Consider the following 115,343-nt stretch of genomic DNA (forward strand, 5'->3'; position numbering starts at 1 on the left):
CGTTCCGCAGCAGCGACATGAACAACGTCAGCGAGAAAAACCGCGCCTACGAGGTCACCACCTTCGGCGGCAAGGCGATTCAGTCGTTCGGCGATGATTCGCGACTGGAACTGTTCTACCAGTATGCCGACGCCAACCTCGATTTCGCTCGCCCGCTGGACAATCACAAAACCACCAACGACCGCGTGCAACAGATCGCCACGGCGACCTTCGAACAAACCGTCAACGAGCGTCTGAGTTACTTCATCAAAGGCCATATCAACGATTGGGATACGCGCTACACCCGGGTCAACAACGTTGCCGGCGGCGGCACCCGCGTCATCAACCACAACGACTATTGGGGGTTCACCGATTGGGGCATGCAGGCCGAAGGCAAGGCTGAACTGAACGGCGGTCATGTGCTGGTGTTCGGCACCGACAACCAATGGTTCAAGGGCCAGGACGATGTGTTGATCATCGACAACGACAAGGCCGAAGCCCACGCCGTCTACACCCAACTGCGCCCGCAGATCGACGCCCTGCCCGACTGGCACCCCAGCATCGGCATCCGCCACGAAGCCATGAGCGGCGGCGATGGCGCCACGGTCGGCATGCTCACTTCGCGGTATGACCTCAACGATCACTGGTCCGTGCGCGGCCAGTACGGCAGCGCCTACAAGCTGCCGAACGCCGAGCAACTGTTCGTCAACGAGCCGGGGGACGAACTGGGCAATCGCAACCTCAAGCCGGAAAAAAGCCGCAACGCCGAGCTGGGTGCCGACTACAAAGGCCTTTTGCTTGATCGTGAATTCAGCGCCAGCGTGACCCTGTTCAGACGCAAGATCGACGACCTGATCACCCTCGACGACATCCAGTGGGTCAACGGCGCAGGGCAGATCCGCATGCGCGGTGTCGAGGCGGACGCAACAATCGCGCTCAACGATCAATGGAGCCTGCAGGCGGACATGACCCGCAACCTCACCGAGTCACGCGCAGGCGTGACCATCAATGACATTCCGGGCTTCTTCGCCCGCTCGCGCGTGGGTTATGAGTCGGAAAACCGTCTGTGGGGCGCGGGCGGTGCGATCCGCTATATCCGCGACATCAAGAGTTCCAAGCAGGTCGAGTACGGCCATTACACGGTGGTCGATGCCGATGCCTACCGCTACCTCGACGGCGCCCACCGGCATCGCGTGAGCCTGTTGGTGGAAAACCTGTTCGACCGCGACTACGTCACCAGCCGTTCGAGCAACGTCGATAACCTCGGCCGCCCGTTCACCTGCGAAATGCGCTACACGTACCGCTTCTGATGGCTGACATCATCAAGGTCGACGGCGTCGATACACATCCGGACTGGTCGCATGTCCCGCAGCACGCGCGGCATGTGTTCCTCTGCACTGGCCCGCGCTGTACCCAGCGCGGCGCCTTGCAACTGTGGAAGACCCTGCGTCGGCATCTGCTGGCGCACGACCGCATCGAGACACCGGGCGGCGTATTGCTGACCCGCACGCATTGTCAGTTCCCCTGCAATCTCGGGCCGATTCTGACGGTGTACCCGCAAGGCTGTTGGTATGGCGTGCACAGCCACGCCGACGCGCAGCGACTGGTCGAGGTGCATCTGGTCGGTGGCGAGGTGGTCGAGGATTTGCTGATCAAGGGGCACACATGACCCGGTTTTGCGCGTTGCTGTGCGCCCTGCTCGGCTCATCGCCACTGCTCGCCGACAGTTATCGTAATTGTGGCGAGGATTGGAACGCCGCTCAGCCGTCGCGCATCGTCGCACTCAATCAGCACGCGGCCGACATTGTGCTGGCGCTGGGCGCGGGTGCTGCATTGGTTGGCGTGGCGTACCTCGATGACACCGATGCCGCTCAGCGCCAGGCCGAGTATTTCGGCGTGCCGGTGATCGCGCGGCAGTACCCGGCCAGCGAAGTGCTGTACGCCCAGGGCCCGGATCTGGTGATCGGTGGTTTTGCCACAGCGTTCGGCGACGGGGTGACTTCGCGCTCGGGACTGGCGCGCAATGGTGTCGGGTCGTATCTGCTGGAATCGGCCTGCAACGGGCATTCGCTGGATTACTTTGAGCATGTGCGCCGCGACTTGCTGACACTGGGCAAGCTGCTGCACCAACAGCAAAAGGCCCGGCAATTGAGCGAGGCAATGGACGCCGATCTCGCCAACGCGCGGGCGATGGCCGGCGCGAGGCGACCGCTGTCGGTGTTCTACCTCGACAGTGAAGTCAAAGGCCTGGACAGCGAAGGCGGACGCGGCTTTGTCACCCCGCTGCTCGCCGCGGTCGGCGCCCGCAACGTCCTTGCCGAGATCAACCAGTATCGCGTCACGGTCAGCAGCGAAACCCTGTTGGCAAGCGACCCGGACGTGATCCTGCTCGCCGACGCCCAATGGTCCCCGGCGAGCCGAAAGCGCTACCTGCTGAGCCACGACCCGGTGCTGTCACAGTTGCGCGCCGTGCGCGAAAACAGGCTGATCGACATCCCCTTCACCCACCTGCTACCGACCGTCAACAGTGGCCGCGTCGCTTTGGAACTGGCCCGACAGCTAGAGGCGCTGGATAAAAAGAAATGAACCCGCCGCCGCACATGCCACCTAAGGCATAGACCATCAGGAGGTAGCCAATGCAAATCGAAACCGTGTGGATCGTACTGGCGGCAGTTCTTCTGCTAATCGAACTCTGGGCCATCAATCGGGTGCGCAAGAGCCAGGAGAAATCGAGTAACAAAGGCGTATGGATCGTGCTGATCGTGTTTGTGCCGCTGTTCGGCTTGATCGCGTGGGCGTTGGCGGGGCCCAAGCACGTCGTCCAGCAATGACCTCAACCAATAAACTGTAGACCTGCTCGCGATGCGGCCCGTCCAGTCGACTGCTCCCTCGCCTGACCCGCCCCATCGCGGGCAGGCCTGATGCAATGTCTATCTTGATGTAAACAATTGCCGTTGCCTGATGCCGATCCATGCGTCAGGATTCGCCCTTTGTCACCGCAGTGCCGCACCGATCCGTTCAGCGAACGCCGGGGCGGGCCCTTCGGTCGCCAATCGCCAAACGTGCACGCCAGGTTGAAAACATGAATCGCCAGAAGAAATTGCAGCAGTTGTTCAAGGAAAAGGCCAAAAAGGCCAGCGCCAAACTGGCCCCGAAAAAGCCGAAATACATCAGCAAGGCTGACCGCTTGAAGCTGGCTGCCGAAGCGCAAGCCGCCGAAGCCAGTGCGCCGGCGCAAAGCTGATTCCTCCGGGGGTGATTCTTTGCCTCGGTGCTCACAGCGCTTTACAGGTAAGCCACGCGCCCCAGAACAGGCTGCTGAAAAACCGTGTCGCCACGCCAAACCCGGCGTCATGCAGCAAGGCCTGTACCGCCGCTTCAGAGTGCGGCGGATCAGCGCCCTGAAGTATCCTCGCCAATTTGGCCTGCACTTCATCCGCGCTGGCACCCTGCTGCCGCCAGCGCTGAGCCCACGCCGCCAAAAGCAGCGGCTGGCTGGCATAGGCGTAATGATTGCCCGCCACAATCAGCGGCGCGCCGGGCTTCAGCCGGGCGTGGAGGGTTCGCAGGATGTGCTGCTTCGCGTCGTCGCCATCAAGATGGTGAAGCACGCCAATCAGCGTCGCCGCGTCGAACCGTTCATCCGCTGGCAAGTCGTCAACGTGCCCGAGATGCACTTGCGTTCTGCGCAATAAATCATTGGCTTGCAGTTGCTGCGTGGCGGCCGCCAGCATCGGCTCGGAAGGGTCGAGCGCCGTAAACTGCCAATCCGGCTCAAGCGCCGCCATCGCCAGGATTTCCTGCGCCGTTCCCCCCGCACCGACCACCAGAACATGCGCCCCACGCAACTCGCCAAGGCTGGCCGACAGCATGCACGCGGCAAGGTCGTGGCAGGCGTCATAACCGGCCAGCGCGATGCGGCTTTGCCGGGCGTATTCGCTGGCGCGAGAGGTGTCGAATTTTTCAACCGAGGTGGCTGTCATGAGCGCTTCTCCTTGTCCTTGGCGACAACCTACGCCGTCGGTCGAGAGAAGAAAAATGCATAGATTTTATGCTGTGTATTCCTTGGGGGAATGAGCGCATTACCTGAGTACAACAGTAGTTGTACCATACAGGGATAACCCATCCCGTCACGGTGGGATGTTGCAAGTGCCTTCATGGCGATTTCAGCTTGAAAGGCTGTCCCCCTAGTTGTCATTGTAGTGAGCGCCTACCTCTGCAACCGACCCTTCTTTCAAGGCTGCCATCACTGCCTGGATCTCACCCAAGGCTATATCCGGGTCCCCTCCCACATTTCCCATATCCGCCATCGATACACTCAATTGCACCGGTGCATTGTTAACGGGCAAAGCGAACAGGCTGGTGGGGGCGCCGATACCTTTCGCGACATCGTACTTCTGACTGCGAATTTTCATGTCTTTTATCGTGGTTGCACCCGTTCCCAAATCCTTGAGACTCCCGCTTGCAGCGGTGGCTGATACTGCGACCACCAAATTGACCTGCCCCTCTGCCTTTGTGTTGTCAGAGCAGTTATCGGTGCATTTGGTAAGTGAAATGGCTCTATTTAAACGTGCAAATAAAGGCTTCAAGTAGAATCCCTTAGCGCTAAATCTCACCTGCGAATTTTCTTCCGCGACGCCCTCTACCTGCAAACTATTGACCAATTGAAATACGACAACTGCACTGGGGTCTGATTCATCGCCACGAACCATTGCAATGCACTTGGCACTGACTAACGAATTACTCATAAGAATGGTCTTGAATGCCACGGCTCGAGACGATTCGGCCTTGATCCTCTTGACATAATCGGTCATTGCATTGGAGACGACGTCCATTATGACTTTTGTCGCAATTGGCGCCCAAATTACGGCGTCTACAAAGGGAACTGTATCTGCAGCGCAGGCTCTCGCTACATCAGAGGGCAGCGCCGGGATATGACGAATGCTAGAAGCAGTAGTGCCCAATCGCGCCTGTTGTCGTTTTACCTCCGCGCTATCAGGATGAATCTTAGGCGTGGATAAAATCTGAGTGAAGTGGCATCCGCTGAGCAGCACCAGAAAGGACAGAGCGATGACGACTTTCATAACTAGCACTCCCTGTAGTTTGTCTGCAATACATAGACTCGGCACTCAGCCATTCTGTCGTCCGACTGATTCTGTAAAAGGTATTACGCCTAAATACCAGTGTGTTGCAAAAAACCGCCATCGCCCTGGAGGGTGGCTACGACTCCGCTGAAAGTATATTTCTTGAGGTTTATGACTGCGTTGTAATTCAGTCTTATTAAAGCCCGAGCAAATTTGACATCATCCTCTGAGCCCCATTTCATGGCACATCCCGGCACATCGACATGCCTTACATTCGAAATATCAAGCGCGCCGCCTTCTTTTTTTCGAAAGATCTGAATACTGGATATTTTAAGACACCCTGCCTTGTCAACACCTGCCGTCCAGTTCACCTGCAATGATGCCTTTCGGCCGGCAGGGCCGACCGCCAACATCTCGCTATAATTTTTACTGACTTCCACGTACTGGTCGCTTTTCCAAGCATAGATGGCAGTATTGCTTTCATGAACATCACTTACACAGCCCGAGTTCAAGAAGATCAAACAGACAATCCACAAATATCCTTTTATCTTCATGCTTCACATCCATTTAATTTATTATCTCGATCGAAGAAATCTCCGCAAAATTCAATACAACAGAACCACCGGCCACACTATATTCCCCAATGGCAGTAACTTCGTTTGCTCCCCACTTTACAAAATCCCTCGCTATCTGCTCTTGGCTAAATGTTGTCAAGATAACGATTTGTCCACTTCGATGATTAATTCTAACTTCAGCCATTTTTTGCCTCCGTTATAAAAAACATTGTTGCGTGGCGCATAGCCATCACTCAGCAAAGCTGACACATCGGATTTCGTCAAGTGGCTCATTCTCGTTTGTCGAACCTGGCGCACCTTTAGCAGACAACTGGCTCGCGCGGTCACGGCTGTAGAGCTCGCCCAACCTAAGGGTCAAGCCATCGCTGATCTTCAACCGTTGACTCATTGCAGAGGTACAGCATGGAAACTGCCAGCAGGCAGCAGGCCAAAACAAAAGTCCACATCAGGCCCTTTAGCCCTTATGAGTTCGTCAAACAGCAGGCAAAGAAAGCTCGAATTTCCCATCGGGTCGAATGTTGCTGAGCTGAACGCGAATGGACTGGCCCAGGGAGAAGTGCGCCAGGACATCCGTATTGGCAGACAGCTTGCTGCGATGGAGTAAACCACTACAGTTTTCAATTCGCACAAACACGCCGTAGTCCTTTACACCCGTCACCAGCCCTTCGTAGATGCTGCCAATGGTCAGACTTTCTGTATCCTTTCTTGTCGACAACACTGGTTTATCCAAACCAACCTGGACAGCATCTCTGTCCGGATTCAGCCTTTGTATAAAAAAGAGATGCGCGAGGCCTTTCGCCCTCCGAATGCCATCGAGACTGTCTGGCCACGACGCCATTAACCCGATTTCCAGTTCGACCGAACACGATGCGCTCTTAACAGCTACCACCCTGCCTTTTACTGGTACACATTTATCCAAACAACTAAACGCCTCACTCCACGCTGGTAATTCTTTGCGTGAATGCAAGACCTGTAACCACTCACGGACACTGGCCTGAAGCCCGCGTTCGGTTATCAAAGTTCTCACAAGCTTGTCAGTTTTAAACCAATGCCCGCTATTGGGGCAGGCGTTTATGCGTTCAATCAATTTGCGGGCGAAAACCGCTGAGACCGCGTGCTCGGGTATTACGACAATAAACTTTGCTGCCAGCAGTGGCCATTCAGGCTTGGTCTCTGTCTTTTCAAGCCATGCGGCGGCTTGCTCAATGAAATCACTGGACTGCAGTCGATGGTCGAGCAATGCCTCACAAACAAAACCCCACTCCTTTGTGCTTTCGCGCCCTACCAGCCATCCTGCACCAAGGCTTAGCAGTTCGCCGTGCGGCAGGTATTGAGACTGAGATTCGCTTTGCGCCAACAAGGCACGCCAAACGTAATTCCACTCCACGCGATGTTCGCGCCCCACCAGCCACTTCGCACCAAGGCGCACCAGTTCACCGAACGGCATGTCTTGCGGCAGGAATTCACCGTGAGCCAGCAAGTTTTGCCAGACATGCGTCCACTCGGCTCGATCTTCGCGCCCATCCATCCACTCCACGCCGAAGTGCAGTAACTGCGTAAGCGACACGTACTCCGGCAGAAACTCACTCCGGACCAATAAGTTTCGCCAGACATGCGCCCACTCGGCTCGATCCTTGCGCCCTTCCAGCCACTCCACACCAAGCCCCAGTAAATCAGTGAGCGGCATGTATTGCGAAAGAGACTCACCGTGAACGAGCAAGTTTTTCCACACATGGCTCCATCCGAGCCGGTTTTCACGTCCGTCCAGCCACTCTACTGCGAGGCACAATAGTTGGCCGCGCGGGATGACTCCCGGCAGGGACTCCTCATGAGGCAATAAAGCTTCAAACACATAGCTCCACTCCGCCCGATCTTTATGTCCAGCCAACCACTCCATACCGAGTCGCAGCAGCTCACCGAGCTGCATGTTTTCCGACAGGCACTCTCTCATTGCCAGCAAATCGCGCCAGACAAAGCTCCATTCTGCGCGTTCTTCACGCTCGACCATCCACTCCACACCAAGGCGCAGCAGCTCATCGAGTGACGTGTTTTCCGGTAAGAGTTCTTCCCAGTCCAGCAGGCTACGCCAGACATAGCTCCACTCCGCCTTGTCCTCGCGTCCGACCAGCCATTCAACCCCCAGGTGCAATAACTCAGCTATCGACATGCCTTTCGGTAATGCGTAACCCTTTGCCAGCAGGGCGCGCCAAACATGCGCCCACTCGGCTCGGTCTTCGCGTCCAACCAGCCATGCTCTCGCCAAAATTGCCAATTCATTTGACTGCGGGCTGTGTTGTTGCGCTAAGGCGTATAGATCCTGAAATACATAAGCCCAATCGGCTCCGTCGACTTCCTTACGCACCCGCTGAAAACCCAGAACCACTACAGGATCTGTTTCCCAATCCAGTTCGCGCTTATCAGGCAGCAGCTTCCTCCAGACAAAATGCCAGTCAGGGCGACGGAAATGGCCAGGCAGCCAAAGCAGCCCCATTTCATGCCATATAGTACGGCGGCCGGAATCATGCTGCAGGCAATGCTCCCAATCCAAAGACCAGGTAGGGTGAGATATTTTCAGTGGATCGGCCAAGTGTTCAGCTGCCCACGCAAACAGTTCATCGCGCCCTGGATAGCTCGTTGCCAAACGGCTCCAGCAACCTGCCCAGACCTTGTACGCTGAACCCAGCCCTGCCAATGCACTGCGGAGCAGATCCTTGTCAAAAACCTCATTAACTCCGGGTGTCGACGCAGCCCAGCAAGCCCAACTAGTGACGGCATCCGCCGAACCGTCCACATCCAGCTCAAGTTGCTCATGCTGACTGGCCCATAACTTGGCACATTCGCGTGCCAAATACGCGCGATCCACGATATTCAAACGCTCAGTCGCCAGAGCCTCATCGCGCCCAGAGAACACTCGCAGCAGTTGCGAAACCAACCCTGCACTACGTTCCTTAAGCGCCCGCCGGAAGACGGCAATCAGATCATTGGTGAAGGCCAAGGCATTAGCGGGTTTGCGCAGAGCGCGGTACAGAGCATCGGCCAGATGGGGATGGGTCAGGCGAACGATTTGTCCGTCCACACCCGGTTCCAACAGACTGAAATCGCCTTCACCATTTAAGGTGGCGAGCATTTCGCGGTGATTTTCCGAGAGCCAATCGTAGGGCGCCCTCAGATACAGCCGATTCATTGCCAGAGGCAGAAGCAGTGCTTCATTGAGTCCATTGTGGCGCACGCGCTCGGCGAAGCGCTTTGCGAAAGCATGCAAGTCGCCGTGGGCCAATTCCACCGCCAGCGACACGAATAGACCATTATCTTCTTTCGATGCCTGAGAAAAAGCCGCGCCGCGTTTCGGCGCCTGACCGGTACGTTCGCTATACCAGGCTTCGATCTCGGCAGCTTCGCTCGCGGCGATGGTTTCTACCGTTTCACGATGAAGCTCAAAACCATGGAACGCAGAATCTTCTTTGAAAGAGTCGGCAAATTCAGCCGGGCCGCACGTCAGGATCATCGGCCAAAGCTGACGGTCGCGCTCGTCAATGAATTTGCCCAGACCTTCGAGATCAATCTTGGTGCGCGCATCAGGATCGTACAGGTCATCAATGGCAATGAAGTCCGGCCGCCATTCAGGAGGTGCGTCGGCAATGGCCCGCAGCGAAGGCTCGAGCAATTCGGCTTGCCCCTTCAACCAAAGGACACGCCAGCCCTCAGTGACAAGTCGCTCCACTGTCTGGAGCAGCAGCACGCTCTTGCCGACTCCCGAACGACCGCTCAACCAAAAGACGCGAGCTTCGCTCTTGAGGTCGCGCTGACTCAGATCCTTTCGTTCGAGCAATGTGGCATACAGCGCGTCCAGACGATACGAGCGCGGCATGTATTGCTGATCACGCATTCGTGCCAAGGTGATTTCACGGCCGATTTCCAGCGAGCGGCTGGGAGGCATGACGCTTTGAAAATCTGCAGAAGTCAGAAGTTGTGCGGGCAGCTCGCGCAACTGTCGACTTTGCGCAAAGCGTTCACAAATATCGTCACGGACACGCTGGGCATCCGCAGCAGTCGGCGCGCGGCTCAATGCACGATCCAGCGCATACCGCAAGAAGCCGTAAGGATCTTCCAGGTGCTTCCATACGGCAACAACTGCTCTCCACCATGGGTCAGGCTCGATACGTGGCGTTAACAGCCGATCCGTTTTGATCAGCGTGTTGATCAGCGGACGGGATGGATGTTTTTCCGGAATATCGCCCCACTGCAACGTGGCATCGCCTCTCGAGGCGATGAGCTCGAATTTCACCTGACCGCGCAAGCTTGGGTAGTGTTTCGCAAGGAAACCGTCAATCGCCTCGACCTCGGCGACCGCATCCTTGAGCGTCTCCTTAGTCAGGGTTCGCTTGACCTGAATGCAAACCAGGCGATCACCCTCGATTCGCTTGGCAAGGTCTGAAAGTGCCTCCAGAAATATCCCACCGGCTTCATCGAGTTTCCCTGCTTCGCCAGCAAGAGATTCTGCAAGCTCGGCCAGGTAGCAGCGTAACTGGTAGTCAAAACCGGCCATGGCGTAAATACCGCCGAGGGCTCTGCGCGATTCCTCCTGCTCATAAGCAGAGAGAATTGATGTCATTTTTTCCATAAGCGGATGATCGCAGAACTGTCGTATGAAACGTAGAGTTTTGGCGAAAAGCCATCACCTAAACAAGCCCTGCTATGATCGCCTCATGAAAATCGCCATCATCTCTGACACCCACGGCCTGCTCCGCCCCGAGGCTCTAACCGCGATTGAGGGCGTCGAACTCATCCTCCACGCCGGCGACATCGGCGCAGCAGAAATCCTCGATCAACTGTCCGACATCGCGCCGGTACACGCCGTTCGCGGCAACAACGACTTGAAACTTCCTTGGGCCAATGACCTCCCCGACCAGCTCATCCTCAATCTGAACGGCTGGCAAACCCTGTTGATCCACGACATCGCCGACGTCCCCGCGCGCCTGACCGACAACATCAAACTGATCATCACCGGACATTCCCACAAACCCCTGATCGAATGGCGTGACCAGCGCCTGTACCTCAACCCCGGCAGCGCGGGTCGGCGGCGTTTCAAACTTCCGGTCACTTTGGCCCTGCTCGATGTCCACGCAGAGTCTCTGCTACCGCAGCTTGTGCACCTCCTGCCATGAAACTTTTCCGCCCCCTGCGGCCCGATCACCTAACCTCATAGACTGTGTGTTCATCGCGAATCGGCCCGCCTTATGTGCAAGCGTTGGAAGTGGTTGTTTTTCGTCGTGTTCCTGGGGCTCTTCCCGGGCGGCCCACTCCTATGGGCAGCCGATCTGCCCGCGCCCACCACCGCTGCCGCCCCGCTTGCGGTGATTTCGCAAACCGATCTTCAGGCCCTGCAACAGCGCCTCGACGGGCTCAAGCAGCAAATCTCGGCGGCAAACAATTACAACCAGCTCGAAGGCCCGCAGGATCGAGTGCAGGCGTTCATTCTCGATGTCGATAAGTTGTCAGCCTCGTTGCTGCCGCAGCAGGCGCAATTGACGGTGCAGTTGGGCGTGTTGGGCGCCGCGCCGGATTCGGAGATCGGGGCAGAGCAGGCGGATATCGCCGCGCAGCGGGCGGCGCTGACGGAGCAGAAGAGCAAGGTTGACGGGACGCTGAAGAGTCTGGCGGCGCTCAAACAGAGTGCCGCGGACTTGATCACGCAGATCGCCGGCATTCGCCGCACGTTGCTTGAGAGTGAATTGACGCTGGGGACGCTGAGCGTACTGGCTCCGGACTTCTGGGCGCCGCTGCTCAAGCCTTCGCTGGATGATCGCCAGCGTTTCAGCTTTTTCGTCGAGCAAGTGGATAAAACCTGGGCCACGGTGTGGGCGCCGGGGCAGTATTTTTTAACCGTGGTGTTGCTGGCGCTGGCGCTTGTTGTGTGGACGGTCGGACGCCGCTTGGCCGAGCGCGGGCTGACCTGGATTTGCATTCATCGCGTACCGGAAGGACGTTTGCGCCGCAGTGCGCTGGCATTTGCTTCGGCGCTGGCGACCATTGCGACCACCGCCCTCGCCTTGCATGTATTGTTTTACGCGCTGACCCGTCACGCGCCGCTGCCGCCGGTGCTGTCGACGTTTTCCGAGGAGTTCGAGAAAGCTGTCTACGCCTGCGTGCTGATCACCGGGCTGAGCCGCGCGTTGTTGTCGATCGATCATCCGTCGTGGCGACTGCCGGCGATCCATGATCAGGTGGCGCAAGCGCTGAAACACTTCCCGCGAATGCTTTCCGCCACGCTGTTGGTGCTGGTGACGCTGGTGCAGGTGTGCAATGCCACCGGCATGAGCAGCCAGATCGTGCTCGCCGGGCGTGGGGTTATTTCGATTGTGGTCATGATCATCATCGTGACGCTGTTGTGGCGCGTCGGCAAAGTGCGCAAGGCCCTGGTCGCGGCAAATGATCCGCAGGCCAACAGTACGTTCGTCGGTGTGATGTACGCCCTCGCGAGTATCGCGATGGTCGTCTCGACGATTGCGTTGCTCACCGGTTACGTGTCGCTGGCCCGCTTCATCACCTATGAGGTGGTTTGGGCGTATATCGTGCTGTCGGGTTTTTACCTGCTGATTCAGGTGATCAAGGACGGTTGCGAATATGCGTTTTCGCCCCGGCATGCAAGCGGCAAGGCACTCAAGCAATTGCTGGGGGTTGGTGATCGGCGCCTCGACCAGATCTCGATTCTGCTCTCCGGCTTCAGTCGCGCGGCGCTGTTTCTGCTGGCGGTGATCGCGCTGTTCGTGGGCGGCATCGGCACCACGCTCGGGCAACTGGCGAGCAACATCATGGCGATCCTCGGTGGCGCCGGGTTGCGCAAGTTCAATATCGTCCCGGCGCATCTGTTCAACGCGGTTCTGGCGCTGATGATCGGCATCTGGCTGATCCGTGCGTTGCGCCGCTGGCTGGACAATGAGTTCCTGCCCAAGACCGACATGGACCCGGGCATGTGCGCGTCGCTGAGCACGCTGTTCTCCAACCTCGGTTATGCCTTTGTGATTCTGCTGACGCTGTCGTCGCTGGGTGTGCAGTGGACCAACCTGGCGTGGATCGTCAGCGCGTTGTCGGTGGGGATCGGTTTCGGTTTGCAGGAGATCGTGAAGAACTTCGTTTCAGGTCTGATTCTGCTGACCGAGCGACCGGTAAAGGTCGGCGATTTGATCAGCATCAGCGGTGTCGAGGGCGACATTCGGCGGATCAATGTGCGCGCCACGGAAATCCAGCTCAGCGACCGCTCGATTGTGATCGTGCCGAACTCGCAGTTGATCTCGCAGAATCTGCGCAACGTGACGCTGGGTGGCAGTGCGCAGGGGGTGGCCTCGCTGGAGCTGATGTTTGCGCTGGATATCGACCCCGAAGAGGTAAAAGACCTGCTGCTGGGCGCCTATCGCGAGAACGAAACCATCCTCGAAAAACCGGCGTCATTCGTGCGTTTCAGCAAGCTGTCGCCGGACGGGATTACCTTGACGGTGACCGGCTATGTCGGCAGCCCAAGGATTGTTGGCGTGACCAAGAGTGACCTGTTGTTCGAAATTCTCAAGCGCTTGGCGGCCGCTGGGATTGTCCTGGCGAAACCGCCCGCGAGTGCATAGGCCCGGTCAACTTCGTATTCGCTTCAGCCTGTCACGGCTGTGCCAATCGGCTGTCGATGGTTACTCGGGCAATCCTGCCAGCCGCAGCCCGTCAGCCAATCGCGCCAGATCTTCAGGTCGCTGGATCGGCAGCCAGTCCCTGACACTGCCAATGCGCAAATCCGGGTTGAGCGACAGCAGGCGCTGCATCGCCGAGCGGGCCTTGTCCGGGCGTCCGTTGAGGGCGTGACTGGCCGCCACCAGTGCCGCCGCGACCAGCAGGCTCGGCAGATTGCTCAGGGCTTTTTCGGCGTAATCGGCCGCAATGTCCAAGTGCCCGGCGAAAAAATGCGCGAAGGCCATGCCGACGTGCATCCTGAACATTTCCGGGTCCAGCGGACTCAGGCGCACGGCGTGATTGAGGTCGTTGATCGCGGCCTCGGTTTCACCGTGCAGCGCCCGCAGAACCCCGCCGAGGAACCATGCGGGGGCGAGATTGGGATTGAGCAGTCGTGCGCGGTCGAGCAGCGCGATGCCGCCGTCGACATCACCGGCCAGGTGTGCCAGTGCATGACCGCCGCGCGTCAACGCCACGGCATCGTCGCGGCCCAGTGTGACTGCCAGTCGCGCGAGGCGAATGCCCTCGGCAATTTCTGCCGACGGATCAACCATCCAGCCATTGAGCTTGCGCCAGAAATGGCACCACGCGGCCATGCCATAGGCAGCGGCAAATTCCGCATCCAGTTCAAGGGCCTTGTAGAACATTGGCAGCGCCTGCTCGATGGCTTCGCGGCTACCACTGTGCAGTTTGGCCATGGCGCGCAGGTAGTAGTCGTAGGCGTCGAGGCTATCGGTGGATTTGCGCTGGGCCCGCTCGATTTCCGCCCGCTCCAGTTGCGGAGCGATGGCGCCGACGACACTTTCGGTGATCTGATCCTGCAGTTTGAAGATATCGTCGAGGCTGCCTTCGAAACGCTCTGCCCAGAGGTGCGCGCCGCTCATCGCATCGATCAGTTGCCCGGTAATGCGCACCCGGTTGCCACATTTGCGCACGCTGCCTTCCAGCACATAACGCACGCCGAGCACCTCGCCAACAGCGCGCGGATCGACCTCGCGGCCCTTGAACGCGAAACTCGAATTGCGCGCGATCACAAACAACCAGCGCAGCCGCGAGAGTGCGGCAATGATGTCTTCCACCACGCCATCAGCGAAATAGTCCTGCTCGGGATCGCCGCTCAAATTAAGGAATCGCAGGACCGAGATCGAAGGTTTCTCCGGCAGCACCAGCCTGGTAGTCACCTCTGGCGCAGGCGCTACAGCGATGCTTTGATCGACCGCAGGTTCACCCCGCTCGACGGTGACCGCGCCAACGAAGCGATAGCCCTTGCGCGCGACGGTGCGCAGCAGACGCTGCTCCTCGCCGCTGTCGCCGATGGCTTTGCGCACGGCATTGATGTGGCTGGTGATGGTCGATTCGGAAACGATGCGGCCGCTCCACACCGCATCGAGCAATTCGTCCTTGCTGATCACTCGCTCGGGATGCCTCACGAACAGCAGCAACAGATCGAAGACCTGCGGCCCGACGGCCACGACCTGCCCGCGCAAGGTCAGCTCGCGACGCCCCTGATCGAGCACATAGTCTTCAAACACGAATTGCACAGTCGACGTCCCCTGACGAAGCGCCTTCAACCCGGGTTCCAGGCGACAGATGATGAGTAGTCGAGAACGATAATACGGCTACGCGGCACGCGCCAGATCAGCGTTTACATCCACGTTGTCTGGACGAAATTCCAAGGCCAGGACAAGCCAGATCCAAGGCTGGCGCAAGGACTGCCGACGCCGGCCCAGGCACGCTAACCCCATCGACGCCAATCGTTGCCGTCGCCAAGGAGAAAACGCCATGAAGATCGTCGTTATCGGAGGCTCAGGCCTCATCGGTTCGAAACTTGTGAACCTGCTTCGCCAGCGCGGCCATGAGGTGCTCGCGGCCAGCCCGAGCACCGGCGTCAACAGCATTACCCGCGAAGGCGTGGCCGATGCCATGAACGGCACCGATGTGGTAGTCGACGTCGCCAATGCGCCGTCGTGGGAGGATCAGGCAGTGCTCGAGTTCTTTGAGACCTCAAGCCGCAACCTGCTCGCCGCCGAGGCGGCTGCCGGTGTCGGTCATCACGTGGCGCTGTCGATTGTCGGTTGTGAACGTTTGCCCGAGGCCGGCTACATGCGCGCCAAAGTTGCCCAGGAAAACCTGATCAAAGCTTCCGGCGTGCCGTACACCCTGCTGCGCGCTACGCAGTTCTTCGAGTTTGTCGGCGGCATTGCCGAATCCTTTGTCGTTGGTGACGAACTGCGCGTGCCGCCGGCGCTGATTCAACCGATTGCCTCTGACGACGTGGTCGCCGCGCTGGCTGACGTTGTCCTCGCCGCACCGGTCAACGGCACGGTCGATGTCGGCGGCCCGGAAGCGATTCCCCTCGACGAACTCGCCCGACGCTTTCTGCACGCGACTGACGACCACCGCACAGTCGTCCCGGATGTGCATGCGCGCTACTTCGGCACCCTGCTCGACGATCAGTCGCTGGTCACCGGCGAGCACGCGCGCCGTGGCGCTATCCGCTTCCAAGACTGGATCACCCGGTCGGCGCCGCAATAACGCAGTGCGCCGTTGCTGTTTCTATCTGCCAAGGAGTTTTGCCATGATCATCCGTAATTTGCTGGCCGCGCTGTTCGCCGCGCTGTCGATCAGCGCCGCGTCGGCGGCCGAGCCACCTGCCGGCAAGGTGACGGTGGTGTTCGACCGCGCCATTTCGAACCTTCCCGGCAAGAGCATGCGCGGGGTGATGGTCGAGTACGGGCCGGGCGCCGCCTCGCCCTCCCACACCCACCCGAAAACCGCGTTCATCTATGCCACGGTGCTGGAAGGCGCCTTCCGCATCAAGGTCAAGGGGGAGCCGGAGAGGGTCTACCACGTCGGCGAAAACTTCGTCGAGGAACCGGGCTCCGTGCATCTGGTCAGCGCCAACGCCAGTGACAGCCAACCGGCCAGGTTGCTGGCGGTTTTTGTCCTCGACACCGAGGAAAAAACCTTGGTCACGCCATTGCAATAATGACCCCGAGCTGGCGGCATGGCGCAGGTTTCCAGAAACTGGTGACGCTGCTGCGCCGTGCCGTCGAGCTTCGGTGATATCGAGGGCTATCGGTTTGAGGGGTTGATTCGTCGCAAGCCAAAACCAAACGATCTTAAAACCACCCGATAACTACCTTTTGTCGCATCAGCCGGGCTAGCAGACAGAAAAAATGGCCCCTGCGCATGTTTATCCTTGTCGCGCGCGATGCCCACCCTTATAAGAACAACTTTTCTTTCTCGAAGTATAAGGACAAGAGCATGAGCGACGCTTGGAACGAAGGGTATTTCACGGACGAAGGCTACACCTACAGCTATAGCCGGGAAATCAATCCGGTCTTCCAGCGTTACTGCCTGCTGCTGCGCGGCTTCGCCAGCCTGGAAACCAGCGACGGCTATCACTGCGAATTGGGTTTTGGCCAAGGTGTGTCGATCAACATCCACGCGGCAGCCAACCCGGGCAGCTACGTCGGCACCGACTTCCACCCCGGCCAGGCCGCCCACGCCAATGCTATCGCGAGCACCTGGAACAGCGACGCGCGGCTCTACGACGACAGCTTCGAGCAACTGCTCGCCCGCAACGATCTGCCCCAGTTCGACAGCATCAGCCTGCACGGCATCTGGACCTGGGTCAGCCGTGACAATCAGAAACTGATCGTCGAATTCGCCCGCCGTCACCTCAAGCCCGGCGGCATGTTGTACGTCAGCTACAACTGCTTCCCCGGCTGGTCGCCATCGGCGCCGCTGCGCAACCTGTTCACCCTGTACGACCGCTTCGCCACCAGCACTTCGTTACGCCCGGACCAGCGGATCGACGCCGCCCTGCAGTTCTCCGAAGCGTTGCTCGCCGCCAACCCCAACTACGCCAGCGCCGCGCCGAACCTCGCCGCCAAACTGCATAGCATCAAGGGGCAGGATCGCCAGTACGTCGCCCACGAATACTTCAACCGCGCCTGGAACTGCATGTATTTCACCGACGTGGTCGAGGCGTTCGCGCCCGCCAAACTCGACTACGCCACAACCGCCGTGCCGCTGGACGCGGTCGACCCGCTCAACCTGAGCGCGGAAGGCATGGACTTCCTCGAAGGCATCGACCACCCGATCATGCGTGAACAGGCCCGGGACTACTTCGTCAACCAGAACTTCCGCCGTGACCTGTACGTGCGCGGCGCCAATCGCCTGTCCGCCGCCGAACAACGCCAGGGTTTGCTCAATACGCGCTTCGTGTTGTTGCAGCCGGCGCACAGCGTCGCCGCCAGTGTCAGAGGCCCGGCAGGCGAAGCGTCATTGCAAAGCGAAGTCTACGGTCCGGTTCTCGAAGCGCTGGAGGACCTCGCCTACACCCCGAAAACCTTGCGCCAGCTGTCCAGTGTCGTGCCCGGGCTGCCCTTCGACGAATTGCTGCAAGCCCTCACCGTGTTGATTGGCATGGGCGCTGCCGCACCGTGCCAGAGCGAAGCCGCCGAACGCCAGGTGCAGGCACGCTGCAACACGCTCAATCTGCAACTGTGCAAACGCTCGCTGCTGAGCAACAAAATCCAGGTCCTGGCCAGCCCGTTGACGGGCGGCGGCGTGGTCGTCAGCCGCTTTCAACAGCTGTTCCTGATCTCGATCAAACAAGGCAAAAAGCACCCATTCGAATGGGCACAACTGGCCTGGGCGATTCTCAGCGAACAAGGCGAAGTTCTGCTCAAGGACAACCAACCCCTGACCACCGCCGAAGCCAACATCGCCGAACTCACCGAACAGGCCGAATACTTTGCCGGGCACTCACTGCCAATCCTCAAGGCGCTAAACGTCGCCTGACCTTTGCCAGAATGAAAAAAAGCCCGGCTGGTCAAGCCGGGCTTCGTGTCGAATCCTGCGAGCACGTTGCATTCAGACAGCGCGACGTTCAATCAAACGATCCCCCACCCTCGGCAACCCGATTGCCTGATTGGTCATAAAAAAAGAGCAGCCGTCCATTTTTTGTCCTGGCCGCACTGGAATTCCCCCCACCCCGCCCTCATAACACTCACCACACCCACCCTCACAAGAGGAACCACCGACCATGACCAGCAAAACCGAAACTGCCATTCTCGCCGGCGGCTGCTTCTGGGGCATGCAGGACTTGCTGCGCCGCTACCCTGGTGTGTTGAGCACGCGGGTCGGTTACAGCGGCGGCGATGTGCCGAACGCCACTTACCGCAATCACGGCAATCACGCCGAAGCCATCGAGATCGTCTTCGATCCGGCGGTGATCAGCTATCGGCAGATTCTTGAGTTCTTCTTCCAGATCCACGATCCGAGCACGCCCAACCGTCAGGGTAACGACCTCGGCCCGAGCTACCGTTCGGCGATTTATTACCTCAGCGAAGCGCAACGCGATGTGGCCGAGGACACCGCTGCCGATGTCGACGCGTCAGGTCTGTGGCCAGGCCGGGTGGTGACTGAAATCGAACCGGCGGGGCCATTCTGGGAAGCCGAGCCGGAGCATCAGGATTATCTGGAACGCATTCCGAATGGCTACACCTGCCATTTCATTCGTCCGGACTGGAAGCTGCCGAAGCGCGCCTGAGCATCGAGTACGTGAAAAAGCCCGGCTGATTGAGCCGGGCTTTTCGCATTCACACATTCCCCGCTCCATGGTCTGGTCAAAACCGTTCAGGCAGGCCTTCGCCAGACGAGAGCCCTAACGACACTTCGCCAACACCACCTGACACGTACCCGGCGTTCCCCCCGAACGTCCGGCGTAGCGAATGCAGTTGTTCAAGGATTTTTGTCGGGCGATGTTCAGGCTGGCGCCCCAGGCCAGGCCGCCCTCGCCGACCGTTGGCAGGGCTTTGGCGTAGCAGGCATCGCCGACGCCTGAGGGCGGGTAGTGTTTGCGGTTCGAGCAGCCCGTGATCAGCGTCAGGCAGGTGACGATCAGCAGGGGCCAGAGCCACAAAAAGCGTCGGCGTAGCGGCGTTGCGATCATCCGGTTTCACCTGCTGCAAAGGAGTGGTGACGGCTTGAGTCTAGTCGGTATGACGGCTGACCACTCACTGCCCCGTCGCCTGCCGGTATTGCCGTGGGGTAAATCCGGTGGAGGCCTTGAACTGGCGGGTGAAGGCGCTGTGATCGGTGTAGCCGCATTGCAACGCCACATCAGTGATCGGCAGGTTGCTGTGCAGCAAGCGATGGGCGTGTTCGAGGCGTACTTTCTGGATCATCTGCCGTGGCGTCAGGTGGAACACGCGTTTGCAGTAGCGCTCCAGTTGCGCCACGGAAATCCCCGCAATGCGGGTGAGTTCGCCGAGGGTGACGCGCCGGTTGAAGTGCTGGCGAATGTGTTCATCGACGGCGGCCAGCCGTTCGAACGCCGGATGGGTTTCGCTGGCCGATTGCAGATCGACAGAGATGCCCGCCAAGCCGATGATTTCGCCGTCACGGTTGTACAGCGGTTGTTTGTGAGTCAGACACCAGCCCGGTTCGCGGCTGCCGTACAGGTGCAGTTCGAGCTGATCCTCCAGCACAAACCCCTCCTCCAGCACCTTGCGATCCTGCTCGGTGTAGCCCGGTCCGAGTTGCGCCGGGAACACCTGCGCGCTGGTCTTGCCCAGTAACGGACGCAAATCCTTCAAGCCACAGCGCTGCACCAGCGTGCGGTTGGCGAGCACATATCGGGCCTGCATATCCTTGATGAAAATCGCCGCGTTGGGGATCACATCGAGCATCGGCAACAGCAGCGACGCACCAGCCAACAACGCCTCAAGGGTCTGCGGACGATGACCGCTGATACCTTGGGACAGGATCGAAAGCGTGCTCTGCATCAAAGGTTTCTCCCGGTTGGTCGCTCAGCCAAGTGAGCGGCCCGCGCTGTTCGCGAGCAGATTGCAGCATCGTTGCAGGTGTGTCGAGGGCCGCATTTGCTCGATGCCATTGTGCTGATTTCGTCATCGTTGCCGCTGCAAAACATCAATCGCCGTGAGGTCGATGGGTTCAAAGTCTGGCCGTCCCAGTGACACAACTGCCTATCCAATAACTCACAAGAAGGCGATGCCATGTCAGGCCAAGGCAAGTTCAAAAAACAGCTTTCACTGATCGACCTCACATTCATCGGGCTCGGCGCAATCTTCGGTTCCGGCTGGCTGTTCGCGGCCAGCCACGTGTCCGCGATTGCCGGGCCGGCGGGGATCATTTCCTGGTTGCTGGGCGGTTTCGCCGTGTTGTTGCTGGGCATCGTCTACTGCGAACTGGGCGCGGCGTTGCCCCGCGCCGGTGGCGTGGTGCGCTATCCGGTGTACTCCCACGGCCCCCTGCTCGGCTACCTGATGGGCTTTATTACCCTGATCGCGTTTTCCAGTCTGGTGGCGATTGAGGTGGTTGCCTCACGTCAATATGCGGCGGCATGGTTCCCCGGTCTGACCAAGGCTGGCAGCGGCGATCCGACCCTTCTTGGGTGGCTGGTGCAGTTTGCTCTGCTGTGCGTGTTTTTCCTGCTCAACTACCGCAGCGTGAAGACGTTCGCCAAGGCCAACAATCTGGTCAGCGTGTTCAAGTTCATTGTGCCGCTGCTGGTGATCGGCGTGCTGTTCACCTTCTTCAAACCGGCCAACTTTGAGGTACAGGGCTTCGCGCCGTTCGGCTTGTCCGGTATCGAAATGGCGGTGTCAGCCGGTGGCGTCATTTTCGCTTATCTGGGGCTGACACCGATCATCTCGGTGGCCAGTGAAGTGAAAAATCCGCAGCGCACCATCCCCATCGCGCTGATCCTCTCGGTGCTGCTGTCGACGTTGATATATGTGCTGCTGCAAATGGCCTTTCTCGGCAGCATCCCGACCGAAATGCTCGCCAATGGCTGGGCCGGTATCAGCAAGGAATTTTCCCTGCCGTACCGCGACATCGCACTGGCATTGGGCGTGGGCTGGCTGGCCTATCTGGTGGTCGCCGATGCGGTGATCTCGCCAAGCGGCTGCGGCAACATCTACATGAACGCGACCCCGCGCGTGATCTACGGTTGGGCGCAAACCGGGACCTTCTTCAAAGTCTTCACGCACATTGACGAGAAGTCCGGCATCCCGCGCCCGGCGCTGTGGCTGACCTTCGCCCTGTCGGTGTTCTGGACCCTGCCGTTCCCGTCGTGGGAGGCGCTGATCAATGTGGTGTCCGCCGCGCTGGTGTTGAGCTACGCCGTGGCGCCAGTGTCCGTCGCAGCCTTGCGTCGCAACGCACCGGACATGCCACGGCCGTTCCGGGTCAGGCACATGGGCGTGCTCGGTCCGGTGTCGTTCATCATCGCCGCGCTGATCGTCTACTGGTCGGGCTGGAGCACGGTTTCGTGGCTGCTTGGCCTGCAAATCCTCATGTTCGTGGTGTATCTGTTGTGCGGCCGTTTTGTGCCCACCGCCCATCTCAATCTGGCCAGCCAGGTGCGCTCGTCTGCGTGGCTGATCGCCTTCTACGCGGTGACCATTGTGCTGTCGAAACTCGGCACCTTCGGTGGCCTGGGCATCCTCGCCCACCCGTTCGACACCCTCGTCGTCGCGGCGTGCGCCACCGGCATTTATTACTGGGGCGCAGCCACCGGCGTCCCGGCGCACTTGCTGCGCCTGGAAGAAGACGATGACAGCGAAGTCGCTGCAGCCACCTCGAACGTGAATCCGCGCCCGGTCGGCGCCTACTGACATCACTCAACGGGACACGCACATGAAACGACTGCACATCATCGATTCCCACACCGGCGGCGAGCCTACGCGTCTGGTGATGAACGGCTTCCCTGACCTCGCCGGGCATACCCTCGCCGAACAACGCGATGCCCTGCGCACCAAGCATGATCAATGGCGCCGCGCCTGCCTGCTGGAACCGCGCGGCAACGACGTGCTGGTTGGCGCGTTGTACTGCGCGCCCGTGTCGGCGGACGCCACCTGCGGCGTAATTTTCTTCAACAACGCCGGTTACCTGGGCATGTGCGGCCACGGCACCATCGGCCTGATCAACTCGTTGCAGCATCTGGGACTGATCGCACCGGGCGAGCACAAGATCGACACGCCAGTCGGCCCGGTCAGTGCCACCTTGCACGACGACAGCTCGGTGACACTGGGCAACGTGCCCGCCTACCGTTACCGCAAACAGGTGCCGGTGGACGTGCCGGGATTTGGTCGCGTTTTCGGCGACGTCGCCTACGGCGGCAACTGGTTTTTTTTGGTCGCCGAACATGGCCAGACACTGACGATGGACCACGTCGAACACCTCACCGCGTACACCTGGGCAATGCTCAAGGCGCTGGAAGACCAAGGTATTTCTGGCGAGGACGGCGCGGTCATCGACCACATCGAGCTGTTCGCCGATGACGACCAGGCTGACAGCCGCAACTTCGTCATGTGCCCCGGCAAAGCCTACGACCGCTCGCCGTGCGGCACCGGCACCAGCGCCAAACTCGCCTGCCTCGCCGCCGACGACAAACTGCAGCCCGGCGAACGCTGGGTACAGGCGAGCATCACCGGCAGCCAGTTCGAAGGCCGCTTCGAGTGGGAGGGCGAACGCATTCGTCCGTACATCACCGGCCGCGCCTACATGACCGCCGACAGCACCTTGCTGATCGACGACGAAGACCCGTTCGCGTGGGGCATCTGAGCCGCCCCGCCAAACTTCACTTCCCTTTGAATGATGTGCCAAGGAGTAAAAACAATGAGCGACAACATCTTCACCGGTTGCATGCCGGCCCTGATGACCCCGTGCACCGCCGCGCGCAAACCGGACTTCGATGCCTTGGTCGCCAAGGGCCGCGAGCTGATTGATATCGGCATGAGCGCGGTGGTTTATTGCGGTTCGATGGGCGACTGGCCGCTGCTGACCGAGGCCGAACGTCAGGAAGGCGTGGCGCGTCTGGTCGCTGCCGGCATTCCAACCATTGTCGGCACCGGCGCGGTGAACACCCGCGAAGCAGTGGCCCATGCGGCCCACGCGGCGAAAGTCGGCGCACAGGGTTTGATGGTGATTCCGCGCGTGCTCTCACGAGGCGCGTCGGCCGCCGCGCAAAAAGCCCACTTCGCAGCCATTCTGCAAGCCGCACCCAACCTGCCGGCGGTGATTTACAACAGCCCTTATTACGGCTTTGCCACGCGTGCAGACCTGTTTTTCGAACTGCGTCGCGAGTACCCGAACCTGATCGGCTTCAAGGAATTCGGCGGCGGCGCCGACCTGCGTTACGCCGCTGAAAACATCACCTCCAAGGACGACGACGTGACCTTGATGGTCGGCGTCGACACCCAGGTGGTGCACGGTTTCGTCAACTGCAATGCCACTGGCGCAATCACTGGCATCGGCAACGCCCTGCCCCGGGAGGTGCTGCAACTGGTGGCGCTGAGCAAGCAAGCGGCCAAGGGTGACGCCAAGGCGCGGCGGCAGGCCCGAGAGCTGGAATCGGCGCTGGCAGTGCTGTCGTCGTTCGATGAAGGCTGCGACCTGGTGCTGTATTACAAGCATCTGATGGTGCTCAACGGCGACCAGGAATACACCCTGCATTTCAATGAAACCGATGGGTTGAGCGACTCCCAGCGTCGTTACGCCGAAACGCAGTACTCACTGTTCCGTCACTGGTACGAGAACTGGTCGGCGGAACAGAACTTCGCCTGAGCCTTGCTCGCGCCTGCCGCGCAGCCTTGCGCTGCGCGGCAGGCTTCACTTTTTCATCAGGAACAGACCATGACTCTGACGGGCCACATGCTGATCGGGCAGCACACTGTCGCGGGCAATCGCGCAGCCATTCGGGGGATCAACCCGGCCACGGGCGCCGAGCTGGAACCGGCCTATGCCGGCGGGTCAGCCGGACAGGTCGAGCAGGCCTGCGCGCTGGCCTCGGCGGCGCTGGATGCCTATGGCGATACCTCGCTTGACGCCCGTGCTGAATTTCTGCAGAGCATCGCCGCAGAAATCGAAGCCTTGGGCGATGAACTGATCGAGCGTGCCATGGCCGAAACCGGCCTGCCGCGCGCCCGTCTGCAAGGCGAACGCGCCCGCACCTGCCAGCAGTTGCGCCTGTTCGCGCGCACCGTACAGGCCGGCGAATGGCTGGACGTGCGCATCGACCCGGCGCAAGCGCAACGCCAACCCCTGCCGCGTGCGGATTTGCGTCAACGTCAGGTTCCGCTGGGACCGGTGGTGGTGTTTGGCGCGAGCAACTTTCCGCTGGCATTTTCCGTCGCGGGTGGTGACACCGCTTCTGCACTGGCGGCCGGATGCCCGGTGATTGTCAAAGCCCACGGCGCCCACCCCGGCACCAGCGAACTGGTGGGGCGCGCCGTGGCGCGAGCCGCCAAAGCCTGCGGCATGCCGGAGGGCGTGTTCTCGTTGCTGTACGGTTGCGGCCATGAAGTGGGCATTGCGCTGGTCAGCGATCCACGGATCAAAGCCGTGGGCTTTACCGGTTCGCGCAGCGGTGGCCTGGCGTTGATCCAGGCGGCGCAGGCGCGGGCCGAGCCGATTCCGGTGTACGCAGAAATGAGTTCGATCAACCCGGTGCTGTTGTTTCCCGCCGCGTTGCACAACCGAGCGCAGGCGTTGGCGGAGGGCTTTGTGACTTCGCTGACGATGGGCGCCGGGCAGTTCTGCACCAACCCCGGTCTGGTCATTGCCCGCCAGGGCCCAGCGCTGGACGGGTTTGTTGCTGCTGCCGCTGAACGGATCAAGACCAGTGCCGCGCAAACCATGCTCACCCCGGGCATCTTCCACGCTTACGACGCTGCGGTGAAGGCCTTGGCGCACAATCCCCGGGCACGCCTCGCTGCGGTCGGCCAGGCCGGCACCGGGCCGAACCAATGTCAGGCGCATCTGTTCGTCACCGACGCCGCTGATTTCCTCGCCGATCACAGGTTGCAAGCCGAAGCGTTTGGCGCGGCTTCGTTGATTGTGCAATGTGCCGATGATGCTGAAATCCTTCAGGTCTGCACGCATCTGGAAGGTCAACTGACGGCCACGCTGCATCTGGACGAGGCCGACCTTGAACAGGTCCGCGCATTGCTGCCGACGCTGGAACGCAAGGCCGGGCGCCTTTTGGTCAACGGCTGGCCGACCGGCGTCGAAGTCTGCGATGCGATGGTGCATGGCGGGCCTTTCCCGGCCACGTCTGACTCGCGCACAACGTCAGTCGGTACGGCAGCGATCCTGCGGTTCCTGCGTCCGGTGTGTTATCAGGACTTCCCCGACAGCCTGCTGCCAACGGCGTTGCAACAGAGCAATCCGCTGCACCTGCGGCGTCTGTTCGACGGGCAACGGGAGCGCTAGACCATGGCGAATAATGCCTCGCACGACATCGCCGTGGTCGGCGCCGGGATCATTGGCGTGGCCTGCGCCCTGCGTCTGGCGCGCCAAGGCTTGCGGGTGGTGGTGATCGATCAGCAGGAACCCGGTCACGGCGCCTCGTTCGGCAACGCCGGACATCTGGCCACCGAGCAGGTGTTTCCGATTGCCGACGCCTCGATTCTCAAGCGGCTGCCAGCCATGCTCATGGACCCGATGGGGCCGCTGCGCCTGGACTGGAAATACTTGCCGCGCGCCCTGCCCTGGTTCACCCGGCTGTTGCTCAATCTGCGCGCGGCGCCGTTTCAGAACACCGTCGCCGGTTTGCGGGCGCTCAACGAGAGCAGCCTGAACGCCTGGCATCGACTGCTCAGCGATATACAGCGCCCCGACCTGATGAAGGTCGACGGCTCGTTGCTAGTGTTCGAGCGCACCGAGTCCCGCGCGGCCATCGCCGGCTTGCAGGCGCGCATGGCACAGCAGCAGGTGCCTGTCGACTACTGGCAGGCCGGCGCCATCCGCGAAGCCGCGCCGCAACTCAGCGAGCAGATCCAGGGCGGACTGTTCTTCCCGCGCACCGGGCATTTCATCGATCCGTATCGGGTGGTGTGTGAGCTGGCCGAGGCGGCCAAGGCGTGCGGCGTGATGTTTGTCAGGCAACAGGTGCAAAGCGCAGCGGTGCAAGCGGACGGGGTAGCGTTGCTCACCGGCAACGGTGGTTGGCACGCCCGTCACGTGTTGATCGCCTGCGGTGCCCATTCGGCGAAACTTACGGCCAGCCTAACCGGGCAAAAAGTGCCGCTGGACACCGAGCGCGGCTATCACCTGATGCTGCCGCAGGAGCATGGACGCCTGCCTTTTCCCGTCACCTCGCTGGAGCGCAAATTCATCATGACGCCGATGACTGACGGTTTGCGCCTCGCCGGCACCGTCGAGTTCGCCGGCCTGCAACGGCCACCGAGCATGGAGCGCGCATGGCAACTGCATCGCTTGAGTCAGGGTGTGTTTCGCACGGAACTGAGTGCCGCAGCTGCCACACCGTGGATGGGTTTTCGCCCGTCACTGCCAGACTCGCTGCCAGTGATTGATCAGGTCTGCGATGGCAAGGTGTTGCTCGCCTTTGGTCATCAACATCTGGGGCTGACCCAGGCGGCGGTGACGGCGGAGATGATTGTGCGCATGGTCGCGCCAGCCGCGAGCCCCGAGACGCTTTTGCCGAGCGGCGATGCCTACCGGCTGGGGCGTTTCTGACGCCGTGTATCAGCGCCTCACGACGGTGCAGGGCTCATCAGAAATAACCGCTGAAAGGTCCTGCAACTAAAGCTCACGGTCACGGGTCATTACGTTTGCGCAGGTTGAGCCATTTCGCCCGACCTCGACAACCAAGAGACTGCCCCGTGGCCGCACATCTGGATCGCCGCAATAACCTGTCGCTGGACAGCCTCAATTTTTTCCTCGCGGACGTGCGCGACGGCCTCGGGCCATACCTCGCCATCTACTTGCTGGCGGTCCATCACTGGGACCCGGCCAGTATCGGTCTGGTCATGACCCTGGCCGGCATCGCCGCACTCATCACCCAGACACCCGCCGGCGCGCTGGTCGATAGCAGCCGCGCCAAACGCGCACTGATTGCACTGGCGGCGCTGGTCGTCACCGGCAGTTGCCTGCTGCTGCCCTTTGTCACGTCCTTCAGTCTGGTGGCGCTGACTCAAGCCTTGAGTGCAGCGGCGGCCTCGATATTCGCTCCGGCGATTTCAGCGATCACCCTCGGCATGGCCGGGCCGAAAGCGTTCACGCGACGCACCGGGCGCAACGAAACCTTCAACCACGCCGGCAATGCCTGCGCCGCCCTGCTCGCCGGTGGATTCGCCTATCTGTTCGGGCCGGTGGCGGTGTTCTATCTGATGGCGGCCATGGCCCTCGCCAGCGTCGTCGCTATTGCCTGCGTGTCGGCGGATGCTATCGATCATGATCTGGCTCGCGGTCTGGACGTGGGCCAGAGCGCGCAGCATCAGCCTTCGCGATTGTCGGTGCTGCTCGGCAACCGGCCGCTGCTGCTGTTTGCCCTGTGCTGTGCGTTGTTTCATCTGGCCAACGCCGCGATGCTGCCGCTGGTGAGTCAGAAACTGGCACAAACCAACCTGCAGATGGCCACCCCGCTGACCTCGGCCTGCATCGTTGCCGCGCAACTGGTCATGGTGCCAGCGGCGCTGCTGGTCGGCGCGAAAGCCGATCTGTGGGGGCGCAAGCCACTGCTGCTCGCAGGCTTTCTGATTCTGCCGTTGCGCGGCGTGCTGTATACGCTGTCGGACGATCCCTACTGGCTGGTCGCCGTGCAGATGCTCGACGGTGTCGGCGCCGGCCTGTTCGGTGCGTTGTTCCCGGTGATGGTGAAGGACCTCACGCAGGGCACCGGCCACTTCAATATCAGCCTGGGCGCACTGACGACGGTGTTCGGTCTCGGCGCGGCCTTGAGCAATGGCCTCGCCGGATTCGTGGTGCAAGCCGCCGGCTACAACGCGGCGTTTCTGACCCTGGCCGGGATCGCGGCACTGGCGCTCATTCTGCTTGCACTGGGCGTTCCTGAAACCCGGCGCGATGCCGATCTGGTCGCGCAATGGCAATGACCTCACAGGATCGGGCAAGCATTTCACAGGAATGCACTACTGGGGGCGCGGGCGTATCCGCAAAACTGGGCGTCCGACTCACCCAATCAGGATGTGCCCATGCTTGTACAAGCCTACGGAGCCCACGCTGGCGACAAACCCCTTGAACCCATGCAGATCAGCCGCCGCGCCCCGGCGGCCCACGACGTGCAGATCGACATCGCTTTCTGCGGCATCTGCCATTCGGACCTGCACCAGGTGCGCGCCGAATGGGCCGGCACACAATTCCCTTGCGTACCGGGCCACGAAATCGTCGGGCGCGTGTCGGCAGTCGGCGCCCATGTCACGGATTACCAGGTCGGTGATCTGGTCGGCGTCGGCTGTATCGTCGACAGCTGCAAACATTGCGACGACTGCGAAAGCGGCCTGGAAAACTACTGCGACGGCATGATCGGCACGTACAACTTCCCGACCCCGGATGCACCGGGCTGGACGCTGGGCGGCTACTCGCAAAACATCGTCGTGCATGAACGCTACGTGTTGCGCATCCGGCATCCCGAAGCGCAACTGGCAGCGGTCGCACCGTTGCTGTGTGCGGGGATCACCACCTACTCGCCCCTGCGTCACTGGCAGGCCGGCCCCGGCAAGAAAGTCGGCGTGGTCGGCATTGGCGGCCTCGGTCACATGGGCATCAAACTGGCGCATGCCCTGGGCGCCCATGTTGTCGCCTTCACCACCTCGGAATCCAAGCGCGAAGCGGCTAAAGCGCTGGGCGCCGATGAAGTGGTGGTGTCGCACAATGCCGAGGAAATGGCCGCGCACGCGAAGAGTTTCGACCTGATCCTCAACACCGTCGCAGCGCCGCACGATCTCGATGCCTTCCTCGTTTTGCTCAAGCGTGACGGGGCATTGACGCTGGTGGGCGCGCCGGCCACGTCGCACCCATCGCCGAACGTGTTCAACCTGATCACGAAGCGCCGCACCATCGCCGGGTCGATGATCGGCGGCATCGCCGAGACTCAGGAAATGCTGGATTTCTGTGCCGGGCACGGCATCGTCTCGGACATCGAACTGATCCGCGCCGAGCATATCAATGACGCCTACGAGCGCATGCTCAAGGGCGACGTGAAATACCGCTTCGTGATCGACAACGCCACGCTGGCCGGCTAGGTCGCGTATCCATCGGCAGCTCTGCCCGACTCTAGGCTGCCGATGCGTTCGATTCCCTCAGCGACATTTGACAGTCACGGCATTCCCCGACACATTCGCAGGCTTTTTTGGCCCACGAGGCCACAGGCGTGCGCTGCACAGGGGTTGCCGTTGAACGAACAGACATTGTCCATGCGCCTGGAACGCGTGGCCGCACACGTGCCCGTCGGCGCGCACTTTGCCGATATCGGCTCCGACCACGGTTATCTGCCAGTGGCGCTGATGCGTCGTGGCAGGATTGCCAAAGCGGTGGCGGGCGAAGTCGCGTTGACGCCGTTTCGCTCGGCCGAGCGCACCGTGCGCGAGAACGATCTCGGCCACCTGATCAGCGTGCGCCACGCCAGCGGCCTGGCGGCGATCAGGCCTGAAGACGCAATCACCGCTATCAGCATCTGTGGCATGGGCGGCGAAACCATCCGCGACATCCTCGACAGCGGCAAAACCCGTCTCAACGGCCAAGAGCGTCTGATCCTGCAGCCCAACGGCGGCGAGCAACCGTTGCGTCAATGGCTGATGGACAACGGCTACCGCATCCTCTGCGAAGAGGTCCTGCGGGAGAACCGTTTCGACTACGAAATCATCGTCGCCGAGCGGGCCGAACCGGTGACCTATTGCGCGCATCAGCTTTACTTCGGCCCGTTGCACCTGAAAAGCCGCAGCCCGGCCTTTCTCGGCAAGTGGCAACGCAAATTGCGCCACAAGCAAAAGACCCTCAGTCACCTCACGCGCGCGCAGCAGGCCGTAACGGAAGACAAAGTGCGGGAGATTGCGCGGCAGGTGCACTGGATCACCGAGCTGTTGGCCTGATGGCGAGCGCCTGATAGGAATAGGCAATGCTCCGAGACAAACCGGCATAGGTGAATGATTTTTCGCTGGCTAACATGAGCGCACACCTGATCGCTGGAGTTCGTCATGACCCGCCCTAAAACCCTTTTCATCACCGGTGTGAGCAGCGGCTTTGGCCATGCGCTGGCCACACAGGCCCTTGCCGCCGGTCACCGCGTCGTCGGCACGATGCGCAACGAAGCCGACTTGCAGGCCTTTCAAGCGCTGAGCGCAGACAACGCGCATGGCGTGATGCTGGATGTCACCGACTTCGCCAGGATCGATAGCGTCGTCGCGCAGACCGAAGCCACTTTCGGCCCGGTCGATGTGCTGGTGAACAATGCCGGCTATGGACACGAAGGCATCTTCGAAGAGTCGCCGCTGGAAGAAATGCGCCGTCAGTTCGACGTCAATGTGTTTGGCGCAGTCGCGGTCACCAAGGCCTTCCTGCCCTTCTTCCGCCAGCGTCGTGCGGGCCACATTCTCAATATCACGTCCATGGGCGGTACCATCACCATGCCCGGCATCGCCTATTACTGCGGGAGCAAATTTGCCCTGGAAGGCATCTCCGATACGCTGAGCAAGGAGCTGCAACCGTTCAACATTTTCGTCACGGCCGTGGCACCGGGTTCGTTCCGCACCGACTGGGCGGGTCGCTCGATGCAACGCACAGCACGCAGCATTGCCGACTACAACGAGAGTTTTGATCCGGTCCGCAAGGCCCGTGAGGACAAGAACGGCAAGCAGCTTGGCGATCCGCAAAAAGCCGCCCAAGCGATGTTGCAGATCATCGACAGCGCGACGCCACCGGCTCACCTGCTGCTGGGCAGTGATGCACTGGCGCTGGTGCGGGAAAAACTGCAACGGGCGAGCAGTGAGATTGATCAATGGGAAGCGCTGACTCGCTCCACTGACCACCGCCCTTGAGCGGCGACACAAAGCCCGCCGCCCGCACGCCTGTGAAATGCCTGAACTAGCTGACCACCGCGCCTTTCGGGCCACTGGCAATCAGCGCAGCCCCGCAAGCGGTTTTCATGCCGTCGAGGGCGACGGGCGTGCCGTCGACGGTGTAGGTACTGCTGCCTTCGGCAATCGGGAAAATGCCTTTGCACAACGGGCAACTGACCTTGTGGCCGACACCGGCAATCGGCTTGCCGTTGAGGTCGGTCTGGGGGAAAGCTTCGAGGACTTTGCCACCGTGAGTGGTGGAATCGCCCAAGCGAATGGCATCTTTCATTGCGTCACTCCATTGACTGGCGGGTTGCCTGCAGTACACGTTTCAAGACAACTTAGAACAATACGCAGCTTTGAGCCACCGATCACTGAGAGAACAGCCGATGAAGCAGGCCGACTTGAACACCGCGCGCATGGTGCAGTTGCTGGGCAGCCTGGCGCCGGTCGAAGGCTACAACCTCAGTGCGCTGGAAGACGTGCGTTTCCTGCGGTCGAACCGGCCTTTGACCCGCACCCCGGTGCTCTACGATCCCGGCATCGTCATCCTCTGTCAGGGCCGCAAGCGTGGCTATCTGGGGGACGACGTCTACGTGTATGACGCCCAGCATTATCTGGTGGTGTCGCTGCCGATCCCCTTCACCATGGAGACCGACGCCAGCGAAGCCGAGCCGATGCTCGCGATCTACATGCGCCTGGATTTTCAGCTGACCAGCGAGTTGTTGCAGCAGGTCGACGCGGTTCACGGCGCCAGCGAGTTACCACCCAAAGGCATGTACGCCTCGCCGATGGACGACGCGCTGCGCGCATCGACGCTGCGTTTTCTTGAAGCGATGAGCACGCCCGAAGAAGCGCAAATCCTGGGGCCGTCGCTGCTGCGGGAAATCTACTACCGCATGCTCACTGGCGCACAAGGCGGCTCGATGCGTGCAGCGCTGGCTCGCCAGGGCCACTTCGGCAAGGTGTCCTGCGCGATCCGCAAGATCCACAGCTGCTATCACGAACGTCTGGACGTCGAGCAACTGGCCCACGAAGCCAGCATGAGCGTTGCCAATTTCCATCTGCACTTTCGAAACGTGACGGACTCGTCACCGATGCAATATCTGAAATCGACACGCTTGCATCAGGCCCGCCTGTTGATGTTGCGCCACACCATGACGGCCTCGGCGGCGGCATTCAACGTCGGTTACGCCAGCGCCTCGCAGTTCAGTCGTGAGTTCAAGCGTTTCTTCGGCAGGACGCCGCAAGCAGAGATCGAGTGGATGAAGGCCACGTATGCCTTGCCGGCGCCGGCCATGCCGTCGATTTATGTGTCCTCGCACTAGGGCCCAGACACGAAGTTCGCAATGAACGCGCGTCGATTGATTTGATACACCACGTCATAAATGAAGTACCTCAGGCCGTATTTATCAATTTCCGGCAACTTCTTAGAGTTCGTTCCACCAGCAGCCCATCACTCCGACGGGCCTGCAAGCGGAGCTACCCCTATGCCTTTCATCAACGTGCGCATTACCCGCGACGGCGTCACCCGGGAGCAGAAAGCCCGGGTAATCAAGGAAATCACCGAGACCATGCAACGGGTACTCGACAAGGACCCGACGCTCACCCACATCGTCATCGAGGAAGTCGATACGGATAACTGGGGCTATGCGGGCATGACCACCACGCAGTACCGAAAAGATCTGGCCGGTCACTGATTTCTGAACCTGAGGAGATGCATCATGAGCACGTCCAAAAAAGTAGTGGTGATTACCGGCGCCTCGCAAGGCATTGGCGCGGGAGTGGGATGCGCTGCGACAGCAGATCGCCCAGCACTGGGATGTCGTTGCGTCAGTCGCGGTTCGTTTCGCCTCCAGGTGAGCCCGGATACACGTGCGCTGGCGGGTACGTTTGCCCGACCGACGCCATGCTCCTGACCCGGGATGATCAAGTCTCACGCACGCAACAATTGCTCGGTCATCGCCATCGACGTGTTCAACGACTGCCCGGTGCGCTGCAATTTGTTCAGCAGGCTCGCCCCCAGCCACAGCTGATACAAGGTCTCCGCCAATTGCCGGGCATCGCCGGCGGGCAAGCTTTTTTCCGCCTGGCCCTGCTCGATGCACTCGGCAATGCGCGCGACGACTTGCTCGGCGCCGTCGCGCAAGGTCAGGCGCATGGTCTCGGACAGGTCGGCGACTTCCGCGCTCAGCTTGACCACCAGACATTCATCGCCGTGACCTTCCAGCGTGCAGCGATTCTGCCAGCCCTGCCAGTAATCCATCAGCCGCTCATACGCGCTCAGCCCGGGCAAGGTCAGGCGCCGTTCCATGTCGGCGAGGTAGCCGACAAAGTAATCCGCGAGCAAGGCCTGGCCATACAGCTCTTTGGATTTGAAGTAGTGATAGAAAGAGCCCTTGGGCACACCCGCGGTCTGCAGGATTTCGTTGAGGCCCACACTGGTGAAGCCCTTCTCGGCCATCATCCGGTGGCCGGTGTCGAGCAAGTGTTGGCGGGTGTCATCGTAGGTCGGTTTCATGGGGCGCAAATTACCAGACAATAGACCAGTCGTATATTTCAGAAGGTGCAAGTTTGCCACAGCCGCCGAGGAAAAAACCAAGGTCGAAAAAATTACTAGACGACTGGTCTAATTGGAAACTATGCTGTGCCCCGTCAACTGCTTTTACGGGTGTCAACGCCACGCGAATCCCTCGCACGGCGAAACCGCCTGATCAATCCAGGGTGCTCTATGAAAATCTTGATGGTTCTGACTTCACACGATCAGCTCGGCAACACCGGCAAGAAAACCGGCTTCTGGCTGGAAGAATTCGCCGCCCCCTACTTCGCCTTCAAGGATGCCGGCGCCGACATCACACTGGTCTCGCCGGCCGGTGGTCAGCCACCGCTCGATCCGAAAAGCGATGAGCCGGGTGCGCAAACCGCTGAGACCGATCGCTTCCGTAACGATCCCGCCGCACAGCAGGCGCTGGCTAATACAGGGCTTCTGACGGATGTCAGCGCTGACGATTTCGATGCGGTGTTTTATCCAGGGGGGCATGGCCCGCTGTGGGATCTGGCCGAAGACCGCCATTCGATTGCCTTGATCGAAGCCTTCGACCGCAGCAACAAGCCCCACGGTTTTGTCTGCCATGCGCCGGGCGTGTTGCGCCACGTTGTCACCGCAGACGGCAAGCCGTTGGTTGCCGGTCGCGCGGTCACCGGCTTCACCAATTCCGAAGAAGCGGCCGTCGGCCTCACGGATGTCGTGCCGTTTCTGATCGAAGACGAGTTCCAGCGCCTCGGCGGGCATTACTCGAAACTGGCCGACTGGCAGGTTCATGTCGTCACCGATGGTCAACTGGTCACCGGCCAGAATCCCGCCAGCTCCGCCGCCGTGGCCGAGCAACTGTTGAAGATGCTTGGCTGATTCAGCACCAGGTATGGAGCAGTAAATTTTTTATCCCGCTAATAGTCGACTGGTCTAATAAGCCAGTCGACAAGGTATTTTGATGAACAACAGCAGCTATTTCCAACCGGCGACACTCGGCCTGCACACCTTGAAAAACCGTATCGTCCTGCCGCCCCTCACCCGCCAGCGCAGCACTCAGCCGGGCAATGTTGCCAATGAGTTGATGGCCGAGTATTACCAGCAGCGCGCCAGCGCCGGCCTGCTGGTAACCGAGGGCACGCAGATCGAGCCGCGCGGCCAGGGTTACGCGTGGACGCCGGGCATCCACACCGCCGAACAAATCGCCGGCTGGCGCAAGGTCACCGACGCCGTGCATGCCGTCGACGGCGTGATTTTCGCTCAGCTCTGGCACGTTGGCCGGGTGTCTCACACCGCGTTGCAACCTGACGGCGCAGCGCCGGTCTCGGCCTCCGCCGTGGCCACCGACCGGGTCAGCGTGTTCATCGAAACCGCGCCGGGCGCCGGTGCACTGGTCGCGCCTTCGGCGCCGCGCGCGCTGAGCACCGATGAAGTCCAGGAGCTGATCCAGCTGTATATCCAGGCCGCACGCAATGCCATGGAAGCGGGTTTCGACGGCATCGAACTGCACTGCGCCAACGGCTATCTGGTCAACCAGTTCATCTCGGCCCACAGCAACCTGCGCACCGATCAGTACGGCGGTTCGCTGCAAAACCGGCTGCGCTTTCTGCGTGAAGTGGTGGCGGGCGTTGCCGAGTGCATCGGCAAGGAAAAAGTCGGCGTGCGTTTTGCCCCGCTGTTCACCACCACCGATGAAGCGCGGACTTACCTGGGCATGGTCGAGGAAGACCCGCACACCACGTACATAGAAGCGATCAGGATTCTGCAGGACGTGGGCATTGCCTATCTGTCCATCGCCGAAGCCGATTGGGACAACGCACCCGCCATGCCGCAGACATTTCGCCAGGCCGTGCGCGACACGTTCAGTGGCGCGATCATTTACGCCGGCCGTTACAACGCCGAATCCGGCGCGCAGTTGCTCGACTCCGGGCTGGCTGACTTCGTCGCGTTCGGTCGCCCGTTCATGGCCAACCCGGATCTGCCCGCACGTATTGCCAATGGCTGGCCCTTGAACGCCTTGAACCCGGCCACGGTGTACGGCGGCACCGCCGAAGGTTACGTCGATTACCCTGCTTATACCGGCTGACCGCTAACCCTCAAACCGCCCGCAGCAAGCGCTTGCGATTTTTGCCTGGCGCAGGCTTCGGGCGCGGGACGGGCGCACGCAACTCAACTTCGGCACAGAATTTCCTATACAAAATTGAGTTTTTGTACAACTATTTGAAAGCAGACCCTCGCAGGTTCACGGCGACCTTTTACGCCTTCGATCAGGCCGAAGCCTTTCAAATGAAAAACGTTAACCGCTTGTGCCTGGTGCTGGGCGACCAGTTGTCTTTCGATCTGGCTTCATTGCAGAAGATTGACGGCGCTCATGACACCGTACTGCTGGTCGAGGTGATGGAGGAAGCGACGCACGTCGCCCACCATCCACAGAAGATCGCGCTGATTTTCAGCGCCATGCGCCATTTTGCCCAAGCCTTGCAAGCGCAAGGCATGCAGGTGCAATACGTGCGCCTCGACGACCCCGACAATACCGGTTCGATACCCGGCGAATTACAACGCTGGCAGACCATTTTGCAGGCGCAGGAAGTGCATCTCACCGAGTGTGGCGACTGGCGTCTGGAGCAATCGCTGCACGAATGCGGTGTCGCTATCCACTGGCACGGGGACACTCGATTCCTCTGCACGCGCGAGGCATTTCGCGCCTGGGCTGCCGGCAAAAAACAGCTGCGCATGGAGTTCTTCTACCGCGAGATGCGGCGCAAAAGCGGCTTGCTGCTCAATGGCGACGGCACGCCCGTGGGCGGCGCCTGGAACTTCGATGCAGAAAACCGCAAAGCCCTGCCCAAAAACACCAAAGCGCCCTACCCGGCCAGGTTTGACGCTGATGCGATCACGGCCGAGGTGCTCGCACTGGTGCGCGAGCGTTTCGCCGGTCATTACGGTTCACTGGACGACTTCAACTATCCCGTGACCCACGCCGATGCGCAGGCGCTGTGGGACTACTTTCTCGATTTCGGGCTGGCCGGCTTCGGCGATTATCAGGACGCGATGGCCAGCGACGAACCCTACCTGTTTCACGCACGCATCAGCGCAGCACTGAACATTGGTTTGCTCGATCTGCGCCAGGTGTGCAGTGACGTCGAGTCTGCGTACTGGTCAGGCCGCATCGCACTCAACGCGGCCGAAGGCTTCATTCGACAACTGATCGGCTGGCGTGAATACGTGCGCGGTGTCTACTGGCTGAAAATGCCCGGGTATGCCGAGGGCAATGTGTTCGGTAACCGGCGGCTATTGCCGGAGTTCTACTGGACCGGCGAAACGCAGATGAACTGCATGCGCCAGGCAATCGGTCAGAGCCTCGAACACGCCTACGCCCATCACATCCAGCGCTTGATGGTCACCGGCAATTTTGCCCTGCTGAGCGGCATTGCGCCGCAGCAGATCTGCGAATGGTATCTGGCCATTTATATGGACGCTTTCGACTGGGTCGAATTGCCCAACACCTTGGGCATGGTCATGCATGCCGATGGCGGTTATCTCGGTTCCAAGCCCTACTGCGCCAGCGGCCAGTACATCAATCGAATGTCCGACTATTGCCATGGCTGCGCGTACAAGGTGCGCGAAACCACCACTGATGACGCCTGCCCGTTCAACGCCCTGTACTGGCATTTCCTCATGCGCCACGGCGATGTGCTGCGCGGCAATCAGCGCATGGCGATGATGTACAAAAACCTCGACCGCATGCCTGAGGTAAAACAGCAGGCATTGTGGCAGCGGGGCCAGCAACTGCTCGACAGACTGGATGACGGCGAAGCGATCTGACACGCCTTTGCGGTCACGCCTCCCCAGGCAGTGCAACTTAAGCGTGACGCCCCCGGTCAATGGGTGAGATGGCAACGGGATGTTCGTTCGAAACGCGTCGATTGGACTCAGACACACAATCAACAAGGCATGAGTGGTGAAAATCTGAAAAACCTTACCCGCGAGGAGCTCGAGTCCGAAGTCACGCGCCTGCGTCTGGCCGTGAAGATGACCTGCGACGCGGTCTGGGACTGGAATCTGCAGACCGACCAGATCACCTGGAACGACGCGCTGCAAGATGCGTATGGCTATGACTCGGACGCCATCGAGCCGACCTGTGACTGGCGTTTTGCACAGATTCATCCGCAGGATCGCGTGCGTGTAAAGGCATCGATTGATGCGGCCATCGGCGGTTCGGGTACCGCGTGGAACGCGGAATACCGGTTCCGCTGTGAAGACGGCTCCTATGCCGAAGTGCTGGATCGCGGCCACCTGATCCGCAACGCCGACGGCCGCGCCGAACGCATGATTGGCGCCATGCTCGACCTGACTCGCTCACGCAGCGCCGAAACCGCACTGCGCCTCAGCGAGGAGCGTTTCAGCACGATTCTGGAAACCATCGAAGCGGCGTTCGCCATCGTCAAAGTCAAATTCGACGCAGACGACCGTCCCGTGGACTATTGCTTCGTCGAGGCCAACCCCGCGTTCGAACGTCAGGCCGGCGTGAATCTGCGCGGCAAATGGGTCACCGAGTTCGCACCCAACCTGGAACGCTTCTGGTTCGAGACCTACGGGCACGTCGCCAAGACCGGCGAGCCGGCAAACTTCGAAAATTACGCCAACACCTTCGAACGTTGGTTCGACGTGCGCGCGGTGCGTGTCGGCGACCCCGCCGACCGGCAGATTGCAATCTTCTTCAGCGATGTCACCGAACGGCGTGCTGCGCAAGAACGCCTGCGCGTCAGCGAGGCCATTGCCAAGGAAAACATCGAACGCGTGCAACTCGCCCTCGCCGCCGGCGCGATTATGGGAACCTGGCACTGGGACCTGCTCACCGACAGTTTCACCGTCGATGAAGCGTTTGCCCGGGTGTTCAATCTCGATCCTGCCCTCGGACGCGAGGGGCTGAGCCTGGAACAAGTGGTGACCACCGTCCACCCCGACGACCGCGAGGAACTCACGGCGACAATCAACGCGGTGATTGCCAGTGGCGGCGCCTATTCCCATCAATACCGGGTGTGCGGCGCGGATGGCAAATACACCTGGATCGAAGCCAATGGCCGCGTCGAATGCGCCGATGACGGCACACCGCGACGCTTTCCCGGGGTGCTGATCGATGTGGAAGAACGGCGCAACGTCGAAGCCGAGCGCGACCGTGCCACGGCAGCCTTGCGCGCCCTCAACGACACCCTCGAACAACGGGTCTCGGAGCGCACCAAGGATCTGATGCAAGCGGAAGAAAAGCTGCGCCAATCGCAGAAAATGGAGGCCGTCGGCCAACTCACGGGCGGATTGGCCCACGACTTCAACAACCTTCTCGCCGGTATTTCCGCCGCCCTGGAACTGATGCAGAAACGCATCGCTCAACACCGTTTGAACGACGTCGACAAGTACATGCTGATCGCGCAAGACGCGGCCAAGCGAGCAGCGGCCTTGACCCATCGTCTGCTGGCGTTCTCCCGCCGCCAGACCCTCGATCCGCGGCCGACGGACGTCAACTCGTTGATTGCCGGCATGAGCGAACTGATCCAGCGCACCGTCGGCCCGAGTATTCGCCTGAAAACCCTCACTGCGCCCGAGCTTTGGCCGGCACTGGTCGACGCCAGCCAACTGGAAAACGCCCTGCTGAATCTGTGCATCAACGCCCGCGATGCGATGCCTGACGGCGGGCGGATAACGGTCGAAACGTCCAACCGCGCGCTGGACGATGAATCGAGCCGCACGCTGGACATCCCCAAAGGACAATACCTTTGCCTGTGCGTGACCGACACTGGCACCGGCATGAGTGCTGAAGTCATCGCCAAAGCCTTCGACCCGTTCTTCACCACCAAGCCAATCGGCCAAGGCACCGGGCTGGGGCTGTCGATGATCTACGGGTTCACCAAACAATCCGGTGGTCAGGTGCGGGTGCATTCACACGTCGGCCAAGGCACCACGATGTGCATCTATCTGCCACGGCACCACGGCGAAACCCTGCAAGATCACAATGACTCGCGCAGCACGCCGGCAACCCCTGCAACCACCGGTGAAACCATCCTCATTGTCGACGACGAGCCGACCGTGCGCATACTGCTCAAGGACGTTCTTGGCGACCTCGGCTACCACCTGCTTGAGGCGGGCGACAGTGTCGAGGGCCTGGAAGCACTGCGCTCCGGCGCCCACATCGATCTGTTGATTACCGATGTCGGCCTGCCGGGCGGCATGAACGGGCGCCAGATGGCCGATGCGGGCAGGCAAATCAGGCCGAAGCTCAAGACCCTGTTCATCACCGGTTATGCTGAAACCGCGGTGCTCGGCAGTGGCCAGCTCGGGCCGGGGATGCAGGTGTTGACCAAGCCTTTTGCAGTCGAGACGCTGGTCTCCCGTGTCAGCAATTTGATGGCTGCCAGGATCGAATAAGGTCCACGCGCAAAAAAGCCTGCTTTTCAGGGCAGGCTTTGTTTTGGCCGGGATCAGGCTTGTTTCTGCTGCGCCGTCAGTGCCGAGTAGCTGTTCATCAGGTTGCGGTAGTTGGGGATGCGCTGCGACAGCAGATTACCCAGCCCTTCGATGTCGTTGCGCCAGTCGCGGTGCAGCTCGCAGGCCACCGAGAACCAGTTCATCATCTGCGCGCCAGCCTGGGTCATGCGGCTCCATGCGGCTTGTTGCACGGTGGTGTTGAAGGTGCCGGAAGCATCGGTCACCACGAACACCTCAAACCCTTCTGCCAGTGCCGACAAGGTCGGGAACGCGACGCACACATCGGTGACCACGCCGGCAATGATGATCTGCTTGCGGCCGGTGGCTTTGATCGCCTTGACGAAGTCTTCGTTGTCCCACGCGTTGATCTGGCCTGGACGGGCAATGTACGGCGCGTCCGGGAACATCTCTTTCAGCTCCGGCACCAGCGGGCCGTTCGGGCCTTGTTCGAAACTGGTGGTGAGGATGGTCGGCAGGTTGAAGAACCTGGCCAGATCCGCCAGGGCCAGCACGTTGTTCTTGAACTCGTTTGGCGAGAAGTCCTGTACCAGCGAAATCAGACCGGTCTGGTGATCGACCAGCAGCACGATGGCGTCGTCTTTGTTCAGGCGGTTGTAGGTTGGAATGGTCATGGTCTGCTTCCCTTTTCGATGTTGGAGTTTGTTGTTGCGTTCAAGTTGGGTACAGATTACTGACGCATCGAAAAGGGATAAATCGGTTGAAATGTGTTTCACCGTCAACTGAGAAATGACAATCCAACAGCGCTCATGTCCAGCCCTCCAGGCGCATCGTCGCGCGCACCAGCCGTTGCTCTTCGCTTTCGATTTCCTTGAGGTTTTCACTGACGCTTTGAATGTGTGCCACGGCGGCCCTGCGCGCTTGCTCGGGCAGGCGCCCGGTAACGGCGTGGTAAAGACGCGCGTGCTGACGGTCGATCTGGCGTTTTTGCGGTTCGCGGTGGTACAGGTTGTTGACTGAAGCGAACACCGTGTTGAGCAGCAAATCGGTCAATGAGCGCAGGGTCTGCACCAGCACCGGGTTGTGCGAAGCCTCGCAGATGGCCAGGTGAAACGCGTGGTCGAGCCGAGCATGTTCGCACGCTTGCAGTGGGCGGGTGTGCGCGTCGAGCAAGGCCTGGTAGCTACGTGTAACGAGGACGAAGTCGGCCTCGGTGCCGCGCAACGCGGCCAGGCGCGCCGACTCGCCTTCAAGCAAGCTGCGAACCTCGAACAAATCGTAGAGAGTACGCGGCTGGGAACTGAACAGGTGCATCAACGGCGAAGCGATACTCTGCCCGGACAGGTCGGCGACAAATGAGCCCTTGCCTTGCTCGGTGCTGATGATGCCCCGGGCGCGCAGCAGTTTCAGGCCTTCGCGCAAGGCCGTGCGCGAAACGCCGAGTTTTTCCGTCAGCCGTCGCTCCGAGGGCAGCAGTTGCCCGGTTTTCAACACGCCGTCGACAATCAGCCGTTCGATCCGCTCACTGACCACGTCCGCCACCTGTGTGGCTCGTCCAACACTGGTATGACCAGCCATAGCCCTGTACCTCGGTCAAAGGCAATAGCGCCGCATCTTGTTGTTTTTCAACGCCTAAGTTTGCTTTCGCGAAAAACGCCGGGAAAAGAACTGGTTCGACCAGTGCCGAACCGTCTGGACAGTATTGCTCTTGCGACCAATGATGCAAGCACGCCCATTCGGCGTCGGCCTGTCAAAAACAATAAACAAGGGTGGCCTGCCCGCGATGAATATTCTCTACGACGAACGCGTTGATGGTGCGTTACCGGCCACTGACAAGCACGCGCTGTTGCAGGCGCTGCGCGAACAGATGACCGATCTGGAAATCCTTCACAGCGAAGAAGAACTCAAACCCTACGAGTGCGATGGCCTGTCGGCCTACCGCACCACGCCGATGCTGGTGATCCTGCCCCGGGAGATCGAGCAGGTCGCCAACGTCCTGAAAATCTGCCATCGGCAACGTGTACCGGTCGTACCGCGCGGCGCCGGCACCGGTCTGTCCGGTGGAGCCCTGCCGCTGGAGAAAGGCGTGCTGTTGGTGATGGCGCGCTTCAACAGAATTCTCGAAATCGACGCCAATGGGCGCTTTGCCCGGGTGCAACCGGGCGTGCGCAACCTGGCGATTTCCCAGGCTGCCGCGCCTTACGGGCTGTATTACGCGCCAGACCCTTCTTCGCAGATCGCCTGTTCCATCGGTGGCAATGTCGCGGAAAACGCCGGCGGCGTGCACTGTTTGAAATACGGCCTGACCGTGCACAACCTGCTCAAGGTTGAGATGCTCACGGTCGACGGTGAATGCCTGACCCTGGGTAGCGATGCACTGGATTCACCGGGTTTTGACCTGCTCGCACTGTTCACCGGTTCCGAAGGCATGCTCGGCGTGATCACCGAAGTGACGGTCAAACTGCTGCCCAAACCGCAGTCGGCCAAGGTCTTGCTCGCCGCGTTCGATTCGGTGGAAAAGGCCGGCCGTGCGGTGGGCGATATCATTGCTGCCGGGATCATCCCCGGCGGTCTGGAGATGATGGACAACCTGGCGATCCGCGCGGCCGAAGACTTTATCCACGCCGGCTATCCGGTGGAGGCCGAAGCCATTCTGTTGTGTGAACTGGATGGCGTCGAAGCCGATGTTGACGACGACTGCCGCCGCGTCCGCGAGGTGCTGCAACGGGCGGGCGCCACGGAACTGCGCCAGGCCAGAGACGAGGCCGAGCGTGTGCGTTTCTGGGCCGGACGCAAGAACGCCTTCCCCGCTGTCGGCCGCCTGTCCCCGGATTACTACTGCATGGACGGCACCATCCCCCGGCGTGAACTGCCGCGCGTGCTGCGAGCGATAGCCGATCTTGCTACCGAATACGCGTTACGCGTGGCTAACGTGTTCCACGCCGGCGACGGCAATATGCATCCGCTGATTCTGTTCGATGCCAACACTCCCGGCGAGCTGGAACGCGCCGAAGCCCTGGGCGGCAAGATCCTCGAATTGTGTGTGGAAGTCGGCGGCAGCATCACCGGCGAGCACGGCGTCGGGCGCGAGAAAATCAATCAGATGTGCGCGCAGTTCAACAGCGATGAATTGACCCTGTTCCATGCAGTGAAAGCCGCGTTCGACCCCGGCGGTCTGCTCAATCCCGGCAAGAACATTCCGACCCTGCACCGCTGCGCCGAATTCGGCGCCATGCATGTGCATCACGGGCAGTTGCCCTTCCCTGATCTGGAGCGCTTCTGATGAGCGGCAAGACTTGTCACGACGCCTCAGCCGAGCTGCTGCAGCAGGTCGAAAAGGCCCTGCACGAGCGCATCGCGCTGCGTATTCAGGGCGGCAACAGCAAAGCGCATCTGGGCCGCGTGGTGCCTGGTCAAGTGCTCGACATCCGCAGCCATCGCGGCATCGTCAGCTACGATCCGACGGAACTGGTGATCACCGCCCGCGCCGGCACGCCGCTGGCAGAGCTGAATGCCGCGCTGGACGCCGCCGGGCAAATGCTGCCGTGCGAACCCCCTCACAGCGAGGATGGCGCGACCCTCGGCGGCATGGTCGCCGCCGGATTGTCGGGGCCACGCCGACCCTGGGCCGGTTCCGTGCGCGACTACGTGCTTGGCACCCGCGTCATCACCGGGCACGGCAAACACCTGCGCTTTGGCGGCGAGGTCATGAAAAACGTCGCCGGCTACGACGTGTCGCGCTTGATGGCCGGCAGTTTCGGCTGTCTCGGTGTACTGACCGAAGTGTCGTTGAAGGTGCTGCCAAAACCTCGCCACAGCCTGAGCATCGCGCTGGAAATCAACAGCGAACGCGCCCTGCTGAAACTGGCCGAATGGGGCCAGCAACCGATTCCGATCAGCGCCGCGTGCCATGACGGCCACCGCCTGCACCTGCGTCTGGAAGGCGGCGAAGGGTCGGTGAAGGCCGCCCATGACCGGCTCGGTGGCGAACCACTCGATGCGTCCTACTGGCGCGATTTGAACGCCCGGCGCCTGGCGTTTTTCGCCGATCCCCGAGCGTTGTGGCGCTTGTCACTGCCGACCCACACCGGGCCGCTGAACCTGCCGGGCGCGCAGTTGATCGACTGGGCCGGCGCCCAGCGCTGGCTGAAATCCGATGCCGACGCCACGACCCTCCGCGCCATGGCCGCCCAGGCCGGCGGCCATGCCACCTGCTTCGAGAATGGCGAGCAACCCTTCCAGCCGCTCGCCCCGGCACTCCTGCGTTATCAGCAAGCGCTCAAGACCCAACTGGACCCGCAAGGGATTTTCAACCCGGGCCGCCTGTACGCCGAGATCTGATCATGCAAACCACCTTAAGCGAAAAATCCCGGCATCTTCAGCGCGCCGCCGAGGCCGAAAGCATTTTGCGCAGTTGTGTGCATTGTGGTTTCTGCAACGCAACGTGTCCGACCTATCAACTGCTGGGCGATGAACTCGACGGCCCGCGCGGGCGCATCTACCTGATCAAGCAAGTGCTGGAAGGCCATGAAGTCAGCGCCAGGACCCAGCAACATCTGGATCGCTGCCTGTCGTGCCGCAACTGCGAAACCACCTGCCCGTCCGGTGTCGACTATCACAACTTGCTCGACATCGGCCGCGCGGTGGTCGATGACGCAACGCCGCGCAGCAGCGGGCAACGTTTGCTGCGCCAGGGTTTGCGAACGGTGCTGCCCCATGCCTCCCTGTTCAAGACCTTGCTGAAGATCGGCGAGTGGTTGCGCCCGCTGTTGCCGCCCACCCTGCAACTGAAACTGGCGCGCCACATCACACCGGCCAAACCGCGCCCTAGCCCCACGCATGCGCGCCGGATGCTGATGCTCGAAGGCTGCGTGCAACCGAGCCTGTCGCCGAACACCAACGCAGCCACCGCACGGGTGCTCGACCGTCTGGGCATCAGCATCACGCCAATCAGCCTGGCGGGCTGCTGTGGCGCCATCGATTATCACCTCGACGCCCAGCAGACCGGGCTGCAACGGGCGCGGCGCAACATCGATGCGTGGTGGCCGGCCATCGAAAACGGCGCGCAGGCCATCGTGCAGACCGCCAGCGGCTGCGGCGCATTCATCAAGGATTACGGCCACTTGCTGGCGCACGATCCGGCGTATGCCGTGAAAGCCGCGCGGGTCAGTGCCTTGAGCAAGGATCTGGTCGAAATCCTGCAAGCCGAACCGCTGGAACAACGGGTTCGCGCCCATCACGATCAGCGTCTGGCGTTCCACTGCCCGTGCACCTTGCAACACGCGCTCAAGCTCGGTGGCGCGGTGGAAAGCGTGCTGACGCGGCTGGGCTTTCATCTCACGGCGGTGCCCGACAGCCATTTGTGCTGTGGCTCCGCCGGCACCTATTCGATCACCCAGCCCGAGCTTTCCCGGCAACTGCGCGACAACAAGATCAACGCACTGGAAAGCGGCTCGCCGAGCGTCATCGTCACGGCCAACATTGGTTGTCAGGTTCACCTCGACAGTGCGGGCCGCACGCCGGTACGGCACTGGATCGAAGTGGTCGAAGAGTCCCTTCACGCCCAGGATTCGCCATGAACAGCAAACCGGTACTGAGCCAGAAAGAAGTGAGCGTGATCCTCGCCGCCGGACGCCAGGAAGCCCGGATCAACCAATGGCAGGTGAGCATCGCCGTGGTCGATGACGGCGGGCATTTGCTGGCCCTGGAACGCCTCGACGGATGCGCACCGATTGGCGCCTACCTCTGCATGGAAAAGGCCCGCACCGCCGCACTCGGTCGGCGCGAGTCGAAAGGCTATGAGGACATGGTCAATGCCGGGCGCAGCGCGTTTCTTTCTGCGCCGCTGTTGACCTCCCTTGAAGGTGGCGTGCCGATTCTTGTCGAAGGACAGGTGATCGGCGCCGTGGGGGTGTCCGGGGTCAAACCCGATCAGGATGCGCAGGTTGCCAAAGCAGCCGTGCTGGCGTTGAAGTGACCGCCGGCCATCCGCGCACCTGACAACGCGGGTCAGTCGTAGAACGGCTCGACCGACTGGCGACTGCCGACGAAGAAACTGTCCGCCACCAGCCGCAGGGGTTGCACATCGAGGTCGCTGGCCTGGTCGGCAATCAGTTGCTGGAAGTGGCGATACACCGCGGCGTATTCACCTTCCTCCGACACCGCCTGACGCACGCCGTCGATGCTCAACAGCGCGCCACCGTTATCCAGGCGCAGAACGCCTTCGGCACAGCGCAGTTCGATGCTCCAGAGTTCGTCGTGGCCGTGGTCGAAATCGAATTCCGCACGCACCTGCAGTTGCCGGGCATCGGACATCGCGATCGATGCGGCAATCGGCGACTGGCAGTTGCTCGGCACGCGCAGTTCGGCGGACGCGACAAACAGTGGCAGCGCCAGCAGATGGGTAACAATCGACAGCGCGTTGATGCCCGGATCAAACACGCCCAGGCCACCGGGTTGCCAGATCCACGCCTGGCCCGGGTGCCATTTGCGCACGTCTTCCTTCCAGTCGATCTGCACGCTCTGCAACGTGCGGCTCGCCAGCCAGTCACGGGCGGCGGCAATGCCCGGAGCGTAGCGCGAATGCCAGGCGAACAGGCCGCTGACGCCCTGCTCCGCCACCTGATCAACCAGGGCCAGCGCCTCGCCCAAGGTGGCGCACGGCGGTTTTTCCACCAGCACATGCTTGCCGGCGGCCAGCGCTTGTTGCACCAGCGCGAAACGCCCTTGCGGCGGCGTGCAGAACGCAATCGCATCAACGTCCGGGCCGTTTTCCAGCAGTTCGCTCAACGACTGAAAATTTTCCACCCCGGCACACGGCCGTCCCTGAGTGGCAACAGACACCAACTGGAACGCCGGATTGGCGTGGATGGCGGGAACGTGTTGATCCTGGGCAATCTTGCCGTAACCCACCAGACCGAGACGGATCGGTTGCATCGGTGACTCCTGTTGTTGTTCTTGTCTAGGTATGCGAAGCGCCAAGAGTACGTGCTTCTGCGCCGACGCTCCATCACCGCATGCTCAGCTTTGGCGGGTCAGAGAAAAGATTCGGGCGGCGGCCGGCAGACCGATGAGCGCAGGGTGCTGCAGGCACTAGTCACTTTTTCTTACACCTTTTGTCGCTCGATCCCACGCAGTCCGGCGATCGGCGGCCGGGCGCTGCCCTCAGTTTGGTATCATGCGCCGCTTTTACGGTTAACCCCCCGCCAGTCCTGCCGACTGTCGGGCTGCAAAAGGCGGTATTAGATGACGGCTTTGTTGACTCGCCGCAAGGTGCTTGCGGGAATGGGCGTGCTCGGGCTAGGCCTGCTCGCCGGCTGCGACACCCGTGGCCAACTGTCGTACAAGTACGGCAAGGATCTGAGTAACAAGATCATGGGACGCACCTTCAAACTGAAGAACACCGATGGCGAAACCATGACGCTGTCGAGCTTTCGCGGCATGATGCCGATGGTGTTCTTCGGCTTCACCCAGTGCCCGGCAGTCTGCCCGACCACCCTGGCCCGCGCGGCAAAAATCAAGAAGCTGATGGGCGCCGACGGTGACCGCTTGCAGGTGATCTTCATCACCCTCGATCCCGAGCGCGACACCCCGCAAATCCTCGACGCTTACATGAAAGCCTTCGACCCGACGTTCGTTGCGCTGTACGGCACGCTCGAGGAAACCGCGGCCACCGCCAAGGAGTTCGACGTGTTCTACGAGAAAGTCCCGGCGGGCGACACCTACACCATCTCGCACACGGCCACCAGTTACGTTTACGACTCCAACGGCGGGCTGCGCCTGGGCCTGTCCACCTCGCTTTCGGCAGAACAATGCACGGAAGATTTGCTTACTGTTATGGAGGTTTGCTGATGCACCCTGCTCTGAACCACATCAAACGCGCCGCACTGACGATGACCCTGCTGGGCCTGGCCTTCCAGGTATCGGCGCAGACCAAAGTCGACGACGCCTGGGTTCGTGCCACCGTACCGACCCAGTCCGCCAGCGGCGCATTCATGACCCTCACCGCCGACAGCGACAGCAAGTTGCTCAGCGTCGCGACGCCGGTGGCCAAAGACGTCCAGATCCACGAAATGACCATGAAAAACGACGTCATGAGCATGGGCCCGGTGAAGTTCGTCGAGCTGCCCGCCGGCAAAGCGGTCAAGCTTGATCCGAATGGCTACCACGTGATGCTGATGGGCCTGAACGGCCAGCTCAAAGAAGGCGAAAGCGTACCGCTGACCCTGACCGTGGAAAACGCCAAGGGCGAGAAAGAAACCATCGAGGTCAAAGCGCCGGTTCGCGCGCTGACCAGCATGGAAGGTCACGATCACAGCAAGATGCATTGATCTGACCCACTGAGACAGCCACGGGGCGGCCTGATGGCAAGCGCCAGGGCTGACGCCGGCCGGCGATAAAAAACGGCGAAGGCGCAAGGCCTTCGCCGTTCAGAGATTGCGTGCCAAGGCACTGCGCACGGTTTCACGCACAGCGTTTTGCATGCCCAGCTTCTGGATGTACGCCATAAGCTCTTCGATCAGACAGGCCCTGTTGATGGTCACCAGTCCTCGCAGGCAAATATAACAAACGATGCCAGCCAAGACCCAATACCCCCACGAATCCGGAAAAAACCCGCCGATGCTCGCGATTGAAAGGGAGAAATAAAACGGTGAAAAGCGCGCTGGTTTCTTGATGAGCTCGTCATAGATGAATTCGCCGTCATTCAGCAGACCGCGTTCGTGACTGCGATGGTTGTGCAGCAACGCATAGACCTCGAAATCCTTCCCGTCGACCCCGGCGTTGATGATCGATACCTGATCGCCCGGACGCACCTTGAAATCCAGGGCGGAGATATCTATTGCCGTCTCTTCACCCTCGGCAGATCGAATCCAGATTTCGTCCTCGATTCGCTCCATCGGATCACTGAGCTGGTCAGCGCGAACCACCTCTCCACCCCATTCAGTAAAGTAAACGAGCGTGCGGCCGAAGTTGAAATCCTGCATATATGATCCTAGATGAATGAAATTGGCGTGCGAGCCCAGGCAATCGCGCGCGTTGTCAGGCGGTACGCGCCAGCAACCGGCTGACATTGCGCCGGGAATCTTCGCGCACATAACGCTCGCCCAGTTTTGCCATGTGCGAGCCCAGCCCATTGATCAACAGCATCTTGCGCTTGGCCTCTTGCGCCTTGAGCAGGAAGTAGACAACCGCCCCCGCTGGCGCGCCCCACCAGTCGAACAGTCCGGCCGCTATGGTGGAGGTCGTTATGCAGAGCAGAAACGGCACGGGGCTCGGGCTGCGGCGCAGAAGCTCGCCGTACAGCGCTTTGCCATCCGAGAGCACGGTGAGCCTTGAATCGCTGTGATTGAACACGCAGACCGCGCTTCTGAGTTCGCCACCCGGGAGCTGGCCGTAGAGCACCGAAATCCGGTCGCCTTTATTGACGAGCAAGCTCTTGTTGAAGAGGTCCAGCGGCACATCACCGTCCGCAGTCCTGACCCAGTAACGCGACTGCTGTGCGCCCGCAGGTGTTGTGCTTTGCTCGCGACGAACCATCGAACCGCTGAAATCACCGAAATCAACGACGGTTTTGTCGCAGATAAACGCTTGCATGTCCATTCCTTGAAAGTGCGCGATCAACGCTTGCGAGCCAGGCTGTCACGCACGCTTTGCCGAGACATCCCGCCCGCCGGTTGTTTCGCCTGATCCTTCGCGGGGGCCGGCGGCCCGGACTGCCGCGCCGCCAATGACTTCTTCTGTCGGCTCACCCGGTACCAGCGATAGCCGAAATACCCGGTTCCCAGGCAGAAACCCAACCAGAATGAAACAGAACCGACAATGATCAGGAACGACAGCGTGATCAGCACGCTTGCGCAAGTGAACAGCCTGAGAGGCTTCTCGGATTCGGCGAGCGATTGCGCGGAGGCCGCTTGCACTTGACTCACCTGATCCAGATCGAAATTCAGCGTCACGTCCATGCCCGGCATCTGCACATTGATGCGATTGCCCTCTGCCGTGTGCACATGAATCTGGTTTTGGTTGACGGAACCCGAACCGAAGCTGATGCGGGTCGTATCGCCATTGACCAGCGTCACCACCGTGGGTTTGTCGTCATTGGAAGCATCGCGCATGTCGATTCCTTGCGAGGTTCACACCGGACGGCGTGCAAAGGGAGATCCGTTGGGCGCAAATGCTACTGAGTGGCCATCACCCTGTCCAGAAAACTCCCCTCACCGCTCGCAAGCGCAGCGTTGCGGCTCAAAGGCGCAAACAGGCGTGCAACGACGCGGCGATATGTTGAGCCTCGCCCACAGGGATTTGTGAACGGGCTAAACAGCCTGAAACAATAAAACCAGCGACGGGAAAATCGCCGATTTTCGAGCGGCACACGGTTCCATAAGGGCTACAGGCGTTCCTTGGAATCAAAACACCCTCCAGCCAGCGCATCACCTGAGCGTTTAAAAAGGCGATCAGACAGCCCACCCTTGATATCATCGCGCACACTTTTATGACGTTTTAATGGCTGGAAGGTCTTTTTTTAGTGAGCGCTCTTTTCAACCGGTTGCGGCAGCCGCATGCCCGCCTCTTTTCATTGATTTTTCTGGTGCTGGTGGTGCCGGTATGCCTGCGTGCGGCTTTGGGCTGGTCGGCACCGCTGGGCTATTTATCGGATCTGGCCGTTGGCAGCCTGCTGGTGATCTTGCTGCATCGCCGGGCCTGGTGGCTGGCGCTGCCGGTGCTGTTGTTCTGGGGCTTGCTGGCCGTCGCAACGGCCGAACTGGTCAGCGCCGTCGGGCGCCTGCCGACCGCTGCCGATTTGCACTATCTGATCGATCCGCAGTTTGTCGAAAACTCCACCGGCGGCGGCCTCGCCCATCCGGCGCTGGGCATCACTTTGCTGCTGGCCCTGTTGTTGTGGCTGAGCACGCACTGGACAGCTCGGGGCACCACCCGCCCCGCCCTGCCCCGCGCGGTGTGGAGCGCCCCGCTGGTGCTGTTCGCGGCCCATTGGGGGGTGCAGAACCTGTGGCCGAGCGAAGCCGATCCGTGGCGCCAGTACAACCTGCCCCACCAATTGACGGCCAGTCAGGTCGCCGACCTGCAGATCCAGGCCGAGGAATGGCTGGACGGTGATGTCGAAGAAGTCGCGCCGGCGATGGCCGGGCTCACTGACGTCGATCTCAACGGCGTAAAACTGCTGGCGGGCCCCGGGCAGGCACGCAACATCTTGATCATCGCGCTCGAAGGCATTCCCGGCGCCTATATCCGCGCAAACCGCGAGGCCATCGGCAGCCACTATCAGGAAGACCTGATGCCCAACCTCAGCCGCTGGGCCGAGCGCGGCATGAACACCCCCGACTACGTGCTGCACACGCACCAGACCATTCGCGGTCTGTACGCGATGCTTTGCGGTGATTACGACAAGCTCGACAACGGCACGCCCAAAGGCGTGGAAATGCTCACCCTCACCGAGCGCAATCAGGCCTGTCTGCCGGCGCAATTGCGTGGGCACGGTTTCAGCACCCACTACCTGCAGGGCGCCGGCCTGCGGTTCATGGCCAAAGACAAGATCATGCCGCACATCGGTTTCGATGCGACCCATGGTCTGGAATGGTTCACCAACGCCAACTATCTGGAATTCCCGTGGGGCAAGGATGACAAGGCGTTCTTCGAAGGCGCGCTGGACTATGTCGGCCAACTGAAAAAACAAAACCAGCCGTGGATGCTGACGCTGCTGACCGTCGGCACGCATCAGCCCTACTCTGCGCCGGAAGATTATCTGGCGCGCTATGAAACGCCCAAGCAAGCCGCTGTCGGTTATCTCGATGATGCACTGGAGCAATTCCTCAGCGGTCTCGAACGCCAGGGTGTACTGAAAGACACGCTGGTGGTGATCACCTCGGACGAATCCCACGGCATCGATGGCGTGCGCCTCGCTTCCTCCTGGGGCTTCAACCTGACCCTGGCGCCGGAACAGACACAACTGCCGCGTCTGAATGCCGGGGTCTATGGCCATGTCGACCTGAGCACTTCGATTCTCGATTATTTCGACCTGCCGGTGCCGTCCGCCCTCAGTGGCCGCTCGCTGTTCCGCGACTACGCGACCGGGCGCGAAATCATGTCCTTCACCAACGGTAAACTGCGCTACCACAACGGCCAGGGCATCTTTACCGAATGTGACATGCCGCGCCGTTGCCGCTATTACCAAAGTGCCGGCTTCATCACCGAAAGCGCTCAGTACAAAGGCAACTACAGCGGTCACCCGGCCCGGCAGATCGCCGCCCGCGCCAACGCGCTGGACCTGTCGCTGCTGCGCACTCCGCTCAATCATCGCTATCAGTTCGGCAGCACCAACGTCATCCCGCTGCAAGCGCAGATCAAGGATGATTGGGCCGACAACCTGATCGGCGCGCAATACCTGGAAATGCCCAAAGGCTCCTACACCCGTGTGCGCCTGACCGTGCGTTCGGTCGACCCACAGCAAGCGGCGTACATTCAGCTCAAGGCCAAGGAGTTTGAACAGGACGTGCAACTGGGCTTACCGACGGAAATGGTCGCTACGGCCGATCAACCGCTGGAGATGGACTTCAGCTTCGAGAACCCGCAACCGCGCAAGGCGTTCTCGTTCCATTTGCTCGGTTATGGGCTCGGCGCTGTCGAGGTCACGGATTTCAGTGTGGTCACCGAACTGCCGGGGCAAGAGGACTTGCTGGACGAAGTGCCAGAAGAAGACGCTGCACAATCCACCTGACCGGTGCAGCGCGATAAAAGACTTTGCCTATCAGTGTCCAATAGTCGGGCTATTAGCTGACTTGCCGAGTCGGGTCTAGCCTTACAAGTCCGAAGTCGGCACGAGCCGGCCATAGAAGACCTGATAAGGACCCGAACATGGCAAACGAATCGAAATGCCCGTTCAACCACGCCGCCGGTGGTGGTACGACGAACCGTGACTGGTGGCCAAATCAACTGAACCTGAAAATCCTCAGCCAGCACTCGCCCAAGTCCGATCCGCTGGGCAAGGACTTCGACTACGCCAAAGCGTTCAAAAGCCTGGATTTCCAGGCCTTGAAACAAGATCTCACCGCGCTGATGACCGATTCCCAGGATTGGTGGCCAGCGGACTTCGGGCATTACGGCCCGCTTTTCGTGCGCATGGCCTGGCACAGCGCCGGCACCTATCGCACCGCTGATGGCCGTGGTGGCGCAGGCTCCGGCCAGCAGCGATTTGCCCCGCTCAACAGTTGGCCGGACAACGTCAGCCTCGACAAGGCACGACGCCTGCTATGGCCGATCAAACAAAAGTATGGCCGCAACATTTCCTGGGCGGACCTGATCGTTCTCACCGGCAACGTGGCGTTGGAGTCAATGGGTTTCAAGACTTTCGGTTTCTCCGGCGGCCGCCCCGATGTGTGGGAGCCGGACGAAGACGTGTACTGGGGTTCGGAGAACGAATGGCTGGGCGGCGACAGTCGTTACGGCAAGAGCAAGGAACCCATGCAGGAACCGGGTGACGGCACGCTAGTCGCCGAACCGGATCTGCACGGCAAAGAGGAAAGCCGTACCGATCAGGGCGAGCGCAATCTGGAAAACCCGCTCGCCGCCGTGCAGATGGGCCTGATCTATGTGAACCCGGAAGGCCCGGAAGGCAACCCTGACCCGGTGGCGTCGGCTCTGGACATCCGCGAAACCTTTGGCCGCATGGCCATGAACGACGAAGAAACCGTGGCGCTGATCGCCGGCGGCCACGCGTTCGGCAAGACTCACGGTGCTGGCCCTGCCGACAACGTCGGGCCTGAGCCGGAAGCCGCCGGTCTCGAAGAACAGGGACTTGGCTGGCGCAACGCTTTCGGCTCCGGCAAGGGGGCCGACACCATCACCAGCGGCCTCGAAGTGACCTGGACCACCACACCGACCCGGTGGAGCAACAATTACCTGGAAAACCTGTTCGGCTTCGAATGGGAACTGAGCAAAAGCCCGGCCGGTGCGCATCAGTGGATTGCGAAGAATGGCGCCGGTGCCGGCACCGTTCCCCACGCCCACGATCCGAGCAAGAAACTCTCGCCGACCATGCTCACGTCTGACCTGGCCTTGCGTTTCGACCCGGCATATGAACAGATTTCCCGGCGTTTTCTCGCCAATCCCGACCAACTGGCGGATGCCTTCGCCCGTGCCTGGTACAAACTGATTCACCGTGACATGGGCCCGCTGTCGCGCTACCTCGGCCCGGAACTGCCCAACGAAGAACTGCTGTGGCAAGACCCGATTCCGCCGGTCACTCACCCGCTGATCGACAATAACGACGCCACGGCGCTGAAAAACAAAGTGCTGGCGTCGGGGCTTTCCGTCTCGCAACTGGTTTCGACGGCGTGGGCAGCCGTATCGTCCTTCCGTGGCTCGGATAAACGCGGCGGCGCCAATGGCGGTCGTCTGCGCCTCGAGCCACAACGGTCCTGGCAAGCGAACCAGCCTGAGCAACTGGCCAAGGTTCTGCAAACCCTCGAAAGCATTCAGAACGAGTTCAATGGCGGGGCATCCGGCAAGAAAGTCTCGCTGGCAGATTTGATTGTGCTGGCCGGTAATGCCGGGATTGAGCAAGCTGCGAAAAACGCCGGGCATTCCGTCACGGTCCCTTTCACCCCGGGGCGCACGGATGCATCGCAAGCGCAAACCGATGTGGAATCGTTCGGATTCCTCGAACCGATCGCTGATGGTTTCCGTAACTACAGCAAAGGCAAATACACCGTTTCGGCTGAAGCGCTGCTGATCGACAAGGCACAGCTGCTGACCCTCACCGCGCCGGAAATGACCGTGTTGCTGGGTGGGCTGCGTGTATTGAACACCAACGTCGGGCAATCGCGACACGGCGTATTCACCACGCAAACCGAAGCGCTGAGCAACGACTTTTTCACCAACCTGCTCGACATGGGCGTGGAGTGGAAGCCGACGTCAAGGGATGCCGACGAGTTCGAAGGACGCGACCGCAAAACCGGCAGCGTGAAGTGGACGGCGACGCGGGTGGATCTGGTGTTTGGTTCCAATGCGATCCTGCGTGCACTGGCCGAGGTCTATGCCAGCGCGGATGCAAAGGACCAGTTTGTGAAAGACTTCGTCGCGGCCTGGACTAAAGTCACTAACCTGGACCGTTTCGACCTGAAGTAACGGACTCAACGCAAAACCAATGTGGGAGCGGGCTTGCTCGCGAAAGCGGTTATCAGACGACATATTCGTCTCTGACCATCCGTTTTCGCGAGCAAGCCCGCTCCCACATTCTGTTACGCGTTACGCGAGGCTTTTGCTGACCACTTCGTAGACGTCGCTCGACAGTTGCCCCGATGCCAGAATCCGCTCCAGCTCGGCCTTCATCAAGGCCTGGCGGGCGCTATCGTATTTGCGCCAGCGGGTCAGTGGCGCCAGTTGGCGCGAGGCGATCTGAGGGTTGAAGCCGTTCAGTTCGATCACCAGATCCGCCAGGAAACGATAGCCGGAGCCGTCCGCTGCATGGAAGTTGATCAGGTTCTGTCCGGCAAATGCGCCGACCAGTGCACGCACTTTGTTCGGGTTCTTGATGTTGAACGCCGGGTGCTGCATCAGCGCCTTGACGCGCTCCAGACCGCCCGGCAAGGTGCTGCCGGCCTGTACGCTGAACCACTGATCCATGACCAGCGGATTGTCCTTGAAGTGCTCGGCGAAGCTCGCCAGTGCCAGAGTCTTCTGCTCTTCGAAAGGCGAGTTGACCAACACCGCCAGCGCCGTCAGGCGCTCGGTCATGTTGTCGGCACTGTCGAACTGCTCCAGCGCCGCCGCCAGCACTTCCGGCTTGCCGCTGAGCATCAGGTACGACAACGCAATGTTCTGCAGCGCGCGACGGGCAAAGTGCTCAGCCTCGGCCACATACGGGGTTTTCTTCGACAGGTCACGGTTGGCCTGATAACGCAGCCACAGCGCTTCGAACAAACCTTCGGCCAGTTGCTTGCGCGCGAACTCCCGGGCGTTGTGGATCGCATCGACGTCAGCCACTTCGCTGATTTCGGTGAGATACGCCTCACCCGGCAGCGAGAGCATTTCGGCGACCATGGCCTGATCCAGCGATTCGTCCGACAGCACGGTTTTCAGCGCCGACATCAGCCGTGGATCGAGCGTCAACGCCTGGCCCTTCTGCTGCTGGCCGATCAGCTCTTGCAGCACCTGCACCGACAGTTGCTGACCGGCATCCCAGCGATTGAAGCCGTCGCTGTCATGCTGCATCAGGAACATCAACTGGTCGCGGTTGTACGGGAAGCTCAGTTTCACCGGTGCCGAAAAGCCACGCAGCAAGGACGGCAGCGGCTGTTCCCCGATGTCGACGAAGGTGAAGGTCTGCTCGGCTTCGGTCACCGAGATCACCCGGGTGGTGCCTTGCGCCGCCGCTTCGCCGCTCAGACGCAGGGCAATCTCGTTGCCCTGACTGTCCAGCAGGCCGAGTTCGACCGGAATCACGAACGGCAGTTTTTCGACTTTGTCCGGGGTTTCCGGGCAGCTCTGGCGGAAGGTCAGGCTGTAGGTTTTCGCGGCGGCGTCGTAAGACTCGCTCACGGCCAGACGCGGTGTGCCGGCCTGGCTGTACCAGCGCTTGAACTGAGTCAGATCGACACCGTTGGCATCTTCCATCGCCTTGATGAAGTCATCGCAGGTCACTGCCTGACCGTCATGGCGCTCGAAGTACAGATCGCTGCCCTTGCGGAAGCCTTCAGCGCCGAGCAAGGTGTGGATCATACCGACCACTTCCGAGCCCTTTTCGTACACGGTCAGGGTGTAGAAGTTGGAAATCTCGATGAAGCTGTCCGGGCGCACGGCGTGAGCCATCGGGCCGGCATCCTCGGCGAACTGGTGGGTACGCAGGTACGCCACATCCTGAATGCGCTTGACCGTGGCCGAGTTCATGTCAGCAGAAAAACCGGAATCGCGGAACACGGTGAAGCCTTCCTTCAGCGACAGCTGGAACCAGTCGCGGCAGGTCACGCGGTTGCCCGACCAGTTGTGGAAGTATTCGTGGGCAACGATTGCCTCGACGCGCTGGTGCGCGGCGTCGGTGGCGGTTTCGGCGCGGGCCAGCACGGCGCTGGAGTTGAAGATGTTGAGACCCTTGTTCTCCATGGCGCCCATGTTGAAGTCGTTTACGGCGACGATCATGAAGATGTCCAGATCGTACTCGCGACCATAGACCTCTTCGTCCCAGCGCATCGACTTCTTCAGGCTGTTCATCGCGTGCTGGCACTTGTCGATGTTTTCCGGCTCGACGTAGATGCGCAGCGCGACGTTGCGGTTGCTCATGGTGGTGAAGCTGTCTTCGACGCACCACAAGTCACCGGCCACCAGCGCAAACAGGTACGCCGGTTTCATGAACGGATCTTCCCAGGTCGCCCAGTGCCGGCCCTCTTCGCCCGGGCCCGAGGCAACCGGGTTACCGTTGGAAAGCAGGACCGGATAGCTGTGCTGCTCGGCCACCACGGTGGTGGTGAACTTGCTCATTACGTCCGGGCGATCAAGGTAATAGGTGATCTTGCGGAAACCTTCGGCTTCGCACTGGGTGCAGAACATCGTACCGGACTTGTACAGGCCTTCCAGCGCGGTGTTGGTTTCCGGGTGGATCTTGACGCTGGTGTCGACCGTGAAGGTTTCACTGGCCGGCTGCAGGGTCAGGTGATTCTCGGACAACTGATAGTCAGCGGCGCCCAGCTCTTTATCCGCCAGGGTCACCGAGAGCAGCTCCAGTTGCTGGCCATCGAGCACCAGCGGCGGCAGGCCCGCGCCACGGGCCGGGTTGCGGCGCATCACCAGTTGCGCGTGGACCAGACTGTGGTCCTCGAACAACTCGAAGGTCAGGTGTGTTTCGTCGATCAGGTACTCGGGGGCCTGATAGTCCTTCAGATAAATCATCTTCGGTTGTTCGGTGCGCATGCTGAAGTCCTTACTGATGCACGGCGAGCTGATAAGCCGTGTATTTACGAATGTTGATCACGCCGGTGTCGAAAATCAGGTACTGGCCCTTGATCCCCAGCAGCGTGCCTTCGGCAATCGGATTCTTGTCCAGGTTGAAGCTGACGATTTTGGACGGGTATTGCTCGACCGGATAGCGGATTTCCAGCGGTTCTACATCGGTAATTGTCTGAATTGCCTGCAGGCCGAATCGCGCCTGCAAACCGAGCAGGCCCTCGGCACAACGGTCGAACAACTGATCGCGCACTTGCGTCAGATCCACCGCCGCCGCATCGCCCTTGAGCAACGCGCGCCAGTTGGTCTTGTCCGCCACCTGACTGCGAAACAGGTCCTCAACGAAACCCGACTGCTGCCGCGTGGCGACACGCATGATCGGCAATGCCTGACTCGCGCCCTGATCGAGCCAGCGGGTCGGCAATTGTGTTGCACGGGTGATGCCAACCTTGATGCCCGACGAATTGGCCAGGTACACGACATGGTCGGTCATGCAGAATTGTTCACCCCACGCCGGATCGCGGCAGGTGCCCGCATCAAAGTGGCAGCGCTCCGGGCTCATGATGCACAGGTCGCACTGCGCCAGTCTGGTCATGCACGGGTAGCAGTAACCCTGGCTGAAACTGGTTTTGGTCTTGCGCCCGCAATGGGTGCAGTGGATGGCCCCCAGGTACTCCAGACGCACCGTGGTGCCGATCAACGGATTGACCGGCACCTCGACGTCATCCAGACGAAACGCGTATTGCACGTTCGGCCCGTCCAGGCGCGCCGACATTTTACTGATTGCACCGCGGCCAATCTCGATCAATGGATGGCATCCGACTTGAACAGGATATTCGGCACTTCGATCGACTTCGACGCACATTCCTGCGGGCCCATGTAACCGGTGCGCTGGTCTTCAGGCAGGTTCTGGATTTCCCAGGCAATCATCGCCTGCAACGACAACTCGCGCTGTTCGGCGGTGAGTTTGCCACCGTCGGACCATTTGCCGATTTCCACGGCCAGTTTCAGGCTCTCGTAGATGTCCGGGGTGATGTTCTTGATCATGTCGTTAAAAGAGGACATCAGGGTCTCCGCGCTCTTTATCTACTGAAAAATTAGACGGCCAGTTTACGGCGGTTGTACAAACCGCCCAACAAACCGGTGAAGCATCCGATGAGTAACCCGCCGACGTGGGCGGCGTTGGCGATTTCGCCGAAGCCGATCATCGAGATCAGCCCGGACATGCACACCAGCAACCACACCAGCATCATCACCAGCACGCCGCGCGGCAGGCGATAGGCCGGGTTCGGCGCCAGCAACTGGAAGATCCAGCAGTGGCCGAGCAAACCGTACAACACGCCGGAGAGCCCGCCGAACAGGGTCGGGCCGCTCCAGACAAATTGCGCGTAGTTGGAAACGAGGCTGAACAGCAGCGTCAGACCGATCAGGTTGATGCTGCCCTGACGCGACTCGATACGCCGCCCCAGTTCCCAGTACCACATGCCGTTCATGGCCAGGTGCAGGATGCCGAAGTGAATCAGCATCGGCGTGACCAGGCGCCACCACTGACCCGCCGCGAGACTGTCGGCCAACGGGGTGAAATGGATGTATTCGCCGACCACCTGAAAATCGAGGAAGGTCAGCCACCGCAGCGTCTGCAGGTTTTCGCCGAGGTAGGTCAGGCCGCCGACAATCAGGCACAGCAGCAAAATCAAGCCGGTGGCCTTGGCGTACTTCAACTGCTCCGCGAAGCCTGGGCGCTTCACGGTCTGCGCGACGGGGATGTCCAGTTGCTGATCGGGATCGCCCGTCGGAAAGCGCTGGTACAGCGAACGCACGTCGTCGCTGAGCTCCGCTGGCGCCCACAGCACTTGTTCGCCGGCCTCTTCGCTGACCCGATGCGGAACCTGCATGCGTTGCAGCAGTTTGACGAAACCGCTCAGGTCCACCGCCAGGGGCAGACGCAATACCGCTACCGCACTCATTGCAGCACCTCCGGCCGCTCGACATCGACCCAGACAAATTTATGCGGATCGAGGCGGGTTTCCTGATCCAGACGATAGGCGACGAGTTTGCCGTAGAGCACCGCGCTGTAATCCAGACACGCGAGGTTCGGGCGGATCGGCGCCGGTTTGCCACTGCGCCAGTAGTGGCCGACGAACAGCAGAGGCTCGTCGACGCCATAGCGCAGCAGGTTGTTTTTTTCGCTGGAGGTCAGCGGCTTCTGCGCCACCGGGTCCGGCAGTGCATCAGGCTGGAAGACGATATCGCCGTAGGTTTTCGGGTCGTCCTCCCAGAACTTGGTGCGGAAGAACGAGCGCACCAGACCGTCGCCGCTGGTCATGGTCAGACCATCCGGCAGGCGCATGTCGGTGCCGCGCAACAGGCGGTCGAACACGGTGCAGGCAAAGCTGTCCGGGACGGCCGAGGCCTGAAGGAAATGTTCATCAATGCAGCCATCGGGGAACAGCGCGCGCAGCGGTTCGATCAGACCGGCATCCCAACAGGCATGCACCACCCGGAAGCGTCCAGCGTCGACAAACAGCGGCAGCTCATAGAACCAGCGCTGGAAATCGTGCCAGTCGCCCGGATGCTGTTCGAACTGGGTCAGGGTTTCGTGCAGCAGGCGCGCGTGGCGCGGCGTGTGCTCGCGGACGAACTGCTTGCCACTGCCCGGCAGCGCCGGCGTGCTCCAGCCCAGCGCGTTGAACTCGTGGTTGCCCATGATGCACAAGGCCTGGCCGGCCTCGACCATGTCGTGGACGATGTGCAGCGCCTCGCGGATGCGCGGGCCACGGTCGATGATATCGCCGACAAACACGGCCATGCGTGATGGATGCCGCCAGACCCCGCCCTGCTTGTGATAACCGAGTCGGTCCAGCAGGTGTTCAAGGGTCAGGGCGCATCCGTGCACGTCACCAATCAGGTCATAACTGCGCGCGGGATCGAGCATCAGTCGCCTCCACCGCCCAGCTTGCTGCCCCAGCCGAGCTTGGTTCGGCAGACTTCGTAGTAGTTGTGGTCAAGCGGATGGATCAGCCGCAGTTTCTGCGCTTTCTTGCTGACAGTGATGGTGTCGCCCGGCGCGCAGGTGAAGTGGTTCTGGCCGTCGCAGGAGACTTGCGGGTAGATCTGCATATCTTTGGACACGACGATTTTCAGCTCACTGTTGCCATCGACCACGATGGGCCGCCCAGACAAGGTATGGGGGTACATCGGCACAATCACAATAGCGTCGAGCTTGGGATGCATGATCGGACCGCCGGCGGACAGTGCGTAGGCCGTGGAGCCGGTGGGCGTCGAGACGATCAGGCCATCGGCCTTCTGGCTGCAGACGAACTGGCCGTCGATGTACAGCTCGAACTCGATCATCCGCGTCGATTTGCCCGGGTGCAGCACCACGTCATTGAGCGCGTCGCCCTGACCGATGGCTTCGCCGTGACGGCGGACTTCGGCTTGCAGCAGGAAGCGGTTTTCCACCAGATAGTGGCCGTCGAGCACTTCGGCGACTTTGACTTCCAGTTCGTCCGGGCGAATGTCGGTGAGAAAACCGAGGCTGCCACGGTTGATGCCGAGCACCGGGATGTTGTGCCGGGCCAACGCACGTGCGGCGCCGAGCAGGCTGCCGTCACCGCCGACGACGATGACCATGTCGCAGACTTCGCCGAGCATCTTGCGCGACGAGGTTTGCAGGCCGTGGCCCGGCAGGACTTCAGCGATGGTGTCTTCGAGAATCACATGCAGGTGACGGTCGAGCAGAAACCGTTTCAGTCGGCGGACGGTATCCAGCACCTGGGAACTGCCCAGGCGACCGATGATGCCGATATTACGAAATTGCTCCATGGGACCTCTGCGGACAATCGAAAACGCGAAAAGCACGATTATGGGCGAAAGCGCCAGATAGACAAAATCCTTTCAGCCTCAAGGACGTGCTCATGTTTCAGGCTATGCTCGCAGGATGATCCTGTTTCCCGACCTGCTGCAATTGCCCCATCAATTACGCCACCCGGAAGTGCGGGACCTGGCGTGGGTGATCCTTGCCCCGCCGATGCTCGCCGTCACGCCGTGGCCGCAGCGCCATCCGCTGGCGGGCAGCGACTGGGTGCACAACCCGGAAGGCCTGGAGCGCTGGCTGCGTCAGCTCGACCGCGACAGTTACGGACTGTTGCACTGGCTGTCCCAGGCGCGCACCCGACGTCTGGGCCTGTATTACGAACGGCTGTGGCAGTTCGCCGTGCAGCATGCGCCGGGGATCGAGTTGATCGCGGCCAATCTGCCGATCCGCCGCGAAGGCCACACGCTCGGCGAACTGGACATGCTGCTGCGTGACGCGATGGCGTGCACCATCAGGAACTGGCGATCAAGTTGTACCTCGGCCCGCAAAATGGCGACGGCCATGATCCGGCGCAGTGGCTGGGGCCGGGTTGCCATGATCGTCTCGACCGCAAGCTGGCGCATCTGGCGCAACATCAGTTACCGATTTCGGCCCGCCCGGAAAGCCGTGAAGTGCTGGCGGCGCTGGACATCGAATCGTTCAGTGCGCAGTTGTGGCTCGGCGGTTATCTGCTGTACCCGTGGCCCGGTCTGTCTCAGTCGCCCCATGGCGCGCACCCCCAGCATTTGCGCGGCAGCTGGCTGCATCAGAAGGACTGGCCGGCGTTCGTCGCGCAACGCCCGCCGGGCCGCTGGCAACCCCTGCCCCGCCACGCCTGGCTGGCGCCGGCGCACTACCCGGCGGAGCAGACCTGGGCGGCGGAACATTTGCAGATGTGGCTGGAAGACCTCGAACCGCTGGCACCGGCGCAATTGATGGTGCGACTGACCGAAAATGCGCAAGGGGAATGGGAAGAGGCCGAGCGGTTGTTTCTGGTGTCCGACCTTTGGCCGAATGTCCCGGGCCAGACCTGATTTTTTGTGTCGCCTGTACCGGCCCCATCGCTGACTTGCCAGCGAGTGGAGCCGACCGGGTCTAGATTGAAAGCCGCAAAGCCAAAGCCGCCAACGTCACCAGCAACACTGGCACCGTCAGCACAATCCCGACCCTGAAGTAATACCCCCAGCCAATATGAATCCCCTTGCGCTCCAGCACGTGCAACCACAACAAGGTCGCCAGACTGCCAATCGGGGTGATCTTCGGCCCAAGATCGCTGCCGATCACGTTGGCATAGATCATCGCCTCCTTGACCACCCCGCTCGCCTGGCTTGCATCAATCGACAACAGCCCGATCAGCACCGTCGGCAGATTGTTCATGATCGATGACAGCAGCGCCGTCAGCACCCCCGTGCCCATCGCCGCGCCCCAAACGCCCTGCACGGCGAAGACATCCAGCCATCCGGCCAGATACCCGGTCAAGCCGGCATTGCGCAGGCCATAGACCACCAGGTACATGCCCAAAGAGAAAATCACGATCTGCCACGGCGCCTCCTTCATCACCTTGCGCGTGGAAATCTTGTGCCCTCGGGCGGCGATGCCCAGCAGCAGCGCCGCGCACACCGCCGAAATCGCACTGATGGGAATGCCCAGGGGTTCGAGGGCAAAACAGCCGAGCAAGAGTATCAGCAACACCACCCAACCGGCGTAGAACGTCGCTTTGTCGTGGATCGCGGTTGCCGGGCGTGCCAGTTGTTCAGGGTCGTATGCCTTGGGAATGTCGCGCCGGAAGAACCACAGCAACATCGCCAGCGTTGCGGCGACGCTGACGAAGTTGACCGGCACCATCACCGCCGCATACCGGTTGAAACCGATGTGGAAGAAGTCTGCCGAAACAATGTTGACCAGATTCGACACCACCAGCGGCAGGCTCGCGGTGTCGGCAATAAATCCGGCGCCCATGACGAAGGCCAGCGTGGTTGCCGGCGAGAAGCGCAGCGCCAGCAGCATGGAAATCACGATGGGGGTGAGAATCAGCGCCGCGCCGTCGTTGGCGAACAGCGCCGAGACCAACGCGCCGAGCAGCACCATGAAGGCGAACAGCTTGCGCCCGTTGCCGCGCCCCCAACGCGCCACGTGCAACGCCGCCCAGGCGAAAAAACCGGCCTCGTCGAGCAACAGGCTGATGATGATCAGTGCGACAAAAGTACCGGTGGCATTCCAGATGATCTGCCAGACCAGCGGGATATCGCTCAGGTGCACAACGCCGAAAATCAACGCCAGCACCGCGCCAAGCGTCGCACTCCAGCCAACGCCGAGGCCTTTGGGTTGCCAGATGACAAGGGTAATGGTCAGCAGAAAAATCAGTGACGCAGCAAGCATCAGCAACAGCCTTGAATTATCAAATGAGTGGAGATCCAAAAATGCGGGAGCGGGCTTGCTCGCGAAGGCGGTGCATCAGGTGCTGATTGATCAGCTGACACACTGCTTCGCGAGCAAGCCCGCTCCCACATTTGTTTTCTCGGTGAAACTACTTTTTGTGTTGCTCTACGAACTGTCCGTAAGCATTGATAAAGCTTTGCAGGAAAGGTTTCACCGTTTCGCTCAATTTGCCGGCCTCGTCAAACGCCGAACCCGCGCCGCCCAGATACGCCTCTGGCTGCTGCATGCACGGCACATTGAGAAACACGAATGACTGGCGCAGATGCTGGTTAGCGCCAAACCCGCCGATAGCGCCCGGCGACACACTGATCACCGCACCTGGCTTGCCACTCCACACCGCCTTGCCATAAGGCCGCGAGCCAACGTCAATGGCGTTCTTCAGCGGCGCCGGCACGGAGCGATTGTATTCCGGCGTTACAAACAGCACCGCGTCGGATGAACCGACTTGTTGGCGGAAAGTGCTGTAGGCTGCCGGCGGTGAATCGCCGTCGATGTCTTCGTTATAGAGTGGCAAATCGCCAATTTCGACAATCGTCAGCTTGAGGTTCGCCGGCGCCAGCTCCGCCAGTGCCAGGGCGACCTTGCGGTTGATTGAGGCTTTACGCAGGCTACCGACCACTACCGCGACGTTATAGACATTGCTCATGAACGACTCTCGACTGTTCTTGGGAGGAGCCAGTAGTTATAGATGATCCGGTGACGATTCCACCAGCAGACGAGGGAAATTCCCGGCTGCTGATTATTTTTTTCCTATAGGAAAACTTACCGCGCTTGCTGAAGGTCTACCAAGCCGCAAATCAAGCGTTTTATCTCCAGAGGTTCTAAGCAGATGGCAGCAGTACTCGTCGGTCAGTTCCATGCAAGAGATGCGGAAGGCCGCGTTTATTCCGTGCATGAGTTCCAGGAATCCAACCCGTCGGCAGACGGTTCCACTGGCTCGGAGCCGATTTACAAACTGGCCATTGGAGATCGCGTCAACAAGGTCAGCGACACCGAGTTTCTCCTGGTTCAGTCAGGCATTACCCTGACCCGCGAGCCTGAGCCAACCGTTGCTTCATAACTCACCGTTATGAGCAGAAGTCATATGCGCAGACTTGGGGTAGGATTCAGCCACTGACCCCACCTGCTGAACATGGACTTCACGCATGCGTTTACGTCATATCGAAGTGATTCAGGCGCTCTTGCAGACCGGTCACCTGGGCACCGCCGCCGAATGGTTGCAATTGCCCGTAACCGAGGTCGAAGAGCGTTTGCGCGAAGCCGAGAGTCAGTTGGGGTTCATGCTGTTCGCCAGCGTTCGCGGGCGCCTGCAATCGACGCCCGAAGCGCGGGCATTGCAGGTCGAAATCGCGCATGTTTATGAAGCGCTGGAGCCGGTGCAGCGCCTGGCCAGCAGCCTCAAGCAATACCTCGCCCCGCCCCTGCGCATCATCAGCACCCCGCCGCTGGCGCAACAATTACTGCCACAAAGCCTGGCCGCCCTGCGTCGACGCCTGCCCGATGCACCGTGCAGCCTGCTCAGCACGCCGACCCGCGATATCGTCCGCAGCCTGTTGTTGCGCGAAAGCGATCTGGGCCTGAGTCTGCACGATCCCGAACATCCCGACATTGATTGCCGGCCACTGGCCCAGGGCAAGCTGCAACTGCTCGCGCCCCATGGCTGGCTGCAACCGAAGCAGAAATACCTGTCCGTGCAGGATCTGGCCGGCCAGGCGATGGTCGGCCTCGAAGGTCAGGACCCGTTGAGCGTGGCGCTGGAGCACAAGCTCCAGGCCTTGCGCCCGGCACCGAGCATCCAGACCCGCGTGCAAACCCATCAGATGATGCGCAGCATGGTCGAGGCCGGCGAAGGGCTGGCGATTGTCGATCCGTTCACCGCCCTCGGTGCCCGGACCGCCGGCCTCGATGTCTGCCCGTTGTCTCCGGCCGTGCCGATCAGCCTTTACGCGCTGACCTATCGGCATGCACCGAGCGCTCCGGCGATTCAGACCTTGCTTGGCATCATCACGGAACAAGCCGAGGCGATGCTGTCGAGTTGAGTGGTTTTTCCAGCGGGTTATCGAACAATCGATACCAGAACAACGCCACTTCGGCGGTGTTCGGATCAATGCCGCGATAGCGCAACTGGTCGATACCGCCAATCACATAGCCACACCGCTCATAGAGCCGACAGGCACCGAGGTTGTTGTTCTGGGTTTCGAGCATGATGCCCGGCAGCTTCTTTTTCCGACTCCAGAACTGCGCGACGTCCAGCAACGCCTTGGCCACGCCATGGCGACGCGCCGGGGCGTGCACCGCCAGTTCATCAATGTGGGCAAAACCGTTCCAGTTGGTGCTGATCACCAGATGCCCCACGGGCTCATCGTCGAGATAGGCCATGAAGATCGCGCTGTCAGGCGCATTGTGAAAGGCGCTGAACTCTTCGGGGTCGATGCCGTAGCACTTGCGGTAAGGCACGATGGGCGTCACCGGCCATTGCTCGACCGGTTTGCCGATCACCGCAGCGCCATAGGCAGCGACCTCGAAGCTGAAGTCGCTGCCCCAGATATAAGGCGCAAAGCCTTCATCGGCGACCCGCACCGAGAGCCCTGGATATTTCGGATTCATGACCGGTTGCATACTGGGAAAAGTCCTCATTCCTTGACGCAATCGACGGTGTACTGCCGTCCACTGCCTTCATCTTCGTGCTGCAATCCATGCACATCCGCGACAAAACCGGGAAAGCTGCTATCGAACGTGCGAGCAAATTTCAGGTAATCGATGATCGAGCGGGTCGATTCGGTGAACCGTTCGCCGGGCATGATCAGCGGAATGCCGGGCGGGTACGGCACCAGCATCACCGCCGCAATCCGTCCCTCCAGCTCATCAATCGGCACCGCCTCGACTTCGCCGCGCACCAGATGATCGTAGGCGTGGGCGGGTTTCATGGCAATTTCCGGGAGCACGGTGTACATGCGTTTAAGGTGTCTGGCCGTGGCATTGCTGCGATAGCAGGCGTGCAATTGGTCGCACAAGTCGCGCAGGCCCATACCGCGATAACGCACAGCGTCTTGTTGCGCCACGCACGGCAGGCACGTGTCGAGGCGCACATTGGCGTCGTAGCTGCGCTTGAATTCCAGCAACTCGGTGAGCAGCGTGCTCCACTTGCCTTTGGTGATTCCCATCGAGAACAACACCAGGAATGAATACAGCCCGGTCTTCTCCACCACCAGCCCGCGCTCCCAGAGAAACTTGCTGACCACCGCCGCCGGGATGCCCTTCTCGCTCAACGCACCGCCGGCATTCAGCCCGGGCATGACCAGCGTGACCTTGATCGGATCGAGCAGCACGTAGTCGTCGCTGACGTCGCCAAAACCATGCCAGTCGGCATCCGGTTGCAGCAACCAGTCTTCGGTCTGTACGCGATCAATGCCCTCGACGCCCGGCGGCTGCCAGATCGAGAACCACCAGTCATCGGCGGCAATATGCTGACGCAGATTGGCCAGCGCCCGGCGAAAGCTCAGCGCCTCATCAAAGGTTTCCTGTAACAGCGAACGCCCGGCCGGACCTTCCATCATCGCCGACGCCACGTCCAGCGAAGCAATGATGCTGTACTGCGGCGACGTCGAGATATGCATCATGAACGCTTCGTTGAAACGGTCCCGATCCAGCTGGCGTGCGCCGCCGTCCTGCACATGAATCATCGACGCCTGACTGAACGCCGCCAGCAGCTTGTGAGTGGAATGGGTGGTGAACACCAACGGGCTGTCAGCGCTGCGCGAGGTGGCCATGCCGTAACGTCCGGCAAAGAATTCGTGAAACGCCGCATAGGCGTACCAGGCTTCGTCGAAATGCAGGACTTCAACGCTGTTGCCGAGGCTTTGCTTGATCAATTCGGCGTTGTAACAGAGGCCATCGTAGGTCGAGTTGGTGACCACCGCCAGTTTGACTTTCGGCGCACGGCCCTTGGTCAGCGGGCTGGCGTCGATCTTGGTCTGAATCGATTCGCGGCTGAATTCGCTCAGCGGAATCGGTCCGATGATCCCCAGTTCATTACGCTCCGGGCACAGGTAAAGCGGAATCGCGCCGGTCATGATGATCGCGTGCAACACCGACTTGTGGCAGTTGCGATCAACCAGCACCAGATCATCGCGCCCGACCATCGAGTGCCAGACAATCTTGTTGGCGGTCGAGGTGCCATTGATCACGAAAAAGGTGTGATCAGCGCCGAAATTGCGCGCCGCGCGCGCTTCCGCTTCAGCCAGTGGCCCGGTGTGATCGAGCAGCGACCCGAGTTCCGGTACCGAGACGGACAAGTCCGAACGCAAGGTGTTTTCGCCAAAAAACTGATGGAACGCCTGCCCCACCGGGCTTTTGTGATAGGCGACGCCGCCGCCATGACCGGGGGTGTGCCAGGAATAGTTGGAATCCGCCGTGTGCTGCACCAGCGCCTTGAAAAACGGTGGCAGCAAACCGTCCAGATACTTGCGCGCCGCCCGCGCGATCTGGCGAGCAAGGAACGGCACGGTGTCTTCGAACAGGTACAGAATGCCGCGCAATTGATTGAGCTCGGCCATGGCATCGGCGGGAGCATTTTCCAGGGTGACTTGTTCGCCCAAGGCAAAGATCGGCAGATCCGGGGCGCGCACCCGGGCCAGACCGATCAGTTCGGCCATGTTCTGCAACAGATGCGAGTTCGTGCTGGCGTCTTCGGCGGCGATCAGCATGCACGCCAGGCCATGATGGGTCGATGCCACCAACCGCCCTTCGGTGTAATCGGTGGCCGAAACGATACTGAAGCCTTCCTGCTCCAACTCCCGGGCGATGCCACGAATGCGGTCACCGGCGACCGTGTCGGACTTGATGTCGCGATGGACGATCAATACCGGAAACTTCAAATCTTTGTACATGGGGCTCAGTGTCCTGAGGCGGCGGCATTGAGTCCGCCAATGCACTCAGGGTAGAGGGTTGCAGCGAATGTGGCGAGGGTGGCCAGTTGGCTTCACACCGCCAGACGCAAAAGATCCTCAGGCCTGGGCGTCAGCCTCGGCAATCTGCGTCCACATTGCCGGGGCGCCCGCCGACTTGGCGATGATTTCCAGACGCGCCAGATGCGCCGCCAGTTCTTCTTCAGTGGCACGAATGATTCGCGCGGGCTGACGATCAGCCGGCAGACGACGAATTTCCGTGGCGGAATTGTCCGCACCCTCGCCCGTGCCATTACCGTCGGAGGCATTGCCCGCCAGCGACAGGCTGGTCTGGCCGCCAGTCATGGTCAGGTAGACGTCGGCGAGAATCTCCGAGTCGAGCAACGCGCCGTGCAGTTCGCGGCCGGAGTTGTCGACGCCGTATCGCTTGCACAAGGCATCGAGGCTGTTGCGCTGACCCGGGTGACGCTCCCGGGCCATCATCAGGGTGTCGAGGATCGAGCAATGCCGGGTGATGTCAGCGCGATCATGCTGGCCCATCAAGGCGAATTCGTTGTTGATGAAGCCAACGTCGAACGCCGCGTTGTGGATGATCAGCTGTGCGCCCTTGATGAACTCGAAGAACTCATCGGCCACTTCGTTGAAACGCGGCTTGCCCACGAGGAATTCGTTGGTGATGCCGTGAACGCCAATGGCGCCTTCGTCACTCTCGCGATCCGGTTGCAGGTAGACGTGAAAGTGCCGGCCCGTCAGGCGCCGACCAATCAGTTCGACACAGCCGATTTCAATGATCCGGTGACCATCGGTCACCGGCATGCCGGTAGTTTCGGTATCGAGTACAACGGATCTGGTGGCCATCAGTGCTCAGCTCTCAACGGGTCGTTCTTGCAAAAAATGCGGATGTTAGCACGCTCGGCGGGGTGTTTCAGTCAGACCGTGTCGCCTCAATCGCCAGCAGGGCTAGCTCCCACACTGGATCTGTGGCTTTCACAAATCCCCTGTGGGAGCCAGCCCTGCTGGCGATTGAAGACACCACGGTTTATCGGGGAAATCAGCTCTGTTTGCAACCGCGCACTTCATCAACACCCCGGTTAGCCAACTGGTCAGCCCGCTCGTTACCGTGATGACCAATGTGCCCGCGCACCCATTTCCAGGTAACTTTGTGGCGATTGACCTGTTCGTCCAGCTCTTTCCACAAGTCAGCGTTTTTCACCGGTTCTTTCGCTGCGGTTTTCCAGCCGCGCTTCTTCCAGTTGGCCATCCACTCGTTGATGCCCTTCATCACGTACTGCGAGTCGGTCACCAGCAGCACTTCGCACGGACGCTTCAAGGCTTCGAGGCCGCGAATGGCGCCGAGCAGTTCCATACGGTTGTTGGTGGTGTTGGCTTCGCCGCCCCACAGTTCCTTTTCGACACCCTTGCACACCAGCAACGCGCCCCAGCCGCCGGGGCCGGGGTTGCCCTTGCAGGCGCCGTCAGTGAACAGTTCTACGCTATCGACGCTTTCGCTCATGCCACTCAATCCAGAATAAATAGTGGCCTCATCGATCACGGATCGACAATGGCCGAGGCCGGAGCGAGTCCGGCCACAGATAAAAAGAAGGTTTACGGTTCGATGCGGCGGCGATTGACCTTGGCCATCGGCAGCGGAATCAGCTTGCCCATGGGCTCGCGGCGTTCCTGGCGCAATGGCCTGAGCCCGACCACGATCTTGCGCGCGACCAATAAATAGAAGCCGCCACCCGCCAGTTGCCAGTCACCGGCCTTGCGTTCCCAGCCGGCCAGCCGGCCCTGCCACTTGGGCGACGCGAGCGGCGGACGATAGCACCCGAAGCGGCGTTTCTCCAGCGCAAAGCCGAGCAGGTTGAGCCAGTCGGCGACCCGCGAAGGCGAGATGCAACGTGCCTGGCGCAAGGCGTCGTGGGCGAACACATGACGCAGGCCCCAGGTGCTCCACGGGTTGATGCCGATGATCAGCAGGTGTCCGCCCGGCCTGACGCTGCTCGCCGCTTCACGCAGCAAGCCATGGGGCGACAGGCAGAAATCCAGACCATGCTGCATCACCACCACATCGGCGGCATGCTCGCTCAGCGGCCAGGCCTGCTCCTCGCAGACGATCTCGACCCCGGGCAACGGCGCGCCCAGACGCACGTTGCGCTGAACCTGCGGCGCTGACGGCGGAGTTTCGGCCGACGGACCGTAATGCACCAGATAGCCACCAAAGAACCGGCCCAGCTCGTCTTCAAGCATGCGCCGCTCTTCATCCAGCAGAAATTGCCCGAGCGGGCCGGACAACCATTCACGGGCGGCGCCGGTCAATGCCAGCCAGTCGGGATCGGCCTGAGCGAACGCTTTATCGGTCATGTCATTCTCCATCGCGCCAGGAACCTCTAAGATGCGCCAATGTTTCCCGCTTGGCGAATTCCGACGATGATACAGATCAGTGCCCTGCCCGCGTTCACCGATAACTACATCTGGTTGTTACAGGACCACCGCACGCAACGCTGCGCCGTGGTCGATCCGGGCGATGCCGCACCGGTGCAGGCCTGGCTCGACGCCCATGAGGGCTGGGTGTTGAGCGACATTCTGATCACCCATCACCACCATGACCACGTCGGCGGTGTCGAGCGCCTGAAAACGGCGACCGGTGCGAAAGTCTACGGCCCGGCCAGCGAAAACATTCCGGCGCGGGACGTCGCGCTCAAGGACAACGACAGCATCAACGTGCTCGGCTGGGACTTCGCCGTCTATGCGGTGCCCGGTCACACGCTCGGACACATTGCCTATTACCACCACGGGTTGCTGTTCTGCGGCGACACCCTGTTCGCTGCCGGTTGCGGGCGCCTGTTCGAAGGCACGCCGGAACAGATGTACCACTCGCTCAGCCGTCTCGCCGCGTTACCTGAAGATACGCTGGTCTATTGCACCCATGAATATACCCTGAGCAATCTCAAGTTTGCCGCTGCCGTCGAACCGGGCAACCCGAACATCGCCGCCCGTCTGGAAAAAGTCAGCCAGCAACGGCAACACGGCGTCATGACGCTGCCCTCGACCCTTGCGCTGGAAAAGCTGACAAACCCGTTTTTGCGCACCGCTGAAACATTGGTTACACAAAAAGTGGACGAACGGGCAGGCGCTCAAAACCGGGCGCCGAGTGAGGTATTTGCAGTGCTGCGGGCTTGGAAAGATAAGTTCTAAGTACCCCGTCGCTTGGTACAAAAATTCTGAATGGTTGACCGCAGGGGGTGCGCTTTCTAGAATCGCCCGACATTTTTGCCCGGAACTTACTTCCAGCCAATGTCGTCATCCATACGTAAGTCCGTCAATTCAGACGCATTGACCCGCCTGGCGCAAGCCATCGCGGTGGCTGTGTCCGCCACGCTGGCGGGCTGCTCCAGCCATGCTCCGCAGACTGAAGCGACCCATACGCCGAACATTGCTGCGCGAGCCAAGCAGAAGCCGATCTGGCTGACCGAGAAGCCCAGCCCGCAAGTGCCCCAGGACATCTGGGAACGCATGCGTCAGGGCTTCCAGTTGCAGGAAGGCCTCGGCGTGAACCCGCGCATCGAGCAACAGCGCCTGTGGTTCGCCAGCAATCCCTCTTTTCTCGAGAATGCCGGCGAACGCGGCAGTCTCTACATTCATTACATCGTCGAGCGCCTCGAAGAACGCAACATGCCGCTGGAACTGGCCCTGCTGCCGGTGATTGAAAGCGCCTACAACCCGATGGCCTATTCCCGGGCCAATGCAGTAGGTCTGTGGCAGTTCATTCCGTCCACCGGGCGTTACTTCAACTTGCGTCAGACCCGCTTCTACGATGGCCGTCGCGACATTACCGCGTCGACCACCGCTGCCATGGATTACCTGACTCGCCTGCACGACATGTTCAACGGTGACTGGTTGCTCGCCCTCGCGGCTTACAACGCCGGTGAAGGCACAGTCAGCCGCGCCATCGAACGCAATGAGAAGCTTGGCCTGCCCACCGATTACTGGAACCTTCCGCTGCCGGCGGAAACCCAGGCCTACGTGCCGAAGTTGCTGGCCCTGTCGCAAGTGGTGCTGGCACCGGAAGCCTACGGGGTCAATCTCAACCCGATTGCCAACGAGCCGTACTTCCAGGTCGTCGAAATCAACCAGCGCATGGACCTGTCCAAGGTCGCGGCAGTTGCCAACATCGACGAAGATGAACTGTTCCAGCTCAATCCGGCCTTCAAGCAACGCACCACCATCGACGGCCCTCAGCATTTGCTGGTGCCAACTTCGAAGGCGCAGTTGCTCACCGCCAGCCTGCAGACCATGCGCCCTGACGAGTTGATCAGCCCGCGTTCGCTGAAACCGGTGTTTGAGGGCGCTGATCCAGCCGAGGTCGCACAACTCAAGCGCGCCTATCGGGTCAAGCGTGGCGACAACCTCGGCTCCATCGCCAAGGCCAACAAGGTCGCGGTGAAGGATCTGCGACGCTGGAACAAGCTGACCGGCAACAACCTCAAGATCGGCCAGACTCTGGTCATGCAGGACAAGACCAAGCGCAGTCCGACGCGCAAGTCCGGCCGGGTCAACACGGTGATTGCCGCCAACAGCAAGAGCAAAGGCAAGGACGACAGCCAGCAGCAGACCCGATACAAGGTCAAGCGCGGCGACACGCTGTACGTTGTGGCCAAGCGATTCAACGTTGAAATGCAGCATCTCAAACGCTGGAATCCGGGTGCGGGTAAAGCGTTGAAGCCGGGGCAGATGCTCACGGTTTATCAGCCGCACTGACAGACGAGCCCCTGAGTATTCAGGGGCTTTTTGCTTCTGTGGGAGCGGGCTTGCTCGCGAATGCGGTGGATCAGTCACCTTGAAGGGCGGCTGACAGATCGCATTCGCGAGCAAGCCCGCTCCCAGCAGAAGCCAATGCAATCGAAGGCGATCAAGCCCACATCAACCCGCATCTTTTTCCTGTCCAGACAAGCTGTTACTGTACGGCCCACAAAGCCCAAGCCGCCTGGATCGGATCTGACTTGAAGCGTCCCCTCCTCCTGCTCCTGATCAGCCTGGCCTTGAGCTCAACCGCAAGCGCGACGATTACCGAAAGTCACGGTTATGCGCAGTTCGGCACGCTCAAGTACCCGGCCAGATTTACCCACTTCGACTGGGTCAACCCGCAAGCGCCCAAGGGCGGTACGTTGCGGGTGATGGCGTTCGGCACCTTCGATACGGTCAACCCGTACACATTCAAGGGCACCAGCCCGGTCACCACAGCGAATTTCCTCCAGTACGGCATCAACGAGCTGAACGAGCCGTTGATGGTCGGCACCGGCCAGTATTCGCCGTCCGGTGATGAGCCGGCGTCAAGCTATGGCCTGATCGCGCAAACGGTCGAGTACAGCGAAGATCGCAGCTGGGTGGTGTTCAATCTGCGCCCCGAGGCGCGTTTCCACGACGGCACGCCGATCACCGCCTACGACGTGGCGTTCTCCTATCGGACGCTGCTCAAGGAAGGCCATCCGCTGTACCGTACCGCTCTGCAGGAAGTGCTGCGGGTCGATATTCTCAACAAGCAGCGCATCCGTTTTGTGCTGAAACGCTCGGGCAATCCGCTGTTGATCCTGCGCCTCGGTGAACTGCCGGTGCTGCCGCAGCATTACTGGAAAGGCCGCGATTTCAAGGCCACCACCTTCGAACCGCCACTGGGCAGCGGCCCGTACCGCATTACCTCGGTGACGCCGGGTCGGCAACTGATCTTCGAACGGGTCAAGGATTACTGGGGCAAGGACCTGGCAGTCAATCGCGGCAAGTACAACGTTGATCGCATGGAAGTCGAGTTCTACCGCGACAGCGATGTGGCCTTCGAAGCGTTCAAGGCTGGCGAGTTCGACATCTACATCGAGCATCAGGCGAAGAACTGGGCCAACGGCTACAACTTCCCGACCATCCGCCGTGGCGAGGTGATCAAGGCACAGATCCCGCACCAGATTCCGACTCAGAGTCAGGGCCTGTTCATGAACACCCGCCGCGCAACCTTCAACGACGTCAAGACCCGTGAAGCGCTCGGTCTGATGTTCGACTTCGAGTGGACCAACCGCGCGCTGTTCAGCGACGCCTACCAGCGCACGACCAGTTACTACCCCAACAGCGAGTTTGCCGCGACGGGTCTGCCGGTCGGGCATGAATGGCTGATGCTCAAGCCGTACAAGGATCAGCTCCCGGCCAGGCTGTTCACCGAACCGTTCACCCTGCCAAAAACCGACGGTCGGGGCATTCCGCGCGAAACCATGCGCAAAGCCCTGGCGTTGCTCGCCGAGGCCGGCTGGAAACTCCACGGCCAGCGCCTGCAAAACGCCGACGGGCAACCGCTGCGGTTCGAATTGCTGCTGGTCAATCCGAATCTGGAGCGTCTTTACCAGCCGTACATCGTGAACCTGAACAGCATTGGCGTCGACGCACGCCTGCGCACCGTTGATCGCGCCCAGTACAAACAGCGCCTTGATCAATTCGATTTCGACATGATCTCGATGACGCTTGGTCAGACCCTCAGCCCGGGCCTGGAACAATGGCAGTACTTCCACTCCAGTCAGATCGGGGTCAAGGGCAGCAAGAATTACGCGGGCATCGCCAACCCGGTGGTCGATCACATGCTTGAACAACTGCTCGCCGCACGCACCCGCGACGAACAGGTCGCCGCCGGCAAGGCGCTCGACCGCGTGCTGCTCTGGCAGCACTACAGCATTCCCAACTGGTACCTCAATTATCACCGTCTGGCCTACCGCAACCGGTTGGCCTTCGTCACCACGCCGCCCTACACCCTGGGCCTGAGCGCGTGGTGGCTGAAGTCTTCGGAGAAAGATCGATGAACCCTATTCGCGCCCTGCTCGTCCAGGCCAGCGGCTTGCTGTTCGCCGGGCTGGCCTGTGCCGCCCCGCAACATGCCGTGACCCTGTACAACGAACCGCCGAAATACCCGGCCAATTTCAAACACTTCGATTACGTGAACCCGGACGCGCCCAAGGGCGGCGTTTTCCGCCAGGCCGGATTCGGCAGCTTCGACAGTCTCAACCCGTTTATCAGCAAAGGCGTGCCCGCCGATGACATCGGGCAAATCTACGACACCCTGACCAGGCACAGCCTCGACGAGCCGTTCACCGAATACGGCCTGATCGCCGGCAAAATCGAAAAGGCCCCGGACAACAGCTGGGTGCGTTTCTACCTGCGTCCCGAAGCGCGCTTCCACGACGGTCATCCGGTGCGCGCCGACGACGTGGTGTTCAGCTTCAACAAGCTGACCAAAGAAGGCTCGCCGATGTTTCGCGGCTACTACAGCGACGTTTCCGAGGTGATCGCCGAAGACCCGCTGAAAGTGCTGTTCAAGTTCAAGCACAGCAATAACCGCGAGTTGCCGCTGATCCTCGGCCAATTACCGGTGCTGCCGAAACACTGGTGGGCTGATCGGGATTTCAACAAGGGCAACCTGGAAATTCCGCTCGGCAGCGGCCCGTACAAGGTCGCCGAAGTGAAGGCTGGCCGCTCGGTGCGTTACGAACGGGTCAAGGATTACTGGGGCAAGGACCTGCCGGTCAACCGGGGCTTCTACAACTTCGACACGATGACCACCGATTACTACCGCGACAACACCGTCGCCCTCGAAGCACTGAAAGCCGGACAATTCGATTACTGGCTGGAGATGACCGCAAAAAACTGGGCCAACGCCTACAACATCCCGGCCGTCACCGAGGGCCGCTTGATCAAGGAACAGATCGCCAACAGCAACCCGACCGGCATGCAGGGCTTCATCTTCAACCTGCGCCGCCCGGTGTTTCGGGACGTGCGCGTGCGCCAGGCGCTCGGCCTGCTGTTCGATTTCGAATGGACCAACAAACAATTGTTCAACGGGGCTTACTTCCGCACCCGCAGCTATTTCGAGAATTCGGAAATGGCCGCCACCGGCCTGCCCGATGCCGATCAGCGGGCGATCCTCGAGCCGTTCCGCAGCAAGTTGCCGGCGCAGGTGTTCAGTGAAGCGTTCGACAATCCGAAGACCGATGGCAGCGGCATGATCCGCACCCAACAGCGTGAGGCCTATCAACTGCTGCAAGAGGCCGGCTGGAAGATCGTCGACGACAAAATGGTCGACGCCACGGGCAAACCGGTGGTTATCGAATTCCTCCTCGCGCAGACCGAATTCGAACGGATTTTGCTGCCGTTCAAGCGCAACCTCAGCGACCTCGGCATTGATCTGGTGATCCGCCGCGTCGACGTTTCGCAGTACATCAACCGCGTGCGTTCGCGGGACTTCGACATGATGGTCGGCAGCTTCCCGCAGTCCAACTCGCCAGGCAACGAACAGCGCGAATACTGGATGAGCGCCGCCGCCGATAAACCAAGCAGCCGCAACACCCTGGGGCTCAAAGATCCGATTGTCGATCAACTGGTGGAAAACCTGATCAACGCCGACTCGCGCAACAGTCTGGTGGCCCACGCCCGGGCACTGGATCGCGTGCTGCAGTGGGGCTATTACGTGATTCCCAACTGGCACATCAAGACCTGGCGCGTAGCGTACTGGAATCACATCGGCCATCCGAAGGTCTCACCCAAATACGACATCGGCATCAACACCTGGTGGGTCAAGCCTGACGCCAAACCGGCCATGGAAGTCGAAACCAAACTGCAGGCCGATCCTGTGGGCACGGAGTAATCAGATGCTGGCGTACATTTTTCGGCGACTGCTGCTGATCATCCCGACGCTGTTCGGCATTTTGCTGATCAACTTCGTGATCATCCAGGCCGCGCCCGGCGGCCCGGTGGAACAGATGATCGCCAAGCTCGAAGGCTTCGAAGGCGCCACCAGCCGGATTGCTGGCGGCGGTGCCGAGGTGTCGGTGGCCGGTTCGTCCTATCGCGGTGCGCAGGGCCTGGATCCGGCGCTGATCAAGGAAATCGAGCACATGTACGGGTTCGACAAGTCGGCCCCGGAACGTCTGTGGATCATGGTCAAGAACTACGCGCAGCTGGATTTCGGCGACAGTTTTTTCCGCGACGCCAAGGTCATCGACCTGATCAAGGAGAAGATGCCAGTGTCGATCTCCCTCGGGCTGTGGAGCACGCTGATCATGTATCTGGTGTCGATCCCGCTGGGGATCGCCAAGGCTACGCGCCACGGCAGCCACTTCGATGTCTGGACCAGTTCGGCGATCATCGTCGGCTACGCGATTCCGGCGTTCCTTTTTGCGATTCTACTGATCGTGGTGTTTGCCGGCGGCAGCTATCTGGACTGGTTCCCGCTCAGGGGCTTGACCTCGAACAACTTCGATGAACTGAGCATGGGCGGCAAGGTCCTCGACTACTTCTGGCACCTCGCGCTGCCGGTGACGGCGCTGGTGATCGGCAACTTCGCGACCATGACCCTGCTGACCAAAAACAGCTTCCTCGACGAGATCAACAAGCAATACGTGGTCACCGCCAAGGCCAAGGGTCTGACGCGCCATCGCGTGCTCTACGGTCACGTGTTCCGCAACGCCATGCTGCTGGTGATTGCCGGATTCCCGTCGGCGTTCATCGGCATTTTCTTCACCGGCTCGTTGCTGGTCGAGGTGATCTTCTCCCTCGACGGCCTCGGTCTGATGAGTTTCGAAGCGGCGATCAACCGCGATTACCCGGTGGTGTTCGGCACCCTGTTCATCTTCACTCTGCTCGGTTTGGTGGTGAAACTGATCGGCGACCTCACCTACACCCTGGTCGATCCGCGCATCGACTTCGAAAGCCGGGAGCATTGAGATGAACCTGTCCCCTCTCAACCGCCGCCGCTTCGAACTGTTCAAGGCCAACAAACGTGGCTGGTGGTCGCTGTGGCTGTTTCTGATTCTGTTCGGGCTGAGCCTCGGCGCCGAGCTGATCGCCAACGACAAGCCGCTGGTGGTGCATTACGACAACCATTGGTATTTCCCGGCAATCAAGCGCTATCCGGAAACCGCCTTCGGCGGCGAATTCCCGCTGGAAGCCAACTACAAGAGCCCGTACATCCGCGAATTGCTCAAGGCCAAGGATGCGTGGGTGCTTTGGGCGCCGATTCCGTACAGCTACCAGAGCATCAACTACGACCTGAAAGTCCCCGCGCCGGCCCCACCTTCAGCGGACAACCTGCTGGGCACTGATGATCAGGGCCGCGATGTGCTGGCGCGAGTGATTTACGGCTTCCGCATCTCGGTGCTGTTCGCACTGACGCTGACTGTGCTGAGTTCGATCATCGGCGTGATTGCCGGCGCCCTTCAGGGCTTCTATGGCGGCTGGGTCGACCTGGCCGGGCAGCGCTTTCTGGAAATCTGGTCGGGGTTGCCGGTGCTGTATCTGCTGATCATTCTCGCCAGTTTCGTCCAGCCGAATTTCTGGTGGCTGCTGGGAATCATGCTGCTGTTTTCGTGGATGAGCCTGGTCGACGTGGTGCGCGCCGAGTTCCTGCGTGGCCGCAACCTCGAATACGTGCGCGCCGCACGGGCGCTGGGCATGCAGAACGGCGCGATCATGTTCCGCCACATCCTGCCCAACGCAATGGTGTCGACCATGACCTTCATGCCGTTCATCCTCACCGGCGCCATCGGCACCCTCACCGCGCTGGACTTCCTCGGTTTCGGCTTGCCGGCCGGCAGTCCGTCGCTGGGCGAACTGGTCGCGCAGGGTAAATCCAACCTGCAAGCGCCGTGGCTGGGCATGAGCGCCTTTGCCGTGCTCGCATTGATGTTGAGTTTGCTGGTGTTTATCGGCGAGTCCGCTCGCGATGCCTTCGACCCGAGGAAGTGAAATGAATCAGGACAATCTGATCGAAGTACGCGACCTCGCCGTCGAGTTCGGTGTCGGCGAGCGCGTGCACCGGGTCGTCGAAGGCGTGAGTTTCGACATCAAGCGTGGCGAAACCCTTGCGCTGGTCGGTGAATCCGGCTCGGGCAAATCGGTGACCGCGCATTCGATCCTGCGCCTGCTGCCCTACCCGATGGCCCGCCATCCGGCCGGCAGCATCAACTATGCCGGGCAAAACCTGCTGGGTCTGAGCGAAAAAACCATCCGCCATATCCGCGGCAACCGCATCGCGATGATCTTTCAGGAGCCGATGACCTCGCTGAACCCGCTGCACTCCATCGAGAAGCAGATCAACGAGGTCCTCGGCATCCACAAGGGCCTGACCGGCAAAGTCGCGACCAGGCGCACGCTGGAGCTGCTGGAGATGGTCGGCATCCCCGAGCCGCACAAGCGCCTCAAAGCCCTGCCCCACGAATTGTCCGGCGGCCAGCGCCAACGCGTGATGATCGCCATGGCGTTGGCCAACGAGCCGGAACTGCTGATTGCCGACGAACCGACCACGGCGCTGGACGTGACCGTTCAGCTGAAAATCCTCGATTTGCTCAAGGAACTTCAGGCCCGATTGGGCATGTCGCTGTTACTGATCAGTCACGATTTGAACCTGGTGCGAAGAATTGCGCATCGCGTATGTGTCATGCAGCGCGGTTGCATCGTCGAACAGGCATCGTGCGAAGAGCTGTTCCGTTCGCCGCAGCATCCGTACACTCGGGAATTGCTCGGCGCGGAGCCCAGCGGGGGCCCGGCGCCCAATAAAGTCGGCGCGCCGCTGCTGGAAGTCGAGGACCTGAAAGTCTGGTTCCCGATCAAGAAAGGCCTGTTCAAGCGCACGGTGGATCACGTCAAGGCAGTGGACGGCATCAACTTCAGCCTGCCTCAGGGTCAGACCCTGGGGATCGTGGGGGAAAGCGGTTCCGGCAAATCCACGCTGGGTCTGGCGATTTTGCGCCTGATCGGCAGCAAGGGCGCGATCCGCTTTGAAGGCAAGCAGCTAGACTGCCTGACGCAGAACGAGGTTCGCCCGTTGCGTCGGGAGATGCAGGTGGTGTTTCAGGACCCGTTTGGCAGCCTGAGCCCGCGCATGTGTGTCAGTGACATCGTTGGCGAAGGCCTGCGGATTCACAGGATGGGCACCGCCGAAGAACAAGAGGCGGCGATTATTGCTGCATTGAAGGAGGTAGGTCTGGACCCGGAAACCCGGCACCGCTACCCCCACGAATTTTCCGGTGGGCAACGGCAACGAATCGCCATTGCCCGGGCTTTGGTGCTCAAACCGGCGCTGATCCTGCTGGACGAGCCGACTTCGGCGCTCGACCGGACGGTACAGCGGCAAGTGGTGGAGCTGTTGCGTTCACTGCAAGCCAGGTACAACCTGACGTATTTGTTCATCAGCCATGACCTGGCTGTCGTCAAAGCGCTGAGCCACCAGTTGATGGTGGTCAAGCATGGCCAAGTGGTCGAACAGGGAGACGCGCAAAGTATTTTTGCCGCTCCCCAACATCCGTATACACAGCAGTTGCTGGAAGCCGCTTTTTTGGCACCAGCCACTGCGCAATAACCTGAAAGAGGAGCAACACATGGGTTTTCTCGCCGGTAAGCGCGTACTGATCGTCGGTGTCGCCAGCAAGCTGTCCATCGCATCCGGCATCGCTGCCGCCATGCATCGCGAGGGCGCTGAGCTTGCCTTCACTTATCAGAACGACAAACTGAAAGGTCGTGTTGAAGAATTCGCCCAGGGCTGGGGTTCGAGCCCTGAGCTGTGCTTCCCGTGCGACGTGGCCAGCGATGAAGAAATCGCCAAGGTTTTCGAAGCACTGAGCAAGAAGTGGGACGGCCTGGACTGCATCGTCCACTCCGTTGGTTTCGCCCCGGGCGACCAACTGGACGGCGACTTCACCGAAGCCACCACCCGTGACGGTTTCCGCATCGCGCACGACATCAGCGCCTACAGCTTCGTGGCCCTGGCCAAAGCCGGCCGCGAAATGATGAAAGGCCGCAACGGCAGCCTGCTGACCCTGTCGTACCTGGGCGCCGAGCGCACCATGCCGAACTACAACGTGATGGGCATGGCCAAGGCTTCGCTGGAAGCTGGCGTGCGTTACCTGGCCGGCTCCCTGGGCCCGGACGGCACCCGCGTCAACTGCGTATCGGCCGGCCCGATCCGTACCCTGGCAGCCTCGGGTATCAAGAACTTCCGCAAGATGCTGGCCGCCAACGAAGCGCAAACCCCGCTGCGTCGCAACGTCACCATCGACGAAGTCGGCAACGCCGGCGCCTTCTTGTGCTCCGACCTGGCCTCGGGCATCAGCGGTGAAATCATGTACGTAGACGGCGGCTTCAACACCACCGCCATGGGCAACATCGAAGAGTGATCTTCGCTTAGCCAATAAAAAACCCGCCTGTTCAGGCGGGTTTTTTATTGCCCGAAGCACTGTCCCCTGTGGGAGATTGGGGTGATTCCAGACACTGCGCGAACAGCTTTTGAATCGGCTGATTGCGCTGGCTATACCGCTGCAGCAAGACCATCTCGCGATAGAACGTCAGTTCGCCCAGCTCGATGATCCTGACCTTGAGCGGGTGGTCCAGCCACAGCCCCGCTTTTGGCAGCAAAGAAACACCGAGCCCCGACTCGACCATTTTCACAATCGCTTCCAGCTCATCCATCTCCAGCACCACGCTGACCTCAATGCGCTGCTCACGCAAAAAGCGCGTCACCAGGCGGCCACCGAACGAGTTGCGGTCGTAGCGCACATGCGGTTGCTGCGCGAGCAATCGAAGCGGATCATCACCCTCAAGCGACGGCGGCACGATCAGCACAAACGGCTCGCGGCGAATCACCTGTGCCGACAACTCCTTGGGCAGTTCGAAGGGCGGCTTGATCATGATCGCCAGGTCCACCTCACCGGCATCAACCTGACTCAACAGATTCAACGACACCCCCGGCACCAGTTTCGGCTCCAGTCCGGGCGCCTGCTGGCGCAACCGCAACAGCGCGCCAGGGAGCAAGCCGGTTTGTGCGGTGGCCACGGCGCCTATCTTCAGGGCTCCGCGAAACTCCCCCGCCGCCTCGCCCACCGCCATCCGGTTGAAGATCTCCAGCATCTCCCGCGCCATCGGCAACGCCCGCTGCCCCGCCGGATTAAGGATTGCCTGCCGGCCCGTCCGGTCGAACAGTTGAATGCCCAGCGCCTGCTCCAGATTGCGAATCTGCGCGCTGACGGCCGATTGGGTCAGGCCAATGTGAATGCCGGCAGCGGCGAATGTGCCATGGCGCGCCACCGCGAGAAAGGTCTTGAGTTCACGCAGCATAGACGCCTCGACTGATCGAAATAATTTGAGCTCGACGCAAAAACTATCGTCTTTCAATCAAGAATCACAGCAGTAAACTCGACCCACCCAACCTGATCGAGAATAACGACATGTCACTCAGCCCTTTCCATCTGGCCATCCCGGTCTACGACCTGGCCGCCGCCCGCCACTTTTATCGTGACGTGTTCGGGCTGGAGGAAGGTCGGTCCAGTGCGCACTGGGTGGACTTCAATTTCTTCGGCCACCAACTGGTGATTCACCTGGCGCCGAAAAACGCTTCGCAGGAGGCTGCGCATACCAATGCCGTGGACGGCCACGACGTGCCGGTGCCGCATTTCGGCGTGGTGCTGGGAATGGAGCAATGGCAGGCACTCGCCGAACGCCTGACATCGCTGGGCACGCAATTCGTGATTGAGCCGGGAATTCGCTTCCAGGGGCTGGTGGGTGAGCAAGCGACGATGTTCTTGTTCGATCCGTGCGGCAATGCGCTGGAATTCAAGGCGTTCAAGGACATCGGGCAGTTGTTTGCCAAATAGATTTGTATTGTTCGGGCTGACGCTTTCGCCAGCAGGCCAGCTCCCACAGGGTTGTACGGTGAGCCGCGAACTAACAGCGCTTCAGGGCCTGCTTGTGCGCATACATCGCACTGTCGGCATCGGCCAGCAGGCGATCCACGCTCTCATGGCGTTTGGCGTCGAATTCGATCTGGCCGACGCTGAAGCGAATCGCATAGCCGCGGTGCAACGTGGCATTGCGCTCCTCGAGAATCTCCTTGAGCCGCGTCATGATCCGTGTGGTTTCAACATGGCTGGAGCCCGTCAGTAACGCGACGAACTCATCCCCGCCCAAACGTCCGACCACATCACTTTCGCGAAAGGCAATCCGCAGCACGTCGGCGAAGGTTTTCAGCGCACTGTCGCCTTCGGCATGGCCATACAGATCGTTGATCTGCTTGAAGTCATTGAGGTCGAAAAACAGCAACGTCGCTGGCCGCTCCAGCCGCACGCAGGCGTCGAGGGCATGCTGGGCCAACTGCTTGAAGCCGCGACGGTTGGACAGCAAGGTCAGCTCGTCCATGCTCGCCATCTGCACGGCGGTCAGTTCTTGCTCGGCCATTTGCGCCAGATCGCGCAACAACGCGCGCTCCTCATCGTCGAGCTCACGGGGCTTGGTGTCGATCAGGCACAGCGTGCCCATTTTGTTGCCATCGGGCACGGTCAACGGATAGCCGGCGTAAAAGCGAATGTTCGGCGCGCCGGTGACCAGCGGATTGTCGTGAAAGCGCACGTCGTTGCGGGCATCGGGCACCATCAGCAGGTCATTGCTGAGAATCGCATGACCGCAGAACGATAGATCCCGCGAGGTTTCGCTGGCCTCCAGCCCTACAGAGGATTTGAACCACTGGCGATCCTTGTCGACCAGCGTCACCAGCGCAATCGGCACATTGAACAGGCGCTTGGCCAGGCGGGTGAGACGATCAAAACGCTCTTCTGGCGCCGAATCGAGAAGATTGAGGCCGTGCAGCGCCTCAACTCGCGTTGCTTCATTGGCAGGTTTTCCAGGAACCAGCATTAGCACACTCCGTTGGCAACAATGCTTTCAAGCGTAGCGCGAATTCCGAGGGCTCACCTCCTCAAAGGCCAGCCACCGGACACGGCCCGCCCGCATCGGCCCAGAGCTTGAACTGGCTCACAAAGATGTCATGCGGCACCGGCACGGGTGCGCGCCCTGCCCCGGGGTTCCAGCCCCAGAGCACCAGCTTGTCTTCACTGACGTGCTTGATCAGCGCCGCGAAGTCCCGGTCGCCGTTGCTGGAGCGATCCTTGATCATCGCGCAGAGCTTGTCCGGCGGCAGGCCGATCCAGGCCATTTTGTGCGCCGCCGGTGGCAGGCTCCAGTGCGGCGCGCCCGGAGGCGCATGCGGGCCGTAACTGGCCGGCGGATTGCTTTGCGCATGGCAGGTGGCACAGGGCAAACCGGCGGCGCCCTTGCCGTCCATGCCACGCACCACGTTCATCGCATGGGGAACGCCAGCATCGAACTGCAACGGTGAATCACCGGGTATGTGGCAGTTCTGGCAACGCGGGCTCTGGAAGACTTTCTGCACCGTGGCGAAGGCTTTCAGCGCCTCTTGATCATCGGCGAACAGATCCGAGGCGTAGCCGCCGAGTCCCAGCAAAACCACAGTGCCCAACACTAGATGTCGTTTCATCTCACACCCCCGACAGTTGCAGCGGCAACTCGCGCAAGCGTTGCCCGGTCAGGGCGAACACCGCGTTGGCCACGGCCGGAGCGGTCGGCGGCACACCAGCCTCGCCGATGCCGCCGGGTTTGTCAGTGCTGGGAACGATGTGCACCTCCACCACCGGCATTTCGTTGAGCCGCAGCACCTGATAATCGTGATAGTTGGACTGCACCACCGCGCCGTCCTTGAGCGTCAGTTTGCTGTGCAGTGCCATGCCCAGACCGAAGGTGATGCACGATTCCATCTGCGCAGCGATGCTCTGCGGGTTCACCGCAATCCCGCAATCCACCGCGCACACGACGCGATGCACGCGAATCGCCAGATTGTCCTGCGACACCTCGGCCACCTGCGCCACGTAGCTGCCGAACGATTCGTGCACCGCCACGCCGAGGGCATGGCCATCCGGCAGCGGCGCTTTCCAGTTGGCCTTCTCCACTGCCAGATTGAGCACGCCCAGGTGTCGAGGGTGATCCTTGAGCAAGGCTCGTCGGTACTCGACCGGGTCCTTGCCCGCCGCCGTGGCCATTTCATCGATCAGTGATTCCATGACGAACCCTGTGTGGCTATGGCCCACGGAGCGCAACCACAACACATTGATGTCCGTCTGCGGCGAATGCAGGTCGACCTGATGATGGGCCAGGCCTTTGACGTAGGGGCTGTCGGAAACACCTTCGACCGAGGTCGGATCGATGCCGTTCTTGACCATCATCGCCTCCATCAACGTTCCGGTCATGATCGACTGCCCGACCAGCACGTGTTGCCAACTCGACGGCAGACCGTCGCCCCCGAGACCGATCTTCGCCTGATGCAAAAACATCGAACGGTAGTAACCGCCGCGAATGTCGTCCTCACGCGACCACACGGTTTTCACCGGCATCGCGGCGGCTTTCGCCACTTGCACCGCTTCGGCGACAAAGTCAGACGTCGGATTGGCGCGGCGGCCGAAACCGCCACCGAGGAATTCGGTGTGGATTTCCACCTGCTCAGGTTTCAGCCCGGTGATCTTGCCGGCGACCATCTGGTCGAGGGTCTGAAACTGCGTGCCGGTCCAGATCTCGCATTTTTCGGCGCTGATCTTCACAGTGCAATTGAGCGGTTCCATCGGCGCATGGGCCAGATACGGCACGCTGTATTCGACGTCGATTTTCTTCGCCGCCTTGCCGAAGTTGCCCTTGGCATCGCCGGCCTGACTGGCCGACGTGCCCTGCGTTGCGGCCAGTTTGCGGAAACTTTCCAGCAATTTCGCGCTGCTGAGATCGGCGTTCGGGCCCAGATCCCAATCAACTTTCAGCGCATCACGCCCCAGCTTCGCCGCCCAGTAATGATCAGCGATCACCGCGACACCGGTCGGCACCTGCACCACTTTATGCACGCCCGGCACGGCCAGCGCTTCAGCACCTTCGAAGGATTTGACGCTGGCGCCGAATACTGGCGCGCGCGCAACCATTGCCGTCATCAAGCCTTCAAACTGTACGTCCATGCCGAACTTCGCGCGGCCAGTGATTTTCTCCGGGGTGTCGAGGCGCTTGGTCGGTTTGCCAATGACCTTCCAGTCCTTGGCCTCCTTGAAGGTGATCGATTTCGGGTCCGGCACCGGCAACTGCCCGGCGGCGTCCGCCAGTTCGCCGTAGGTGGCGCGTTTGTCGCCGGCAATCACCACGCCCGCTTCGGTGCGAATGGCCGACGGCGCCACTTCGAAGCGTTTCGCGGCCGCCTCCACCAGCATCTGCCGAGCGGTCGCGCCGGCCAGGCGATAGCGGTCGAACTCCATCCACGTCGACGTCGAGCCGCCGGTAATCTGCATGCCGCCAAACCCCGGCATGCCGTAATCCGCCGCCGAGGCCGGCGAGTGTTCAACGCGGATCTTCGACCAATCGGCATCCAGTTCCTCAGCAATCAACATGGTCAGGCCAGTCCAGATGCCCTGACCCATTTCCGAATGACCGAGCAACACCGTGACGCTGTTGTCCGCCGCAATGCGCAGGAATGCATTGGGCGCAAACACCTTGCCTTCATTCTCTGCCGCATAGGCAAACTTGTGGCTGCCGGGGACGACAAACGCCACCACCAGGCCGCCGCCCAGCACGCCGCTGGCCTTGAGAAAACCGCGACGCGATACAGGACTGTTCATCGATCATCTCCCTCAAAAGCCATCAGCCGAGTTCCGACGCACGCTTCACCGCGGCGCGGATTCGCGGATAGGTGCCGCAGCGGCAAATGTTGCCGGAGAGCGCCTGATCGATGTCGCTGTCGGTGGGTTTCGGGATTTTCGCCAGCAGCGCGGCGGCCGACATGATCTGTCCTGATTGGCAGTAACCGCACTGCACCACGTCGAGTTCGGCCCAGGCTTGCTGCACCGGGTGCGAACCGTCGGTGGACAGGCCTTCGATGGTAAGGATTTTCTGCCCGTGGGCCACAGCGGTCGCCGGGGTGATGCAGGCGCGCAACGGTGCCCCGTCGACATGCACGGTGCAGGCCCCGCACTGGGCCATGCCACAGCCGAATTTTGTGCCGGTCAGGTGCGCGACATCGCGCAGGACCCAGAGCAACGGCATGTCCGCGGGGACATCGAGCTCCTGATCCTTGCCATTGATATTCAAGGTCAGCATCGGGGAATTTCCTCAGACTCACGGTGTTCTGAAGGGGCGTCGCTACGGCCATCAATGCCTGTGCGCGCCTCGGCTTATCCCTTTCAGCAAAGCCTAATTTGCGCCGCAAGCCAGACGTTGCGACCACCGGTCATGCAGATGTCGACTTTAATCCTACAGTTGATAACGGCTCGCACTGAGCCTGCGTAACAGAAATCCATCCTGAGCAAAACCGGTCCGCGCTTGCCGCGCGGGTGATCCATCACATTGGTCTGGAGTCGCGAACATGGGATTTGTCACCACCAAAGACGGCGTCGAAATCTTCTACAAGGACTGGGGCCCGAAAGACGCGCCGGTGATCCACTTCCACCACGGCTGGCCGCTCAGTTCGGATGATTGGGATGCGCAGATGCTGTTCTTTCTCGGCAAAGGCTTTCGGGTGATTGCCCATGATCGCCGTGGGCACGGGCGTTCCAGCCAGGTCTGGGACGGCCACGACATGGATCACTACGCCGATGACACGCTGGCCGTGGTCAATCACCTGGGCGTGAAGAATGTCGTGCACGTCGGTCACTCGACTGGCGGCGGTGAAGTCATTCATTACATCGCCCGGCATGGTCAGGACAACGTCGCCAAAGGTGTGCTGATCAGCGCGGTGCCGCCGTTGATGGTGCAGACCGAGAGCAATCCCGGTGGGCTGCCGAAATCGGTGTTCGATGATTTTCAGGCGCAACTGGCGGCGAATCGCGCGCAGTTTTATCGGGATATTCCGACCGGGCCTTTTTATGGCTACAACCGGCCGGGGGCGACGCCTTCGGAGGGGATCATTGCCAACTGGTGGCGTCAGGGCATGATTGGCGGCGCGAAGGCGCATTACGACGGGATCGTCGCGTTTTCGCAGACGGATTTCACCGAGGACTTGAAGAAAGTCACCGTGCCAGTGCTGGTGATGCATGGCGAGGACGATCAGATCGTGCCGTATGCGAACTCGGGGCCGTTGTCGGCGAAGTTGCTGCCCAATGGCACGCTGAAGTCGTATCCGGGGTTCCCGCACGGGATGCCGACGACGGAGGCGCAGACGATTAACGCGGATCTATTGGCGTTTATTCGCGGCTGAGATCATTGGCAGCCGTACACATCCCCCCTGTGGGAGCAAGCCTGCTCGCTCCCACAAGGGGGAAGTGATGGGGCTCGCGTTCATCATTCCTCAGTGCGACTTGTACTCTCGCGATCACGTTCGTAGTGGTGAGCCAGTGGAAGCGCCGGTAGCCACGACTCGCGGCGGATGGTCCAGAGTTCGTAGGTGGGTTTGAACCGATTAGGCTCATCGAGCGATCCGACGTTGACCTCTACTTCATCTTCGGAACGCGCGAACACTGGAGAGCCGCAGCGCGGGCAGAAAAAGCGCCCGTTGTAGTCGCGGATTTCGCCGGTGACCTTCAACGCATCCTCGGGAAATATGGCCGAGGTGTGAAAGAGCGTGCCGTGACGTTTGCGGCAGTCGAGGCAGTGGCAGATGCCAACGCGGTAAGGCTGACCTGTCACTTCGAAACGGACATCGCCGCATAGGCAACCGCCGGTCAATCGATTCATGTCACACCTCCTCTTCAGAATTTGAAATTACCCGACAGCCCTCACCCTAACCCTCTCCCAGAGGTAGAGGGGACTGACCGCGCTGAATGTGCAAGTTGCACCGACTTGAGATACCGAGTCGAACTCAGGTTTGAAGAGCACAAAGATCAGCTCCCTTTCCCCCTCGCCCCCCCTTGGGGGCGGTCCGACGTTTCGGGAGGGCTGGGGTGAGGGGGAAAAATCTCACAGACTCACGCAAAACCGAAAGCCGCCACCCACCGGCATTACCCATGTGTAAACGTCATCCGGTTATCACGTTTAAAGCACACAAACCGTTACGCCACTTCCCCTACAACACCTTGCGTCGTTACCTACGTGTACGCCAGAATCCGCCGGCTTACACGGCTATGGGCCGGGCTATATCGTTTGCCTGTCACTGCAAAACAGTGATCGGGTTTGGTAGCCCGCGTCGGTACCGCCGTATGGCGCCACCTTATTCAGTCTCTTTATTCGCGGCTGTGTTTTATATGGTGGACATGCGTGGGGCTCATTCGTGAGCGCCGGGTTTCCGTATCGACCGGTCTACCAACCCGCGCATGGCCGCCACCCTTCGTTTGGTAGCGAGAGTGATGGCTCCTGTTCATTTCGATACGAGACTTCATCTATGTTCAAAATCACGCCCAACCCACCAAAAACCGATCCAATTTCCCACGATCCGTCACTTGACCCGCAAAAGGTCAAAGAAGCCACCGACCGCGCCCTCGACTACTACCTGCGCCCCGAAGCCCTGAGCGCTCCGCCAGGCTCACCCAAATTCCGCCCCGTCTATCTGGTCGACCCTACGCTGGATGAAGAAACCCTGTTGGTCGAAGCCTGTGAGTCGCTTTCATACGCCCACTCCATGGCCGGCAACATCGCCAACTCGACAGGAGGCCCGGAGCGTAAACCGCTGCTGGCGCTGCAACAGGTGATCATGCTGAACGAGCTGTTGGTCAACCGACTGCTGGACAAGCTGCGCATCCCGCAGTAGTCAATACACGGAATAAGTGAGGGGGCACACCCTCACTTTCGCTTTGCCACGCGCAGGGCGATTATCTGGACGGCTGGCGGGAAGAGAACTTCGCCGGTTTCGAGGGGCAGTGGCGGCCGAAGCCGCCGCAACGTTCTACTGTTCGATCTTCAATCACTCGAAAATCACCGGCCTGCCCCACAACAGCAAGGTCGGCCAGGAATTTCACGGCCAAAGCTAATACACTCGAGCGCTGGCCTGCCTGGAACCCTCGACATGAAACACGCTGCCGCCAAAAACCCTGAACAATCCCCGCGTTTCTGGCGCGACGACGCTCTGCCGTTCATCGAGGCGCGGGCCATCGCCGATGGCCGCGAGGTCTGCTATGCACGGCATTCCCATGCGCATTTTTCCATCGGCGCAATCACCGCCGGGCGTAGCACCTATGTGCATGAGCAGGCGCAGTTCGAGGTCGCGGCGGGCACCGTCGTGCTGATGAATCCGGGTGATGTGCATGCGTGCAATCCGATTGATGATCAGCCGTGGTCATACGTGATGCTGTACGTCGAGACGCCGTGGCTGACGGATTTGCAGCATCAGGCGGGTTTCGGCAAGGATCTGGCGTTCCGGCGCTTTTGCGCTACACACTTGCAGGACGCCGAGCTGTTTCGCGACCTGATGGCGCTGTATGACGTACTGGTCGACGAGCAACAGGACGTGCTGGGTAAACAGAGCGCAGCGGTGGAGTTTTTCAGCGATCTGCAAATGCGCCTGAACCCTGCGGGACAAACGCTGCGCGAACCAAACTTCAAGCTGGAACGCGCCGCCGGGTTCATCCGCGAACATTGCACCGAACTGCTCAGCCTGGACGATATCTGCGCGGCGGCGCAGCTGTCACCGTCGTACCTGATCCGCGCTTTCAAACAGCATTTCGGCATGACGCCACATGCGTTTCTGGTGAACCAGCGCATTCAATTTGCCCGTGAACGCCTGCGCAGCGGACAGCTCATTGCCGATGTGGCGCTGGAGGCCGGCTTTGCCGATCAGGCGCATTTCCAACGGGCCTTCAAACAGCATCTGGCGGCCACACCGGGCCAGTATCGCGGCTAACACTTCATCTGAAACAACACCGCTCAACTGTGGGAGCGGGCTTGCTCGCGAATGCGGTGTGTCAGCCAATAAACAAGTCGACTGAACCGCCGTACTCGCGAGCAAGCCCGTTCCCCAGAGGTTAGGTGAGCAGCAGGTAGATTGCGCTGATTGCCAGTAACAGCGCCATGCTGCGGTTGAACCAGCGCAGCCCCGCCGCATTGCTCAGATACCCGCGCAAAAACGTCCCGGCATACGCCCAGCAACCCACCGACAGATAGCAGATCACCAGGTACACCGCCGCAAACTGCCAGACCAGCCGTGCCTCGCCGTCGGCGACAAACGCGCCCATGCCCGCCACGCAGGCCAGCCACGCTTTCGGGTTGAGCCATTGCATCATCGCGCCGTACAGCATCGACGGCGCCCGCCCGGCGTCCTCTGCGTTCAACCGCCCGTCATCGGTGGCCAGTTTCCAGGCCATGAACAACAGAAACGCCACCCCGGCCAGTTGCACCATTTGGGTCATGAACGGCCACAGCGTCAGCACTTCATGCAGGCCCAGGCCCATCAGCACCAGCAACAGCACAAACCCCAGCGTCGCCCCCGCCACATGTCGCTGGCTGGCGCGAAAACCGTATTGCGCACCGGCACTCAGCGCCACGATATTCACCGGTCCCGGCGTGATGGACGCGACCAGTGCAAACGCCGCCATGGAAACAATAAGACTCATCGCACACCTGCTTCAGAACGAGGAACAAGGCGCCCACGGTAACCAGCGCCCTGCTTCTGGTATTGAAGAAAACTGCCCTGAGTCAGTCCACGCGCGGCACGGTGAAACGAAACTCGCTGCCCTGCCCCGGTTCACTGTCGGCGACGATGCGCCCGCCGTGAGCCTCAACGATGCCTTGCGTGATGTACAGGCCCAGACCGGTGCCGGTCGGGTTGCCTTCCTTCACCGTCCAGTAACGGTCGAATACGTGCGGCAGGTGTTCCTTGGGAATCCCTTCGCCGCTGTCACGCACAGTGAAGACAATTTCCTGACCGACCAATTTGGCCTGAACGCCGACCGTGCCCAGTCGCGGGGTGAACTTGATCGCGTTGCCGACCAGATTCGACAACACCTGGAACAGCCGCTCCGGGTCGGCGTGGATACGCAGATCGGGGTCGGCCTCAAAGGAAATACTGATGTCCTTGTCCAGCGCCAACGGTGCGAGCAGCGCTTGCGCCTCCTCGAACATCTGGCTGACGTCGAGTTTCTGCGGGATGATGATGTAGCGCCCGGCGTCGATTTTCGAAGTGTCGAGCAAGTCTTCGAGCAACGTATTCATGCGCCCAGCCGCTTGCTGCATGGTGTCGATGGCCGAGGAAATCCGCCGCGAGGTGTGCGGGCCATCGGAGCTGAAGGCCTTTTGCATCATGCCGCAGAGCATCGAAATCACCGTCATCGGGTTACGCAGGTCGTGAGAGACCACCGCGACCAATTCGTCCCGCGCGCGCACCGCGTCCTGCTCGCGGCGGACTTGTCGGGCCAGATCGTTTTCCAGCGCCGAACGGCGCAGGTCGTTGGCGGCAAACAGGTCGCCATGGCTCCACTTGGTGGAGATCCCGGCCATCTCGACTTTCCAGATTTCGAAGGACGTGCGCGGGCGCAGGCGCAGGCCGGCGTCGGAGTTCTCCAGATCCAGTGGCTTGCGCGGATCGCCGCTCCAGTTGATGTTTTCCTTCACCTCCGGACGGAACCACAGCACGCCGTTGTCCACCGGTTTGGGCAGGCTCATGGCGAGCACGCCGCTGGCGACTTGCTGAAACTGCACGGCGGGCGGGTACACGCTCGCCAGGTGATGACTGGCGAACACCGCCTCGCCGCTGTCCTGCAACCAGCGGTGCAAGGCGCGGATGTCATCGGGCTCGGGGCAGTTGCCGTAGCGGTGCAATTGCTTGTCTTCAATGATCGCGATACCTCCGGCCCCGGCCAGGGCCATCAGCACTTGCGGCTGGCCGGCAAGGCCATCGAAGACATTTTGCGGCGAGTCGATCATCGCCTGATTGAGCCGCGCCAATGCCTCGACTTTCTCTTCGCGCTGGCGACTGAGCTCCAGCGACTCCATCGCGCTGATCTGCAGCGACAACACCTGCCCAATGGTCTGGCAGGCACTGCGCAGCTCATGGGGCACATGCAACGGCTGACGGTTGCCGCAACTGATCAGGCCCCACAGTTTGTCGCCCTTGAGCAGGGAAATGCTCATCGACGACAGCACGCCCATGTTCTTCATGTACTGGCAGTGAATCGGCGACACACTGCGCAGGGTCGCGAAGCTCAGGTCCAACGGTGTCTGGGTATCGGGCCGCAGTTTCGGCACCAGTGGCACCGGTTGGTAATCGGCGTCGGGGATGATCCGCAACCAATTGGTGCGATACAGCTCGCGAGCCTGCTCGGGAATGTCCGAAGCGGGGAAAAACAGGCCGTTGAACACTTCCATCGACGGGTCGGACGCTTCGGCGATGACCTGGCCGTGCCCTTCCTCTTCGAAGCGATAGATCAGCACCCGGTCGTAACCGGTCATCGCCTGGATTTCCTTGACGCTGATGTCATACAGCGCCTGCAAGGTGGTCGCCGACTGCAGGCGCTGAAGCATCCGTCCCAGGTTGGTGTTGATCCCGGCGACATTGCGCGGCTGGAAGTTTTCCACGTGGATTTCCAGTTCGAGGATCAGCACACCCTGGTGGCGGTGCAGCAAGCCCTCGAACGCGGTGCCGTTCAGATGAAAGTGCAGCGGGCCGGCGTCGCAGAATGCGGGTTGCCGCAACGCTTGCGTCACGGCGCCGGCGTGGGCCTCGCCAATGAGCGCAGACAACGGCTGACCAATCAGTTCCTGCGGCGCACGCGCCAGCAAGGTTTCGACGTTGGCGCTGACCTGGATGATTTCCAGCCCCGGTTCGCTCAAGGTCAGCAGCAAACCGTGGGGCTGAATCGCGCCGGGGAAGCGGATCGGCTCGTCGGCGCAGTTGGCCAGCAGTTCTTCAAAGGCTTCTTTGTCTTGCGGGGTCATGCCAGTACCTCCCGGCTTTCGAGCCAGCGCTCGAAACAACTGAATGTGGTGCGGGCCGCTTCGACGACCGCCGCGCGCTCGTCGGCGGCAAGCGGGAAGCCACCCAGGTATTCGATGAAATCGCGCCAGCGGCGCCCGGTGACGGCACCGTAGATGTCGAGAAATGCCGCGCCGTTGTTGGCTTCAAGGCCCAGTCGGGCGGAAACTTCACGGCGCAGAATCTGCCCGCCGAGCGTCGCCCCTTCCAGCACGTACAACACACCGAGGCAGGCGGCGCTGGAGTCGATGCGTGGCAACTGCTGACACAGCGGCAGATGTTCCAGTGCTGCCGGGGACATGCCCAGCGCTTGCAGATCGGTACGCAGGGTGGGCGCTTTGAGGCGGGGGGCCAGATCAAGATCGGGCGGGATTGAATGGCTGTTCAGCAGCGCATCCTCCAGCGGCAGATAGAAGCCGTAATAGGCTTGCATGAGTCGCTCGAAGGCGTGCAAATCGAGGGTATCGGAGAAAAAGGGAAGGCGTTTTTCCAGTGCGATGTGCAGCTCGGCAGTGCCGGTTCGCAGATCTTGCAGCACCAGTGGCACATAAACTTCACGGGCCTTTGCTTGCATGTATTTCGCTCTTGGTGGGGCCGCCTGGGGCCATGCGGGGTTCGCTAATCGAGGGCCAGATATTACACGGCATGAGCCCTTTCTGACCTGTCAGATGGTTTTTTTCTGACGAAACCACCCGCCTCTGACCGTTCAGAGTTCCGCAGAATCGGAAAAGTTCGAAGCGATTACGCCTGTAGCGCGACATGTCGGCCTGCTTCGCCCTGAACATGGCCCCCGGCCCGAACAACCTGCTGTGGGTCAGCAATGCCACCCGATACGGCTTTCGGCACGCTTGAGCGCTAAGCTTCGGACGGCCCTTTGAGCTCGACCTGATTGCCATCCGGGTCAAAGCAGTACAAGGACAGGCCATAACCTTCGGCGCCAAAACGCCGGGCGGCTTTGTCGACGTGCAAACCGCAGGATTGCAGGTGGGCGGTCAACGCCGGCTCATCGAACGGCTCGATGCGCAGGCAGAAATGGTCGACGTTGCGCCGCTCGATTTGCGCCGCGCCGCCGCCCTTGCGGCCGAGTTCGCCGGCCAGGTCGACCAGATCGATCATCGACGTTCCCGCGCGCAGGTGCACCAGGCCCAGCGGCTCGTTATGTTTGACCACCTCGGCACCGAACACCCGAGCGTAGAAATCGATACTGCGCTGCAAGTTTTCGACACGCAGGACAATGTGGTCGATCTGTTGAATGGAAAACGGCTGCATCAGGCATTCCTCGCAATCTTTCGGCAGCTCACACAATAGTTCAGCGAGCGGAAAATTCGCTGTCGATTTTTCGGTGGAGCCATCGACAAAGCGGATTTACTCTCAAGCCATGAACATACAGACCGCTGTCCTGCCGCCACACGCCGAGATGGTTCGCGCCATGCTCGAACGCGATACCGCTTACGAAGGGGTGTTCTTCACGGCGGTGAAAACCACCGGGATTTTCTGCCGCCCCAGTTGCACTGCGCGCAAACCGAAACCGGAGAACGTCGAATTCTTCGCCCACGCCGATGAGTGCCTGTCCGCCGGCTACCGCGCCTGCCTGCGCTGCAAACCGCTGGATGCCGCCGCCATCGCGCCGGACTGGGTGCAGCGCTTGCTCAAAGCGGTCGAGGCCGATCCGGAGCAACGCTGGAGCGACGCGCAACTGCTCGCCGAAGGCATCGAGCCGCTGAAGTTGCGACGCTGGTTCAAGCAGCATTTCGGCATGACCTTCCATGCCTGGTTGCGCACGCGCCGACTGGGCATGGCGCTGGGCGGGATCAGGCAAGGCACCTCGATTGATCACGCTGCCTTCGATTCCGGCTATGAATCCCTCAGCGGTTTTCGCGATGCCTTCCAGAAATCGTTTCACATCACCCCGGGCCGCGCTGCCAGCAGTGAGCCGCTATTGTTCACGCGCCTGACCACACCGCTCGGCCCGATGATCGCCATGGCCGAGCGCCGTGGTCTGGTGTTACTGGAGTTTCTTGACCGGCCGGCGCTGACCCGTGAAGTCGAAGAGCTGCAAAACCGCTACGGTTATGCGGTGGCGCCGGGGCACAACGCTCATCTCCAGCAGATCGAGCAGCAACTGCCGGCGTATTTCGCCGGCAAGCTGAGTGCCTTCAGCGTGCCGTTACACCTGCCGGGCAGCGAGTTTGCCCGGCAAGTCTGGTCGGCGCTGCAACACATCCCTTACGGCCACACCCGCACTTACGGGGCGATTGCTGCAGAGCTGGGCAAACCCGGCGCCAGTCGCGCCGTCGGTCTGGCCAACGGGCAGAACCGCGTGGCGATTGTGGTGCCGTGTCATCGGGTGATCGGCGCGGACGGCGCCTTGACCGGCTATGGTGGAGGACAACCGCGCAAAGCGTTTCTGCTGCGACTGGAAAACGCCGCCGTGCAGCTCACGCAACCTTTGGCGTTCTGACCCTCTGGATTCATCCACAAGAAGGACTTTCGATGAGCCCCCGCTTTCCCCCGCTGTCCCCGCCAGGCCTTGCCGACGGGCTAGACACCCACGACCTCAAGGCTCGCGCCGACGCCGACGCCGACGTAAACGGTTTGCTTGAATAACATGTCCGATTGCTATCCAGCGGCCAGCGCGTTCCTCGCCGCACTTGATCCCGACTGGCAGCGGCACATCAGCGCCGTCGGCCCGTGCCTGCACCAAGCGCACCCGGCGCGCGAACCCTATGAGTCCCTGGTGCGAGCGATTGCCTATCAGCAACTGCATGCCAAGGCAGGCGATGCGATTCTCGGGCGACTGGTGGGGTTGTTTCCCGGCCAGACCTTCCCTCGACCGGAGCAGATTCTTGCAACGGATTTTGAGCGAATGCGCCGTTGCGGTTTTTCCGCAGGCAAGATCGCCACTTTGCAGGGAATCGCCCAGGCGACGCTGGACGGCGTGGTGCCGGATTACGCCACGGCGCTGGCCATGGACGACGAAGCGCTGATCGAACGGCTGGTCAGTTTGCGCGGCGTTGGCCGCTGGACCGTGGAGATGCTGCTGATCTACAGCCTGGAGCGCATGGATATTCTGCCGGCGGATGACTTTGGCGTGCGTGAGGGTTATCGGCGGTTGAAGGGCCTGGAGGTGCAGCCGACAAGCAGGCGGATGGCCGAGATCGGAGCGGCGTGGCGGCCGTATCGGACAGTAGCGGCGTGGTATTTGTGGCGGGTGCCGAAACTGCCGCCCTCACTGTAGCCCTCTCCCGGAGGGAGAGGGCTGGTGGTCATCTGTTCACAGCCCGGACTTCAACCGACTGAACGCCCGGATCAACGCCCGATTGAAGGCTTTGCCGTTGTCATTCTTGCTGTACAGCGTGGCCCTGACTTCGGCCGGGGGATACGTCCCCGGATCATTGCGAATCGACGCATCGACCAAGCCATCCGCCGCCGTAATCGCATTGGCGTAGTGAATCGTGTCGGTGATCGGTGCCATCACCTGCGGCGTCATCAGATAATCCATCAACGCGAGCCCGGCCTGCGGGTGCGGCGCGTCCTTGGGAATGACCATCGCGTCAAACCAGATCAACGTGCCTTCTTTCGGGATGTGGTAACTCAATTTGAACGGTTTGTTCGCCGCCTCCGCCTGCCCCGCCGCAATCGCCACGTTGCCGTTCCACGACATCGCCACGCAGGTGTTGCCGTTGGCCAGATCGCTGATGTTCAAGTCGTTATCGAAGTAGCGGATGTAGGGCCGGATTTTTGCCAATTGCTGCTCGGCCAGTTTCAGGTCGTCAAGGTTCTGCCGGTTGATGTCCAGGCCCATGTACTTCATGACCGCCGCGAACACTTCATTGGGGTCGTTGAGCAGACTCACTCCGCAATCAGCGAATTTCGACACCACGGCCGGATCGAACAACATCGCCCAGCTGTCGGTGGGCGCGTCCGCCAGGCGCTGCTTGATCGCCTCTTGCTGATAGCCCACGCCGGTAGTGCCCCAGGCATAGATTCCAGCGTAACGGTTGCCCGGATCGAACGCCGCCATGTGCTGGCGAAACTCTTCACCGACACCGGCCAGGTGCGGCACTTGGGCCTTGTCCAGTGGCTGGATGGCGCCGCTTTCGATGGCCCGCGACAGGTGCTGGCCGGCGGTCAGCACCAGGTCGTAGCCGCTGCGTCCGGTGAGCAGTTTGGTCTCGACGGTTTCAAGGGAATCGAAGTGATCGGCGACCACGTGAATCCCGGTTTTCGCCTCGAAATTCTTCAAGGTATCCGGGGCCAGGTACTCGCCCCAGATATACAGGTTGACCACCGGTTTCGCGGTGTCGGCGGCCTGCACACACAGGGGTGCAAGCACCAGCAATAACGCTTGAGTCAGTTTGTGCAGGCGCATGTTCAGGCTCCTTTTTTCAGGCCGGCATACTGCGGCATGGTGATGCACGCGACGTTGCCGCCGCCCAGAAGGATCTCCCGGGAGTTTTCGATGCCGACAATCTTGTGCTGCGGGAACAGTTCGGCGAGCGTCGCCAGGGCCACCGTGTCGTTACGATCACCGAACAGCGGCACCACAATCGAGCTGTTGCCGGCGTAGTAGTTGATGTAAGACGCACAGATTTTCGTGCCGGCCTGGCGGGTGTGGGTGCTGTCCTGCCGGTCGAGGCCGTCGGCTTCTTCAGCGGTCCACTCCAGCACGTCCGGCTGCGGCAGTTTGTGCACGATCAGCTCGCGGCCCCGGCTGTCGCGCGTGCTGCGCAGGATGTCGTAGGCCTCCTGATAGATTTCCCACTGCGGGTCGTCGCGGTTGTCGGTCCACTGCAGCACCACTTCGCCGGGACGGACGAAACAGGCAAGGTCATCGACGTGGCCGTCGGTTTCGTCGAACTTGCAGCCGCGTGGCAACCAGATCACCTGTTCGGCACCGAGGTAATCAGTCAGGCGTCGGGTTACTTCATCCTTGCCCAGATGCTGATTGCGGTTGCGGTTGAGCAGGCATTGTTCGGTGGTGAGGAGGCTGCCCTGGCCGTCGCTCTGAATGCCGCCCAACTCGGCAATCAGCGGCGCGCGGTAGCGGTCGAAGCGTTCGATTTCGAGGATCTTGCCGGCGATCTGGTCGTCCTTGTCCCACGGGTAGTAGAGGCCGCCGTCGAGGCCGCCGTAGGCGTTGAATTCAAAGTCGACGCCACGCACTTCGCCGCTGTGGTCATTGACCACGAAACACGGGCCGCTGTCGCGGAACCAGGTGTCGTTACAGGTCATCTCGACCACCCGCACCTGCGGCGGCAACTGGCGGCGGGCGGTGGCGAATTGCGCAGCGGAGGCGCAGACGGTGACCGGTTCGCTGTGGGAGATGGCGGTGACGATCTGCACCCAGACTTTCTGCGCAGGCTTGGCACCGTTGCGCCAGACGTCAGTACGCTCCGGCCAGCCGAGCCAGCAGCCGGACTTGGCTTCGAATTCGCCGGGCAGACGGAAGCCATCCTGTTTTGGGGTGGAGTCGAGCAAACGTGCCATGGTCAAACCTCGTCTTGGGTTGGGAATGACCACAGGCTACGGTCGGTGGCGGCACACTCGCCAACGATGATTATTGCGCAACAGTTGAATTCAACTCATCAATCCGTCATCTGATCGTTGAACCATTCGAGCATCTGCGCCACGGCGGGGCGCTCCATGCGCAGCCGTTCGCAGACCAGCGCGTATTGGCCGAGGGCGGTCATGCTCGATGCGAAGGGCCGTACCAGACGTCCGCTCTGCAAGTCTTCCTGCGCAGTGAGGTTGTCGCCCATCGCCACACCCTGTCCTTGCGCGGCGGCCTCCAGCGCCAGGCCGGCGTGGGCAAAATACAACTGACGTTGCGGGCGCAGGTCGCCGGCATGGCTGGTCAGCCAGGCAGTCCAGGTCTTGCCGTCCTGATCGTCGTGGAGCAGGCAGTGCCGGACCAGGTCCTTCGGCGCTTTCAGGGTGCCTTGGTTGAACAGGCCGGGGCTGCACACCGGGAAGAATTGCAGCGCCGGCAGCGGGCGGACGAAATAGGCGCTGCTGTCTGCCGGGCCGGTGCCGTAGGTGATGGCGAGGTCGATGTCCTCGCCGGGCGCGCTCGCATCGATGGGTTGTTCGTAGAGGTGCAAAGTGATGTGCGGATAGCGCGCGTAGAAATCGCTGAGACGGCTCATCAGCCACTTTTGCGCGAGTTCTGCGGTGACGGCCAGCCTGAGCACGGCCAGTGAGGATGGATCACGCAGTTCATCACAGGCATCGCCGATCAGTTCGAAGGCCTGTTGCAGGCTTTGCATCAGGCGTCCGGCAGCGATGGTCGGACGAATCTGCCGGCCTTCGCGGATGAACAGCGAGACGCCGAGTTGTTCTTCGAGTTGACGGATCTGGTGGCTGACGGCGCTATCAGTGACACAGAGCTCCGCAGCGGCACGGCCAAAATGGGCGTGGCGGGCGGCGCATTCGAAGGTTCTGAGGGCGGCCAGCGAAGGTAATCGGCGCATGGGTTGAGAGGCCTTTTTTTGGGGACATGCTGACGGCGTGTCGGGTGTGCGTCCAGTGGCATCGCGTTATCGTTCTTCGCGAGCAAGCCCGCTCCCACAGGGGAATGCATTCCAGAATGTGGGGGCGCACGATCCCCTTGTGGGAGCGGGCTTGCTCGCGAAGGGGCCAGCACCGACCACTTCACTCGTCCAGATGTGCCCAGGTCATCCGAAACGACGCCCCACCCCAGGGCGAATCACCGACTTCAACCTGCCCGCCATGGGACTGCGACACCCGCCGCACCAGCGCCAGTCCCAGGCCAAACCCACCGGTGCGCCGATCCCGGCTCGCATCCAGCCGCGAGAACGGTTCGAAAATCTTCTCCCGCCCATCGACCGGCACGCCCGGCCCGTCATCGTTGACCTGCACCTGGTAATAATCGCCATCGCGCAGCAGCGTCACTTCCACCCGCTGCTCGGCGTAGCGAATCGCGTTGCGCAGCAGATTGATCACCGCCCGCGCCATGAAGCGTGGCTCGATGCGCACGGTGTCGAGCCGACAGTCGCCGATCAACAACTGCACCCCCGCCGCTTCCGCCTCCAACGCCACACTGCCGACTACGCTGTCGAGCCAGTTGGCCGCCTGAATGTTTTCGCGCTTGATCACCGTGGCGCCGCGTTCAAGGCTGGCGTAGGTCAGCAGCTCGGAAACCATTTCCTCCAGTTCGCCAAGATCGGCGTACATGTCCGCGATCAGCTCGCGATTCTGGCTCGCATCCGGCTGTTGCTTGAGCTGATCAAGCTCGAACGACAGCCGGGCAATGGGCGTGCGCAGTTCATGGGACACGGCGTTGGTCAGTTCGCGCTGATTGGCGATCAAGCCTTCGATGCGCGCCGCCATCAGGTTGAAGTGTTCAGCCAGATCGCGGATGTTCGAGCGCTTCGACAATTGAATGCGCGCCGACAGATCGTTATCACCGAAGCGCTCCGCCGCCAGCCGCAGCTTCTCCAGATCCCGCCAATGCGGGCGCACCCAGAAAAACAGGACGATGCCGATCACCACGGCAATCATCAGGTACGCGCCGGCGATGTAGAACGGCATCAGACTCGGCTCGGCGGGCAGGCGAATGCTCAGCAGTTGCGGGCCGTCATCGATGGCTGAAATGTACTGGGTGTACTTGTCGCGAATCACCAGCAGCCCTTGGGCCAGTTCGGTTTTTTCCGTATTGCTGAGGTTCAGTTGCGCGCCATCGACCAGTGTCAGCCCCAGGCCGTAATGCGGGCGGATCGATTCGAGCTGTTGCTCCCGGGCCGTACCGTCGAGATCACGCAACTGTTGCGCCAGTGTCCAGGCCTGACCGCGCACCGCCTCGCGGTTGTAATCGCGCTGCTGGTAATCGAGCAACGCGTCGAACGTGCGCTCGACCGTCTGCAAGGCCAGCACCAACCCCAGCGTCATCACCAGAAACAACCCGAAGAATAACCGCAGCATCTACAACTCCCACGCAAACGGATTGAACAGATAGCCTTTTCCCCACACAGTCTTGATGCAAACCGGCTCGCGGGGGTTGTCCTTGAGTTTGTTGCGCAACTTGCTGATGTACACGTCGACGCTGCGATTGAGCCCATCGAAGGCAATACCGCGCATGCGATTGAGGATGTCATCACGCGACAGCGTCTTGCCCGCCGCACTCGCCAGCAGCCACAGTAATTCGAATTCCATCGTCGTCATTTCAATGAGTTCGCCCGCCAGGCGCACTTCACGGCAACTGCGGTCGATCTTCAGGTTTCCGAATTCAAGCATGCTGACCACGCTGCTGTCCGGCGTTTGCCGCCGTTGCAACGCACGCAATCGGGCCAGCAACACCGGCGGTTTGATCGGTTTGATCACATAGTCATCGGCACCGGACTCCAGACCTAAAATGTGGTCCAGGTCGTCCTCCTTGGCCGTCAGGATCACGATGGGTGTGTCCGACACACTGCGAATCTCGCGGCACACGTGCAATCCGCTCTGCCCCGGCAACATCAGGTCAAGCACCACCACTTTCGGCTGGAACTCCAGAAAAGCCGCCACGGCGAGATCGCCACGATGTACCGTGCGCACCGCATAACCGTGTTGTTCGAGGAAGTGCGCAATCAACGCTGCCAGACGCTCATCGTCTTCCACCAGCAGGACCTTGCCAAAACCGAGGTTATCCATACCGTCTGCCGAGCCATGTGTTAAGGGGGTCGACATTATGGCGGCAATCGCGGGCAAGGCGTTTACAGCAGGCAGCAAAAACCGGCCGCCGGGACCGGTTTCGGGTGATGTTTCATACTCTTAAGAGTTTTTAACAATCAGGTGCTTTTGATCTGAACAGCGCTGTTTAGCGCTCCCCGCGATGCTCGGGGCGCCGGCGGTCAACCGGGGCGGCGGTTTCTGTAGTTTGAGCGCCGTGCTGTACCGCTGTCAGACCTGCACTGGCACACCACTGTGAAAGCGAAATTCTTCATCCGGCGATTCGATCAGCGCTTGCTCGGCTGCACGAACCTTCTCGATCACCTGGGCAATGTCCTTCGCGTCACCGTATTGGTAGGCCAGCTTCAAATAGCCCTGAAAGTGCCGCGCCTCGCTCTTGAGCAAGCCAAAGTAAAACTTGCCCAGGTCCTCATCCAGATGCGGCACCAGCGCTTCAAAGCGTTCGCAACTGCGCGCTTCGATAAAGGCGCCAACCACCAGCGTATCCACCAGCTTCACCGGTTCGTGGCTGCGTACCACTTTGCGCAGGCCGGAGGCATAGCGACCGGCGTGCAGTTGGCGCAATTCGATCTTGCGGCGCTTCATGATGCGCATGACTTGTTCGTGATGCACCAGTTCTTCCCGGGCCAGGCGCGACATCATGTTGATCAGGTCGACATGGGAATGGTACTTGGCGATCAGGCTCAGGGCGGTGCTGGCGGCTTTGAATTCGCAGTTCTTGTGGTCGATCAGCAGGGTTTCCTGATCGGCCAGTGCAGCCTGAACCCAGGCGTCGGGGGTGCGGCAGCCAAGGAATTCGTGGATTTCGGGAAGGATCATGGGGCTCACGGCTAATGGTGTTCGAGCGAAGGGCGCCGATTATACCGGCCTGTCCGCAGACCACCAGCCGCTGGCGTTGATATGCATCAAGTCGCGCACGATCAAGCAGCAACTATAGTTGTGCAACGCCGTGCCTTTTCTTTGCTGGAGACTCCGCTCATGCAAGCCATTCGCAGCATTCTGGTGGTCATCAACCCCGAACATTCGGAAAGCCTGGCGCTCAAGCGCGCCAAGTTGATCGCCGGTGTGACCCAGGCCCATCTGCACCTGCTGGTGTGTGACAGGAAGCACGACCACGCCGCCATGCTGAGTGTGCTCAAAGCCGCGCTGCTGGCGGACGGTTACAGCGTGACCACCGAGCAGGCGTGGAACGAGAGCCTGCACGAAACCATCATCGATGTGCAGCAGGCCGAGGGTTGCGGGCTGGTGATCAAACAGCACTTCCCGGACAGTTCACTGAAAAAGGCCCTGCTGACCCCGGCGGACTGGAAGCTCCTGCGCCACTGCCCTACCCCGGTGCTTTTGGTGAAAACTGCCGGCTCGTGGAAGGACAAGGTGATTCTGGCGGCGGTGGATGTCGGCAATGCCGATGGCGAACACCGGCATTTGCACACGACCATCATTGATCACGGTTATGACATTGCCAGTCTGGCCAAGGCGCATCTGCATGTGATCGCGGCGCATCCCTCACCGATGTTGTCGGCGGCCGACCCGACGCTGCAACTGAGCGAAACCATCGAGGCGCGCTATCGCGAGCAATGCCGGGCGTTTCAGACGGAATTCGATGTCGATGATGAACACCTGCACATCGAGGAAGGCCCGGCGGACGTGTTGATTCCGTTTATGGCGCACAAGCTGCAGGCGGCGGTGACGGTGATTGGCACAGTGGCGCGGACGGGGTTGTCAGGGGCGTTGATCGGCAATACCGCAGAAGTGGTGCTGGATGAACTCGAGAGCGATGTGCTGGTGCTCAAGCCGCAGGAGGTTGAGGATCATCTGGTTGAGCTGGCGGTGAAACACTGACTATTGCAGTGCCTGAACCGGCCTCTTCGCGAGCAAGCCCGCTCCCACACTGGATCTGTGAACGACATCAATCCAAGGTGGGAGCAGGCTTGTTCGCGAAGCTTTTGATCTTCAGGCGCCAAAGGCGTCTTTAAGAAACCCGGGGGCGATATAGCGCTGATAGTGCGCTTCCGACAGCAGGAAGAACTCCCGATCAATGGCATCACGCAGTTCTGGCAGGTTCCAGTCGCGGAACTCCGGCAGCAACACCATCCCGTAGGCTTCCAGATTAATGATCACCCGCGCACCTCGGGCGATCAGCTGATAGGCCCAGCAATATTCCGACTGATGCGGCACAAAGCGGATCTTGCGCTGTTCGAGCTGAGCGCGCAGGCGCGCCGAATCAAAAATCTCGACCTTGGCCGCCATCACTTGTGACAGCAATTGTTCCAGACGCAACCACACCGCACGTTTCTCTTCCTCGTCGTAACCGTTCCAATGGATCACTTCGTGGTGGAAACGCTTGCAGCCACGGCACACCAGATCACCGTAAACAGTGGAGCAGAGGCCGACGCAGGGAGTCTTGATGGTCTGATTGGGCATAAAGTAGGCAAAGGCACTGAAACGCGGAACAGGTCGGCATGTTAGCCCTTTGTCTAACATTCATCACCCCTCAAACTTCAGGGACGAACTTACCTTTAAATTTTTTTTGCCGTAGAATCAGCCAGCCTTTTAAGGCGCCAATGTCCGTTAGAAGCTGTTTTCAAAGCGTCACGAGCACAGTCGTTCCTTCAGAGCGGTGTTGGCGAGGGGTTTTTCCAGCGGGGAAAAATCCAGCGCCAACCCTCATCAGCTCCCCGTTCTGCAGGCGTAAAACTTTGAAAGCAGCTTCTGTAAGGAATGGTCGGTAATTCTGGCTAAGTGGCCCACAACGCCACGCAGCGCATGAGTACGACCATTTCGGGATGAGCGTCCCGGACACCCATTTGGGACCACTGATGAGGGTAATAACTGTGCTTGAAGCCTACCGCAAACATATCGAAGAGCGTGCAGCCCTGGGTATCGTTCCCCAGCCGCTTAACGCCGAACAAACAGCAGGCCTGGTCGAGCTGCTGAAAAACCCTCCGGCTGGCGAAGAAGAATTTCTCGTTGACCTGATCACCAATCGCATTCCACCAGGCGTGGACGAAGCGGCCTATGTCAAAGCCGGCTTCCTCTCTGCACTGGCCAAGGGCGAAGTTTCCTCCCCTCTGCTGGACAAAAAGCGCGCTGTAGAACTGCTCGGCACCATGCAGGGCGGCTACAACATCGTCACTCTGGTTGACCTGCTGGACGACGCCGAGCTGGCGCCAGTCGCTGCCGCGCAACTCAAGCACACCCTGCTGATGTTCGATGCGTTCCACGACGTCGCGGAAAAAGCCAAAAACGGTAACGCTCACGCCAAAGAAGTGCTGCAATCCTGGGCTGACGGCGAGTGGTTCAAGAACCGTCCGACCCTGGCCGACAAGATCAGCCTGCGCGTCTTCAAGGTCACCGGCGAAACCAACACCGACGACCTGTCCCCTGCTCCAGACGCCTGGTCGCGTCCCGATATCCCGCTGCACGCCCTGGCCATGCTGAAAATGGCCCGCGACGGCATCGTTCCTGATCAGCAGGGCGCTATCGGCCCGATGAAGCAGATCGAAGAAATGCGCGGTCAAGGCTTCCCGATCGCCTACGTCGGTGATGTGGTCGGTACCGGTTCTTCGCGTAAATCCGCGACCAACTCGGTTCTGTGGTTCTTCGGCGACGACGTTCCTTACGTGCCGAACAAGCGCGCTGGCGGTTTCTGCTTCGGCAGCAAAATCGCTCCGATCTTCTACAACACCATGGAAGATGCCGGCGCACTGCCAATCGAGTTCGACGTATCGAACATGAACATGGGCGACGTGATCGACCTGTACCCGCACGCTGGCAAAGTCTGCAAGCACGGTACCGACGAAGTCATCACCACCTTCGAAATGAAGACCCCTGTGCTGCTGGACGAAGTCCGTGCCGGCGGTCGTATCCCGCTGATCATCGGCCGTGGCCTGACCGAGAAGGCTCGCGCCGAACTGGGTCTGCCGCCGTTCGATCTGTTCAAGAAGCCTGAAGCGCCCGCTGAAAGCACCAAGGGTTTCACCCTGGCGCAGAAGATGGTCGGCAAGGCTTGCGGTCTGGCCGAAGGCAAAGGCGTTCGTCCTGGCACCTACTGCGAACCGAAGATGACCACCGTAGGTTCTCAGGACACCACAGGTCCCATGACCCGTGACGAACTGAAAGACCTGGCGTGCCTGGGCTTCTCGGCTGATCTGGTGATGCAGTCCTTCTGCCACACCGCGGCGTATCCAAAGCCGATCGACGTGACCACCCACCACACCCTGCCTGACTTCATCATGACCCGCGGCGGCGTTTCCCTGCGTCCGGGCGACGGCATCATCCACTCGTGGCTGAACCGCATGCTGCTGCCAGACACCGTCGGTACCGGTGGTGACTCGCACACCCGTTTCCCGATGGGCATTTCGTTCCCGGCCGGTTCCGGTCTGGTCGCGTTCGCCGCAGCCACCGGCGTCATGCCGCTGGACATGCCGGAATCGATCCTGGTGCGCTTCAAAGGCAAAATGAAACCTGGCATCACCCTGCGTGACCTGGTTCATGCGATTCCTTACTTCGCTATCCAGAACGGTCTGCTGACCGTCGAGAAGAAAGGCAAGAAAAACGCCTTCTCCGGCCGCATCCTGGAAATCGAAGGTCTGGAAGGTCTGACCCTGGAGCAGGCGTTCGAACTGTCCGACGCCTCGGCCGAACGTTCGGCAGCCGGTTGCACCATCAAGCTGTCGAAAGAGTCGATCACCGAGTACCTGCAATCCAACGTCACCCTGCTGCGCTGGATGATCGGCGAAGGCTACGGCGACGCGCGTACCCTGGAGCGTCGTGCTCAAGCGATGGAAGCCTGGATCGCCAACCCGGAACTGATGGAAGCCGATGCCGACGCCGAATACGCCGAAATCATCGAAATCGATCTGGCCGACATCAGCGAGCCTGTACTGTGCGCGCCGAACGACCCGGACGACGCCCGTCTGCTGTCCAGCGTTGCTGGCGAGAAGATCGACGAAGTGTTCATCGGTTCGTGCATGACCAACATCGGTCACTTCCGCGCTGCCGGCAAGTTGCTGGATCAGGTCAAGGGTCAGCTGCCAACCCGTCTGTGGCTGTCGCCGCCGACCAAAATGGACGCTCACCAACTGACCGAAGAAGGCTACTACGGCATCTACGGCAAGGCCGGCGCACGCATGGAAATGCCAGGCTGCTCGCTGTGCATGGGTAACCAGGCACGCGTTGAGCCGAACAGCACCGTGGTGTCGACTTCGACCCGTAACTTCCCGAACCGTCTGGGCGACGGCGCGAACGTCTACCTGGCTTCGGCTGAGCTGGCGTCCGTGGCTTCGATCCTGGGTCGCCTGCCGACCGTCGAGGAGTACATGGAATACGCTGGCAAGATCGACAGCATGGCGGCCGACATCTACCGCTACCTGTCTTTCGACCAGATCGCCGAGTTCCGTGAAGCTGCTGCGAACGCCAACATCCCGGTCGTTCAAGCCTAACGCTGCAACGCAATAAAAAACGCCGCCCATCGTGAGATGAGCGGCGTTTTTTTATGCCTGTTTTGTCAGCGCCACACAAAACATTGTGGGGATCTTTACAGGTTTGAGATTGAGGGTATCAAGCAGAGCCTGCTCGCGATGGCAGGCTCGCAGTCGCACAGTCCGGTCAGACCGCCAGCTTGTATACCAGTGCCGAAATCGCTACCAGGCCTACTGCGGTAACGAACACGTTCGACGCCTGGCCACGATAGCGCGCCATCGCTGGCACTTTACGGATCGCATACATCGGCATCAGGAACAGAATCGCCGCAATCACCGGGCCGCCAACGGTTTCGATCATGCCCAGAATGCTTGGGTTGAGCGTCGCCACAATCCAGCAAATCACCAGCATGAACGCCGCGACGATGCGATCCAGCGCCTTGGCGCCCGGACGTTTGCCGCTTTTGACGATCAGGCCTTTCAGACCTTCACTCGCACCAATGTAGTGGCCGAGGAACGACTTGGAGATCGCCACAAAGGCAATCAACGGCGCCGCAAAGGCGATGGTCGGGTTGCTGAAGTGGTTGGCCAGGTACGACAGGATCGACAGATTCTGCTCTTTGGCTTGCGCCAATTGCTCCGGTGACAGCGTCAATACGCAACTGAACACGAAGAACAGCACCATCAGCACCATCAATGCGTGGGCGCGGGACAGGATCTGCGAGCTGCGTTCTTGCGCATGCACGCCGTAACGACGCTTCTGATCGACCGCAAACGCCGAGATGATCGGCGAATGGTTGAACGAAAACACCATCACCGGAATCGCCAGCCACAACGTGTGCAGCAACGCCGATGGGGCCGGTACGTGCGAAGCGGTGGCGAGGATGCCGCCGTTCCAGTGTGGAATCAGGTACACGGCGAGGAACAGCAGCGCGACGATGAACGGGTAAACCATCAGGCTCATCGCCTTGACGATGGCCTGCTCGCCACAACGCACCACCGCCAGCAGGCCAAGGATCAGCACGAACGACAGCAGCGCGCGCGGCGGTGGCGTGATATGCAGTTGATGTTCGAGGAAGCTGGCGACCGTGTTGGTCAGGCCGACGCTGTAGATCAGCAGGATCGGGAAGATCGCGAAAAAGTACAACAGTGTGATCAGTGCACCGGCCTTGATGCCGAAATGCTGCTCAACCACCTCAGTGATGTCGGCGCCTTCCCGACCGGAGAGCACAAAACGGGTCAGGCCACGGTGTGCATAGAACGTCATCGGAAACGCCAGCAGCGCGAGGATCACCAGCGGCCAGAGGCCCCCGAGCCCTGCGTTGATCGGCAGAAACAGGGTGCCGGCGCCGATGGCCGTCCCAAACAGTCCCAACATCCAGGTGGTGTCCTGGCGATTCCAGCTCGAAAGTTCAGCGGGTGCTGCTGCATCAAAGCGCTCTTCGACGCTATTGGCCTGATCATTCATCCGGTCGGATCTCCGCATTCCGGTCACTTGCCACTCGGTCAGGACGCGTCGGAAAAAACCGACAGACATGCTCCGGCCGAAACAGGGGCGCGATTCTCCGCGATAAATCAACAGAAGCAAAGACTTAGCTGAGGAATGGTTGTGCGAAGCAGATCAGCGAAGTGTCGTTTTCAAGAGAAAACTTGTCGGTTTCAGATAATCAGGATGTCGTTTTTGGCACGCTTCAGCACAAGGCGTGATTGCCCGACACCGGGCGCAGAAAAAAGCCATTTACCAGACCATCGTCCCGTCAGCAATGGAGGAAGTGTTGTTGTTTCTCCGCTTGGTCCTTCATCTGCTGCACTCAAGTAGAAGCACCTTGCGGAGCAAATGTTGCGTCAAATACTGATTTGTAACTTTATCCTCTGTCCTACAACTACGGTTAGTAATTTAATGCCACCAGCGCTATGAACTACAGAAAACACCCATAAAAACCCCATCAACGAACAATAACTTCAGATTATTCCTACAACTAAAAACACCCAATAAAACCACGACGAAATATTACCAAAATCCAGATTACAGCCATTTGTTACAAGCAACTACGCACCATTGAAAACGCCTCTTTTCCAAGCCTATATTTTTCACGCACTGAACGATGAGAGACCAATAAAAATGACTTTCGAAGTTTGATGAAGAGGACAACGCATGCAAAAGCACACAATCCCGGGCCTGCTGTTGGCCGCACTGCTTTTTACCCCGCTTGCCAGCGCCGATGTGCGCGAACTGGCTTCTTCACCGCGGTGGCTGACCACCAAGGTCTACATCGACGGCGCTCCTGAAACCGACGTCAAGGAGCAGTATCCCGGCGTCGTAGGCATATCGACCTGGGACCCCGAGAGTAATCGATATGAGTTCTTTTACACCGACACAGGCGAGTCAAAATACAACAACGGTGGAGGCGGTTATTTCTTTGTCACCGGCGACCAGAAAAAACACATCCTGGTACCCGATATCGGCCCGACCAAAACAATTGTCAGACGCCTGGAAACATTGAACAGCAGTGAGTTCACTTACTCCCGGGAAGTCCCCCGCAACATGGTCAACAACAATCCTCCAGTGCGTATTCATGTTGTTCACGCGCCGTATACCGGCAGCGTAGAAACCACCTCCGCCATCAAACACTAAAACCTGGAATTCAATATGCGAAAGACAATTAAAACCCTGCTGATGTCGACGGTACTGGCTTCCTCGGTGTATGGCACCGGCGCCAACGCGCAAACCGCCAGTCAACCCGCCACACAGACTGTCGCCACTGCCGACAACGCAATGATGCTGACCGTGTTTCTCAAACATGATCAGACACGCCCGTTGAGCGAACTCAAGGCCCAGCTCATGCAACAAGGCTTTTACAAAGCCTTTCCCCCGGCCGGGGTCGAAGTGGTGAGCTGGAACATCATGATGGGCATTGGCCAAGTGGTGACCGTGCGCTTTCCCGCCTCGCGGTTGGCTGAAGTGAACCTGGCCCTGGAAAACACCGCTTGGGGCAGTTACAGCACCGAGTTTTATCCAACCTACGATTTCAAGCCGATTGCCCTGGCAGAACAAACCAAAGCCCGGTCAGCTCAATGATGGCCACAGCACACCGGATCACCGGTGTGCTGTCACCCCTTGCGTCTCGCCCGAAGCCGTCCAGAATCAAAGCACCAATGGGCTAATGACAACGATTGCCAAGCCGCTGCGGATTCAGCACTCTGAAACGACCTTCGCGACCAACCCGCCGACGTTCACAGGAGCCGTGCAATGCCCGCAACCGTTCTGGTACTGGTTGAAACCATCAATGACTACTTGCCGATTCTCGAACATCAGGGTTTTCACCTGATTCTGGCCCCCACACCGGCCGAACGTGCGCAAGCCATCGCGACTCACGGCAGCCGCATCGACGCGGTGCTGACCCGCGGCCCGCTGGGCCTGACCGCCGATGAAATCGCCGCCCTGCCCGCGCTGAAGATCATCGCGGTCATCGGTGCCGGTTACGAACAGGTCGACCTGCAAGCTGCCGCCAACCGTGACATCACCGTCACCAACGGCGCCGGGGTCAATGCCTCGTCGGTGGCAGACCATGCGATGGCGATGCTGCTGGCGCTGGTCAGGGACATCCCCCGCTGTGACGCAGCGGTACGCCGCAGTGAATGGCCGAAGATCATGCGTCCGTCGATGGCCGGCAAGCATCTGGGGATTCTCGGGCTGGGCGCCGTGGGGATGGCGATTGCCAAACGCGCCAACCTTGGCTTCGACATGCAGATCAGCTATCACAGCCGTCAGGTGCGCAGCGATGTACCTTATACGTTCTGCTCGACGCCGACCGAACTGGCGCGAGTCTCGGATTTCCTGATCATCGCCACGCCTGGCGGCATCGGTACACAGCATCTGGTGACTCGCCCGGTGCTTGATGCACTCGGGCCAAAAGGCTTTATCGTCAACATCGCCCGTGCCAGTGTGATCGCCACGGCAGATCTGATCATCGCCCTTGAACAGCGCCGTATTGCCGGCGCCGCACTGGATGTGTTCGACCACGAGCCGCAAGTGCCGGACGCGCTGAAAACCCTGAGCAATGTGCTGCTGACGCCCCACGTCGCCGGCCTGTCACCGGAAGCGACTCAAGGCACGGTGGAGCTTGTAGGCAAAAACCTCGTGGCGTTTTTTTCGGGCGAACCGGTACTGACGCCCATTGCCTTGCCACCGAAACTCAAGAACCAGCGCGTGAACTGAAGCACGCCGAACGACTTGTCGAGCGCTCGCCCCAGCCCTTCTTTCGCCCATGGCACAACCGCTAAAGCTGGGTCCGCAGCGACTTTTCGCGCACATTTCCAAAGGTGATTATCGGGCAACACGCTAGCCTATAAGACCGACTCGCGCTTGTGGCGCCCCGAGGGCGCCATTAGATTAGCCAATGATGTCTGGCCTCCAAAATAAGCAGAAGGGATAAGCATGGCGCTTACTGACCAGTCCACCCGTATCCGCTCTGGCGAAGAACTCGATGCCAGCCTGATCGATCCGTACCTCAAGGCGCACATTCCGGGCCTGAGCGGCACACCTGCGATCAGCCAGTTTCCCGGCGGTGCGTCGAACCTGACTTATCTGCTGGAATACCCCGAGCAGGAATTTGTCCTGCGCCGTCCGCCGTTCGGCCACAAGGCCAAATCCGCCCACGACATGGGCCGCGAATTCCGCATCCTCAATCAATTGCGCGATGGCTTCCCGTACTGCCCGAAAGCCTACGTACACTGCACCGACGAATCGGTGATCGGCGCTGAGTTCTACGTGATGGAGCGGGTCAACGGCATCATTCTGCGCTCGGAACTGCCGCCCGAACTGGGCCTCGATTCAGCAAAAACCGAAGCGCTGTGCAAAAGCTTCATCGACCGTTTCGTCGAGTTGCACCGTGTCGACTTCAACGCCTGTGGCCTCGGCGACCTGGGCAAACCTGAAGGTTACGTCGCCCGCCAGATCAAAGGCTGGAGCGAACGCTACGAGAAAGCCCTGACCCCGGACGCGCCGCACTGGGATGCGGTAAAGGCCTGGCTCAACGACAAGATGCCGGCTGACCACCCGACCTCAAGCATCGTCCACAACGACTATCGCTTCGACAACGTCATCCTCGACCCGCATAACCCGATGCAGATCATCGGCGTGCTCGACTGGGAACTGACCACCCTGGGCGATCCACTGATGGACCTGGGCAACACCCTCGCCTATTGGATTCAGGCCGATGACCCGGCACCGGTGCAACTGATGCGCCGTCAGCCGAGCCACGCGCCGGGCATGCTCACGCGCCGCGAGTTCGTCGATTACTACGCCGAACGCTCGGGCATCCAGATCGACAATTTCGACTTCTACTACACCTACGGCCTGTTCCGGCTGGCCGGCATCGTGCAGCAGATCTACTACCGCTTCTACCATGGCCAGACCCAGGACAAACGCTTCGCGCAGTTCATTCACATGAACAAACTGCTGGAGCAAATGAGCCTGCAAGTCATTGCGAAATCGAGCCTCTGACGGCCCACACCAAGGAACCCCTATGTCCAAGACTCAGTTGTTCGACCTCGACGGCAAGATCGCTTTCGTCTCCGGCGCCAGCCGTGGCATCGGTGAAGCCATCGCCAGACTGCTGGCCCAGCAAGGCGCCCATGTGATCGTATCGAGCCGCAAACTCGACGGTTGCCAGCACGTCGCCGACGCGATCATCGCAGCGGGCGGCAAAGCCACCGCAGTCGCCTGCCACATCGGCGAAATGGAGCAGATCAGCCAGGTATTTGCCGGGATCAAGGAACAATTCGGCCGCCTCGACATTCTGGTCAACAACGCCGCAACCAACCCGCAGTTCTGCAATGTGCTGGACACCGACCTCAGTGCATTCCAGAAGACCGTCGATGTGAACATTCGCGGCTACTTCTTCATGTCGGTCGAAGCCGGCAAGCTGATGCGCGAGAACGGCGGCGGCAGCATCATCAACGTGGCTTCGATCAACGGCATTTCACCGGGGATCTTCCAGGGCATCTACTCGGTGACCAAGGCCGCCGTGATCAACATGACCAAGGTCTTTGCCAAGGAATGCGCGCAGTTCGGCATTCGCTGCAACGCTTTGTTACCGGGCCTGACCGACACCAAATTTGCTTCGGCACTGGTGAAGAACGATGCGATTCTAAAGCAGGCACTGACGCA

General features: G+C 60.5%; 105 protein-coding genes and 2 pseudogenes (2 of these 107 cut by a window edge). 59 read left to right on the forward strand and 48 right to left on the reverse strand.

The genetic code is table 11. The annotated features are described in order from the left end of the window. From AACY19_RS00710 to AACY19_RS00730, 5 genes are all read left to right on the forward strand, one after another. Positions 1–1,289 carry the 3' portion of a TonB-dependent receptor plug domain-containing protein gene (locus AACY19_RS00710; protein WP_339446958.1) on the forward strand. Its footprint begins 649 nt before the window's first position, so the window shows 1,289 of its 1,938 coding nt (coding positions 650–1,938); the start codon falls outside the window, past its left edge; it ends in the stop codon at positions 1,287–1,289. Then, positions 1,289–1,648 (forward strand): (2Fe-2S) ferredoxin domain-containing protein, encoded by a 360-nt coding sequence (locus AACY19_RS00715; RefSeq protein WP_339446960.1) that lies wholly within the window; start codon positions 1,289–1,291, stop codon positions 1,646–1,648. The genes AACY19_RS00710 and AACY19_RS00715 overlap by 1 nt, the downstream gene beginning before the upstream one ends. Then, positions 1,645–2,565 (forward strand): ABC transporter substrate-binding protein, encoded by a 921-nt coding sequence (locus AACY19_RS00720; protein ID WP_339446962.1) that lies wholly within the window; start codon positions 1,645–1,647, stop codon positions 2,563–2,565. Before AACY19_RS00715 ends, AACY19_RS00720 begins: the two co-directional genes overlap by 4 nt. Before the next feature lie 50 nt (positions 2,566–2,615). Continuing rightward, the gene (locus tag AACY19_RS00725) at positions 2,616–2,810 is read left to right on the forward strand and encodes a PLD nuclease N-terminal domain-containing protein (protein WP_339446964.1); all 195 of its coding nucleotides are present in this window, start codon (positions 2,616–2,618) and stop codon (positions 2,808–2,810) included. 251 nt (positions 2,811–3,061) lie between these two features. Then, positions 3,062–3,223: a DUF2986 domain-containing protein gene (locus AACY19_RS00730; RefSeq protein ID WP_339446966.1), complete on the forward strand. Its 162-nt coding sequence runs from the start codon at positions 3,062–3,064 to the stop codon at positions 3,221–3,223. Between the two features lie 31 nt (positions 3,224–3,254). On the opposite strand, the gene AACY19_RS00735 is transcribed toward AACY19_RS00730, so the two are convergent. From AACY19_RS00735 to AACY19_RS00755, 5 genes are all read right to left on the reverse strand, one after another. Beyond that, the gene (locus AACY19_RS00735) at positions 3,255–3,962 is read right to left on the reverse strand and encodes an SAM-dependent methyltransferase (RefSeq protein ID WP_339446968.1); all 708 of its coding nucleotides are present in this window, start codon (positions 3,960–3,962) and stop codon (positions 3,255–3,257) included. A 204-nt stretch (positions 3,963–4,166) separates the two neighbouring features. Then, positions 4,167–5,063, reverse strand: a complete 897-nt coding sequence (locus AACY19_RS00740) for a hypothetical protein (RefSeq protein ID WP_339446970.1) — start codon at positions 5,061–5,063, stop codon at positions 4,167–4,169. Between the two features lie 89 nt (positions 5,064–5,152). Beyond that, positions 5,153–5,617 carry a hypothetical protein gene (locus AACY19_RS00745; RefSeq protein WP_339446972.1) on the reverse strand — a complete coding sequence of 155 codons (465 nt, stop codon included), beginning with the start codon at positions 5,615–5,617 and terminating at the stop codon, positions 5,153–5,155. Positions 5,618–5,630: 13 nt separating this feature from the next. Further along, positions 5,631–5,822, reverse strand: coding sequence for a hypothetical protein (locus tag AACY19_RS00750; RefSeq protein WP_339446974.1), 192 nt, complete (start codon positions 5,820–5,822; stop codon positions 5,631–5,633). Between the two features lie 288 nt (positions 5,823–6,110). Continuing rightward, a complete protein-coding gene (locus AACY19_RS00755; protein ID WP_339446976.1) occupies positions 6,111–10,259 on the reverse strand; it encodes a P-loop NTPase in 4,149 nt (1,382 codons plus the stop codon). Between the two features lie 85 nt (positions 10,260–10,344). Here AACY19_RS00755 and AACY19_RS00760 point away from each other — a divergent pair, with 85 nt between their 5' ends. Next, positions 10,345–10,803 (forward strand): metallophosphoesterase family protein, encoded by a 459-nt coding sequence (locus AACY19_RS00760; RefSeq protein WP_339446979.1) that lies wholly within the window; start codon positions 10,345–10,347, stop codon positions 10,801–10,803. Between the two features lie 72 nt (positions 10,804–10,875). Next, positions 10,876–13,254: a DUF3772 domain-containing protein gene (locus AACY19_RS00765; protein WP_339446981.1), complete on the forward strand. Its 2,379-nt coding sequence runs from the start codon at positions 10,876–10,878 to the stop codon at positions 13,252–13,254. 60 nt (positions 13,255–13,314) lie between these two features. Here AACY19_RS00765 and AACY19_RS00770 read toward each other — a convergent pair whose 3' ends face one another. Beyond that, positions 13,315–14,892, reverse strand: coding sequence for a winged helix-turn-helix domain-containing tetratricopeptide repeat protein (locus AACY19_RS00770; RefSeq protein WP_339446983.1), 1,578 nt, complete (start codon positions 14,890–14,892; stop codon positions 13,315–13,317). Between the two features lie 241 nt (positions 14,893–15,133). On the opposite strand from AACY19_RS00770, the gene AACY19_RS00775 reads away from it, so the two are divergent. From AACY19_RS00775 to msrA, 4 genes are all read left to right on the forward strand, one after another. Beyond that, on the forward strand, positions 15,134–15,886 hold the full coding sequence (locus tag AACY19_RS00775; protein ID WP_339446985.1) for an SDR family oxidoreductase: 753 nt from the start codon (positions 15,134–15,136) through the stop codon (positions 15,884–15,886). Between the two features lie 43 nt (positions 15,887–15,929). Next, on the forward strand, positions 15,930–16,340 hold the full coding sequence (locus tag AACY19_RS00780; RefSeq protein ID WP_339446987.1) for a cupin domain-containing protein: 411 nt from the start codon (positions 15,930–15,932) through the stop codon (positions 16,338–16,340). Between the two features lie 278 nt (positions 16,341–16,618). Next, positions 16,619–18,163 carry a class I SAM-dependent methyltransferase gene (locus AACY19_RS00785; RefSeq protein ID WP_339446989.1) on the forward strand — a complete coding sequence of 515 codons (1,545 nt, stop codon included), beginning with the start codon at positions 16,619–16,621 and terminating at the stop codon, positions 18,161–18,163. A gap of 244 nt (positions 18,164–18,407) precedes the next feature. After that, positions 18,408–18,914 (forward strand): peptide-methionine (S)-S-oxide reductase MsrA, encoded by a 507-nt coding sequence (gene msrA, locus AACY19_RS00790; protein WP_339446991.1) that lies wholly within the window; start codon positions 18,408–18,410, stop codon positions 18,912–18,914. 114 nt (positions 18,915–19,028) lie between these two features. Here msrA and AACY19_RS00795 read toward each other — a convergent pair whose 3' ends face one another. Next, complete coding sequence (locus tag AACY19_RS00795; protein ID WP_339446993.1) at positions 19,029–19,316, reverse strand: hypothetical protein; 288 nt, start codon at positions 19,314–19,316, stop codon at positions 19,029–19,031. A gap of 64 nt (positions 19,317–19,380) precedes the next feature. Beyond that, a complete protein-coding gene (locus AACY19_RS00800; protein WP_339446995.1) occupies positions 19,381–20,151 on the reverse strand; it encodes an AraC family transcriptional regulator in 771 nt (256 codons plus the stop codon). 231 nt (positions 20,152–20,382) lie between these two features. Between AACY19_RS00800 and AACY19_RS00805 the strand changes: the two genes are divergently transcribed. From AACY19_RS00805 to AACY19_RS00845, 9 genes are all read left to right on the forward strand, one after another. Continuing rightward, positions 20,383–22,005 carry an APC family permease gene (locus tag AACY19_RS00805; RefSeq protein ID WP_339446997.1) on the forward strand — a complete coding sequence of 541 codons (1,623 nt, stop codon included), beginning with the start codon at positions 20,383–20,385 and terminating at the stop codon, positions 22,003–22,005. 22 nt (positions 22,006–22,027) lie between these two features. After that, entirely contained in the window at positions 22,028–22,954 is a 927-nt protein-coding gene (locus tag AACY19_RS00810) for a 4-hydroxyproline epimerase (RefSeq protein WP_339446999.1), read from the forward strand. A 54-nt stretch (positions 22,955–23,008) separates the two neighbouring features. Next, complete coding sequence (locus AACY19_RS00815; RefSeq protein WP_339447001.1) at positions 23,009–23,956, forward strand: dihydrodipicolinate synthase family protein; 948 nt, start codon at positions 23,009–23,011, stop codon at positions 23,954–23,956. Positions 23,957–24,025: 69 nt separating this feature from the next. Then, entirely contained in the window at positions 24,026–25,603 is a 1,578-nt protein-coding gene (locus AACY19_RS00820; protein WP_339447003.1) for an aldehyde dehydrogenase (NADP(+)), read from the forward strand. Between the two features lie 3 nt (positions 25,604–25,606). Continuing rightward, the gene (locus AACY19_RS00825; protein WP_339447005.1) at positions 25,607–26,869 is read left to right on the forward strand and encodes an NAD(P)/FAD-dependent oxidoreductase; all 1,263 of its coding nucleotides are present in this window, start codon (positions 25,607–25,609) and stop codon (positions 26,867–26,869) included. A 146-nt stretch (positions 26,870–27,015) separates the two neighbouring features. Then, positions 27,016–28,245: an MFS transporter gene (locus AACY19_RS00830; protein ID WP_339447007.1), complete on the forward strand. Its 1,230-nt coding sequence runs from the start codon at positions 27,016–27,018 to the stop codon at positions 28,243–28,245. Positions 28,246–28,344: 99 nt separating this feature from the next. Further along, on the forward strand, positions 28,345–29,394 hold the full coding sequence (locus AACY19_RS00835; protein WP_339447009.1) for an NAD(P)-dependent alcohol dehydrogenase: 1,050 nt from the start codon (positions 28,345–28,347) through the stop codon (positions 29,392–29,394). 150 nt (positions 29,395–29,544) lie between these two features. Continuing rightward, the gene (locus AACY19_RS00840) at positions 29,545–30,240 is read left to right on the forward strand and encodes a tRNA (adenine(22)-N(1))-methyltransferase (protein WP_339447011.1); all 696 of its coding nucleotides are present in this window, start codon (positions 29,545–29,547) and stop codon (positions 30,238–30,240) included. A gap of 105 nt (positions 30,241–30,345) precedes the next feature. Further along, positions 30,346–31,185: an oxidoreductase gene (locus AACY19_RS00845; protein ID WP_339447013.1), complete on the forward strand. Its 840-nt coding sequence runs from the start codon at positions 30,346–30,348 to the stop codon at positions 31,183–31,185. A gap of 46 nt (positions 31,186–31,231) precedes the next feature. Here AACY19_RS00845 and AACY19_RS00850 read toward each other — a convergent pair whose 3' ends face one another. Continuing rightward, positions 31,232–31,495, reverse strand: a complete 264-nt coding sequence (locus AACY19_RS00850) for a PAAR domain-containing protein (protein ID WP_339447015.1) — start codon at positions 31,493–31,495, stop codon at positions 31,232–31,234. Between the two features lie 100 nt (positions 31,496–31,595). On the opposite strand from AACY19_RS00850, the gene AACY19_RS00855 reads away from it, so the two are divergent. Both AACY19_RS00855 and AACY19_RS00860 read left to right on the forward strand, forming a co-directional pair. Further along, positions 31,596–32,534, forward strand: a complete 939-nt coding sequence (locus AACY19_RS00855; RefSeq protein WP_339447017.1) for an AraC family transcriptional regulator — start codon at positions 31,596–31,598, stop codon at positions 32,532–32,534. 162 nt (positions 32,535–32,696) lie between these two features. Continuing rightward, positions 32,697–32,906, forward strand: coding sequence for a tautomerase family protein (locus tag AACY19_RS00860; protein ID WP_339447019.1), 210 nt, complete (start codon positions 32,697–32,699; stop codon positions 32,904–32,906). Positions 32,907–33,142: 236 nt separating this feature from the next. Here AACY19_RS00860 and AACY19_RS00865 read toward each other — a convergent pair whose 3' ends face one another. Continuing rightward, positions 33,143–33,727 carry a TetR/AcrR family transcriptional regulator gene (locus AACY19_RS00865; RefSeq protein WP_339447021.1) on the reverse strand — a complete coding sequence of 195 codons (585 nt, stop codon included), beginning with the start codon at positions 33,725–33,727 and terminating at the stop codon, positions 33,143–33,145. Between the two features lie 210 nt (positions 33,728–33,937). Here AACY19_RS00865 and AACY19_RS00870 point away from each other — a divergent pair, with 210 nt between their 5' ends. The 4 genes from AACY19_RS00870 to AACY19_RS00885 all read left to right on the forward strand — a co-directional run bounded on the left by AACY19_RS00870 (position 33,938) and on the right by AACY19_RS00885 (position 40,159). Beyond that, positions 33,938–34,615, forward strand: a complete 678-nt coding sequence (locus tag AACY19_RS00870; protein WP_339447023.1) for a type 1 glutamine amidotransferase domain-containing protein — start codon at positions 33,938–33,940, stop codon at positions 34,613–34,615. An 82-nt stretch (positions 34,616–34,697) separates the two neighbouring features. Further along, positions 34,698–35,822: an alkene reductase gene (locus AACY19_RS00875; protein WP_339447025.1), complete on the forward strand. Its 1,125-nt coding sequence runs from the start codon at positions 34,698–34,700 to the stop codon at positions 35,820–35,822. A 200-nt stretch (positions 35,823–36,022) separates the two neighbouring features. Further along, positions 36,023–37,561, forward strand: a complete 1,539-nt coding sequence (locus tag AACY19_RS00880; protein ID WP_339447027.1) for a cryptochrome/photolyase family protein — start codon at positions 36,023–36,025, stop codon at positions 37,559–37,561. A 129-nt stretch (positions 37,562–37,690) separates the two neighbouring features. After that, positions 37,691–40,159 (forward strand): PAS domain-containing protein, encoded by a 2,469-nt coding sequence (locus AACY19_RS00885; protein WP_339447028.1) that lies wholly within the window; start codon positions 37,691–37,693, stop codon positions 40,157–40,159. A 53-nt stretch (positions 40,160–40,212) separates the two neighbouring features. Here the strand turns inward: AACY19_RS00885 and ycaC are convergent, their stop codons facing one another. Continuing rightward, positions 40,213–40,851, reverse strand: a complete 639-nt coding sequence (ycaC, locus tag AACY19_RS00890; RefSeq protein ID WP_339447029.1) for an isochorismate family cysteine hydrolase YcaC — start codon at positions 40,849–40,851, stop codon at positions 40,213–40,215. A 133-nt stretch (positions 40,852–40,984) separates the two neighbouring features. Further along, complete coding sequence (gene glcC / locus AACY19_RS00895; RefSeq protein ID WP_339447031.1) at positions 40,985–41,755, reverse strand: transcriptional regulator GlcC; 771 nt, start codon at positions 41,753–41,755, stop codon at positions 40,985–40,987. Between the two features lie 205 nt (positions 41,756–41,960). Between glcC and glcD the strand changes: the two genes are divergently transcribed. Genes glcD through AACY19_RS00915 form a run of 4 tightly spaced genes read left to right on the forward strand, consistent with a single transcriptional unit; the run spans position 41,961 to position 46,154 of the window. Continuing rightward, positions 41,961–43,460, forward strand: coding sequence for a glycolate oxidase subunit GlcD (gene glcD, locus AACY19_RS00900; RefSeq protein WP_339447033.1), 1,500 nt, complete (start codon positions 41,961–41,963; stop codon positions 43,458–43,460). After that, positions 43,460–44,518, forward strand: coding sequence for a glycolate oxidase subunit GlcE (glcE, locus tag AACY19_RS00905; protein ID WP_339447035.1), 1,059 nt, complete (start codon positions 43,460–43,462; stop codon positions 44,516–44,518). The genes glcD and glcE overlap by 1 nt, the downstream gene beginning before the upstream one ends. Positions 44,519–44,520: 2 nt before the next feature. Continuing rightward, positions 44,521–45,756, forward strand: coding sequence for a glycolate oxidase subunit GlcF (gene glcF / locus AACY19_RS00910; protein WP_339447037.1), 1,236 nt, complete (start codon positions 44,521–44,523; stop codon positions 45,754–45,756). Next, a complete protein-coding gene (locus AACY19_RS00915; protein ID WP_339447039.1) occupies positions 45,753–46,154 on the forward strand; it encodes a heme-binding protein in 402 nt (133 codons plus the stop codon). Before glcF ends, AACY19_RS00915 begins: the two co-directional genes overlap by 4 nt. A gap of 32 nt (positions 46,155–46,186) precedes the next feature. On the opposite strand, the gene AACY19_RS00920 is transcribed toward AACY19_RS00915, so the two are convergent. Continuing rightward, positions 46,187–47,113 carry a Gfo/Idh/MocA family protein gene (locus AACY19_RS00920; RefSeq protein WP_339447042.1) on the reverse strand — a complete coding sequence of 309 codons (927 nt, stop codon included), beginning with the start codon at positions 47,111–47,113 and terminating at the stop codon, positions 46,187–46,189. Positions 47,114–47,422: 309 nt separating this feature from the next. On the opposite strand from AACY19_RS00920, the gene AACY19_RS00925 reads away from it, so the two are divergent. Next, positions 47,423–48,028 (forward strand): SCO family protein, encoded by a 606-nt coding sequence (locus tag AACY19_RS00925; RefSeq protein WP_250604605.1) that lies wholly within the window; start codon positions 47,423–47,425, stop codon positions 48,026–48,028. Further along, a complete protein-coding gene (locus tag AACY19_RS00930) occupies positions 48,028–48,507 on the forward strand; it encodes a copper chaperone PCu(A)C (protein WP_339447048.1) in 480 nt (159 codons plus the stop codon). Before AACY19_RS00925 ends, AACY19_RS00930 begins: the two co-directional genes overlap by 1 nt. A 99-nt stretch (positions 48,508–48,606) precedes the next feature. On the opposite strand, the gene AACY19_RS00935 is transcribed toward AACY19_RS00930, so the two are convergent. The 3 genes from AACY19_RS00935 to AACY19_RS00945 are packed head-to-tail and all read right to left on the reverse strand — an operon-like array spanning position 48,607 to position 50,289. Further along, positions 48,607–49,161, reverse strand: coding sequence for a hypothetical protein (locus tag AACY19_RS00935; protein WP_339447050.1), 555 nt, complete (start codon positions 49,159–49,161; stop codon positions 48,607–48,609). A gap of 55 nt (positions 49,162–49,216) precedes the next feature. Continuing rightward, positions 49,217–49,771, reverse strand: coding sequence for a hypothetical protein (locus AACY19_RS00940; protein WP_339447052.1), 555 nt, complete (start codon positions 49,769–49,771; stop codon positions 49,217–49,219). Positions 49,772–49,794: 23 nt separating this feature from the next. Next, positions 49,795–50,289, reverse strand: coding sequence for a hypothetical protein (locus tag AACY19_RS00945; RefSeq protein ID WP_339447054.1), 495 nt, complete (start codon positions 50,287–50,289; stop codon positions 49,795–49,797). A gap of 410 nt (positions 50,290–50,699) precedes the next feature. Between AACY19_RS00945 and AACY19_RS00950 the strand changes: the two genes are divergently transcribed. Together AACY19_RS00950 and katG are read left to right on the forward strand one after the other, a co-directional pair. Then, positions 50,700–52,910, forward strand: a complete 2,211-nt coding sequence (locus AACY19_RS00950; protein WP_339447056.1) for an LTA synthase family protein — start codon at positions 50,700–50,702, stop codon at positions 52,908–52,910. A 137-nt stretch (positions 52,911–53,047) separates the two neighbouring features. After that, positions 53,048–55,318 (forward strand): catalase/peroxidase HPI, encoded by a 2,271-nt coding sequence (gene katG, locus AACY19_RS00955; protein ID WP_339447058.1) that lies wholly within the window; start codon positions 53,048–53,050, stop codon positions 55,316–55,318. Positions 55,319–55,438: 120 nt separating this feature from the next. On the opposite strand, the gene pepN is transcribed toward katG, so the two are convergent. Genes pepN through AACY19_RS00985 form a run of 6 tightly spaced genes read right to left on the reverse strand, consistent with a single transcriptional unit; the run spans position 55,439 to position 61,954 of the window. Continuing rightward, on the reverse strand, positions 55,439–58,096 hold the full coding sequence (gene pepN, locus AACY19_RS00960; protein ID WP_339447060.1) for an aminopeptidase N: 2,658 nt from the start codon (positions 58,094–58,096) through the stop codon (positions 55,439–55,441). A gap of 10 nt (positions 58,097–58,106) precedes the next feature. Beyond that, positions 58,107–58,937 carry a DUF2797 domain-containing protein gene (locus tag AACY19_RS00965; protein ID WP_339447062.1) on the reverse strand — a complete coding sequence of 277 codons (831 nt, stop codon included), beginning with the start codon at positions 58,935–58,937 and terminating at the stop codon, positions 58,107–58,109. Continuing rightward, complete coding sequence (locus AACY19_RS00970; protein WP_003224178.1) at positions 58,934–59,194, reverse strand: YeaC family protein; 261 nt, start codon at positions 59,192–59,194, stop codon at positions 58,934–58,936. Before AACY19_RS00970 ends, AACY19_RS00965 begins: the two co-directional genes overlap by 4 nt. Before the next feature lie 32 nt (positions 59,195–59,226). Then, complete coding sequence (locus AACY19_RS00975) at positions 59,227–60,096, reverse strand: rhomboid family intramembrane serine protease (protein WP_339447064.1); 870 nt, start codon at positions 60,094–60,096, stop codon at positions 59,227–59,229. After that, positions 60,093–61,064, reverse strand: coding sequence for a metallophosphoesterase (locus AACY19_RS00980; RefSeq protein WP_339447066.1), 972 nt, complete (start codon positions 61,062–61,064; stop codon positions 60,093–60,095). Before AACY19_RS00980 ends, AACY19_RS00975 begins: the two co-directional genes overlap by 4 nt. Next, entirely contained in the window at positions 61,064–61,954 is an 891-nt protein-coding gene (locus AACY19_RS00985; protein ID WP_339447068.1) for an NAD(+) kinase, read from the reverse strand. Before AACY19_RS00985 ends, AACY19_RS00980 begins: the two co-directional genes overlap by 1 nt. 115 nt (positions 61,955–62,069) lie before the next feature. Here AACY19_RS00985 and AACY19_RS00990 point away from each other — a divergent pair. After that, positions 62,070–63,019: pseudogene (locus tag AACY19_RS00990) on the forward strand (DUF1853 family protein). A 61-nt stretch (positions 63,020–63,080) separates the two neighbouring features. On the opposite strand, the gene AACY19_RS00995 reads toward AACY19_RS00990, so the two are convergent. Together AACY19_RS00995 and AACY19_RS01000 are read right to left on the reverse strand one after the other, a co-directional pair. Beyond that, a complete protein-coding gene (locus AACY19_RS00995) occupies positions 63,081–64,364 on the reverse strand; it encodes an arsenic transporter (protein ID WP_339447070.1) in 1,284 nt (427 codons plus the stop codon). A gap of 148 nt (positions 64,365–64,512) precedes the next feature. After that, positions 64,513–65,070, reverse strand: a complete 558-nt coding sequence (locus tag AACY19_RS01000) for an NADPH-dependent FMN reductase (RefSeq protein ID WP_339447072.1) — start codon at positions 65,068–65,070, stop codon at positions 64,513–64,515. 183 nt (positions 65,071–65,253) lie between these two features. On the opposite strand from AACY19_RS01000, the gene AACY19_RS01005 reads away from it, so the two are divergent. Both AACY19_RS01005 and AACY19_RS01010 read left to right on the forward strand, forming a co-directional pair. Then, a complete protein-coding gene (locus AACY19_RS01005) occupies positions 65,254–65,484 on the forward strand; it encodes a hypothetical protein (RefSeq protein WP_339447074.1) in 231 nt (76 codons plus the stop codon). 85 nt (positions 65,485–65,569) lie between these two features. After that, positions 65,570–66,463: a LysR substrate-binding domain-containing protein gene (locus tag AACY19_RS01010; RefSeq protein WP_339447076.1), complete on the forward strand. Its 894-nt coding sequence runs from the start codon at positions 65,570–65,572 to the stop codon at positions 66,461–66,463. Here AACY19_RS01010 and AACY19_RS01015 read toward each other — a convergent pair. The 5 genes from AACY19_RS01015 to AACY19_RS01035 form a co-directional block, all read right to left on the reverse strand. Beyond that, complete coding sequence (locus tag AACY19_RS01015; protein ID WP_339447078.1) at positions 66,429–67,043, reverse strand: GNAT family N-acetyltransferase; 615 nt, start codon at positions 67,041–67,043, stop codon at positions 66,429–66,431. The genes AACY19_RS01010 and AACY19_RS01015 overlap by 35 nt on opposite strands. Before the next feature lie 14 nt (positions 67,044–67,057). After that, the gene (locus AACY19_RS01020) at positions 67,058–69,313 is read right to left on the reverse strand and encodes an Orn/Lys/Arg decarboxylase N-terminal domain-containing protein (protein ID WP_339447080.1); all 2,256 of its coding nucleotides are present in this window, start codon (positions 69,311–69,313) and stop codon (positions 67,058–67,060) included. 117 nt (positions 69,314–69,430) lie between these two features. Continuing rightward, positions 69,431–70,189 carry a DNA polymerase III subunit epsilon gene (dnaQ, locus tag AACY19_RS01025; protein ID WP_339447081.1) on the reverse strand — a complete coding sequence of 253 codons (759 nt, stop codon included), beginning with the start codon at positions 70,187–70,189 and terminating at the stop codon, positions 69,431–69,433. A 193-nt stretch (positions 70,190–70,382) separates the two neighbouring features. Next, positions 70,383–70,844 carry a ribonuclease HI gene (rnhA, locus tag AACY19_RS01030; RefSeq protein ID WP_339447082.1) on the reverse strand — a complete coding sequence of 154 codons (462 nt, stop codon included), beginning with the start codon at positions 70,842–70,844 and terminating at the stop codon, positions 70,383–70,385. 92 nt (positions 70,845–70,936) lie between these two features. Then, positions 70,937–71,695, reverse strand: a complete 759-nt coding sequence (locus AACY19_RS01035) for a class I SAM-dependent methyltransferase (protein WP_339447083.1) — start codon at positions 71,693–71,695, stop codon at positions 70,937–70,939. A gap of 66 nt (positions 71,696–71,761) precedes the next feature. Between AACY19_RS01035 and gloB the strand changes: the two genes are divergently transcribed. The 8 genes from gloB to fabI all read left to right on the forward strand — a co-directional run bounded on the left by gloB (position 71,762) and on the right by fabI (position 82,530). After that, on the forward strand, positions 71,762–72,529 hold the full coding sequence (gene gloB, locus AACY19_RS01040; RefSeq protein WP_339447084.1) for a hydroxyacylglutathione hydrolase: 768 nt from the start codon (positions 71,762–71,764) through the stop codon (positions 72,527–72,529). Positions 72,530–72,628: 99 nt separating this feature from the next. Further along, complete coding sequence (locus AACY19_RS01045) at positions 72,629–74,092, forward strand: transglycosylase SLT domain-containing protein (protein WP_339447085.1); 1,464 nt, start codon at positions 72,629–72,631, stop codon at positions 74,090–74,092. A gap of 242 nt (positions 74,093–74,334) precedes the next feature. Beyond that, positions 74,335–76,167: an extracellular solute-binding protein gene (locus AACY19_RS01050; RefSeq protein WP_339447086.1), complete on the forward strand. Its 1,833-nt coding sequence runs from the start codon at positions 74,335–74,337 to the stop codon at positions 76,165–76,167. After that, on the forward strand, positions 76,164–78,005 hold the full coding sequence (locus tag AACY19_RS01055; protein WP_339447088.1) for an extracellular solute-binding protein: 1,842 nt from the start codon (positions 76,164–76,166) through the stop codon (positions 78,003–78,005). The genes AACY19_RS01050 and AACY19_RS01055 overlap by 4 nt, the downstream gene beginning before the upstream one ends. A 4-nt stretch (positions 78,006–78,009) precedes the next feature. Continuing rightward, positions 78,010–79,083, forward strand: a complete 1,074-nt coding sequence (locus tag AACY19_RS01060; RefSeq protein WP_339447090.1) for a microcin C ABC transporter permease YejB — start codon at positions 78,010–78,012, stop codon at positions 79,081–79,083. Position 79,084: 1 nt separating this feature from the next. Further along, positions 79,085–80,104 (forward strand): ABC transporter permease, encoded by a 1,020-nt coding sequence (locus AACY19_RS01065; RefSeq protein ID WP_339447092.1) that lies wholly within the window; start codon positions 79,085–79,087, stop codon positions 80,102–80,104. Between the two features lies 1 nt (position 80,105). Then, positions 80,106–81,716: an ABC transporter ATP-binding protein gene (locus tag AACY19_RS01070; protein WP_339447094.1), complete on the forward strand. Its 1,611-nt coding sequence runs from the start codon at positions 80,106–80,108 to the stop codon at positions 81,714–81,716. Between the two features lie 19 nt (positions 81,717–81,735). Further along, entirely contained in the window at positions 81,736–82,530 is a 795-nt protein-coding gene (gene fabI, locus AACY19_RS01075) for an enoyl-ACP reductase FabI (protein WP_007910591.1), read from the forward strand. A 31-nt stretch (positions 82,531–82,561) separates the two neighbouring features. On the opposite strand, the gene AACY19_RS01080 is transcribed toward fabI, so the two are convergent. Then, entirely contained in the window at positions 82,562–83,467 is a 906-nt protein-coding gene (locus AACY19_RS01080) for a LysR family transcriptional regulator (RefSeq protein ID WP_339447095.1), read from the reverse strand. Between the two features lie 110 nt (positions 83,468–83,577). On the opposite strand from AACY19_RS01080, the gene AACY19_RS01085 reads away from it, so the two are divergent. After that, positions 83,578–84,003: a VOC family protein gene (locus AACY19_RS01085; protein ID WP_339447096.1), complete on the forward strand. Its 426-nt coding sequence runs from the start codon at positions 83,578–83,580 to the stop codon at positions 84,001–84,003. Positions 84,004–84,073: 70 nt separating this feature from the next. Here AACY19_RS01085 and AACY19_RS01090 read toward each other — a convergent pair whose 3' ends face one another. The 4 genes from AACY19_RS01090 to AACY19_RS01105 form a co-directional block, all read right to left on the reverse strand. Then, positions 84,074–85,039: a sensor domain-containing diguanylate cyclase gene (locus AACY19_RS01090; protein WP_339447098.1), complete on the reverse strand. Its 966-nt coding sequence runs from the start codon at positions 85,037–85,039 to the stop codon at positions 84,074–84,076. 61 nt (positions 85,040–85,100) lie between these two features. Continuing rightward, entirely contained in the window at positions 85,101–85,679 is a 579-nt protein-coding gene (locus AACY19_RS01095) for a hypothetical protein (RefSeq protein ID WP_339447100.1), read from the reverse strand. Position 85,680: 1 nt separating this feature from the next. Beyond that, entirely contained in the window at positions 85,681–87,843 is a 2,163-nt protein-coding gene (locus AACY19_RS01100; RefSeq protein WP_339447102.1) for a xanthine dehydrogenase family protein molybdopterin-binding subunit, read from the reverse strand. 22 nt (positions 87,844–87,865) lie between these two features. Further along, positions 87,866–88,321: a (2Fe-2S)-binding protein gene (locus tag AACY19_RS01105; protein ID WP_339447104.1), complete on the reverse strand. Its 456-nt coding sequence runs from the start codon at positions 88,319–88,321 to the stop codon at positions 87,866–87,868. A gap of 265 nt (positions 88,322–88,586) precedes the next feature. Between AACY19_RS01105 and AACY19_RS01110 the strand changes: the two genes are divergently transcribed. Further along, positions 88,587–89,417 (forward strand): alpha/beta fold hydrolase, encoded by an 831-nt coding sequence (locus AACY19_RS01110; RefSeq protein WP_339447106.1) that lies wholly within the window; start codon positions 88,587–88,589, stop codon positions 89,415–89,417. 83 nt (positions 89,418–89,500) lie between these two features. Here AACY19_RS01110 and AACY19_RS01115 read toward each other — a convergent pair whose 3' ends face one another. Further along, positions 89,501–89,893, reverse strand: a complete 393-nt coding sequence (locus AACY19_RS01115) for a GFA family protein (protein WP_339447109.1) — start codon at positions 89,891–89,893, stop codon at positions 89,501–89,503. A gap of 643 nt (positions 89,894–90,536) precedes the next feature. Between AACY19_RS01115 and AACY19_RS01120 the strand changes: the two genes are divergently transcribed. Both AACY19_RS01120 and AACY19_RS01125 read left to right on the forward strand, forming a co-directional pair. Next, positions 90,537–90,902 (forward strand): DUF6124 family protein, encoded by a 366-nt coding sequence (locus tag AACY19_RS01120; RefSeq protein WP_339447111.1) that lies wholly within the window; start codon positions 90,537–90,539, stop codon positions 90,900–90,902. A gap of 255 nt (positions 90,903–91,157) precedes the next feature. Continuing rightward, positions 91,158–91,991 carry a helix-turn-helix transcriptional regulator gene (locus AACY19_RS01125; RefSeq protein ID WP_339447113.1) on the forward strand — a complete coding sequence of 278 codons (834 nt, stop codon included), beginning with the start codon at positions 91,158–91,160 and terminating at the stop codon, positions 91,989–91,991. Positions 91,992–92,112: 121 nt separating this feature from the next. On the opposite strand, the gene AACY19_RS01130 is transcribed toward AACY19_RS01125, so the two are convergent. The 3 genes from AACY19_RS01130 to AACY19_RS01140 all read right to left on the reverse strand — a co-directional run bounded on the left by AACY19_RS01130 (position 92,113) and on the right by AACY19_RS01140 (position 95,631). Next, the gene (locus tag AACY19_RS01130; RefSeq protein ID WP_339447115.1) at positions 92,113–92,700 is read right to left on the reverse strand and encodes a LysE family translocator; all 588 of its coding nucleotides are present in this window, start codon (positions 92,698–92,700) and stop codon (positions 92,113–92,115) included. Between the two features lie 82 nt (positions 92,701–92,782). Next, entirely contained in the window at positions 92,783–95,020 is a 2,238-nt protein-coding gene (locus tag AACY19_RS01135) for an ATP-binding protein (RefSeq protein WP_339447117.1), read from the reverse strand. Then, a complete protein-coding gene (locus AACY19_RS01140; RefSeq protein ID WP_339447119.1) occupies positions 95,017–95,631 on the reverse strand; it encodes a biliverdin-producing heme oxygenase in 615 nt (204 codons plus the stop codon). Before AACY19_RS01140 ends, AACY19_RS01135 begins: the two co-directional genes overlap by 4 nt. Before the next feature lie 185 nt (positions 95,632–95,816). Between AACY19_RS01140 and AACY19_RS01145 the strand changes: the two are divergent. Further along, positions 95,817–95,906, forward strand: a pseudogene (locus AACY19_RS01145) (LysE family translocator); the annotation flags it as partial. 6 nt (positions 95,907–95,912) lie between these two features. On the opposite strand, the gene AACY19_RS01150 reads toward AACY19_RS01145, so the two are convergent. Continuing rightward, positions 95,913–96,326 (reverse strand): VOC family protein, encoded by a 414-nt coding sequence (locus AACY19_RS01150; RefSeq protein WP_339447121.1) that lies wholly within the window; start codon positions 96,324–96,326, stop codon positions 95,913–95,915. 109 nt (positions 96,327–96,435) lie between these two features. Between AACY19_RS01150 and AACY19_RS01155 the strand changes: the two genes are divergently transcribed. After that, a complete protein-coding gene (locus tag AACY19_RS01155; RefSeq protein WP_339447123.1) occupies positions 96,436–97,518 on the forward strand; it encodes a bifunctional transcriptional activator/DNA repair enzyme AdaA in 1,083 nt (360 codons plus the stop codon). A 147-nt stretch (positions 97,519–97,665) separates the two neighbouring features. Next, positions 97,666–98,295, forward strand: coding sequence for a DNA-3-methyladenine glycosylase family protein (locus AACY19_RS01160; RefSeq protein ID WP_339447125.1), 630 nt, complete (start codon positions 97,666–97,668; stop codon positions 98,293–98,295). A gap of 36 nt (positions 98,296–98,331) precedes the next feature. Here the strand turns inward: AACY19_RS01160 and AACY19_RS01165 are convergent, their stop codons facing one another. From AACY19_RS01165 to AACY19_RS01190, 6 genes are all read right to left on the reverse strand, one after another. Beyond that, positions 98,332–99,429: an extracellular solute-binding protein gene (locus tag AACY19_RS01165; protein ID WP_339447127.1), complete on the reverse strand. Its 1,098-nt coding sequence runs from the start codon at positions 99,427–99,429 to the stop codon at positions 98,332–98,334. A gap of 2 nt (positions 99,430–99,431) precedes the next feature. Continuing rightward, positions 99,432–100,547: an agmatine deiminase gene (gene aguA, locus AACY19_RS01170; protein ID WP_339447129.1), complete on the reverse strand. Its 1,116-nt coding sequence runs from the start codon at positions 100,545–100,547 to the stop codon at positions 99,432–99,434. A gap of 98 nt (positions 100,548–100,645) precedes the next feature. Further along, entirely contained in the window at positions 100,646–101,530 is an 885-nt protein-coding gene (locus AACY19_RS01175) for a LysR substrate-binding domain-containing protein (protein ID WP_339447131.1), read from the reverse strand. 181 nt (positions 101,531–101,711) lie between these two features. Continuing rightward, positions 101,712–103,001, reverse strand: a complete 1,290-nt coding sequence (locus tag AACY19_RS01180; protein ID WP_339447133.1) for an ATP-binding protein — start codon at positions 102,999–103,001, stop codon at positions 101,712–101,714. Beyond that, positions 103,002–103,709 (reverse strand): response regulator, encoded by a 708-nt coding sequence (locus AACY19_RS01185; protein ID WP_339447135.1) that lies wholly within the window; start codon positions 103,707–103,709, stop codon positions 103,002–103,004. A 249-nt stretch (positions 103,710–103,958) separates the two neighbouring features. After that, positions 103,959–104,567 carry a tRNA-(ms[2]io[6]A)-hydroxylase gene (locus AACY19_RS01190; RefSeq protein ID WP_339447137.1) on the reverse strand — a complete coding sequence of 203 codons (609 nt, stop codon included), beginning with the start codon at positions 104,565–104,567 and terminating at the stop codon, positions 103,959–103,961. A gap of 159 nt (positions 104,568–104,726) precedes the next feature. Between AACY19_RS01190 and AACY19_RS01195 the strand changes: the two genes are divergently transcribed. After that, on the forward strand, positions 104,727–105,590 hold the full coding sequence (locus AACY19_RS01195) for a universal stress protein (RefSeq protein ID WP_339447139.1): 864 nt from the start codon (positions 104,727–104,729) through the stop codon (positions 105,588–105,590). Between the two features lie 111 nt (positions 105,591–105,701). Here the strand turns inward: AACY19_RS01195 and AACY19_RS01200 are convergent, their stop codons facing one another. After that, a complete protein-coding gene (locus tag AACY19_RS01200; RefSeq protein WP_339447141.1) occupies positions 105,702–106,172 on the reverse strand; it encodes a DUF1289 domain-containing protein in 471 nt (156 codons plus the stop codon). A 410-nt stretch (positions 106,173–106,582) separates the two neighbouring features. Between AACY19_RS01200 and acnB the strand changes: the two genes are divergently transcribed. Then, positions 106,583–109,192: a bifunctional aconitate hydratase 2/2-methylisocitrate dehydratase gene (gene acnB / locus AACY19_RS01205; RefSeq protein ID WP_339447868.1), complete on the forward strand. Its 2,610-nt coding sequence runs from the start codon at positions 106,583–106,585 to the stop codon at positions 109,190–109,192. 166 nt (positions 109,193–109,358) lie between these two features. On the opposite strand, the gene AACY19_RS01210 is transcribed toward acnB, so the two are convergent. Beyond that, on the reverse strand, positions 109,359–110,639 hold the full coding sequence (locus tag AACY19_RS01210) for an HAAAP family serine/threonine permease (protein ID WP_339447143.1): 1,281 nt from the start codon (positions 110,637–110,639) through the stop codon (positions 109,359–109,361). A gap of 191 nt (positions 110,640–110,830) precedes the next feature. Then, on the reverse strand, positions 110,831–110,986 hold the full coding sequence (locus AACY19_RS01215) for a hypothetical protein (RefSeq protein ID WP_339447145.1): 156 nt from the start codon (positions 110,984–110,986) through the stop codon (positions 110,831–110,833). Positions 110,987–111,326: 340 nt separating this feature from the next. Here AACY19_RS01215 and AACY19_RS01220 point away from each other — a divergent pair, with 340 nt between their 5' ends. The 5 genes from AACY19_RS01220 to AACY19_RS01240 all read left to right on the forward strand — a co-directional run. Further along, complete coding sequence (locus tag AACY19_RS01220; protein ID WP_339447147.1) at positions 111,327–111,806, forward strand: DUF4822 domain-containing protein; 480 nt, start codon at positions 111,327–111,329, stop codon at positions 111,804–111,806. 15 nt (positions 111,807–111,821) lie between these two features. Beyond that, positions 111,822–112,250: a hypothetical protein gene (locus tag AACY19_RS01225; RefSeq protein WP_339447149.1), complete on the forward strand. Its 429-nt coding sequence runs from the start codon at positions 111,822–111,824 to the stop codon at positions 112,248–112,250. A gap of 171 nt (positions 112,251–112,421) precedes the next feature. Next, complete coding sequence (locus tag AACY19_RS01230; protein ID WP_339447151.1) at positions 112,422–113,390, forward strand: 2-hydroxyacid dehydrogenase; 969 nt, start codon at positions 112,422–112,424, stop codon at positions 113,388–113,390. A 219-nt stretch (positions 113,391–113,609) separates the two neighbouring features. After that, a complete protein-coding gene (locus AACY19_RS01235) occupies positions 113,610–114,677 on the forward strand; it encodes a phosphotransferase family protein (RefSeq protein ID WP_339447153.1) in 1,068 nt (355 codons plus the stop codon). Positions 114,678–114,699: 22 nt separating this feature from the next. Beyond that, on the forward strand, positions 114,700–115,343 hold the 5' portion of the coding sequence (locus tag AACY19_RS01240) for an SDR family oxidoreductase (protein ID WP_339447155.1). 124 nt of this gene lie beyond the right edge of the window; only the first 644 of its 768 coding nucleotides appear in the window; its start codon is at positions 114,700–114,702; the stop codon falls past the right edge of the window.

This window comes from Pseudomonas sp. EA_5y_Pfl2_R50 (assembly GCF_963970475.1).
Classification (GTDB): domain Bacteria; phylum Pseudomonadota; class Gammaproteobacteria; order Pseudomonadales; family Pseudomonadaceae; genus Aquipseudomonas.

Bases quoted from the DNA above. Each gene is read 5' to 3' on its own strand.
- AACY19_RS00715 (WP_339446960.1), top strand. From the start codon at position 1,289: ATGGCTGACATCATCAAGGTCGACGGCGTCGATACACATCCGGACTGG.
- AACY19_RS00720 (WP_339446962.1), top strand. From the start codon at position 1,645: ATGACCCGGTTTTGCGCGTTGCTGTGCGCCCTGCTCGGCTCATCGCCA.
- AACY19_RS00725 (WP_339446964.1), top strand. From the start codon at position 2,616: ATGCAAATCGAAACCGTGTGGATCGTACTGGCGGCAGTTCTTCTGCTA.
- AACY19_RS00730 (WP_339446966.1), top strand. From the start codon at position 3,062: ATGAATCGCCAGAAGAAATTGCAGCAGTTGTTCAAGGAAAAGGCCAAA.
- AACY19_RS00735 (WP_339446968.1), bottom strand. From the start codon at position 3,962: ATGACAGCCACCTCGGTTGAAAAATTCGACACCTCTCGCGCCAGCGAA.
- AACY19_RS00740 (WP_339446970.1), bottom strand. From the start codon at position 5,063: ATGAAAGTCGTCATCGCTCTGTCCTTTCTGGTGCTGCTCAGCGGATGC.
- AACY19_RS00745 (WP_339446972.1), bottom strand. From the start codon at position 5,617: ATGAAGATAAAAGGATATTTGTGGATTGTCTGTTTGATCTTCTTGAAC.
- AACY19_RS00750 (WP_339446974.1), bottom strand. From the start codon at position 5,822: ATGGCTGAAGTTAGAATTAATCATCGAAGTGGACAAATCGTTATCTTG.
- AACY19_RS00755 (WP_339446976.1), bottom strand. From the start codon at position 10,259: ATGGAAAAAATGACATCAATTCTCTCTGCTTATGAGCAGGAGGAATCG.
- AACY19_RS00760 (WP_339446979.1), top strand. From the start codon at position 10,345: ATGAAAATCGCCATCATCTCTGACACCCACGGCCTGCTCCGCCCCGAG.
- AACY19_RS00765 (WP_339446981.1), top strand. From the start codon at position 10,876: ATGTGCAAGCGTTGGAAGTGGTTGTTTTTCGTCGTGTTCCTGGGGCTC.
- AACY19_RS00775 (WP_339446985.1), top strand. From the start codon at position 15,134: ATGAAGATCGTCGTTATCGGAGGCTCAGGCCTCATCGGTTCGAAACTT.
- AACY19_RS00780 (WP_339446987.1), top strand. From the start codon at position 15,930: ATGATCATCCGTAATTTGCTGGCCGCGCTGTTCGCCGCGCTGTCGATC.
- AACY19_RS00785 (WP_339446989.1), top strand. From the start codon at position 16,619: ATGAGCGACGCTTGGAACGAAGGGTATTTCACGGACGAAGGCTACACC.
- msrA (WP_339446991.1), top strand. From the start codon at position 18,408: ATGACCAGCAAAACCGAAACTGCCATTCTCGCCGGCGGCTGCTTCTGG.
- AACY19_RS00795 (WP_339446993.1), bottom strand. From the start codon at position 19,316: ATGATCGCAACGCCGCTACGCCGACGCTTTTTGTGGCTCTGGCCCCTG.
- AACY19_RS00800 (WP_339446995.1), bottom strand. From the start codon at position 20,151: ATGCAGAGCACGCTTTCGATCCTGTCCCAAGGTATCAGCGGTCATCGT.
- AACY19_RS00805 (WP_339446997.1), top strand. From the start codon at position 20,383: ATGTCAGGCCAAGGCAAGTTCAAAAAACAGCTTTCACTGATCGACCTC.
- AACY19_RS00810 (WP_339446999.1), top strand. From the start codon at position 22,028: ATGAAACGACTGCACATCATCGATTCCCACACCGGCGGCGAGCCTACG.
- AACY19_RS00815 (WP_339447001.1), top strand. From the start codon at position 23,009: ATGAGCGACAACATCTTCACCGGTTGCATGCCGGCCCTGATGACCCCG.
- AACY19_RS00820 (WP_339447003.1), top strand. From the start codon at position 24,026: ATGACTCTGACGGGCCACATGCTGATCGGGCAGCACACTGTCGCGGGC.
- AACY19_RS00825 (WP_339447005.1), top strand. From the start codon at position 25,607: ATGGCGAATAATGCCTCGCACGACATCGCCGTGGTCGGCGCCGGGATC.
- AACY19_RS00835 (WP_339447009.1), top strand. From the start codon at position 28,345: ATGCTTGTACAAGCCTACGGAGCCCACGCTGGCGACAAACCCCTTGAA.
- AACY19_RS00845 (WP_339447013.1), top strand. From the start codon at position 30,346: ATGACCCGCCCTAAAACCCTTTTCATCACCGGTGTGAGCAGCGGCTTT.
- AACY19_RS00850 (WP_339447015.1), bottom strand. From the start codon at position 31,495: ATGAAAGATGCCATTCGCTTGGGCGATTCCACCACTCACGGTGGCAAA.
- AACY19_RS00855 (WP_339447017.1), top strand. From the start codon at position 31,596: ATGAAGCAGGCCGACTTGAACACCGCGCGCATGGTGCAGTTGCTGGGC.
- AACY19_RS00860 (WP_339447019.1), top strand. From the start codon at position 32,697: ATGCCTTTCATCAACGTGCGCATTACCCGCGACGGCGTCACCCGGGAG.
- AACY19_RS00865 (WP_339447021.1), bottom strand. From the start codon at position 33,727: ATGAAACCGACCTACGATGACACCCGCCAACACTTGCTCGACACCGGC.
- AACY19_RS00870 (WP_339447023.1), top strand. From the start codon at position 33,938: ATGAAAATCTTGATGGTTCTGACTTCACACGATCAGCTCGGCAACACC.
- AACY19_RS00875 (WP_339447025.1), top strand. From the start codon at position 34,698: ATGAACAACAGCAGCTATTTCCAACCGGCGACACTCGGCCTGCACACC.
- AACY19_RS00880 (WP_339447027.1), top strand. From the start codon at position 36,023: ATGAAAAACGTTAACCGCTTGTGCCTGGTGCTGGGCGACCAGTTGTCT.
- AACY19_RS00885 (WP_339447028.1), top strand. From the start codon at position 37,691: ATGAGTGGTGAAAATCTGAAAAACCTTACCCGCGAGGAGCTCGAGTCC.
- ycaC (WP_339447029.1), bottom strand. From the start codon at position 40,851: ATGACCATTCCAACCTACAACCGCCTGAACAAAGACGACGCCATCGTG.
- glcC (WP_339447031.1), bottom strand. From the start codon at position 41,755: ATGGCTGGTCATACCAGTGTTGGACGAGCCACACAGGTGGCGGACGTG.
- glcD (WP_339447033.1), top strand. From the start codon at position 41,961: ATGAATATTCTCTACGACGAACGCGTTGATGGTGCGTTACCGGCCACT.
- glcE (WP_339447035.1), top strand. From the start codon at position 43,460: ATGAGCGGCAAGACTTGTCACGACGCCTCAGCCGAGCTGCTGCAGCAG.
- glcF (WP_339447037.1), top strand. From the start codon at position 44,521: ATGCAAACCACCTTAAGCGAAAAATCCCGGCATCTTCAGCGCGCCGCC.
- AACY19_RS00915 (WP_339447039.1), top strand. From the start codon at position 45,753: ATGAACAGCAAACCGGTACTGAGCCAGAAAGAAGTGAGCGTGATCCTC.
- AACY19_RS00920 (WP_339447042.1), bottom strand. From the start codon at position 47,113: ATGCAACCGATCCGTCTCGGTCTGGTGGGTTACGGCAAGATTGCCCAG.
- AACY19_RS00925 (WP_250604605.1), top strand. From the start codon at position 47,423: ATGACGGCTTTGTTGACTCGCCGCAAGGTGCTTGCGGGAATGGGCGTG.
- AACY19_RS00930 (WP_339447048.1), top strand. From the start codon at position 48,028: ATGCACCCTGCTCTGAACCACATCAAACGCGCCGCACTGACGATGACC.
- AACY19_RS00935 (WP_339447050.1), bottom strand. From the start codon at position 49,161: ATGCAGGATTTCAACTTCGGCCGCACGCTCGTTTACTTTACTGAATGG.
- AACY19_RS00940 (WP_339447052.1), bottom strand. From the start codon at position 49,771: ATGCAAGCGTTTATCTGCGACAAAACCGTCGTTGATTTCGGTGATTTC.
- AACY19_RS00945 (WP_339447054.1), bottom strand. From the start codon at position 50,289: ATGCGCGATGCTTCCAATGACGACAAACCCACGGTGGTGACGCTGGTC.
- katG (WP_339447058.1), top strand. From the start codon at position 53,048: ATGGCAAACGAATCGAAATGCCCGTTCAACCACGCCGCCGGTGGTGGT.
- pepN (WP_339447060.1), bottom strand. From the start codon at position 58,096: ATGCGCACCGAACAACCGAAGATGATTTATCTGAAGGACTATCAGGCC.
- AACY19_RS00970 (WP_003224178.1), bottom strand. From the start codon at position 59,194: ATGTCCTCTTTTAACGACATGATCAAGAACATCACCCCGGACATCTAC.
- AACY19_RS00975 (WP_339447064.1), bottom strand. From the start codon at position 60,096: ATGAGTGCGGTAGCGGTATTGCGTCTGCCCCTGGCGGTGGACCTGAGC.
- AACY19_RS00980 (WP_339447066.1), bottom strand. From the start codon at position 61,064: ATGCTCGATCCCGCGCGCAGTTATGACCTGATTGGTGACGTGCACGGA.
- AACY19_RS00985 (WP_339447068.1), bottom strand. From the start codon at position 61,954: ATGGAGCAATTTCGTAATATCGGCATCATCGGTCGCCTGGGCAGTTCC.
- AACY19_RS00995 (WP_339447070.1), bottom strand. From the start codon at position 64,364: ATGCTTGCTGCGTCACTGATTTTTCTGCTGACCATTACCCTTGTCATC.
- AACY19_RS01000 (WP_339447072.1), bottom strand. From the start codon at position 65,070: ATGAGCAATGTCTATAACGTCGCGGTAGTGGTCGGTAGCCTGCGTAAA.
- AACY19_RS01005 (WP_339447074.1), top strand. From the start codon at position 65,254: ATGGCAGCAGTACTCGTCGGTCAGTTCCATGCAAGAGATGCGGAAGGC.
- AACY19_RS01010 (WP_339447076.1), top strand. From the start codon at position 65,570: ATGCGTTTACGTCATATCGAAGTGATTCAGGCGCTCTTGCAGACCGGT.
- AACY19_RS01015 (WP_339447078.1), bottom strand. From the start codon at position 67,043: ATGCAACCGGTCATGAATCCGAAATATCCAGGGCTCTCGGTGCGGGTC.
- AACY19_RS01020 (WP_339447080.1), bottom strand. From the start codon at position 69,313: ATGTACAAAGATTTGAAGTTTCCGGTATTGATCGTCCATCGCGACATC.
- dnaQ (WP_339447081.1), bottom strand. From the start codon at position 70,189: ATGGCCACCAGATCCGTTGTACTCGATACCGAAACTACCGGCATGCCG.
- rnhA (WP_339447082.1), bottom strand. From the start codon at position 70,844: ATGAGCGAAAGCGTCGATAGCGTAGAACTGTTCACTGACGGCGCCTGC.
- AACY19_RS01035 (WP_339447083.1), bottom strand. From the start codon at position 71,695: ATGACCGATAAAGCGTTCGCTCAGGCCGATCCCGACTGGCTGGCATTG.
- gloB (WP_339447084.1), top strand. From the start codon at position 71,762: ATGATACAGATCAGTGCCCTGCCCGCGTTCACCGATAACTACATCTGG.
- AACY19_RS01045 (WP_339447085.1), top strand. From the start codon at position 72,629: ATGTCGTCATCCATACGTAAGTCCGTCAATTCAGACGCATTGACCCGC.
- AACY19_RS01055 (WP_339447088.1), top strand. From the start codon at position 76,164: ATGAACCCTATTCGCGCCCTGCTCGTCCAGGCCAGCGGCTTGCTGTTC.
- AACY19_RS01060 (WP_339447090.1), top strand. From the start codon at position 78,010: ATGCTGGCGTACATTTTTCGGCGACTGCTGCTGATCATCCCGACGCTG.
- AACY19_RS01065 (WP_339447092.1), top strand. From the start codon at position 79,085: ATGAACCTGTCCCCTCTCAACCGCCGCCGCTTCGAACTGTTCAAGGCC.
- AACY19_RS01070 (WP_339447094.1), top strand. From the start codon at position 80,106: ATGAATCAGGACAATCTGATCGAAGTACGCGACCTCGCCGTCGAGTTC.
- fabI (WP_007910591.1), top strand. From the start codon at position 81,736: ATGGGTTTTCTCGCCGGTAAGCGCGTACTGATCGTCGGTGTCGCCAGC.
- AACY19_RS01080 (WP_339447095.1), bottom strand. From the start codon at position 83,467: ATGCTGCGTGAACTCAAGACCTTTCTCGCGGTGGCGCGCCATGGCACA.
- AACY19_RS01085 (WP_339447096.1), top strand. From the start codon at position 83,578: ATGTCACTCAGCCCTTTCCATCTGGCCATCCCGGTCTACGACCTGGCC.
- AACY19_RS01090 (WP_339447098.1), bottom strand. From the start codon at position 85,039: ATGCTGGTTCCTGGAAAACCTGCCAATGAAGCAACGCGAGTTGAGGCG.
- AACY19_RS01095 (WP_339447100.1), bottom strand. From the start codon at position 85,679: ATGAAACGACATCTAGTGTTGGGCACTGTGGTTTTGCTGGGACTCGGC.
- AACY19_RS01100 (WP_339447102.1), bottom strand. From the start codon at position 87,843: ATGAACAGTCCTGTATCGCGTCGCGGTTTTCTCAAGGCCAGCGGCGTG.
- AACY19_RS01105 (WP_339447104.1), bottom strand. From the start codon at position 88,321: ATGCTGACCTTGAATATCAATGGCAAGGATCAGGAGCTCGATGTCCCC.
- AACY19_RS01110 (WP_339447106.1), top strand. From the start codon at position 88,587: ATGGGATTTGTCACCACCAAAGACGGCGTCGAAATCTTCTACAAGGAC.
- AACY19_RS01115 (WP_339447109.1), bottom strand. From the start codon at position 89,893: ATGAATCGATTGACCGGCGGTTGCCTATGCGGCGATGTCCGTTTCGAA.
- AACY19_RS01120 (WP_339447111.1), top strand. From the start codon at position 90,537: ATGTTCAAAATCACGCCCAACCCACCAAAAACCGATCCAATTTCCCAC.
- AACY19_RS01125 (WP_339447113.1), top strand. From the start codon at position 91,158: ATGAAACACGCTGCCGCCAAAAACCCTGAACAATCCCCGCGTTTCTGG.
- AACY19_RS01130 (WP_339447115.1), bottom strand. From the start codon at position 92,700: ATGAGTCTTATTGTTTCCATGGCGGCGTTTGCACTGGTCGCGTCCATC.
- AACY19_RS01135 (WP_339447117.1), bottom strand. From the start codon at position 95,020: ATGACCCCGCAAGACAAAGAAGCCTTTGAAGAACTGCTGGCCAACTGC.
- AACY19_RS01140 (WP_339447119.1), bottom strand. From the start codon at position 95,631: ATGCAAGCAAAGGCCCGTGAAGTTTATGTGCCACTGGTGCTGCAAGAT.
- AACY19_RS01150 (WP_339447121.1), bottom strand. From the start codon at position 96,326: ATGCAGCCGTTTTCCATTCAACAGATCGACCACATTGTCCTGCGTGTC.
- AACY19_RS01155 (WP_339447123.1), top strand. From the start codon at position 96,436: ATGAACATACAGACCGCTGTCCTGCCGCCACACGCCGAGATGGTTCGC.
- AACY19_RS01160 (WP_339447125.1), top strand. From the start codon at position 97,666: ATGTCCGATTGCTATCCAGCGGCCAGCGCGTTCCTCGCCGCACTTGAT.
- AACY19_RS01165 (WP_339447127.1), bottom strand. From the start codon at position 99,429: ATGCGCCTGCACAAACTGACTCAAGCGTTATTGCTGGTGCTTGCACCC.
- aguA (WP_339447129.1), bottom strand. From the start codon at position 100,547: ATGGCACGTTTGCTCGACTCCACCCCAAAACAGGATGGCTTCCGTCTG.
- AACY19_RS01175 (WP_339447131.1), bottom strand. From the start codon at position 101,530: ATGCGCCGATTACCTTCGCTGGCCGCCCTCAGAACCTTCGAATGCGCC.
- AACY19_RS01180 (WP_339447133.1), bottom strand. From the start codon at position 103,001: ATGCTGCGGTTATTCTTCGGGTTGTTTCTGGTGATGACGCTGGGGTTG.
- AACY19_RS01185 (WP_339447135.1), bottom strand. From the start codon at position 103,709: ATGGATAACCTCGGTTTTGGCAAGGTCCTGCTGGTGGAAGACGATGAG.
- AACY19_RS01190 (WP_339447137.1), bottom strand. From the start codon at position 104,567: ATGATCCTTCCCGAAATCCACGAATTCCTTGGCTGCCGCACCCCCGAC.
- AACY19_RS01195 (WP_339447139.1), top strand. From the start codon at position 104,727: ATGCAAGCCATTCGCAGCATTCTGGTGGTCATCAACCCCGAACATTCG.
- AACY19_RS01200 (WP_339447141.1), bottom strand. From the start codon at position 106,172: ATGCCCAATCAGACCATCAAGACTCCCTGCGTCGGCCTCTGCTCCACT.
- AACY19_RS01210 (WP_339447143.1), bottom strand. From the start codon at position 110,639: ATGAATGATCAGGCCAATAGCGTCGAAGAGCGCTTTGATGCAGCAGCA.
- AACY19_RS01220 (WP_339447147.1), top strand. From the start codon at position 111,327: ATGCAAAAGCACACAATCCCGGGCCTGCTGTTGGCCGCACTGCTTTTT.
- AACY19_RS01225 (WP_339447149.1), top strand. From the start codon at position 111,822: ATGCGAAAGACAATTAAAACCCTGCTGATGTCGACGGTACTGGCTTCC.
- AACY19_RS01230 (WP_339447151.1), top strand. From the start codon at position 112,422: ATGCCCGCAACCGTTCTGGTACTGGTTGAAACCATCAATGACTACTTG.
- AACY19_RS01235 (WP_339447153.1), top strand. From the start codon at position 113,610: ATGGCGCTTACTGACCAGTCCACCCGTATCCGCTCTGGCGAAGAACTC.